Genomic DNA, 104680 nt, shown 5'->3' on the forward strand with positions numbered 1-104680 from the left:
CAGAGAGGCCACCACATTGACCCCACCCATCGCGCGCAGATTGCGCGTGGTTCCCGCGACACGCACCAGATGCCCATTGATCTCCGCCGTCTGGCCGATATCCGTCGCCAGCTTGTCGAGATCAGTTTCGTCCACCAGCACCGCGCCCGGCTCCTGGAGCAGAACGCGCACCTGAGGCGGCATTGCATTGCTCAGGCCCACACCGTCAGGGCGCGGGTCGATGCCGACGAGGGTCACGCTGGTGCCGCCACCGCGGGCGCCGCGCCAGTCGCCAGCCCCGAGAAGCAGGGCTTCGACCCGGTCGATGCGCGGGTCCATATACAGGTTCGCGGCGATTCCGGGATCAATGGAGCGGCCGAGATCGGCACTCTGCGTCCCGGGAAAGCCAATCCAGAGATCCGCGCCCGACTGGGTGACATAGAGTGCGTTGGCGCTGACGATGCCGAGCAACAACGCCCCCTGAACGATCATGAGCACGCCGGAAAAGGCCACCGAGATTGTAGCGGGCAAGAAGCGCCGCCACTCATGAACGAGGGTCCTGCGGGCGAGAGGAACAGCCATCAGCGCTGCCCCGCACCGGTGACCGAAGGCGACGCCCCGCCGATAGCCTTGTAGAAGGCGGCAAGCGAGAGGGCCTCGGACTCGCGGGCCAGCACCAGCCGACGCCGGCGGTCCAACACACTGACATCGGCCTCCGCCAGCCGGCTGCGGTCCGCCAAACCTTCCCCATTCAGAACGCGCACCTCGCGCGCCTTGCGCTCGGCGGCCTCCAGGGCGCTGCGCTGCTGGAGAGTGGCGGCACGGCTCGCGCGCCACTGATCCTGAGCGGTCGCCGCCTCCTGATAGGCAACAAGGACGCTCTGCCGATAGGCCGCCACCGCCTCATCATAGAGAGCCTGCCGCGCCTTTACTGCCGCCTGCCGACGGCCATAGTCCAGCAGCGGAATCTCGAGGACGGGGCCCCCGGCCACGCCGAAAGCAGAGTTGGTGAAGGGGGCGCCCACACCGATGGTGCCCATAAGCCGCAGACGCGGGTAGAGGCCGGCCTGCGCGATTCCTATCTCGGCCGCCGCCTGCAGGACTTTCTGCTCGGCGGCACGCACGTCGGGCCGTGCACGGAGCAGATCATTGGATCGGCTTTCGTTTGGCGCCTGCGTTGATTGTGGCTGGTCGCCCGTACGAAGCAAGGCCGCATCGGGTGTCGAAGTCCCCAACAAGGTCGCGATCTGGTGCCGAAGCGCGTTGGCGCGTGCTTCAAGATGTGCCTGCTCCACTTCGGCTTCCGCTACCGCCGCAGAGACGTCGACCTCGGCAGCGGCGGTGGTGAGACCCGAGCGCACGAGTGCCGCTCCACCCTGCATGCGCCGGCGCAGCGCGGAAACCAGCGCGGCCGTGAGAACCTGCTGCTGCTGAACGGCACGCAGACTGATATAGGCGCTGGCCACTTCAGCCGTCATCGCCACCCGGATCGCCTCGACATCCGCAGCGAGAATCGCCTCACCCGCATCGGCGGAGCGGGCCGTGTTTTCCGAGAGGCCGAACAGGCCCACATCCCAGCTCATGTCGAATCCCGCCATCAACGGGCGACGCAGAGGATCAGTGTTTTCGACTTTGGACGTCGCGCCGATGGCGGTGCCGCCAGCACCAAGCGTGGGCAGAAAAAGGGAATGCGCGGCCGAAGCTTGCGCGCGACCGGCGACCAGACGGGCGCGCGCCTGAGCCAGCGTGAGATTCTCCGCCGCCACCCGCTCAACCAGATGGTCGAGAACTGGATCGTGGAAAGTCCGCCACCAGCCGGTCAGGCTACGCGGGGCCTCGATTCTTTCAGTACTGGCATAGGCGGAGACGGAGACAGACGTCGGCTCATCGGAGGATTCCAGAACCGAAGACGCGCAGCCTGCCAGAAGAAGCCCTCCGAAAAGCACAGCGCCGGTTGCCGCCCTCCCGCGACGGGGTGGCTTCGCGCAGGCGCTTCCCGAAGGCCCGCGAGCGAACCGAATACACGTTGCTCCAGAGCACATGAATGCCCGTTCTCCTTGGCGATCGTCCGGGGCCGTCAGAACCGCGGCTGCGAGGCGACGCGATCACGGCCTGCCCGAAGCCGCAGCAGACGCCCTTCAGGCTTGAGCACCGACATGCCCTGGCGAAATTGCCGCTGCATTACGCTTGCTCCCTGCGACAACCGCACCCGCTCGATAAGGTCGAGAGTGCGGGCGATGGCGATGTTCCGCTGCCGGTCGAGGGTCACGATGTGGTAGCTGTCTTCCAACACGGTGAGGTCGACCGCAGCGCCCAATCGACTGGCGATGTAGGTGCTATTGCGCAGGCTGCTCACATCATCGTTGCGCGCGTGCACCAGGAGTGTCGGTGCCGTGATGCTCGGCAATTCTGGGAGAACCTTCGCCACAAGGCGCCAGAGTTCGCGGACCGCCGGCCCCGGCGTGCCCGCGAGGCCGGCTTCGCTGCTATCGCCGCTGTTCAAGGCGGCCACGAGGTGCGCCCGGATCCGCTCGTCGCGGATGCCGTAGGGCTCACGTTCCATGAATCGGTAGCGGGCGCCGATCGGTGTGTAGACGGCAAAGCGCAGCAGGAAACGGTACCAGGGGATAGACCAGCCATCGTACCATAGGGTGGGCGCATACAGCGCCAGCCCATGCACCCGCCGGGGACGCTGGGCCGCCAGATGCAGGGCCAGCACAGCGCCGAGCGAGAGGCCGCCGACGACGACGCGGTCACAACGCTGCGACAGGCGTTCAAAGGCGGAGTCGACACTGGCGGCCCAGTCCTGCCATCGCGTCGCCAGTAGATCGCTCTCGCTGCCGCAGTGCCCGGCGAGGGTGCAACAGAGGGCGGTATGACCCGCCGCGTGCACCGCCCGCGCCACACGCTTCAGCTCGATGGGGGTGCCGCCCAACCCATGGATCAGCAGAACACCGGTTGAGCCACCTTCATAGAGAATATCGTGTTCCGACGGGATGGATTGGCTCTGCATGGGGAACCTGTGGACGCGAGGGAAGTCGGAGACGCGAGGCGGACGCGCGATCAGGCCAGCACGTCGTCAAACAGCCGCAGCAACTGTGCGTTGGCATCGGCGTTCAGTGCGCTATGGGGTCGGCTCACAGGCGGGCGGCAGGAGCGGTCGAGGAACGCCAGCGCCCGCCGCCAGGGATCGCCCAGTTGTGGCGGCGAGTAATCGCCGCAGACATCGACGCCGACGACGGCGTGCCTCTCGGCCACGGCCCGCACAAGGGCCATGGCCTGAGCGAGGCGCATCTCTCCCTGGTCCCAGTTCGTCACCGCCTCGTCGGGAGCCAGAACATCCTTGTCGATGGTGATCCAGACCTCGCGCGTGGGAATGCGGCGACTGAAATCGTCCACGAAGCCGGCCCAGGCGTCGCCACCCACGGGCTGCCAGTACAGACGACGCCCCAGAACCGGCAACCCCTTCGGCCGCGGCAGTGCCGGCACCAGACGGGACGGCGGATGCCGCCACGGGTAAACCTCCAGCCGGCCTGAGGCGATGGCGGCGAGATTGGCACCCTTCAACTGGGGCCAAGCAAGGTCATCGCTGCACGGGCCAATGGTGATGACCTTGGCCACATGGGCATTTTCCAGCGCCCGGTTCACCCAGGCCCCGCAATTGAAGGTCGCGGGAAAGGTGACCCAGTCCGGATGATTGTCCAGATGGATCACGGTGATCGGCCTTGTCCGTCGCTGCAGAAAGGCGGCGGTCAGGTGATGAAAATCGCCGGAGCCATAGAAGATCACCTCCGGCCCGTGGCCGCCGGCCATCACCCGCTCAAGCCGCTCCAGCACGGTCCGTATGGCGGAGCGGGACGCGGCGAGGCGCAGGCGTGGCGCGAGGTCGCGCAGGTCCACGCCATGCGCTATGCCGGCACCGACACGCGCGAGAAGCGGCGGCTGCGCGGCCACGGAGCCGTCGAGATCGAGGACGCACAGCCGCATGGCTCAGCCCCGGGTCACGCGAATGAGCAGCGCGTCCAGCAGCTTGAGGGCGAGGTCGATTTCCTCCCGCGTGATGAGGAGCGAAGGCGCCAGGGTGAGGACATTCTTGTGGTAGCCGCCAATATCCAGCACCAGGCCCTGGCGCTTGCCGCCAACCACCAGATCACCCGCCAGAGCGACCTCCACCATGCGGTCCACCAGCGCCTTGTTGGGCGTGTAGCCGTCGGCTTCGCAGATCTCCATGCGCAGGGCGAGACCAAGGCCATCCACGTCGCCGATCACCGCGTGGCGGCGCTTCAATTCCTCAAGGCCGGAAAGGAAATAGGCGCCCTTTGCGGCGACCTGCGCCCCGAAGTCCTCTTCCTCCACCATGCGCAGGGTTTCCAGCGCCACCGAGGTGCCGAGAGGGTTGGACGCGAAGGTGGAATGGGTGGAGCCCGGCGGGAAGACGGTGGGATTGATCAGCTCTTCCCGCGCCCAGATGCCCGACAGCGGATTGAGGCCGTTGGTGATGGCCTTGCCGAACACGAGCACATCCGGCGTGACGCCGAAATGTTCGATCGACCACAATTTTCCGGTGCGGTAGACGCCCATCTGGATCTCGTCCACCACCAGCAGAATGCCGTACCGATCCAGAACCTTTTTCAGTTCAGTGAAGAAGTTCTTCGGCGGAATGACATACCCGCCGGTGCCCTGGATGGCCTCGACGAAGAAGGCCGCGCATTCGGCCTCGCCGGCCTTGGGGTCCCACACGCCATTATATTCGCTCTCGAACAGGCGCTCGAACTGCTGCACGCAGTGCGCCCCGTACTCCTCCTTGCCCATGCCCTTCGGCCCCCGGAAATGATAGGGAAAAGGCACGAACAGGGCCCGGTCAAAATGACCGTAGCGGCGGCGATAGCGATAGGATGAGGTGATCGCGGAGGCGCCGAGCGTACGCCCATGATAGCCGCCCTCGAAGGCGAACATGGTGCTCTTGCCGCGCTTGGCGTTCCGTACGAGCTTCAGGGCATCTTCGACGGCCTGCGAGCCGCCCACATTGAAATGCACCCGCCCGGCGGCACCCCAGCTCGCCTCGGCCCGCTGGGCGATCAGGGCCGCCAGCTCGATCTTTTCCGCGTGCAGATATTGGCTGGCCACCTGCGGCAGGCGGTCGAGCTGACGGGTCAGGGCTGCATTGAGCCGCTTATTGCCATAGCCGAAATTGACCGCCGAGTACCACATCTGGAGATCCAGATAGGGTAGACCTTCGGCATCATAGAGATAGGATCCCTCGCAGCGGTCGAAAATCTTCGGAGTACTGTAGTGAACCGTATCGCCATGGGAGCAATAACGCGCTTCCAGCGCTAGAAGCCGCGCCTCTTCGTTGGCTTCTTCATAGACCGGGCGTGCCAGATGGGCAGTGGCAGACATCATTACAGAGTTCCTTGCAAAGAGAGTGGAAGAGCCGCCTCCGCCAGCCAGCACGCGACGGCGCCGAGGTTCGGAAGGGGCAGGAAAGGAATGCCGTTGAGGCGGCAGTGCTCCGCGAGCTTGGCCTTGGCGAACACCACGCTCGCGGCTTCGGCGACGCAGAAATCCGAGCGTCCATCGCCGACGAGAATGGTGGGACCGCCCCCTGAAGAGGCCGAGAGGCACTTGCAGGTCCCCGCCTCGCAGTAGGGGGCGGCATTTGGAAAATCGAGGCTCCACCGCCCGTCGGGCAGACACACAAGCCGATTGGCTATCACCGGCACGCACAGGTCGAAGCGGCGGAGAACCCGTGCGATGACCCGGTCCAAGCCATCGGACACAATGGTCAGCGAGACACCTCTGTCCCGGCAAACATCGACCAGCTGCGGCAGGTGCTCGTCCACCTCGATGCCGTCAACCAACCGGTCGAGCGCCTCGGGCGAGGCCCGCATGAGTGCCACCTGACGGCTCATGCAGGTACGCGAACCTATACGCCCGGTCACCCATTCATGTTCGATCTCATGCCATTGGGGATCGGCAAAGGCGGCGAGGATCTCATCCGTCGTATCATGCCGTGAAACGGTGCCATCGAAGTCCAGAAGGACATTGATCCGATCTTTCATCGTACTTGATTCTAATTTCACTTACGCCACTAAGTTCAGCGACGCGCATCTTCTCGCAACCCGACGTTACGACAACATTACATTGAACACATTCAGCAAAATCATCGCAACACATCGCAAATAATGGCGCAATTTTGCTCCGATTCTGGCGTCAAAGTGGAGACTTATACATGAATCGACTTCTTAGAGCCGCGCCCGATTTCGAACGCAGCAAACCTCACCGCACTGACAGCGTTTGAGTTTCAGTCGCGTGCCGTGGGTGGCCGGGAACGATGGAGGTGATGCGCCCGCGCTCCATGTGCACCACGCGATCTGCCGTGTCGAAGTAGCGATCATCATGGGAGACGGCGATGACCGTGCGGCCCGCGCGCCGGAGCTCCGGCAGGATGGTCGTGTAGAACAGGTTCCGGTACCCCGGGTCCTGATCCGCAGCCCATTCGTCGAACACGAGAACCTCGCGGTCCTCCAATATGGCGTTGAGCAGGGCGAGCCGCTTGCGCTGGCCGGTCGACAGATCGACCGTGGAGAAGCAGCCGGCTTCCAGATCCACCAGATAGGCAAGGTCCAGCCGGTGCAGCCAGGCGGTTGCGCGGTCCAGAGCGCCGGGCGCCGCGACGATGTCCTCGAACAGATGATACTCCGCGAAAACCGCCGAAAAGAGCTGGCGGTAGGCCTCGGTCGCCTCCTCCGCCACTGGTCGCCCGTCAAGAAGCAGAGTACCGGAGGCCGGCTGGTAGAGCCCCAGCAGCACCTTGAGCAGCGTGGTCTTGCCGCTGCCATTGCCGCCGACGATGAACACGACCTCTCCCCGGGCGATGGAGAGGCGGGGAATATCCAGCGTGAACCCCGCCGATTCGCCGGGAAAGCGACTGTGGCGAATATCCCGTAGTTCGATATCGCGGGAGAACATCGGCGCCTGAACGGAGCGGACCTCCTCATTTGACGAGGCCGTGCGAAACTCGACGGACAAGGCGCTGATACGCTTGAACGCGACCTGCGCCTGACCGAACACCGGCAGGGCGCCAGCAAGTTCTTCCACCGGCCCTTTGGCGAACAGCATGACAATGATGAAGCCAGTGATGGCGTCATTGCCAATGCCGAGATAGGGCCGTGCGGCAAGGATGGCGCCGATCATGCCAAGCAGCAGCGCGATGCTCACCGTATCGGCAGCCCAGAAAATGGCAAAAGCCCGGCCGTTAAGCCCGGCAATGCGCTCGGTAAGCGGGATGACCTTTTGCAGTTCCAGCAGCCGGCGACGCGTTCGGTTGAGTCGCAGTTCCTTGGCGCCCTCAATGATGCTGCGATAGTGCTTCTGAAGCGTGTCCTCCAGCTTGCGCGCCTCCTCGAACCGCACGATCCACACGCTCATCGCCACATGATTGAGCCACGCGCCGAGCGCTACCAGCCCGAGGGCGAATGCCAGCACCATTGGGGAAAGCAGGAACAGATAGGCGAGGCATCCCAGCACGACCGTCAGGGCGGTGGCATAGCCCGCGAAATGGTGGGCGAACTCGGCCACCTTCTCCACATCGTTGTTGAGCACGGCGAGTAGCCGGTGGGTTTTGGCATTCTCGACTGTCGCCAACGGCGCGTTGAGAATGCGGCGGCAGATCTGCTGGCGCAGCCGCGCGACAATCTTCTGGCCGATAATGCTGTTGCCGACGCCCGCGAGCGACTGCCCGGCGAGGCTGAGGATCGCAAGCAGGCCAAACCCGACCAGGCCGGCAATCGAGACCGAGCTGGAAAGCGAGGTGTTGATGATCGACAGCAGCCACGCCATGGCGCTGCCGCCGATCGCCCCCGCGACCGTCGCGCCGAGGATCGCTTTCCAGAACGGGCGGAGCAGATGCAGAATCTCGAGCAGGAGCAAGTGCCGGGTGGGGCGCGGCGTCCGCGAGCGCGTGAAAGTCATGATCTTGGTTCCCGAAGCAGGCGGGTGCGCACCGCCATGGTTTCGGGTTCATTCAGCAAGGCGGCGTTGCCGCTGCATTACGGACGGCGCAGCACGCGCTTTCCTGCCTCACAAAGGCGAGAGCTCGCCCGCCCGCTTGCGCGCTTCCCGTAGCCCGGGGTCCATTTCCTCGAAGCCGAAATATTTCGACGCCCATTTCAGAGCGCCGTTCAGCACGGGATTTCGGTGGCAAAAGTAATTGTGCATGGGCTCAAGGCTGCTGCCCAGTCGAAGCTTGTTGGAGAAGGTTCCCTGGCCCGTCTGGAGGCGGGTCTTGCCGTTGGCGATGCAATAGCGGACGTTTTGCATCCAACTGACAAAGTAAAGATTGTGGGTGCGCGCCAGCGGATAACGCATGCCGAGAAATTTATCGATCACCCTGTCGTCTTCGACCATCAACAGGTTGAACGCTGCCAGCACGCCCTCGACCCGGTAAAGCACGCAGAAGGCCTGCGGCGAAAGTGACGACACGACTTGATGAAAGTAGTCGCGCGGCAACCGCTCGAAATCGCCGTAGTCTGACGCACTGGTCAGCCGCGTCTCCTCATAAAGCGCGTAGAGCTCGTCTTGGATGTCGGAGACATCGGTGCGGATTTCGATCTCGACGGCTTCTGCCGCACGCAGCTTGCGGCGCATGTCCTTGCGCGTCGCGCCGGACAAGGAGTCCAGATAGGCGTCAAACGTCGGATAGCGTAGATGAAGCACAGCGACAGGCAGACTGGACAGGCGCGTATAGCCACGTTCCCGAAGCACAGGTTCCAGCACCGGAAGATCGGTGTCATGAACATCCTTCACCACGGTGAGACCGATTCCGGAGAGGGCAGCCTGCTGCTCCAACAAATCGAGCATCCGGCCTGCGGCCTCCTGGCGGTCGGGCACGCTTGCTTCAGGGGCAAAGCCAAAATGGCAGCGCTCGGCAAAGGGAGAACCGAGCCCGAGCAGCGGAAGCTTCAAAGCGCGCGGGAATCGTTGATCGAGCCAGCGCAACGCGTCACCAAGGCGACCCTCCTGGAGGGAGGTGTGAAGCGCGTAATCCATCCGGAACATGGGAGCCACGGCATCCGCCCCGTGCGGTGATTTAACCACAAGCGCCTGCGTGTGCGCATGTGACGGGTGGGACGCCTCGCAGGCCTGGTAATAGCGCAAGCCTTCCACCTCGCCGGGAAAACAGCCATCCCATAATGGCGCTGGGATACTGCTGAACGCGGAAACTGCCGAATGCATAGGCTCGTTCCTGAAGCTGTCTTGAAAAGGTCGGCGCGGGCGGCACCGGGTGCCGACATGTTGAGGCCGCGCAAGGCATGCGGGAGGTGCAGGCGGCGCGATCAGGCGACCGGCGCGAGTGAACTCTGCCCGTGATTCACGTCGCCGTCGTCGTGATCGCCATGGTGCGGCTGAGCATGCTGGTTCCCGTTGGGATGCGCGTGGGATGAGGTGGTTTTCCGCGCACCATTGGAACAGGGCCGCGGCAGGCCTCGGTGCCCGGGGCGCCGCCAGGAAAAGCTGTGACGAGCGCCCCAGATGTGCGGCTGCCAATGTTCATGTCTGAGCAGAACCCGGAATGTGAACGTCCCGTCCGAGAATAAGGGGCTGGATTACAACGGCATTACGTTGACCGGCACAAAGCGCGAAGGCTGGTTGCAGAAGGCTAGGTGACCGACTCATAACTTCGCAGCCAGATGCGGATTGAAGCGAGTTGGATTGACGCGAGAAAGTTGTCGTCTCGCTTGTCGTAGCGGGTGGCGACGGCCCTGAAATGTTTGAGTTTGTTGAAGAAGCGCTCGACGGCGTTGCGCTGGCGGTAGACCCAGGCGCTGAAGGCGAAGGTTTTGACCCTGTTGGGCATGGCGCGGACATTGGCCCATGCTCCGCGCCCGTTCATCTCTTCGCGCAAGGCGTCGCTGTCGTAAGCCCTATCGGCGAGAAGGATGTTTCCCGGCCCGACGGTGTCCAGCATGTCGGCGGCCGAGCGCCCATCGTGAGCCTGGCCTTCGGTCAGCTTGAGGCGGATCGGTCGGCCTTCAGCATCGACAAGGGCGTGGATCTTGGTGGTCAGGCCGCCACGCGAGCGACCCATGCAACGGGATCGCTCATCTTTTTTTGGCCGTTGGCGGCATGCTGGTGAACGCGGATCGACGAGGCGTCGATCATCTGGATATCGCCATCGTAAGCGGCTGAGACGGCTCGTAGAATTCGCGCCCAATGGCCCGCCTTGCGCCACCGGTTGAAGCGGTTGACGCACGTCGTATGCGGGCCATAGCGCGCCGGGATATCGGCCCAGGGCGCCCCAGTGCGCAGGCGCCAGAAGATGCCATTCAGAACGCGCCGGTCATCCGCCCGCGCGACCCCACGCACCTTCGTCGGCAGAAGCGGCTCGATCACCGACCACTCAAAATCCGTCAGATCAAAGCGGGCCATCTCTACCTCCAAGGCTGAGATCAGTGAATCAGAACACCAGCCCGCAGGGAATCCCGGTTATGGGTATGTGACCTAGGCTGCCGTGCCTTCGTCGGCCGGCGGAAAGATCAGGGCTACGGTGGTGCCGCCGCCGGGGGTCTCCTCGATGGACACCTTCGCCTTATGCAGCGCGGCCACCTGCGCCACGATGGTGAGGCCAAGCCCCGTCCCGCTGTTCTGCGCGCGGTCAATCGAGGTGAGCGTCTCCGGCCTGCCGACGGTACCGGCGATGCCTTCCCCTTCGTCGATCACCGCGATTCGCCCGGGCCGCTGCACATCGACAATGATCCGCCCGCCCTTAGCCCCATGCTGCACGGCGTTGCGGATGAGGTTCGACAGGGCAATGCCGATGGCTTGCGCCGAGCCGATGATGGGGATCGGCCCTTCCTCATTGCGGAACTCGACCTCAAGGCCGGCGGCGATGGCCATGGGTGCATCCTGCGCCAGCGCCCGTATGCCCACGTCCACGAGATCGATTTGGACCATGGCGGTGGGTTCCGCTGCAAGACGGGCCAGTTGCAGCAGCATGGTGACCGTCGCGGAGAGGTCCTGCACGTCGGCGACCAGTTCGGCACGCAATCGCCCGTCCTCCACCCGCTCCAGGCGTGTGCGAACCCGTGCCAGCGGGGTGCGCAGTTCGTGGGCCGCGTTGGAGAGGAAACGCCGCTGTTCGGCGGTGGCCATGTCGATGCGATCAAGGGCCCGATTGAAGGCGCTCACAAGCGGCCGCAGCTCTGCGGGCGGGCCAACTTCGGGCAGGCGGATCCCCTCTCGTGAACCATCGATCAGCTCCGCCGCGCGGGCCACCCGCCGCACCGGCCGGGCGATCATCATTGGCACGACCAGAACCGTCAGGAGGATCGTAGCAACGAGCACGATCAACAAAGGTATCGTGGTAGCGTCGAAATCGGCGAGGATGGCGCGGGTGAGTTGACTCGCCGTATAGGACGCTCCGCCCACGTCGATGCGGATCGTAGGATTCTGGTCCTTATCGCCCATTCCCAGCTGGTCGAGGGAAACGTCCGACCCCTTGGTGACATAGCGGGACATGGGCTCCGGCTTTTCCCATACCGCGTTGCCGGCCCGAACCCTGGCAGGAACAGGTCCGTAGGAAATCGTCGTGCGGCCGTCGGAGAGGAGAAACCAGAAGGCGGGGAACTCGGCCTTATACCTCTGCAACTCCGGGGTCTCCACGAGTTGGAAGCTCCCGCGGCTGTCAGGCCGTATGGCGTCGCGGATGGCAATCGCCGCGTCATACTGGGCATAGCCGCCATCATCGCCATACAACACCGCCATCACGATCCAGGCGCACAGAAGGACCGCCGTTATGGCCACTCCGATAAGAACGGAGGCGGAAAGTGCGATGGATCCTCGGATAAGATGCATCAGGCCTCGGAAAGGATGTAGCCGAGCCCCCTTAGCGGGCGGATGATGGCAAGGCAATTGTGCTCCCGCAGCCGCTTCCGCAGCCGGGAGAGATGGGCGTCAATCGCATTGGACTGGATTTCATCGTCAAAGCCATAGGTGGCGCTTTCGAGGGTTTCCCGAAGCGTCACCTGCCCCACCCGCCGCACGAGCGCCTCCAGCAGCGCCAATTCGCGCCGAGGCAGGATGAGCGGGGAATTGTCCACGAAGGCAGTTCGCGAAAAGGTATCGAAGCGCAGATTGGCGACCGTAATGCTGCCCTTCTGGTCGAGATGCAGCCGGCGCACCACCGCCTTTGCACGCGCCACAAGTTCAATCGGCTCGAAGGGCTTGCCCAGGTAGTCATCCGCGCCAGCATCCAGTGCCTTCGCAATATCGCCGGGATCGTCGAGCGCCGTAAGTACCAGAATGCTCGGACGTGGCTGCAGGTGCCGAAGATGACCGATCAGGCCGATTGCGTCACCGTCCGGCAGGCGCCTGTCCATAACCACCAGGTCAAATTCGCGCACAGCAAGGGCGGCCTTGGCTTCATCCAGCGACGTCACCAGATCGGCGCCGCCCAAGGCGTCTTCCAGCGTTTGCCGCAGCCATGGCCCAAGCTGGTCATCATCCTCTATGATCAAAAGTCGCAAGCTTGGCCCCTTCGAGATCCCGTCTCTCGTTGCACGACATCGTTGCGCGAGGATTACCGCTACGCCGCCGCCTACGCCATTCTCCATCCCATGCCGGTCGAGCCGCCGGAGCCCTGGGCGAGAACTTCGCCGCGACCGTAGCCTCACGCGTCGAGGAGTGGCTGGGGATGGGACTGCAGCCATGCGGGACGTCTTGGCCTCCCTCCGAGCGCCGTCTCAAGGACCGTCAGGCAGAAGGGCTGAGAACGACCGATCCTCATCCCCGCCGCGCCATATCCTGGAACGTCTCGTTGACGTGCGGCCCCTTCGACGGTTCTGGTCTCTCCAAGAGCCGGGTTTTAGTTTAGTGAGGGTAGCCGACCCGTGTGCGTTCCGGTGCACTCACGCGTCAAAAATCGGAAATTGGGGTGTATCGTGGCGAAAAGCCAGGTGCACACCACAAGACCCAAATCCCTGAAGCCACAGAAATAATGTCGATCGATCAATCCTTTAGATTCTCCGTGGCCCCTATGATGGACTGGACCGACCGGCACTGCCGGGCGTTCCACCGGGTGCTTTCGGCGCGCGCGCTGCTTTACACGGAGATGGTGACGGCGAATGCGGTGATCTTCGGCGATCGCGACCGGCTGCTCGGCTATTCCTCGCAGGAGCACCCCATCGCCGTGCAACTCGGCGGGTCGGACCCGGAAGCGCTGGCCAAGGCGGCGGCGATCTGCACCGACTGGGGCTATGACGAGATCAACCTCAATGTCGGCTGTCCCTCGGACCGCGTGCAGGGTGGCAATTTCGGCGCCTGCCTGATGCGCGATCCCGCGCTGGTGGCCGCCTGCGTGGCGGCGATGAAAGCGGAGGTGGCGCTCCCGGTCACGGTGAAGTGCCGGCTCGGCGTCGACGAGCAGGACCCGGAAACGGCGCTCGACGCCCTCGCCGACGCTGTGCTCGCGGCCGGAGCGGACGGGCTCATCGTCCATGCCCGCAAGGCCTGGCTGCAAGGGCTCTCCCCAAAGGAAAACCGCGACATTCCCCCGCTCGACTATGACCGGGTGTATCGGCTCAAGGCCCGCCTGCCCGGCGTGCCCGTCAGCCTCAATGGCGGGCTCACCACGCTGGAAACGGCGCAGGCGCAGTTCGCTCATGTCGATGGGGTGATGCTGGGCCGCGCCGCCTATCAGCAGCCTGAGCTGCTGTTGCAGGTCGACAGCCTGTTCTTCGGCGAGGCGGACGGGCACGCCGACGCCTTCGCGGCGGTGGAGGCGTTCGAGCCCTACATCGCCACCCATCTCGCCACGGGCGGGCGGCTGCACGACATCACCCGCCACATGCTCGGCCTGTTTCCCGGCCGTCCCGGTGCGCGTGCCTTCCGCCGCCACCTCGCCATTGAGGGTGTCAAGCCAGAAGCGGGGCTCGATGTGCTGCGAACTGCCGTCAATGAGGTCCGCCGGGCCGAAGAACGCCGGTCGCTTGTGGCGTGAATCCATGCCATCACGGCAGCCCGATGCGACGGCGTGACGTGGTGGCGTGATGGTACAGGCGATTCCTCTCGAACATCTGGTGTGGCTCTCCGGCGTGCTGCTGGTGGCGGGACTGGCCACCGGCATTCTCGCCGGCCTGTTCGGCATAGGCGGCGGCGCCATCGTCGTGCCGGTGCTGTACGAGGTGTTCGGCGCGGTGGGGGTCGACGATTCCGAGCGCATGCATCTCTCGGTCGGCACCGCGCTCGCCATCATCGTGCCGACCGCGCTGCGCTCCTATTTCGCCCATCGGCGCCGCACCAAAATCGACAATTCCATCATGCGGCAATGGGCGGCCCCGCTGATCGCCGGCGTGGTCGCGGGCACCGCGCTGGCGGCGGTGTCGCCGGATGTGGTGCTGAAGATTGCCTTTGTGCTGTTCGCGGCCCTGATGTCGTCGAAGCTGCTGTTCGGCCGGGATCACTGGGTGCTGGCGGAGACGCTGCCGGGCCGCCTGCCGATGACGCTTTATGGCTTCGGAATCGGCGCGTCGGCGCCGCTGATCGGCATTTCCGGCGGCGGCATCGCCACCGTGGTGCTGACCCTCTACCGGGTGCCGATCCACACCGCCATCGCCACCTCGGCCGGGCTCGGGGCGCTGATCGCGGTGCCGGGCACGCTCGGCTACATCATCAGCGGCATCCCGCATCTCGACGATCTGCCGCCCTTCTCGCTCGGCTATGTCTCGCTGCCGGGGCTGGTGCTGGTGGGCGGCATCGCCACGCTGGCGGCGCCGCTGGGCGCGCGGCTGGCGCACGGTTTCACCAAGCGCCAGCTTGAGGTCGGGTTCGGCCTCTATCTGCTCATCGTCGGCCTGCGTTTCGTGGTGGCGCTGGTCGCTCGGTGACGCCGCCCGGCCTTCCCGGGCGGGCCGGCCCCACCGCTTCCTTTGCCACCACGCAAGGAGAGGCCCCTCCCCTTACTTCAGCGACAGCCAGATCGTCTTGGTCTGCAGATACTGGTCGATGGCCTCGGTTCCGTTGTCGCGCGCCATGGAACCGGAGCGCTTGTAGCCGCCGAAGGGGGTGGTCACATTGCCTTCGCTGAAGCCGTTGATCGCCACCGTTCCGCACGGCAGGCGCTTGGCGAGGTGGAAGGCCTTGTCGATGTCGCGGGTGAAAAGGGTGGCGTGCAGGCCGTAATCGGTGTCGCGCGCAATGGCGAGCGCCTCATCGACCCCATCGACCGGTATCACGCCCAGCACCGGGCCGAAGATTTCCTCGCGGGCGATCCGCATGCCCGGGTCGACATTGTCGAACACCGTAGGGTCGACGAACGCGCCGGCAAGCCCCTCGCTGGCGCCGCCGCCGGCAAGGGTCTGCGCGCCCTCCGCCTTGCCGATCTCAATATAGGACAGCACCCGCTCCTTGTGCTCGGTGCTGACCATGGAGCCGAGATCGGTCGCCGGATCGAGCGGGTCGCCGACCACCAGCGCCCGCGTCTTTTCCAGCACCCGGTCGAGAAAGGCGTCCTTCACCCGGCGGTCGACGATCTGGCGCATATTGGCGGAGCAGTTCTGCCCACCATTCCAGAACGCGGCATTGATGGCGGAGGACACCAGCGTGTCGTCGATGTCGGCATCGTCGAGCACGATCATCGGGCTCTTGCCGCCCATTTCCAGCCCGACGGGCTTCAGATTGCTTTCGCTGGCATATTTCAGGAAATAGGCACCGACCTCGGTGGAGCCGGTGAACGACACCGCGTCGATGTCGTTGTGGCGGCCAATGGCCTGCCCGGCGGTTTCGCCGAAGCCGGGCACCACGTTCAGCACGCCGGGCGGCAGGCCGGCCTCAAGGGCGAGTTCCGCGAGGCGCAGCGCGGAAAGCGGGGTCTGCTCGGCCGGCTTCAGCACCGCCGAGCAGCCGACCGCTAACGCCGGCGCCAGCTTCCACGCGGCCATCAGCAAGGGGAAGTTCCATGGCAGGACGAGGCCGACCACGCCGATCGGCTCCTTGACGATCATCGCCACCACCTTTTCGGCGGTCGGCGCCACCTTGCCGAACGACTTGTCGGCGAGCTCGCCATACCACTGGAAGAAGGTCGGCACCTCGTGGCTGATCTCGTTCAGGCAGTCCTTGATGGTCTTGCCGCTGTCGAGACTCTCCAGCACCGCCAGTTCCTCGGCGTGGACGCGCACGAGATCGGCGAGCTTGAGCAGCACCGCCTTGCGCTGCTCCGGTGCGGCGCGCGACCAGTCGCCGGCCTCGAACACACGGCGCGCCGAGGCGACCGCGCGGTCCACATCCGCCCCGTCGCAGGCCGCGACCGTGCCGATGAGCGCCCCGGTGGCCGGGTCGACATTCTCGAACACCTTGCCCGACGCCGCCGCCGTCCAGTCGCCGTCGATGAAGGCGTGGCCGGGAAGGGTCAGGCGTCCGGCGATCGTGCGGTAGTGCTCAGCGGATTTATAGGCGCTCATCGGGCGGGTCTCCGGGGATGGGGCGGTCAGGCGGCAAAAGGAACGAGGGCCGGCAGGTTGAAGCGCGCGGCCAGCCCGGCAAGGGCGTCGGCGATGCCGTCATGCAGCGCGACGCCCTCATCGAGCGCACGCCGCTTGCGGGCGAGGCCGGCCTCGCCGGGCAGGCGCACGCGCGGCGCGCCTTCGGGCACGCGGGAGGCGCGGCAGGCCCCGGCCAGCCACTCGGTCTGGCGGGTGAAGCCGTCGAGCCCGCCGAAGGCTGCCGGCGAGAGTGCCAGCACCAGCACGCTGGCGCCCCAGTCGCGCGGCGCGTCGGCGCGGCCATAGCCACTAAGGCCCTGCGTCATCGCCTCCACCATCAGGGAGAGGCCGTAGCCCTTATGGCCATGGTCCAGCCCGCCGATCGGAAGGATCGAACCGCCCTCTTTGAACGCGGCGGGGTCGTCGGTGGCGTTGCCGTCGCTGTCCTTGAGCCACGCGCCGGGCAGACGCCCGCCGGCGGACCGCACCCGCCCGCACATGGCGGCGGTGGTGATCGACGTCGACACGTCGATGAGGATCGGATCGGGTTCGGCGGGAATGCCGGCGGCGATGGGATTAGGCGTCATCACCGGGGTCAGCCCGCCGAACGGCGCCACATGGGCGTCGCTGGGATCGGAGGAATAGACGAGGGTGAGCATTCCCGCCCGCGCCGGCGCCTCCAGAAAGGCCGCAAGGCAGGCGATGTGGTGGCTGCGCCGCAGCGCGATGGCGCCGAGGCCGTAAATGCCGGCGCGGCGCACGGCCTCCTCCACCGCCAGTCGCGTCGTCCAGATGCCGGGCAGGCGCCGTGCGTCCCAGGTCGCGACGGCGGCCTGATCGGCAATCACCGCCGGCCGGCCTTCGCGCTCCATGGTGCCGTTGTCGAGCTCCTCGACATAATCGACGAGCAGCGCCAGCCCGTGCGTGGTGTGGCCGAGCAGGTCCGCCTCCACCAGCCCGAACGCCACCGAGGCCGCGGGCTCGGACGGCAGTCCGGCCTGCACCAGCACCGCCTCGGCAAGGGAGAGAAGGTCGCGATACGCGAAACGCGGCGTCATGGCAGGCCCTTTGGGAGAATGCGCTCAGTGGCGGCGCAGCGTGATGTGCCAGGGGATCAGCAGCTTCTCCGCCAGCGAGACCGCGCCGAACAAGGCGAGGCCGAGCAATGTGAGGAAGAAGATGCCGGCAAAGGCGAGATCCGGCCGCATATTGCCGGTCGCGATCTGGATGTAGAAACCGAGCCCCTGATCGGAGCCCATGAACTCGGCGATGGTGGCGCCAACCGTCGCGTTCAGCGCGGCATATTTGAAGCCGACGAAGCACTGCGGCAGGGCGGCGGGCAGCCGTACCTTCCAGAAGGTGCGCAGCGGCCCGGCGCCGGTCGAGCGGCAGAAGCGGGTGAGTTCGTCGGAGAGCGAACCGAAGGCGTGGATCGAGTTCAGCGCGACGGGGAAGAAGCACACCAGCACGACGATCACGACCTTGGGCAGCAGCCCGAAGCCGAGCCAGGCGATGAACAGCGGCGCGAAGGCGATCTTCGGCACCATCTCCAGGCTGACGAGGAACGGGTAGACGGTGCGCTGCAGCGGTTTCCAGAACGCGATGGCAAGCCCCACCGGCACGCCGACGCAGATGGCAAGCGCGTAGCCGATCAGGCTCTCCGCGCCGGTGATCAGCGTGTAGTCCAGCAGCCGGGGAATATCCGCCCAGCCATGGGCGGCAATCTGCGAGGGCGTGGGCAGGATGTAGCCGGGGATCTTGAAGATCACCACGGAATATTCCCACACCAGGAAGAAGCCGATGAAGAAGGCAGCGAAGGGCCAGGAGGCGCGCAGCGCGAGAACGACCCGCGTAGCGAGCCGTGCGGCGAGGCCGGGTTCGGGCGGCATGCTAGAGGACACCATAGTCATGGAAGATCCCCTGTATCTCGCGGACATACTGGGTGAACCGGGCGCTTGCCTTCACTTCGAGGTTGCGCGGCCAGGGCAGGTCGATGTCGATGCGGCGCTCGATCCGCCCCGGGCGCGGCGTCACCACGCAGACGGTGGAGGAAAGCTGCACCGCCTCCTCGATGGAATGGGTGACGAACACCACCGTCGGCCGCTTCTGCATCCACAGCGTCTGCAGGTCGGTGCGGATGCTCTCGCGCGTCATGGCGTCGAGCTTGCCCAGCGGCTCGTCGAACAGCAGCGTGTCCGGCTCGTGCACCAGCGCCTGACAGAAGGCCGCGCGCTGCTGCATGCCGCCGGAAAGCTCATAGGGATGGCGGCGCTGGAAACCGTCCAGCTTCACCGAACGCAGCAGGTCGCGTATGCGGTCGGCATAGTCGCGCGGGTCGAGCCCACGCAGTTCGAGCTGAAGGGCGACATTGCCCTCCACCGTGCGCCACGGCACCAGCGTGTTGTCCTGGAACATGATGCCGATATCGGTGCGCGGCCCCTCGACCTTGCGGTCGTCGAAGAATATCTCGCCCCGGCTCGCGTCCAGAAGGCCGGCGATCATCAGCATGAGGGTGGACTTGCCGCAGCCCGACGGGCCGAGCAGCGAGACGAAGCTGCCGGATTCGATGGTCAGGTCGACCGGTCCGAAGGCGTGCACCGCCGCCGGACCGACACCGAACGTCTTTGTCAGCGACCGGATGTCGATCGTTGCTCCCATGACGCGTCTGCACTCCCTGAGATACGGAACGGGCGGAGAGGTTCTCCCCGCCCGCGCGGGGTCGGAAGCCTCTACTTCGGCAGGAAATCGTTGGTGTAGAAGAAGCTCGCCGGCTCCTTGGTCTCAAGGCCGTTATACGTCTTCATCAGCGCGATCATGTCGTTCCAGTCGGCCGGAACGTTCATGCCCAGCACCTTGCCGGTATTGGCCTTGGAGTAGAGAACGTCGAGCGTGACCTTCTGCACCTCCGCCGCCTGCTTCTTTCCGGCTTCCTCGTTCATGGTACCGCCGACGATGTCGCCCATCGCGTTGACCGCCGCCTGAGGGTCGGCCTCCGCCGCCTTGTAGGACTTCACCGTCGCGGCGAGGAAGCGCCGCACCAGATCCGGGTTCTTCGCCACCGTCTCCCGCGACGTGACGATGCAATAGCCGACCTGATTCACGCCAAATTCGGAATAGGGAAAGGTGACGGGCTGCGCCCCGCCGGCCGCCTTGATCTCGGCCGGCTTGTCGTCAAGCCCGCCAAGCATGCCGACCGTGCCACCGGCGCCCTGCAGATAGCTCGACACCAGCGCGCCATCCGGCACGTTGATGATGCCGACATCGCCCTCGGCAAGGCCGGCATTCTTCAGCACCAGCGGGAAGAAGGTGTTCACCCCGGCATTGGAGGTGGTGAGCAGCTTCTTGCCCTTGAGGTCGGCGATCTTGGTGACGCCGGCATCCGGGCGCACGATGATGGCCTCCGTCCCCATCGCGTCGATGACGGCGACCGAGATCAGCGGCGCGCCCTTGGAGGCGAGGTTCACCAGCCCGGCGCAGGAACCGTAGGAGAAGGTGCTGTCGCCATTGGCCACCAGCCGGTGCGCCGAGCCCGAGCCGTTGCCGGAACGGATATCGAGATTGATCCCGGCATCCCTGAAATAGCCGCGGTCCTTGCCGAGAGCGAAGGCCGCGTGCGAACCGTACCACATCCAGTTGAGCCGAAGCCTCACATCGTCGAGGGCCTTGGCCTGACCGGCACCGAACAGGCTGACGGCAAGAAGCGCCGCGCCGGCAAGTCGCTTTCCGAGTGTTGCAGACATGATCATTGCGATCCCCGCTCTGGTTATTGCTTGTGCGATACTGGGGTCGCTCAGACCGGCAGGCAGCCGGGGCCGAGCGCTTCGTAAGTCTTGTAGGACAGAACGAATTCCTGGTGCCCGAGCGCTTCGGACTTGGTCGGCGCGCCCGAAGCCGCAGCGATGACGGCGTCCACCAGATGGCGGCCGACATCCTCCACCGTCTCCACGCCATCGGCGATCGTGCCGCCATTGACGTCCATGTCGCCTTGCATGCGGCCATAGGTACGCGAGTTCGACACGCCCTTGATGACCGGCGCCACGGCCTGCCCGACCACCGAGCCGGCGCCTGTCGTGAACAGGATCAGGTGGCAGCCGCTCGCCACCATCTCGGTGATGGTCTGGGTGTCGTTGATGTTGGGAATGCCGAAGCGCACCGGCCCGTCATTCACCGTGTCCATGAGGTAGAGCCCGGGTCCGGGCGGGCGCACGCCCGGCTTCAGCAGGCCGCTGATCGGCCGCGAGCCGCTCTTGGCATAGGCGCCGAGCGACTTTTCCTCCAGCGTCGACAGGCCGTATTTGATATTGCCGCCGCCGAAGCTGCCATGGCCGAGCGCGGTGTAATACGCGTCCGCCTTCCGCACCGCGCCGCGCAATGCTTCCGCGAGGTCCGGCGTGGTGGCGCGGCGGGCCATATGCTCCTCGCAGCCGATCAGCTCGCAGGTCTCCTCGAACATCACGGTCGCGCCGGCATCGACCAGCAGGTCGCTGGCATGGCCGACCGCCGGGTTGATCGTGACCCCGGACAGACCGTCCGAACCGCCGCATTTGCTGCCGATGACGAGATCGCTGAGCGCGACCGGCACGCTTTCCATGGCCGCAAGGGCGGTGAGCTGTTCACTCACCCAGGCCCGGCCCTGCGCCACCGTCCCGGCGGTGCCACCGCAGGCCTGAATGGTCAGCAATTCGACCGGCCGTCCGCTGGCGGCGATCGCCGCCTTGAGACGGCTGCGCTGGAATTCCTCGCAGCCGAGCGAGACCAGCAGGACCGCGCCGACATTGGGATGAGTGGTGAGGGCGGTCATCACCCGTTCGGCATAGTCGCTGGGATAGCAGCCGGGAAAGCCGATCAGCTGCGCGCCCTCCGCCTGATGCGGCGCCGCGATCATGCGCGCGACATGGTGGGCGCACTCCACGAGATAGGCGACCAGCACGTAGTTGCGGATGCCCTTGCGGCCATCCTGGCGGAGAAATCCGCGCATGCCGGCAAGCGGGGAAGAGGTGGCGAGGCTACTCATAATGGTCCTCGTCATTGTTGAGGTAGCGGCTGGCCACGTTGTGAATGTGGACGAGACGCCCCCGCCCGATCGCCGCCCGGGTGACGGCCACCTTCATTGCGAACCGCACGATGTCCTGCCCCTCGGCGATGTCGCCCAGCGCCAGCTTGTGGCCCTGGGGGATATCTTCCAGCGCCTGCAGCGACACACCGGACAGCGTCGTGGCCCGCTCGCCGGCGCGGATGTCGCGCAGCGCGATGCCGACATTGTCGCCGGCAGCCAGGATGATGAGGTTCGCCGCGCCCGCCATGGTGCCTCTCAGCCGGCCACGAGGTTGGGCGTGCCGATGCGGCGCATCATGTCGAGCGTCGCCGCGCGGTAGAGCGGACGGACGTCGCGGGTCGGCGGGCGGCAGCGGCTGGAGGGCAGGCCGACGAGTTCCATGCACAGCTTGTCGAGATAGCCGTCGCCGCTGGTGAAATCGCGCTCGATCTCCACCCAGAGCTTGTAGAACGGCATGGCCTCTTCCACGAGCATGCGCGCCACTTCGGTGTAGTGGCCGGCGCCGATCTCGCGCACCAGCTTCAGCCCCCATTCGGGCCAGAAATTGCACAGATGCACCTCGAACGCCTTGGCGCCGAGCGCGGGCATGGCGCTGAAGGCGAAGAACAGATTGTTGTCGATGATGGTAAAGCGCTTGGAGAAATGCGCCGCCACGCTCTCGAATTCCATCGCGTCGGTGCGCGGGGTCGCCCATTTCAGGCCGACGACATTCGGGATCTCCGCCAGCCGCTCCACCATCCGGAACGAGATGTTCGTGGTGTTCCAGAAGGTGTTGTAGATGATGATGCCGATCTCCGGCGCCGCTTCCGCCGCCGCGCGGACGAACGCCTCGAAATCCGCCTCAGTGTGGCTGAAGTAGAACGGGCACGACACCTGAATGAAGTCGGCGCCGATGCGCTGCGCGGCCTTGGCGAGGCGGATCAGCTCGAGCGTGCTGGTGGTTTGCGCGCCCATGGCCACCGGCACCCGGCCACCGACCTCGTCGACGACGATCTCCGCCACCCGCACCCGCTCCTCGAAGGTCATGGTGGAGAAATCGCCCGCCGCGCCGCCGGCGAGGAACACGGCCGTCTCGGCGGTCAGCCCGCCATCGATGAGGAAGCGCACATAGGTGCGCAGCGCGGTCTCGTCGACCGGAAACCCTTCCTCGTCGCGGAAGGGCGTCGGCACCGTGACGTAGCAGCCTTCGAGCTTTTTCTTGAGAATTTCCGTCTGCACGTCACCACTCCCGGCTCGCGGCAGCCACGCGTCATCCCGCGCCCACGGCCCGCTGGCCGCAGACGTTCACGGACGAAAGCGTCGCGTGCCCACTCAAATGTCGTGTCAACAAATCCCGGTGCCGAGGGGCCCGCCAGCGGTTCCCCGGATCATTCCGTGGCCTCATAGTGACGGCAAAACGCCGAACGAGTTGACATATCTGGTCTCATTTTTGATGTTTCTGGTCAGCCCAGATGTCGGTGAGACCTCCCATGCCCAGCCCCTCGCCTGCCACTGGCTCCCCCGGCCTGCGCGAGGGCGGGGTGCCCGCATTCAATTTCATCCTGCAGCCGGAATTCCCGCTCAACGCGCTGGTCCTGGCGAGCGAGGCGCTGCGCATAGCCAACCAGAACAGCGGGCGGGAGATTTTCCGCTGGCGCTTCGTCTCCGAGGACGGGGCGCCGGTACGGGCGAGCAACGGGCTGTGGATGTCGGCGGATGACAGTCTGCAGTCCATGCCCGCCGCCGATTTCTACCTCGTCTTCGAGGGAAATCTGCCGATGCAGCGCAATTCCTCGAAGCTGCTCAGCCAGTTGCGCACCGCTGCCCGGTTCGGGGCATCGATCGGCGCGGTCGACACCGGCACCTTCGCCCTTGCGCAGGCCGGGCTCATCGACAAGCGCGAGGTCGTGCTGCACTGGGAGGCGGTGCCGACCTTCCGCGAGCGTTTCCCCGGGGTCGGCGTCAACGGCCAGATCTACCTGATCGACGGCCAGCGCCTGACCTGTGCCGGCGGCATCGCCACGCTCGACATGATGCTCGACCTGATCGGGCGGCTGAAAACCACGACTCTGGCGAGCGAGGTGGCCAATGCGTTGGTCTACGCCCCCCGCCCCGCCGCCACCCCGCAGCGGCTCGACGACACGCCGGCCGCTGCGGCCACCCCGTCCCTGTCCGACCGGATCGTGGCGCTGATGGAGCGCAATCTGGATTTCCCCCTGCCGCTCGACGAGATCGCGGAAACCCTGGCCGTGTCGCCGAAGACGGTGCAGCGCGAATGCCGCCGCTCCTTCGATGAGACGCCGATGCGGCTTTACCTGCGCATTCGCCTGCAGGCTGCCCGCAACATGTTGTTCTATGAGGAATTCGGCATCAAGGATGTCGCCACCGCCTGCGGCTTTTCCTATCCCAGCGTTCTGTCGCGCGCGTTCCACGCTCAATTCGGCATGACGCCGCGCGACTTCCGCACCTCGCTGCGCCGCCAGCAGAACCAGACCTACCGCCCGGAAGTGCGGCGCCTGTCGATTACGCCACCCGCCGGGATACCCGAGCGCGCCTGATCGCGGGACGCAAAGAGAGACATAAATGTTGCTTTAACGACATTACTTTTCATCAAGCGCTCAAAAGATGGAGCACACAGCCGACATCCCGCGCCATCAATGGAATTGCCACAGAGGCATCTCCGCGCGTCGTTGGCAACGATCGGGCTGATAAGGTCCAGCCCGAGAACGTCGCTCCACAGCCTTTCCCGAGGGCGCGCGACGCACGCCTATCGCGGAAAATGAGCAATCTTTTCAGCTATATATCGTTTCGGAGTAAAGAGTTACAGCTCCCCATGCCTGCGATGAAACGCCTGCGTCGACGTCACTTGGGTGGTCTTTCTGTTGGCAAAAAGCCACACAGGGTACGCGGCGCCGCGCGCAAAGGTGCTTGAGCACCGCAGCCTCGTTCCGCTCGCCATAAATGTAATCTAAGTGACATACTGATCTGCGAAATCGACAGTCCTCGATCAACGCCGACCGAAATCCGGGAGCCAGTGTCGCTTTCCGGGCCGGGCGCGGCACTCCGGGCGCATGGGGACTGCATGATGACTCTTGGGAAAACCCGCCACCGACGTGACTTCAGCCTCGCCACACTCTCCTCTCGCCTCCTGTGCGGGGCGGCGATGACGGTGCTCGGTACCGTTGCCGGCCAAGCGGAGGACGGAACGCTCCGCATCCTGACGCTGAACACCTGGGGCGACCAGTACGCCAACAATCTCGGCGTCACCTCGGACTTCTTCACCAATGGCAATTACGACATCATCGCCCTGCAGGAATCGCGCACCAATACCAAGTACATCCCCGGCCTGACGCAGATCCTCGGCGATGCCGGCCTCGGCACCTATGCCGGCACGCAAATCAGCGATGTCAGCCTTATCAGCCGGCTGTCCGGCAGCTTCGGCTCCAGCACGCTTGGCGATGCCGTCGCCTATCAGAAGATCGACGCCCAGAACGGCGTGCCGCAGACCATCATTGGCTCGGTGCATCTCAATTATTACGACGAGCCCAATGCCCGCCTGAACGAGGTGAAGGGCATGAACAGCTGGGCGGCGGGCTCCAACACGCCGATCATTCTCGTCGGCGACTTCAACGCCGGCGACGTTTCCGAGCGCGGCCTGCACAATGCCGACCAGCAGTCCTATCTCTTCGCCCGCACCATCGTCGACAGCGGCTCCTCGGCGCTGTGGAAGCAACTGGCCAAGGAATACACCCCGGAAGGCAAGGCGAGCGAGTATGAGGCCTATGCCGCCTCGATGCAGGTGGTGGACGGCAACGGCAAGGCCCACTACCGCAACGTGATCCAGGCCTATTTCGACGCGCATCCCGAGGAGTTCCCCGGCAAGACCAGCATCTCGCAGATGAGCTGGCGCGAGTGGGAACAGATCATCGCCAAGGACATGGCGCAGAACGGCATCACGTTCGACGACGAGACCTATCCGGTGGCCTCGAACACGCCGGTGACGATGAACGTGCTGAAGAAGCAGTACATGCTGCTCACCACCCCCGCCGAGCGCGAGCCCTTCGCGCCGCACGAGCTGAAGGACGGCACCACCACCTGGCCCTCGGCCGGCGAAGATGCCACCAACACCTGGACCAGCTGGGACCGGGTGACGATCGACCATTTCCTGGTCTCCCGTCCCTTCGGCAAGTGGTACACCATCGTCGACGATCCCAAGGACGCCTATACTGGCGTGCTGGACGATGTCGGCTTCATCAATGACGGTAGCGCCCCGCTCGCCGACCATGAGCCGGTGGCCCATACGCTCAAATGGATCGGCCCGGCGCTGGAGACCTATACCGAGACGGTCGACAACAAGGACGTGGAAAAAACCCGCCTTGTCTGGGGTGCCGACGCCACCGTGTTCGCGGAGAAGAACAAGGAATTCTACCTCACGCGCAACAATATGCGCACCGATGTCTATCTCGGGCAGATCTCCGACGAGAACGGCAATCCGATCCTCACCGGCCTGACGCTGGAAGAGAAGAAGACGCTGCTCGACTGCACGAGCACCGACCCGCGCTTCCAGCAGGCGATCCGCGACTACTGCATCGACGACCACAGCTTCATCGGCCAGACGCTGGTGACCGATGGCGGCACGCTCATCGTCGACGAGGACGCTGCGCTCGGCACCTCGGCGGCCAGCCTGCATCTCGACAATGGCACGCTGCGCATTGCCGGCACGGCCATGACGCTGCTCGACCGCGCCGTGGTGTTGGAAGCCGGCGGCGGCGGCATCGAGGTCGCCGCGGCGGACAATGCGGTGGCGATCGGCCGGGTGATTTCCGGTACCGGCAGCCTGACCAAGCTGGGCGACGGTGCGCTCGGCCTGTTCGGCCAGAATACCTATAGCGGCGAGACCAAGATCGAAGCGGGCCTGCTGGTGGTCAACGGGTCGATTGCCACCTCGTCCCTCACCACCGTCTTCGACGGCGCCGCCCTGGCCGGCACCGGCACGGTGGGCCATCTGCGCGTCGCTTCCGGCGGCACGCTCGCGCCCGGCCAGTCCATCGGCACGCTCAACGTGGCGGGCAACCTGAGCTTCGCCGCCGGTTCCATCTATCAGGTCGAACTCAACGCCGAGGGCAAAAGCGACCTTGTCGCCGTGACTGGCGCCACCACGATCGAAGGCGGCAGCGTGATCGGCATCGCGGCCGGCGGCAACTATCTGCCCGAAACCGCCTACACCATCCTCACCTCGGCCGGCGGCATCGAGGGGGCGTTCGCCGACGTGACCTCCAACCTCGCCTTCCTCGACCCAACGCTCACCTATGGCGCGACCGACATCCGGCTCACCATGGCGCGCAACGACACTGCCTTCGACAAGGTGGGCTATACCAGCAACCAGCAGGCGGCGGCGCGCGGGGCGGAAAGCCTCGGCTATGGCAATGCGCTTTACAACGCCATCGTCATGCAGGACGCGACGACGGCGCGGTCCATCTTCAGCCAGATCGGCGGCGAGGTGCATGCCTCCACCGCCGGCGTGCTGGTCAGCACCAGTCGCTTCGTCCGCGACGCGATGGATGACCGGCTGCGTGCCTCGGCGGGCGAGACGCTGATCTCCGACATGGCGGTGGCCAGCCTCGACACCAAGGCGCCCCGCCCGGTGGCGGCGGACACCAAGGGCGTCGCCATGTGGATGCGCGGCTTCGGCAGCTGGAACGCGGTCGATGGCGACGGGAATGCCGACGGCCTCACCAGCAACACCGGCGGCGTCCTCGGCGGCCTCGATGCCGGCCTTCCCGGCAACTGGCGCGTGGGCATGCTGGCAGGCTACAGCCAGACCTCGGTCAGCCTCGACGACCTCGCCGCCAGCGCGGACAGCGACAATGTCCATCTCGGCCTCTATGCCGGCACGCAGGCCGGCCCGGTCGGCGTGCGCCTCGGCGCCGCCTATACCTGGCACACCATCGACAGCCTGCGCCAGGTCAACATTCCGACCATCAGCGAGCGACTCACCGCCGATTACGATGCCGCGACCTCGCAGGTCTTCGGTGAGCTCGGCTACCGCTTCGAGAACGGCACGGCGGTGTTCGAGCCCTTCGTCAACCTCGCCTATGTCCACTACAGCACGGACAGCTTCGCCGAACAGGGTGGCGTGACGGCGCTGGGCGGGCAGAGCGACAGCCTCGACACCTTCTTCACCACGCTGGGGCTGCGTGCGTCCACCCGCTTCACCGTCGGGGGGATGCAGGCCACGCTGCACGGAACGGTCGGCTGGCAGCACGCCTCCGGCGACATCACGCCCGACGCGTCATTCGCCTTCGTCGGCGGCGACGTGTTCTCGGTCACCGGCGCGCCGATTGCGGAAAATGTCGCGGTGCTCGGCGCGCGGATCGAGTTCGCCGCCACGGAATATGCTACCATCAGCATTGGCTATGACGGGCAGTTCGGCTCCGGCCAGAGCGACAACGGCCTCACGGGGACGCTGAGCGTCAAGTTCTGACGCGCGGTCCTTCCGCGTCATCCTCCGCCGGCCGGAACAAGCTCCGGCCGGCCCCGAGCCGTCTCGACCCATGCGGCGCCTGATGGGCGCCGCATGGGTCGCTGACTATTCTGACGCTGTGCTTTCGAGAGCCGACATGCTGATGCGCGATGACGAGCGGGACGACGAGGGCAAGAAGGCGCGCCGCCGCGCCTTTCTGGTGCAGTATCTCGATCAGAACCGCTACATCTCGATCGAGGAGATCGCGAGCCGCTTCTCGGTAACGACCCAGACCGCCCGGCGCGATATCGTCGCGCTGGAGTTGGAGGGCAAGGTGCGCCGGCTGCATGGCGGCGCCGTGGCCTCGACCCCGATCGACCCCACCGTCTACCGCCAGCGGCGCATCGCCAATGCGCAGGCGAAGGAGGCGATTGGCGCCGCCGTCGCCCGCCTCGTGCCCGACAATGCCTCGGTCTTCCTCGACACCGGCACGACCTGCGAGGCGGTGGCTCGCGCGCTGTTCGACCACACGGCGCTGCGCGTCGTCACCTATAGCCTGCGCGTCGCCTCGACGCTCAGCGACCGCACCGATTTCACCATCGCCGTGCCCGGCGGCTTCGTCCGGCAGGTGGATGGCGGCGTGTTCAGCCAGACTTCGGCCGAGTTCATCCAGGCGTTCAAATTCGACTTCGTCGTCATCTCGGTCAGCGGCATCGACGAGGATGGCGACATCGGCGATGACGACTATGCCGAAGTCGCCGCCGTGCGCGCCGCGATGATGCAGGCGGGGCGGGTCATCCTCGCCATCGACAGCAGCAAGTTCGGCCGGCGCGGGCTGGTACGGCTGGGATCGCTGCGCGACATCGACCTGCTTGTCACCGAGGCCGCGCCGGTCGGCGACCTCGCCAGCGTCGCCGAGAAGAGCGGGGTCAAGCTCCACCTCGCGCGGATGGAGCCGGCCTGAGCGCGCCTTGCCGGCCCCCTCGCCGACCGCGCCCAACACACACGCTGCTGAACGCTATCGCGCCGGCCAATCCGCCGGGAAGGACAATTAAAACCGGGTGGCCCATGGCCGCCCCGTTTTGCTCTTCGCGGCGATCTCTATCAGGCACGCGGTTTCTTGCGGCCGGACGCCCGTTCGGCCACCCCGGTTTCCGCCGGCGCGGTCACGGCGTCCGGGCGGTGGGGGATTTGCATCTCGCCCTGGTCGGTGAGGGTGGGAAATTCGCCGGCGTTGGTCTGCGCCTCGATTGGCTCGATCGGCGGCGACGCCGTCTCCTCGACCGATAGCAGGGTCTCCGGGCGCCCTTCCTCAATCGCCAAAATCTCCTTGGCCTGCACCCAGTGGTCCTCGGCCCGGCCTTCCGGGCGGCCTTCCTGCTCCCACAGTTGGTGAGCCCGCGCGCGTATGGTGTCTTCTCGTTCGTCCATGGAGTTCCTCCCACTTGTCGAGCCAGAACGCGCCGGGTGCGCGGACCGTTCCGGCCGGAACCGGCGACAGCGCGGCACGTTGAGCGTCCGTCGTTCGGAGGCGCGATCATCGACATGGCCGAAAAAACCACCGTCCGGCGCCTGGCGCGCCGCTTCGACCTCAAGATCGTTTCACCCACCAGCCTCACCATCCGCCGTAAGCGGCGCGGGCGTGGCTTCAGCTACGAGACCGCCGACGGCACAGCGCTGAAGGACGCTGAGGAACTGGCAAGGCTGCGGCGGCTCGCCGTGCCGCCGGCCTACCGCAATGTGTGCTTCGCCGCCGATCCGCGCGCCCATCTCCAGGCCGTCGGCGAGGATGCGGCCGGGCGGCTGCAATACCGCTATCACCCGGATTGGACGCTGGTGCGCGAGACGCTGAAGGCCGACCGGCTTTCCGGCCTCGCGCAAGCGCTGCCCCGCATCCTGCGTAGCGTGCGGCGGGAATTGCGCCAGCCCTCCTCCCCCCGCCGCTTCGCCCTTGCCGCCGTCGTGCAGCTTGTCGCGCTCACCGCGATCCGCGCCGGCAGCGAGGAATATGCGCAGGAGCACGGCACACGCGGGGCGACGACCCTGCTCAAATCGCATCTGCGGCTAAGGGATGACGAGGTGGCGCTGGCCTTCAAGGGCAAGGGCGGCAAACCCATCCGCAAGCAGTGCCGCGACGCCGATCTCGCCCGCGCGCTGGCCCAGCTGAAGGAGATTCCGGGCGCGCGGCTGTTCAAATACCGGGGCGAGGATGGCGGCGTCTACGCGGTGCGCGGGGCGGATGTGAACGCCTTTCTGAAAGCCATCAGCGGGCAGGCCATATCGCTGAAGGACTTCCGCACCCTGACGGCGTCGCTGGGCGTGCTCGACCGGCTGGGGCGGCTGGAGCCAGCGGGAAGCGAGCGCGGCCGCCGGCAGCAGATCCGTCAGGCCATCGCTCCCCTCGCCGACGAACTCGCCAACACGCTCACGGTTTGCCGCACCAGCTATGTCCATGACAGCGTGATCTCCGCCTTCGAGGCCGGTACGCTGGCAAAATCCGGCCCCGAAGCGCGCTCGCCCCTCGCGCGGATGCAATTGCTCGCCGAACTCCTGCGCAGCAAAGGCTGCCGCCCGGCCTGCTCTGGAAAGAGCGTTGCCCGCCGCCGGATGGCGGGAGCGGCCGAGGCGACAGCGCCGTAGGCGCCCCCCAGGCGACCGAATGCCCCCTGTTGGCGGGCCGCGCGGGTGCCACCGCGCATGGTGGACGCTTGCGCACAAATGGCGGCGTAAGAGCAAACCGAAGACCCTTTACTCGAAACAGAACACGGCGGTTACATGGTACATCGCCGAAAGTATTTGCTTACAGAGCCGGAAGATGCTGCCGACACGCAAAGGAACCTTCCTGGTTACTGACACTTAGCGAAGTGTAGAGCGCGCTCTGGCGCCAAGGCGCCACACGCCGCGCTTCCAGGAAATGGAGACGACAATGAAGACCCTCAAGCTGCTCACCGTGGCACTCATCACTGCTGCCCCGCTTTCCGTGCTTCCGGCCGCCGCGCAGTCGGTCGGCGAGCAGACCGGGGTGAATGCAGTACTCGGCGTCAGCCCCTCCACCACCGATTTCGTCACCCAGGCGGCGGTCAGCGGCATGTTCGAGATCCAGTCGAGCGAACTGGCGCTTGAGCGCGGCGACGCCGCCACCAAAGCCTTCGCGCAGCAGATGATCACCGCGCACCGCAAGGCTTCCGAGGAGCTGAAGGGATTGGTGGCGAGCGCCAATATCAACGTCACCCTGCCGGCGACGCTCGACAGCGCGCATCAAGAGACGATGGACGATCTGCGCAAGCTCCAGGGCGCCGAGTTCAACGAGGAATACATCGACGAGCAGGTCGACGCGCATGAAGATGCCGTCTCGCTCTTCGAGCGCTATGCCAAGGGTGGCGACAATGCCGCGCTGAAGGCCTGGGCGGCGAAGATGCTCCCCGAACTTAAGCACCATCTCGACATGGCCAAGAAGCTCGACAAGTGAGCCGGCCGCCCCTCGAAGATGTCCCTCGTCGCGCCCGGCCAGGTCCGATCGCCCGGCGGTAACTAAGTCGCAGAGACCGCGCAGGAGCTGCGCGGTCTCCTCAAAGCTGCCCATCGGCCGCGATGCCGATTTAGGGCTTGAGCACGACCTTGATGCAGCCGTCCTGCTTGTCGCGGAAGGTTTTGTAGAGGTCGGGCCCGTCCTCCAGCGAGGCGCGGTGGGTGATGACGAAGGAGGGGTCGATCTCACCCTTTTCGATGCGCTCCATCAGCGGGGCGAGATAATGCTGCACCGGCGTCTGGGCCATGCGGAAACGCAGGCCGCGGTTGATCGCCGAGCCCATCGGCACCTTGTCCAGGAAGCCGCCATAGACGCCGACAATCGAAACCGTTCCGAAATTGCGGCAGCAATGGATCGCCTGACGCAGCACATGCGGACGGTCGGTGCCCATGAACAGCGCGGTCTTTACCCGGTCGACCACGGAATCGGCGCTCGCGGTAGCGTCGGCCTCGGTCCCGACGGCGTCGATGCAGGCATCCGCCCCGCGCCCCTGGGTCAGTTCCATCAGGCGGTCATAGATGTCTTCCTCATGGAAATCGAGCGTCACCGCCCCGCCGGCGCGCGCCATGGCGAGCCGCTCGGGAACGGTGTCGATGGCGATGACCCGCTCGGCGCCGAGCAGGAAGGCGGAACGGATCGCCATCTGCCCGACCGGGCCGCAGCCCCAGATGGCGATGGTGTCGCCCGGCTGGATGTCGCAAAACTCCGCCGCCATGTAGCCCGTTGGGAAAATGTCGGAAAGGAACAGCGCCTGCTCGTCGGTGAGCGAGTCCGGTACCTTGATTGGGCCGACATCGGCATAGGGCACCCGCAGATATTCCGCCTGCCCGCCGGCATAGCCGCCCAGAAGATGCGAATAACCGAACAGGCCGCCGGGCGAATTGCCCCACAGCTTCATCGCCTTGGCACGGTCGGGATTGGTGCGCTCGCAGCCGGAGAAATAGCCGCGCTTGCAGAAGAAGCACTCGCCGCAGGAAATGGTGAACGGCACCACCACCCGGTCGCCGACCTTGAGCTTGCTGTTGCCGGCGCCGACCTCGACCACCTCGCCCATGGTTTCATGGCCGATCACGTCGCCATGCTGCATGCCCGGGATGATGCCGCCATAGATATGCAGGTCCGACCCGCAAATCGCACACGCCGTCACCTTGATGATGGCGTCGCGGGGATCCTCGATGGTGGGATCGGGCACGCTCTCGCAGCGTATGTCGCCCTTGCCGTGCCAGGTCAGCGCTTTCATGGGGGCTCCTCGTCCTCTGACTGCGAGGGCTAATCCCCAGTTCTATGAGACGTTCCGGCCTTGCGAGGCCGGAAACGGGTCCAGATCCCAGCGCGGTACTCCACGCCCCTTTCACGGCAAAACCCTACCCAAACCGGCCAAAAGCCAAGCTTGCCGGCGGCAGATTGCTCAGGCAAGTCCGCGCCGGAGGATGGCGAGCCAGTCCGCCTCCGTCACCACCCCCAGGGGGCGCCCGGCGGCGTCGACGATGAAGACCGCATGGACGCGATCATTGGCGAAGCGGTCGAGCAGGGCAATGGCCGGCGTATCCGGCGCGGCCGTGCTGGCCGGCGTCATCGCCTCCGCCAGCGTCGCCTCTGCCAAGGTCGTGGCCGGCAAGGCCAGTTCGCGCAGGCCCACGGCGCCGACGATCCTGCCCGCATCGTCGAGGATGGGCAGACGGCGCACATCGTGTTGAACCAGCAGCGCGCGCACCTCGTCCGGCGTCATGGAAAGCCGCGCCGCGATGACGCCCGCATGCATGACATCGGCGCAGGAAAGATCACGGTAGGAGCGCGCCAGCGCCCCCTGCTCCATGTCGCGCAGCAGCCGCTCAAGATCGTTCACGTCGATGTCGAAGGTCTCGCCCGTGCGCTCCAGGGCGGCGGCAAGGTCCGCCTTGCTGAACGTCCACGGCATCTCCTTCGCCGGCTTGGCGGGCGGAACGGGGACATGCGGATAAACGTGGCCGGAAAAGCGATGATAGATCCAGGCGGAAGCCACCAGCACCACCGCATTCGCCCCGACGGGCAGGAAGGGGAAAACGAAGCCGGAGGTGGCGCCCGCGAACAGGCCCACCAGCGCGGCGGCGCCGCCCGGCGGGTGCAGGCACCGCAGCAGCGACATGACCGCGATGGCGCCGCCGACGGCGATGCCGGCGGAGAGCGGCGACAGCGGCATGACATGCGCCACCAGAACGCCGACCAGCGCGGAAAGCGTGTTGCCGCCGATTGCCGGCCAGGGCTGCGCCATCGGGCTCGCCGGCACCGCGAACAGCAGCACAGCCGAAGCCCCCATGGGCGGCACCAGCCAGAGCAGATGCTGCGGCTCCGTCGCGGCGAAGGCGCAGATCAGCCCGGTGAGCGCGATGCCGACCAGCGCCCCGGCGCAGGCGAGCAGGCGATCGCGAAGGCTCGCGCCGGCGAGGATAGGACGGAACAGTCTCAGGCGGGAACTGACAGACAAGGCGGCCTCCAAGAAAACGGCATGCTCTGGCGCGGCTTACATGCGGAGCGGCGCGCCGAGGGTCGGCTGTGGGTCACGCGGCGAGCGGCGGCGTGGGGTGAGAGACGTTCTGGCCCTCATCAGGCGGCTCCCGCGCCCGGTGCCGCGATGCCGAGGGAGAGAATGAGGCCCTGAAAACCCGGTTTTCGCTCCACCAGATCGGCCACGGTATAGCTGTCCAGCACGGCGAAGAAAGCCTCCATGGCCTCGTTGAGCACGGGAAGGACGCCGCAGCCGCCGGCGAGCGCGCAGCCCTCGCAGCCGACCAGGCAGTCGTCCCCCTCGGTATGACGCAGCAACTCGCCCACGCGGATCGTCCCGGCGGGCCGGCCCAGCCGGTAACCGCCGGCGCGCCCCCGCACGCTGGCGACATAGCCCGCTTTGCCGAGGTCGTGCAGCACCTTCATCAAATGGTTCTGCGAGATCGAATAGGCGGCGGCGATCTCGGAAATCGCGCAGAGCCGGTCATCCCGCGCCGCGAGGTAGATGAGCACGCGCAAGGCGTAATCGGAATAGCGCGTCAGCTGCATGGCTGTCTGGAGGCTTTCCAGTCCGAGAATACATGTATAGCGTATACATGATTTCGGGGGAGGCAAGTGATGACCGACAGCGGCGGGCAGACGGGGATGAGGGGTCCGGAAGCGGGCGTGCGGCCCTTTGTGATCGAGAGCCGCCAGCGCGAGAGCGATGTCATCACCTCTTTCGTGCTGCGCCCGCGCGACGGGCGCCCGCCCGCGCCGCATAGTGCCGGCCAGCACCTGACGCTGTTCGCGGACATTCCCGGCGCGGGACGGCAGAAGCGCAACTACAGCATCTCCGCCGCGCCGAATGGCGAGACCTACCGCATCTCGGTGAAGCGCGAGCCGGAAGGAACCGTGTCGAAATGGCTGCATGACGTGGCGCGCGAGGGCACGGCGCTGGATATCGCCGCGCCCTCCGGCAGCTTCGTGCTTCCGGCGGACGATGCGCGCCCGCTGGTCATGCTCAGCGCCGGGGTCGGGCTGACGCCAATGGTGGCGATGCTGGAGGCGCTGGCCGCCGACCATCGCAGCCCCCGGTTGCAGTTCATCCATTGCACCCAGAGTCGCGCCACCCAGGCCTTCAGTGCCCATCTGCGCCGTCTCGCCGCCGCGGTGGGCGCCGAGACGGCGTTCTTCCATACGCGGGCGAAAGATGGCGAGATCGACGCCGATGTCGTCGCTGGTCACCTCACGCCCGACTGGCTGCTGGCCCATTCCGCCGTCGCGGAGGCGGAGTACTTTGTCTGCGGCCCGACCCGCTTTCTCAGGCTGTTCGTGCCCGCCCTCGCCAAGGCGGGGGTTCCGCCGGAACGGCTGCATTACGAGTTCTTCGGCGCGGTGGAAGACCTGTTCGACGAGCCGCCGGCGGCCAGCGCCGCCCCGTCCTCCTCGCCCTCAACCGTAGCGGAGCGCCACTCGCGCACGGTCGGCGATGTCACCCGCGCGGCGATCAGCGACGCACTGCTCGACAGCGCCGCCGACGCCGTCGTGGTCAGCGATGCCGAGGGGGCGATCGTGCTGTGGAACCCGGGCGCCGAGCGGATTTTCGGCTTCACTGAGGAGGAGGCGCTGGGCCGTTCGCTCGACATCATCATTCCCGAGCCGTTCCGCGCCCGGCATTGGGAGGGCTATCGCGAGACCGTCGCCTCCGGCCAGAGCCGCTACGGCGCCGGCGACATGCTGGCCGTGCCGGGGCTGACCCGCGACGGGCGGCGCATCTCGCTGGAATTCACCATCGCCCTCATCAAGGACGCCACCGGCAAGGTCACCGGCATGGCGGCGGTGCTGCGGGACATCACCCCCCGCTTCGAGGAGATGAAGGCGCTTAAGAAAAAGGTGGCGGAGCTTCAGGCCGCGCCCTGACGCCGGGAGGCTCCATGGATCGTTTCGTCGTCATTTCCGGCTGCTCGGGCGGGGGCAAGTCGACGCTGCTGGCCGAACTGGCAAGGCGTGGCTTCGCGACGGTCGAGGAGCCTGGGCGTCGCATCGTCGGAGAGCAGTTGCGCACGGGCGGGCGAGACCTGCCTTGGGTCGATCTCGCCGGCTTTGCCCGCCGCGCCATCGTCCTTGCGCAGCAGGACCGGGTGGCGGCGCAAAACCAGAGCGGCTGGGTGTTCTTCGATCGCGGGCTGGTCGACGCCGCTGCCGCCCTGGCCTTCGCAACGGGAGAACCCTTGGACGCCGCGCTCTGCGCCGCACGTCGCTATAACAGGCAGGTGTTCCTGACGCCGCCCTGGCCGGAAATCTATGCCGGCGATGACGCGCGCCGGCACGACCTCGCCGCCGCCATGGCCGAGTATGAGCGCCTGCTCGCCGCCTACCCGGCCCTCGGCTATGAGGTCACCCTGCTGCCCAAGCGGACAGTTGCGGCGCGGGCGGAATTCCTCCTCGCCACGCTGGGCGCCACCGCTGACTCCGATCCGCCGCCACCGTGACGTTCAACGACGCAAAGGGGCAGGCGCGCACCGCCTGCCCCTTCCCTAAACTTCTGCTGTCGGCTGCAGCCGCGCTCACCAGCGGCTGGTATGACGGTCGCGGCCGATGAAATAGCCCACCACGACGCCCGCCAGCGCCGCTGTCACCATACCCGGCAGAACGTCGATGCGGTTGGCGACCGCCGCGTTACCCGCAGCATAGAGGCCCGAGGCGCGATCGGCCGCCTCGTGCATGCCTTCCCGTACCGCTTCGCCGGCAGAGGACATGTTGCGACCCGCCTCGCGCACCAGCGCATCGGCGCTGGAAGGAAGGTTCTCGTTGATCTTGTTGGCGTCGGACATGGGAATGCTCCTGGTGAGATGAACTACCGGAACAACGCCGCCCCGCGAGGAGCGTTCCCCCGGCCCTAGTCCATGCCGATGAGGAAGGGGCCGACGACCCGCTCCTCGCAATCCTCAGCCGTGCCAGCCTGCCAGGACTGCACGAAGAACCGCCCCTCACTCACCAAACCGATGATCGGCGTGTGCCAGACGCCGCGCCCATAGACCACACCGCCGCCCGTGAAGGCGAAGGCCCGCAACGTGGCGAGGTCGGGATACCCCTTCCCATCGTCCAGAGCGACGGCGAGGACGAAACTCTCCCCCTGCATGGCGACTATGGCCTGCTGCGAAAACGCATGGCGCTCCAACAGCCGCACCGAGAGCGGCAGCGCCTGCGGCGCCGTTTCGAACAGCGAGGCGATCAGCCGGCTTCCCGGGCGCGTGTCGGTCTCGAACGGGGTAATGTCGTGGCGCCGCGCCGTGCCGGCATTCGCCGGCATCGGAGCGTCGTTGCCGGGCGCGACCAGGTGGCCATAGGGCCGGAAAAGAGCCGGTGTCGCCGCGAGCGCCGTCAGCGTTCCCCACGGTTCATTCTCATTGCTGTCGCTCACGCACGCCTCACAAGCTGCACCCATGCCCTACCGGGCTCATCTCCCAGCGCCCGCAGCCGTTCAGGCTCCCCCAGCCGGCACGGCATAGGGGGAGAGCTCGCGCTTGAGGAAGCCGCCATCGCCAGCCTCGCCGACAATACGGCCGTCCTCAGCCATCACCTTCCCGCGCAGCAGGGTCATGACCGGCCAGCCGGTGACCTCCATGCCCTCATAGGGCGTGTAGTCGGCGCCGTGATGCATCAGCTCCTGGCGGATCGTCTCCTTGCGGTTGGGATCCCACAGCACGATGTCGGCGTCGAAACCGGGGGCGATGGAGCCCTTTTTCGGGTAGAGGCCGTACATCTTCGCGTGGTTGGTCGAGGTGAGCGCGACGAACTCGTTGAGCGTGATCCGCCCTTCCACCACCCCCTTGGAAAACAGGATCTGCAGCCGCGTCTCGACACCGGGAATGCCGTTCGGCACCCAGCGGAACGAGGTGCGCGCCTTCGGATTCAGCTTGCCCATCTCGCCCTCATAGAAGAAGGCGCAGTGGTCGGAGGAGAAGGTCTGGAACACGCCGGTGCGGATGCCCTCCCAAATGGCGTCCCAGCTGGCGTGGTCGCGCGGCGGCGGCGAGCAGACATATTTGCCGCCGCTCTCATCCATGTTGAGGCCCTTCATGTCCTCGGCGGTCAGCGCCACATATTGCGGGCAGGTCTCGCCATAGACCTTCAGCCCCTTCTGCTGCGCCCAGCGGATCTGCTCCATCGGCTCGCGCCCCGAGACATGCACCACCATGATCGGCACGTCGGTCAGTTCGGCATGGCTGATGGCGCGGTGGGTGGCCTCGCGCTCCACCGACTGCGGACGGGAGACGCCGTGATAATAGGGCGCGGTCTTGCCGGCCGCCTCCAGCTTTTGCGTCATGAAGCGGATGGCGTCATAGCCCTCGCAATGCACCATGACGAGGGCACCGCAGCCGCGCGCGCAGTCGAACACTTCCAGCAGCTGGCGGTCGTTCAGCACCAGATCGTCATAGGTCATGAATACCTTGAACGAGGTGTAGCCATCGCCCACCAGCGCCGGCAGTTCCTGCCCCAGAACGCTGGGCGAAGGATCGGAGATGATGAGGTGGAAGCCATAGTCGCAATAGCATTTGCCCTCGGCCTCCTTGTGATAGTCCATCACGCTCTGGCGCAGGCTCGCCCCGCGCGGCTGCAGTGCGAAGGGCAGCACCGTGGTGTTGCCGCCGGCAATGGCCGAGCGCGTGCCGCTCTCGAAATCATCCGCCATGGCCGGGCCGCCAAAGGCCGGCTGAGCGAGGTGGACATGGCTGTCGATGCCGCCGGGCATGACCAGCAGGCCGGAGGCGTCGATCACCTTCGCGCCGTCGGCGAGGCTCTCCGCCACCGCCACGATGCGCCCGTCGCGTATGCCGACATCGGCGCGCACCGTGTCCGAGGCGGTGACCACCGTGCCTCCGCGTATGACCGTGTCGAATTCGTGCATGGGCGCCTCGCTGGCTGGGTTGGGGGGACGCGGCTCCGCCGGCATGCGCCCCGCCTGCAAGTCACGCACCACCTCCCGGCAGCAAAGGGCGCGACGCGGTTCCCCGCGCGCGCCTCGCCCGCGCAGCGTCCGGAGGGAATGGCGCCCGCTCGTTTACGGGCAGCCACCGCCTCCCGGTTAGGCAGGGGTACGACCGCCCCCCGCCCGACCCTAGCTCTCGGCCACGGGATGGATGTGCGGATGCGAATGGGTATGGCTGTGCGGATGGCTGTGCAGCGCGGCCGGAATCAACCGCCCGCCCTCGATCGCCATCGCCCGCGTCGCCAGTTCGGCGATGAAGGCGTCATCATGCGACACCAGCAGCATGGCGCCGGGAAAGGCGTGCAAGGCTGCCCGCAGGCGCTTTCCGTTCGCAGTGTCGACGCCGTTGGTAGGCTCGTCGAGCAGCAGCACGTCCGGCTTCATCGCCAGCAGCCCGGCGAGGCAGACGAGGCGCTTCTCGCCGCCGGAAAGCCGATGGCTGATGCGCGGCGCCAGCGCGGCGATCCCCAGCATTGCCAGCACCTCCTCGGCGCGGCGCAAGGCTTCCGCCTGGGTGCAGCCGAGATTGAGCGGGCCGAAGGCGACATCCTCGATCACGCTCGGGCAGAACAGCTGGTCGTCGCTGTCTTGGAAGAGATAGCCGACGCGCGGACGCAGGGCTCGAAAGTCGCGCTCGCTGCCGCAGGTCGTGCCGAACAGACGGACCTGCCCGGCACTCGGGCGCTCCAGCCCGACCAGCGTGCGCAGCAGCGTGGTCTTGCCCGCGCCGTTCGGCCCGACAATGGCGAGCCGCTCCCCCTCTGCCAAAGCGAGATTCACCCGGCTGAGCACGGCGGCGCCGTCGCGGATGACGGTGATCTCTTCAAGCGAAAGCAGCACGCTCATAGCCGGTCCGCCAGGGTGAGGGCGAGCCCGAAGGCCAGCACGGCGGTTACCCCGGTCCAGTCGCGCCGTGTCGGCGGCGGCAGGGCGAGGCGCGGAAAGCGGCCCTCATAGCCCCGGCACAGCATCGCCTCCTCCACGCGCTGCGCCCGCGCCAGCGCCCGCACCAGCAACATGCCGACGAGATGGCCATAGCTGCGCCAGCTGTGGCGGTTCGAGCCCGGACGAAAACCACGCATCCGCATCGCTTCCAGCAGCCGTCGCGCCTCGTCGCGGATGAGCGCGAGATAGCGTGCGGTGAGCACGAACAGTCGCACCAGCGTCTCCGGCACATAGAGCCCGCGCAGCGCGCCGCCGAGCCCGGCCGGCTCCACCGCCCCGAGCAGGCCGACAAGGACAAGCACCGAGGCCGAGACCTTGGCGGCGATGAGCGCCGCGCGCGCCATCCCCTCGACGCTCGCGGTGAGCGGGCCGAGCGAAAACAACGGTTGTCCCGGCAAGGTGAACGGCAAGGTGGCGAAGAGCAGCAGCAGAAAGCCCTCCACATGCAGCAGCCGCCGCCACAGCTTCGTCGGCGGCCGGGACCACGCCACCGCCAGCACCACCACCCCCAGCGCCACCACCGCGACGGGAAGCCGGTGCAACTGCGACAGGCAGGCAATGAGGACGAAGGCCGCGACGAGGCGCAGGCGCAGATCGCCGGTGGCGGCGGCGTCCGTTTTCATGCCCGCCGCCCCTTCGCCCACAGCGCCATGCCGGCAAGGCCGAGGATGAGGAAGATGCCGGACATCAGATCGGCGATGCGCAGGCGGTCGTCCATTTGCTCGATCCGCTCCATCAGCGGCGTCACCTGCCGCTGCACCGCCGCCTCGACCAGCGCGGCCAGCCGGGCCTCGCCTGCCGCTTCCACCGCCGGCGCCGGACGGTCGACGGGGGCCGCCGCCACAGCGGCCGCGCCACCGAAACGCGACGCCGGCAGGGTGGCGGCGGCGATATGGCCCTCGCGCTTGTCGACCGTCACCGTGGCATCGACGGGCGGCTGCGGCGCGGGGAAGGCGAAGCGACCCTCCCCGTCCGTCGTCCCGGCGGCGAGCGTCGTGCCGGCGGGGTCCTTGGCCGTCCACACCGCCCCGGCGGCGCGGCCGCCGCCGATGAAGAAGGCGTAGCCCGTCACCTCCGCGCCCGCCACCGTGGCGAAGACCTTCAGCTTATGCGCCTGCGCCGGGCCGGCGAAGGCCAGGACCAGCAGGAGCGGCAGCAGCAGGCGGATCATGACGTGACGGGCCTCAATGCCTCGGGCTGCACGCGGGCGAGGAAGGACACCACGGCGCCGGTGACGAAGGCCTCCACCAGCGCGAGCGGCAGATAGGTGGCGATGACCACGCGCGCCGCCGGGGCGAAATCGCTCGACGACAGCCACAGCGCCAGCGCCACCATGCCCCCGGTGCCGAGCACCGCCAGCGCTCCCGCCGCCGCCCCGGCGGCGAAGCGCAGGGGCGCGCGCGGCGTGGAACGGATCACCGGCCCCAGCGCCATGCCACACAGCACACCCGGCAGCGCGATGTTCACCGTGTTCACCCCCAGCGTCGTCAGCCCCCCGAAACCGAACAGCAGCAGCAGGCGGATCATGACGTGACGGGCCTCAATGCCTCGGGCTGCACGCGGGCGAGGAAGGACACCACGGCGCCGGTGACGAAGGCCTCCACCAGCGCGAGCGGCAGATAGGTGGCGATGACCACGCGCGCCGCCGGGGCGAAATCGCTCGACGACAGCCACAGCGCCAGCGCCACCATGCCCCCGGTGCCGAGCACCGCCAGCGCTCCCGCCGCCGCCCCGGCGGCGAAGCGCAGGGGCGCGCGCGGCGTGGAACGGATCACCGGCCCCAGCGCCATGCCACACAGCACACCCGGCAGCGCGATGTTCACCGTGTTCACCCCCAGCGTCGTCAGCCCCCCGAAACCGAACAGCAGCGTCTGCAACAACAGGGCCACAAGCACGGCGAGAAAGGTGGCGGGCCCGAGCATCACCCCCATCAGCCCGGCCAGCAGCAGATGCACACTCGACGGCCCCACCGGCACCGCGACCAGCGATCCCGCGAAGAACGCCGCCGCCAGCAGCGCCGTGCGCGGGATCATCCGCTCATCGAGCCGCCGCAGCCCCAGCGCCACGCCGCCGGCGGCAAGGAGACCGCCGCCGATGAGCACGGGCGCGGAGAGGAGACCATCCGGGATGTGCGCCATGCGCCTATTTTCCACCCGCCGCAGCGCCGCCCATGTCGGTCGCCTTCACCCAGATCAGCGCCCCCTCCTCCACCGGCACCTCCTTGCCCTCAGGCGAGGTCATCGGCGTGTCGCCTTCCAGCAGCGCGGCGAAGCCCCACCAGCCGGCGCGCGGCATGGCATAGGTAAAGGTGCCGTTGGCATCGGCCTTGATCACCTGCGTCACGAAGGCGTCGTTGGGCGGGGTCACCGTGCCGTCATTGATGAACTCGACCTCCACCTCGGCGAAGGGCGCCGGCTTGCCGCCTTTCAGCACCACGCCGGTGAAGACATTGCCGGTCCACAACCCGGTCGGCCGGGTGAGCGGCTGGATTTCCACCGGCAGCCCGACCAGCGCGTCCCAGCCCTCGCCGGACGCGTAGGAATCCACCGTCGCCTTGGCGTAATGGACGATGTACTTGCCCTCGGAAGGCTCCCAATAGGGCTGCGGCTCGACATAGAAGATCGCCGCGCCGGGCTCCTTCAGCTCATAGGCCAGCGTCCAGGCGCTCTTGCCGTCCACCGGTTTTTCGGTGATCCGCCCGAGAAGATCGGTCGCCTTGCCGCCGGCCAGCACGCCCAGCTTTGCCGGCTTCTTCATTTCCATGACCGGCCCGCCCTCGACGGGATGGGTAAACACCATCTCCACGTTCACCGCGCCGCCCTCGGGCAGCACGTCGGCAGAGGGTATGATCTCCTGGAAATGCGCCTGCGCCGGCGGCCCCATCAGCGGCAGGGCGAACAGAGCGGCAATGAGGCCGGAACGGTGGGGGGCGGACACGCGGCACCTCCTGTATGAATAAAAGGATAAAAAATCATACATCCGTAACGACGCGCGACAAGCACAAAAAATAGGCACGAACCGAAAAGTCTTGCGGAAATCAAGGTGATAACCTAGCTTCCAGCGCACCGGGAGGGGCGCTTCCATGCAGCGGATCACCATCGCTATCGACGACGATCTGGCCGCGCAGCTGGATGCGTTCATCGAGCAGAGCGGCGCGGCGAGCCGCTCGGAGGCCATACGCGACATGGTACGGCGCGGCCTTTCCGCCCGACCGGACGGGCCGGACGGCGCCGCCTGTTTCGGCGTCGTCAGCTGCACCATCGACCAGTCGGTGCGCAACCTCGCCGCGCGCGTGCCGCAGGGGCGGCTGGAGCGGCACGACCAGACGGTGGCCGCCCTCTCCGTGCCGCTCGACCACACGACCTCGGTGGATGTCACGGTCATGCGCGGCGAGGTCGGCGACATCGCCGCCTATGCGCAGGCTCTGTTTCTGGAAAGAGGCGTGATGCACGGCGCGCTAAGCCTCATCCCCGTGGCCGAGGAGAAGTCGCACCATGTGCATAATCACGGCTCCCCGCACGCGCACACCCATGTGCGGGTGAAGAGCGGGTTCTAGATGCGCAAAAGGCGCGCCCTTGCGAGCGCGCCCTCTTCGCTGCGGTGGCGGTGCTGCCGCCGCGCCCGCTGCGTCAGTTTCGTATCGCGCGGACCAGCCCGATCAGGATGCACGCCCCGAGCACGCCGGCGACGAGATAGCCGATCCAGCCGCCGAAGCCGACGCCGATCAGGCCGAACAGGAAGCTGGCCACCGCCGCGCCGATGATGCCGAGCACGATGTTCAAGAAGATGCCGGTGCCGGTCTTCATGATGGCGGAAGCGATCCACCCCGCCAGACCGCCAATGATGATGGCGGCGATCCAGCCAATCTGTGCGTCTTCCATGCGATTTCTCCCAGAACCCCGATTGGAAACGCTGAGAAAACGCATGGGCCGGCGGGCCGTTCCCGGCGTGGCGCGGCCGGCGCCGGTATTTTTAGCGCGCGGGCGTCACTCCGCGGCCGCGGCCCGCGCCTTGGCGCCGACCGCCCGGCCGGCCTCCACGGGCCGGGGGAGCCCGGCATGGGCGGCGGCGAGCGCATCAAGCTTTGCCAGGATCGACGCCGGCGCCGGGCAGGCGCGGCCGGCCTTGCTGTCGACATGCAGCAGCATGTGTTCCCCGGTGGCGACTTCGCGGCGCTCCGGGCCGGCGAAGAGCCGGTGGAACAGGTGCAGGCGCTTCTCGTCCGTACTGAGGATCTGCGTGGTGCAGAGCAGCGCCTCGCCCAGCTTCGCCTCGTCGAGATGCCGCAGATGGGTCTCCACCGTGTAGTAGCTGTGCCCGCCCTCGACATAGGCGAGGTCGACGCCGATCAGCCGTAAGAACGCGTCCGTCGTGTCGCCGAACACGTGGAGATAGCGGAACTCGGTCATATGGCCATTATAGTCGAGCCAGGCCGGCGAGACGCGCGTCTCCAGGAGTTCGAGCGGCGCGGCACGGTCGATAGAAACGGGCGGCGCGCCCGCCTGCGCCCATAGCCGCTGCTCGAAATCCTTCAGCAGTTGCCCCGCGCCCCAGCCCTCCCCACCCCGGCTGGCCTTCAGCGCCTGCACGATGCCGACGAGGTTCTCGTCACGGATGCGCTCCAGCTCGCGGATGGACAGGCCACCCGCCTGCGCGTCGGACTGCGCGCCGATCTTCTCCACCAGCGCCTCGTCGAGGTCGACCACATCGGTGAGCTTGGTCCAGGGCCATTGCAGGCAGGGGCCGAACTGGGCGAGGAAATGGCGCATGCCGGCCTCGCCACCGGCGATGCGGTAGGTCTGGAACAGCCCCATCTGCGCCCAGCGCAGGCCGAAGGAATAGCGGATCACGTCGTCGAGCGTCTCGACATCGCAAATGTCGTCCTTGATCAGCCACAGCGCCTCGCGCCACAGCGCTTCCAGCAGCCGGTCGCCGACAAAGGCCTCGATCTCGCGGGCGATCACCACGCCCTTCATGCCGATAGCGTCGAGAACGGCCTTCGCCCGCTCGATCGTTTCCGGCGCGGTTTCCACCCCGCCGACGATCTCCACCAGAGGCAGCAGATAGACCGGGTTGTAGGGATGGGCGACGAACAGCCGACCGGGATGGGAAAGTCCCGCCTGCAACTCGCTCGGCTTGAGGCCGGAGGTGGAGGAGCCGATGAGCGCGGCGGCGGGCGCGGCGGCGTCGATTTCCGCCAGCACACGGCGCTTGAGGTCGAGCCGCTCGGGCACGCTCTCCTGCACCCATTCGGCCCCGGCCACCGCCTCGGCGAGGCTGGCACAGAAGGTGAGCGTGCCGCGCTTCGGCAGCGGCGCGCCGGTGAGCAGGCCATAGGCGCGCTCGGCATTGGCCAGCACCTCGGCGACGATGCGCTGCGCCTCCGGGTGGGGATCGAACACCTTCACATCGATGCCGGCGAGCAGGAAGCGGGCGATCCAGCCGCCGCCGATGACGCCGCCGCCGATACAGGCGGCACGGGAGATGGGAGCAAGGGCGGGCATCGGCATCTCCTCAGCGTTTCACCAGCTTCAGCTTCTCGCGCACCTCGGCCGGGCCGATGACGCGCGCGCCCATATTCGTCACCACATTCGCGGCCTTTTCCACCAGCTGCGCATTGGTGGCGAGCTGCCCCTTGCCGGCATAGAGGTTGTCTTCCAGTCCGACACGGACATTGCCACCCGCCAGCACGGCGGCGGCGGGATAGGCCATGGCGTTGCGGCCGATGGAGAAGGCGGAGAAGGTCCAGCTGGCGGGCACGTTGTTGACCATCGCCAGATACGTATTGAGGTCGTCCGGCGCGCCCCAGGGGATGCCCATGCACAGCTGGATCAGCACCGGGTCCTCGATCAGCCCCTCTTCCGCCAGTTGCTTGGCGAACCACAAATGCCCGGTGTCGAAGGCTTCGATCTCGGGGCGCACGCCCAGCGCCGTCATCTGCCGCGCCATCTCGCGCAGCATGGAAGGCGTGTTGGTCATGACATAGTCGCCGAGATTGAAGTTCATCGTGCCGCAATCGAGCGTGCAGATCTCCGGAAGACAGTCCGCGACATGGGCGACGCGCTCGGTGGCGCCGGCCATGTCGGTGGCCTTCTCGTTCAGCGGGAACGGCGCCTCGACATGGCCGAAGACAAGGTCGCCGCCCATGCCGGCGGTGAGGTTCAGCACCACGTCGACCTCGGCCGCGCGGATGCGGTCGGTGACCTCGCGGTAGAGGTCGCGCCGGCGGGAGGCGGCGCCGGTCTCGGGATCGCGCACATGGCAATGCACCACCGCCGCGCCGGCCTTGGCCGCGTCGATCGCGCTCATCGCGATCTCCTGCGGGGTCACCGGCACATGCGAAGAGCGGCCGGTGGTGTCGCCGGCGCCGGTAACGGCGCAGGTGATGAAGACATCGCGATTCATCGACAAGGGCATGGGAAGGCTCCTGAACTCATGAAGGGAGCTTGACGGCAAAGCGAAGTCGTGACGCAACTATTTGCGCAACCCATTTTCCATTCTGCGCAGCGATGATCTTTGCCCCCGCCGACGACCCGCTCGACGTGACCCTGCTGCTGTTTCCCGGCCTGTCGCTGCTCTCACTGGCGGCCACACTGGACCCGATGCGCGGCGCCAACCGCGTGCTGGGGCGGCCCGCCTTCCGCTGGAAGCTGGTGTCGATGGACGGGGCGATGCCCACCGCCAGCTGCGGCCTGCCGATCCCGGTCGAGGGCGCGTTCGATGCCGGCGCGCGGCAGGATGTGCTGCTGCTGGTGGCGGCGTTCGAGGCCTCCCGCTTCGCTACGCCGCCCATCCTCAAGGCGATCCGCACTGGCGCCAAGCGCTCGGCGGCAACGGGCGGCATCGAATCCGGCTCTTGGCTCATGGGTTTCGCCGGCCTGCTGGACGGGCGCCGCGCCACCACCCATTGGGAGGATCTGGAGGATTTCGCCGCCCGCTTTCCCGAGACGGACGTGCAGCCGGACCGCTTCGTCATCGACGAGCCGGTCTTCACGACAGGCGGCGCAACGCCGGCGCTCGACTGCATGCTGGCGCTGATCCGCGCCCGGCATGGCTATTCCACCGCGCTCGATGTCGCGAGCCTGTACATCTATGAGGAGGTGCGCACCGGCTCGGACGTGCAGCCCATCGTCTCGCTCGGCCGCATCCGCCAGCACGAGCCGCGCGTCGCGGACGCCATCCGCATGATGGAGACCCATATCGACCGCCCGCTCACCATCGCCGCTATCGCCCGGCGGGTGGGGGTGTCGACGCGGGGGCTGGAGACGCTGTTCGTCAAGACGGTGAATGTGTCGCCCGGCGCCTATTACGTCACCCTGCGGCTGAAGGCGGCGCGGCGGCTGGTGCTCGACACCAATCTGCCCATCGCCGACATCGCCGAGCGCACGGGCTTTTCCGCCATCGCCTCGCTGTCGCGGGCGTTCCGGCGGCAGTTCGGCGCGCCACCCTCGGCGGCGCGCCAGAAGCGTTTGTAATCAGAGGCCGAGGCCGCTCTTCACCGCCGGCAGGCCGGGCTTGCCGTCGAGCGTGGTGACACCGGCGAGCCATCTGTCCACCGCCGCCGGGTTCTGCTTCATCCACGCCTTCACCGCAGCGTCGGGCTGCATTCCCTTGTCGAGAATGTCGCTCATCAGCCGGTCTTCCATCGCCACGTCAAAGACGAGGTTCTTGAGCAGCTTGCCGACATTCGGGCATTCCTTGGAATAGCCCGGGCGCGTGAGGGTCAGCACGGTGGCGCCGCCATCATTGGGGCCGAACACGTCCTTGCCGTCGGTGAGATAGGCGATCGGCAGGTTGACGTTCATCGGGTGCGGGCGCCAGCCGAAGAACACCACCGGCTCGCCCTGCTTGATGCGATGGCCGACCTGGGTCAGCATCGCCTGCTCGCTGGATTCCACGAGATCGAAGCCCTTCAGTCCGAAGGTGTTGTCGGCGATCATCTTGGAGATGGTGGCGTTGGCGCCGCTGCCGGCCTCGATGCCGTAGATCTTGCCCTGCAGCTTGTCCTTGAATTTGGCGATGTCGGCATAGGTCTTCAGCCCGGCATCATAGGCGGCCTTGGAGGTCGCGAAGCCGATGCGCGCGCCTTCGAGATTGGTCGCCGCCACCTCGACCTTGCCGGCCTTCACCAGCGGCACCTGCGTCGGCTCCTGCAGCGGCATCCAGTTGCCAAGGAAGATGTCGCGGTCGCCATTCTCCAGCGCCTTGAAGGTGATGGCGACGGAGAGCACGGCGACGTTCGGCTGATAGCCGAGCTGGGTCAGCAATTCATTGGCGACTGCCGTGGTGGCGGTGATGTCGGTCCAGCCGACATCGGAGAAGCGCGGCTTGGCGCAGGAAGCGGGGTCGGCAGCGAAGGCGGAGGAGGAGATGAGCGTGGCGGACAAGGCGACGCATGTCACGAGCAGGCGTGAGATCATGGCTGTTCCCTCTGTTGGCGATCTGCCGCAGGACCGGCACCGCAGGGGAAAGCCTATCGCCGGAGCCACCGGCTGATTGACCGTGCTCGAAGCTGAGATGACCGAATGCGCAGCCGAAGCCCCTCCCGGATGCCTAGTCCCGCCCGCTCAGCTGCCTCAGTTCGGCATGCACCGTGGCATTGCCCGCCCACAGCGCGCCCGGCCGGGTGAAATCGCCCTCAAAGGTCACGAGCCCGCCGGCCTCGCGCACCAGCACCATGCCGGCCCAGCAGTCCCAGCAATGCAGCGTCGGGTCGTAATAGCCCGCCAGCCGGTTCGCCGCGACATAGGCCAGCATCAGCGCCCCTGAACCAACGCGGAACAGCACGCCGCCGGCGCGGTACAGCGCCTCGACGAAGGCGCCCACCTCGGGCGCCGGCGCCTTCTGCGTGGCGCCGAAGCCGGTGGTGGTGGAGGCAACCGTCCAGTCCGGGTTCATCGTCAGCACCCGCCCGTTGAGCCGGGCGCCGCCGCCGAGAACGGCCGAGTACAGCTCGCGCAGCATCGGCGCATAGATGACGCCAGCCACCGCCTCGCCGTCGCGGGCGAGCCCGATCGACACGGTCCAGTTCGGCTGGCCGACAAGGAAGGGCATGGTGCCGTCGATCGGGTCGATGACCCAGACAAAGCCGGAGGTGCCCGCACTCGCCGCTTCTTCCTCGCCCACAATGCCGTCCTCAGGGAAGCGCCGGCGAATCGCCTTGCGCAGCCACGCCTCGATGCTGCGGTCGGCCTCGCTGACGAGATCCTGCGAGGCGGATTTCAGCTCCGGATGCAGCGTGTCGCGCTGCAGGAAGAAGCCGCGCGCCCGCGTGCCCGCCTTGCGCGCCAAGGCCTCGGCGAGGGCGTGCCGGGCGTGGAGCGGGTCCATTCCGTCGTCATGCTCCGCTGCCATTCTGCACGTCTCCACGCTTGTTGACTGCCACGCATCGGCCACCTTGCCTGATCTCGATGCTATTGCATATTCCAGATTACAAATGTATCGCTTTCGTCGTCGATGGCTTTACCCCCGTCGCCGCCGCCGGGCTTCACGATAAGCGCCGGTGCAAGGTTGAGGCCGGCCCGTCCGGCATTTCCGCGGAGGATGGCAGTGCCGGTAACGGCCCGCCCCCGCCGCCAAGACGAGAGACGGTTGAACCGTCCCGCATGCCGGCCTCGCCCTAAACCGTGGCGCTGCGCCATTTCAGGAGGAAACCATGAAGCGTGCATTGAGAATCTGCGCCAGCGTCGTCGCCCTTGCGGCGGCAACGGCGGCCATGCCCGTCGCGGCGATGGCCGATTGGCTCGAAGAGGCGGCCAAGCCTCTGAAGGGCACCGAAGTCAACGGCATCTTCCTCGACCGCCCGGGCTATCGCGCCATCATCAAGCTGCTGCCCGAGTTCGAGAAGAAGACCGGCATCAAGGTCAATTACGAAATCGTCCCCTATGAGAACACCCGCGAGAAGGAAGTGCTGAACTTCACCTCGCGCGGCGACCTCACCATGGCGCTGGTCGATCTCGTGTGGATCGGCGAGTTTGCCGAGAATGGCTGGCTGGTGCCGGTCGAGGAACTCGCCAAGGACAAGGCGATCACCGACCCGAACCTGAAGCTCGACGGCTTCTTCCCGCTGCTGCTCGAAGCGTTCGGCTCCTGGGGCGGCACGGTCTACGGCCTGCCCTTCGACAATTATTCCGGCCTGCTGTTCTATAATTCCTGCAAGCTCAAGGAAGCGGGCTTCGACAAGCCGCCGGCGACCTGGGAAGAGGTGATGACCGTTTACGGTCCCAAGCTCACCGACAAGTCGAAGAACCAGTACGCCTACGCCCTGCAGTCCCGCCGCGGCGAGACCCAGTCGGCGGACAGCTTCATGCGCTTCCTCTGGCCCTTTGGCGGCTCGCTCCTGAACAAGGAGTTCAAGTCGAACCTGATGAGCAAGGAGAGCCAGGCCGGCCTGCAGTTCCGTCAGGACCTGCTCAAGTATCAGCCGCCGGGCGTGGTGTCCTTCGACCATGCCGAGGCCGTCAACGCGCTGGCGCAGGGCCAGGTCGCGATGATCACCGAATGGTCGGCCTTCTATTCCACCCTCGCCGACCCCGCGACCTCCAAGCTCGGCGACTGCCTCGCCGTGGCGCCGGAGCCTGCCGGCCCGGCCGGCCGCCTGCCCGCGCTGGGCGGCTTCTCGCTCGCCGTCGCTTCGCAGGCGACCCCCGAGCAGCAGAAGGCCACCTGGCTGTTCATCCAGTGGGCGACCTCCGAAGCCATCGCCAAGGCCTATGTCGAGGCGGGCGGCGTGTCGGGCCGCATGGCGGTCTATAACGACCCGGAGATCAAGGCGAAGTACAAGTTCGTCGAGCCGATGGTCGCGTCCTGGCAGGCGGGCGTTCCCGAGTATCGTCCCCGTTTCCCGGCCTGGCCGGCGATCTCCGAGATCGTCGCCGAGTGGGGCTCCAAGATGATGCTGGGTGAAGTCACCGTCGAGGGCGGTTCCAAGGAGATCGGCACCCGCATGGAGGCCATCCTCGGCAAGGACGGCTATTACGACGGCAAGAAGAAGCTGCTGCAGTGAGTTGAAGCCGGCGGCGGGGCCTCTCTCCCGCGCTGCCGGCCTCCGGGCGGATGCTGCAACCCGCGAAGCGGCATCCGCCCCCCTTATCGCGACCGAAATCCGCGCGTTTCCAGGAACCGAAAGCGCCGTCATCCTGAGGCGCCTGGCGTTTGCCGGGCCTCTCAGGATGCCGATGCCCCGAGGCCATTGAGGCCTCGACGCTTGCGAAAGCCAATGCCATGACCACGCTTCACGCCCGCGCCCTGGACGAGATCCGCGCCTGCCTCGATCAGGTCCGCGCCGACGAGCTGGACGGCGCCATCGCGGAACTGGCGAGCGCCAACCGCATCGCGCTCTACGGCGTCGGCCGCGAGGGGTTGCAGATCAAGGGCCTCGCCATGCGTCTGTTCCATCTCGGCCTCAAGGCGGCCGTGGTGGGCGACATGACCACGCCGCCGGTCGGCCCCGGCGACGTGCTGGTGGTGTCCGCCGGGCCGGGCGACTTCTCCACCGTCGCCGCGCTGATGGTCGAGGCGCGCGCGGCCGGCGCCCGCACGCTGGTCGTCACCGCCGAGGCGGGCGGGGCCGCTGCCGCCCGCGCCGACCGGGTGCTCACCGTTCCCGCTCAGACCATGGCCAGCGACCAGGGCGCCGCCGCGACCTCGGTTCTGCCGATGGGCTCGCTCTATGAGGGCGCGCTCTACGTGCTGTTCGAGATCCTGGTCCTCGGCCTGCGCGATCGCCTCGGCGTGACCCCGGCGCAGATGCGCGCCAACCATACGAATCTGGAGTGACCGGGGGGTTCCCCTCTCCCGGTAAGCACCACAGGAAGACGCCATGAGCGACACCGCGACATCCCCCGCACAACGCCGGCCCAACCGGGGCTATGGACGCTGGACGCCGCTCTGGTTCCTGGCGCCCGCTGTGCTGACGCTGTTCGTGATCGGCATCTACCCCACGATCTTCGCGCTGGTGACCTCGTTCCGGCGCTACAACATCACCCGGCCGCGCGAGGGCTTTCCCTTCATCGGGTTCGAGAACTATGTGAACGTGCTGACCGACAGCACCTTCTGGTCCTCGCTGTTCCTCACCGCCAAGTTCTACGTCACCGTCCTGCCGATCCAGGTGGTGCTCGGCCTCGCCATCGCCCTGCTGCTGCACAAGCCCGGGATGGGCCTGCTCAAATCGCTCGCACGGGTCACACTGGTCGTCCCACTGGCCACGACCTATGCCGTGGTCGGCCTCATCGGGCGGCTCATCTTCAATCGCGACTTTGGCGTGGCTAACCAGGCATTGAGCGTGCTCGGCTTTGGCCCCATCGACTGGCTGTCGACGCCCGACGGCGCCTTCGCCGCCATCGTCATCATGGATGTGTGGCAGTGGACGCCGTTCTGCGCGCTCATCTTCCTCGCCGGTCTCTCCATGGTGCCGGGCGAGATCGAGGAGGCGGCGCGGCTGGAAACCTCGTCAAAGCTCGCCTTGCTGCGCCATGTGCAGTTGCCCTATCTGCTGCCCGGCCTTACCGCGGTGATGATCCTGCGCTCGGCCGATGTATTGAAGCTGTTCGACATGGTGTTCGTGATGACGCGCGGCGGCCCCGGCTCGGCCACCGACCTCATCTCCATCTATATCCAGCGTGTGGGCTTCCGCATCTTCGATCTCGGCACCGCGTCGGCGCAGGCGATCCTCTTGCTGATCCTCACCATCATCATCAGCCGGCTCTATATCCGCCTGCTCTACCGCGAGGTTCACTGATGCGTATCTCGTCCGGCAAGCTGCTTCACGCCCTCGGCCTGACCGCCGTGGTCATCTTCACGCTGTTTCCGTTCTTCTGGATGGTGTCGGCGAGCTTCAAGACGCAGGCCGACATCCTGTCCTCGCCGCCGGTGTGGTTCTTCACCCCGACGCTGCAGAACTATGCGGAAATCTTCGCCGACACCAAGGTGAGCGGCGCGATCATCAATTCGCTGATCGTGGCGACCTGCTCCACCCTGCTCGCCGTGATCCTCGGCGCGCCGGCGGCCTTCGCGCTCGCCCGCTACGAGTTCCGCGGCAAGTCGGATTTGTGGTTCTGGTTCATCTCCAACCGCATGATCAGCCCCATCGTGCTGGCGCTGCCGGTCTATCTGCTGGCCATCCAGACCGGGCTGCTCGACACGCATCTCGTGCTGATCCTGATCTACCTCACCTTCCAGTTGCCGATCGTGGTCTGGATCGTCACCGACCAGTTCAAATCGATCCCGGCGGACCTCGAACAGGCCGCGCGGCTCGACGGGGCGAGCCAGTTCACCATCTTCCGCAAGATCTATCTGCCGCTCGGCGCGCCGGGCATCGCGGTGTCGGCGATCTTCTCCTTCATCTTCTCCTGGAACGAGCTGCTCTACGCGCTGGTGCTGACGCGCCGCGCCGTGCAGACCGCCCCGGTCGTCGCCACCAGCTTCATGTCCGGCTATGAGCTGCCCTGGGGCAAGATCATGGCCACCGGCACCGTCATCGTCCTGCCCGTCACCATTTTCGCGCTCATCGTCTCGCGGCACATGGTGCGCGGCCTGACCATGGGAGCGACCAAGTGAACGGAACCCAGGCGCCGATCCGCTTCGGCATCAATCTCGGCTTCTGCACCAAGCGCTGGGTGACGCCCGAGCTGTGGACGGGCGTGGTGCGCGAGCGGCTCGGCCTCGACGTGGTCCAGTTCTCGTTCGATCTGGTCGACCCGATGTGGCCCGACGCCATCGTCGACCGCCACGCCGCCGAGGTGCGGCGCGCGGCGGAGGCGGCTGGCATCACCATCCACAGCGCCTTCATCGGCCTCGCGCATTACAGCTTCAACCAGCTGCTGCATCCCGATCCGGCGGTGCGCAACTACGCCGAATACTGGCTTGGCCGGGCCTATCGCTTCGCCGCGCTGGCGGGCATTCCCCGTGTCGGCGGCCCGCTCGGCGCCCTGCCGGCGCGGCTGGACGGAGCCGAGGCGGCAGCGCTGGACCCCGCCGACTATGCCGAACTCGTCACCCGCATGCACCGGCTGGGCGAACGCGCCGCCGCCGAGGGCCTGAGCGAGCTCTATGTCGAGCCGACGCCCCTGCGCCGCGAATGGCCGTGGACCATTGCCCAGGCCCGGCAGATGATGAACGACGTGGCGGACAGCGCGGTGCCGTGGCGGCTCTGCATCGACTGGGGCCACGCCACCTTCGCGCCGCTCTATGGCGACGTGACAGACGGCATGGAAACCTGGCTGCGGGACCTCGCCGACGTCACCACCGCCGTTCACATCCAGCAGACCGACTTCGCCTTCGACCGCCATTGGGACTTCACCGTGCCCGGCAAGGTCGACCCGCTGGAGGCCGCCGCCCTGCTGCGCCGCACCGGTACCGACACCTGCCCGGTGTTCCTCGAAGTGTTCTATCCCTTCGAAGAAGACAGCCGCACCATCCTCGCCGCGCTGGAGACAAGCTGCGCGCGCCTCAAGCACGCTCTGGCATAGGCACCGGCGATGAACGGGGGCGGGCGCGAGCGCGGCAGGCCGGTGGGCACGCAGGAGATGGAGGCGGCGCAGATCCGTGCGCGGGTCGCCTGGCTCTATTTCATCGGCGGCCTGACTCAGCAGGAGATCGCCGATCAGCTCGGCCTCACGCGCCTGCGCACCAACAAGATCCTCGGCCAGGTGCGCTCCGACGGGTCGGTGTTCATCGATATCCGCCTGCCCATGGCCGATTGCATAGAGGCCGAGCAGAAGCTGAAGGCCGAGTACGGGCTGGAACAGGTCACCGTGGTGCCGTCCCTCCCCGACGAGGCCGAGCAGCAGCGCGTCATCGGCGAAGCCGCTGGCGGCATGCTCGACGCGCTGCTGGAGAACGGCATGGGCCTCGGTGTCGGCTGGGGCAAGACGCTGGCCGCCGGACTGAAGCGCGTCAACGCCCGGCCAATGACGGAGAGCTGGGTGACCTCGATCATGGGCGGGCTCACGCGCGGATCGGGCTCAAGTACCTTCGAGGTCGCTACCGGCTATGCCCGCGCCATCTCCGCCGAGTGCTACTATCTCGCCGCGCCGCTCTATTTCCCCACACCCGAGAGCCGCGGCATGCTGCTCTCGCATCACGGGATCAGCGAGACCATGCGCCGGGCGCGCGCGGTCGACGTGGCGCTGCTTTCCTGCGGTGACATGACGACCCGCTCGCTGCTGGTGCAGACGCAGACCGTCTCCGAGAACATCGACAGCCTGCGAGCGGCCGGGGCGGTAGGCGACCTGCTCGGCATGTTCCTCGACGCCGACGGGCGCCCGGTGGACCACCCTCTGAACGAGCGCGTGCTGTCGCTGGCCCCGCATGAGGTGAAGCCGGTGCGTCACTCGATCCTCGCCTCCGGCGGGCTCTACAAGGTGCCGATCGTGCGGGCGATCCTGCGCGCGGGCTATGTGAAACGACTGGTGACGGACGAAAGCTGCGCTGCGGCGCTGCTCACGAACTGATGGACGGCCGCCGGACCCTTGCGGCCGGCCACTCTGGAGACTGCACGATGACCTTCCTGCGACTGGACAACATCAAGAAGAGCTATGGCGACGCCGCCGTCATCAAGGGCGTCAGCTTCGCGGCCGAGAAGGGCGAGTTCGTGGTGTTCGTCGGTCCCTCGGGCTGCGGCAAGTCCACCCTGCTGCGCATGATCGCGGGGCTGGAGGATGTCAGTTCGGGCGAACTCTATATCGACGGCCGCGAGGTCACCTATGAGGAGCCCGCCAAGCGCGAGGTGTCCATGGTGTTCCAGTCCTATGCGCTCTACCCGCATATGAGCGTGTTCGAGAACATGGCGTTCGGCCTGCGGATGGCGAAGAAGCCGGAGGCCGAGATCAAGGCGCAGGTGCTGGAGGCCGCCCGCATCCTGCAGCTGGAAGCGCTGCTGGAGCGCAAGCCGCGCGCACTTTCCGGCGGCCAGCGCCAGCGTGTCGCCATCGGCCGCTCCATCGTCCGCCACCCCAAGCTGTTCCTGTTCGACGAGCCGCTGTCGAATCTCGACGCCGAACTGCGCTCGCAGATGCGGGTGGAGATCGCCAAGCTGCACCGCTCGCTCGGCGCCACCATGGTCTATGTGACGCATGACCAGGTGGAGGCGATGACGCTGGCCGACCGTATCGTCGTGCTGCGCGCCGGCCTCGTCGAGCAGATCGGCTCGCCGACCGAGCTTTACGACACCCCCGCCAATACCTTCGTCGCCGGCTTCATCGGCTCGCCGAAGATGAACTTCATCAACGCCAAGGTGGCGTCGATCGCGGGCAACACACTCACTTTGGCGCACCCGACCTTCGCCGGTGGCACCCTGACCCTCGACACGCCGGCCGCTGCGCGCACCAAGGTCGGGGCGGCGGTGACGGTGGGACTGCGGCCGGAACATCTCTCGGTCGGGGCCGCCAACCCGGTATTGGCGCTCACCCTCGATTTCGCCGAGAGCCTCGGCGGCTCCACCCAGCTCTATGCCCGCTCGGAAGGCGAGCCGATCATCGCGCTCACCGCCGGCCGACCCAACCTCAAGCCGGGCGATGCGCTTACCCTCGGCATCGCCCCCTCCCACATCTATCTCTTCGACGCCGCCGGCCTCGCGCTCTGAGCGCCCCGGCGACGGCACACTCCAGCAGGACACGCCCCATGGTGCAGGCACTGGTTCTCGAAAAGAAGGGCGAGCTTTCCCTTCGCGACATCGACCTCCCGCTCGAGGTCGGCCCGGACGACGTGAAGATTTCCATCCACACGGTCGGCGTCTGCGGCAGCGACGTGCATTACTACACCCATGGCGCCATCGGCTCCTTCGTCGTGCGCGAACCCATGGTGCTCGGCCATGAGGCGGCCGGCACGGTCACGGCGGTCGGCGCCAATGTGAAGAATCTCAAGGTCGGCGACCGGGTCTGCATGGAGCCGGGCGTGCCGAACATGAATTCGCGCGCCACCAAGCTCGGCATCTACAATGTCGATCCCGATGTGCGCTTCTGGGCGACGCCGCCGATCCATGGCGTGCTGACGCCCGAGGTGGTCCACCCCGCCGCCTTCACCTACAAGCTGCCGGCGAATGTCTCCTTCGCCGAGGGCGCCATGGTGGAACCCTTCGCCGTTGGATTGCAGGCCGCGACCCGCGCCCGCATCACCCCCGGCGATGTGGCTGTCGTGATCGGCTGCGGCCCGATCGGCATCATGACCGCGCTCGCCGCGCTGGCTGGAGGCTGCTCGCGCGTCTACATCTCCGACCTCTCCGCGCCGAAGCTCGCCATTGCCGGCCAGTATCCGGGGGTCCATCCCGTCAACATCACCGAGCGGCCGCTGGCCGAGGTGATCGCGGAGGAAACCGAGGGCTGGGGCGCGGATGTGGTGTTCGAGGCCAGCGGCTCGCCGCGCGCCTATGAGGGCATCTTCGATATCGTCCGCCCCGGCGGCACGCTGGTGCTGATCGGCATGCCGGTGGAGACGACGAAATTCGATGTTGCGGCGGCGATCATCAAGGAAGCGCGGATCGAGACCGTGTTCCGCTACGCCAATAATTTCGACCGCGCGGTCAACCTCATCGCCTCCGGCAAGGTCGACCTCAAGCCGCTGATCTCCGAGACCTTCGACTTCGCCCGCAGCATCGAGGCGTTCGACCGGGCTGCCAAGGGCCTGCCGACCGACGTGAAGCTGCAGATCGTGATGCCTTAAACCGCATCAGGGCAATACCGTCATCCTGAGGCGCCCGCGCAGCGGGCCTCGAAGGATGGCTCTCTGGGCGCGCGCCACAACCATCCTTCGAGGCCCGGCCGATGGCCGGGCACCTCAGGATGACGGTGCAGCGAGTGGCTAACAACAACCCATCGGAGTTCCCCCATGGCAAACCGGCTTGAAGGCAAGGTGGCCGCCATAACAGGTGCGGCGTCGGGCATCGGGCTCGAATGCGCCCGTGCCATGCTCGCTGAGGGCGCCACCGTCGCCCTGGTCGACCGCGCCGCCGACACGCTCGCGGCGCTCTGCACTGAGCTCGGCCCGAAGGCGGTGCCGGTCGTGGTCGACCTGCTCGACCCCGCGAGCGTCGCCACCATGCTGCCGCAGATCCTGGAAAAATGCGGGCAGCTCGACATCTTCCACGCCAATGCCGGCGCCTATATCGGCGGCGACGTGGTGGAAGGCGACCCCGACGTGTGGGACCGCGTGCTGAACCTCAACATCAACGCCGCCTTCCGCACCGTGCAGGCGGTGCTGCCGCATATGGTCGAGCGGGGAAGCGGCGACGTGCTGTTCACTTCGTCCATTGCCGGCGTGGTCCCCGTGGTGTGGGAGCCGATCTACACCGCCTCAAAATTCGCCGTGCAGGCCTTCGTCCACACCACGCGGCGGCAGGTGGCCAAGCACGGCATCCGAGTCGGCGCGGTGCTGCCCGGGCCGGTGGTCACCGCCCTCATCAAGGACTGGCCGCAGGCCAAGCTCGACGAGGCCCTTGCCTCCGGGGCTCTAATGGAAGCAAAGGAAGTGGCGGACTGCGTCATCTTCATGCTGACAAGGCCGCGTAACGTGACCATACGCGATCTGGTGATCGTGCCGAACGGAACGGACCTCTAGGCCATGGGCGGATGCTTCGCGGGAATCGATGTCGGCACGGGCAGCGTGCGCGCCGGCATTTTCGATGCGGACGGACGGCAGCTCGCTGTCGCCAAGCGCGACATCCGCATGTGGAAGGAAGCGGGGGATATCGTCGAGCAGTCGAGCGACGATATCTGGGCCTGCGTCTGCGCCTGCGTCCGGGAAGCGCGCGAAGCTGCGGGGCTGGCGCCGAATGACATTGCCGGCATCGGCTTCGACGCCACATGTTCGCTGGTGGTGCTGGGGCCGGAGGGGCGCCCCCTCCCCGTCGGCAAGCACAGCGATCCCGCCCGCAACATCATCGTGTGGATGGACCACCGCGCCACCGGCCAGGCCGACCGCATCAATGCGCTCGGCAGCCCGGTGCTGGATTATGTCGGCGGGACCATTTCGCCGGAAATGGAGACGCCCAAGCTGCTGTGGCTGAGCGAGGAACTCCCCGCCACCTTCGCCGGCGCCTGGCAGTTTCTCGACCTCGCCGACTTCCTCACCTGGAAGGCCACCGGCAGCCTTGCCCGCTCGGTCTGCACCGTCACCTGCAAATGGACCTATCTCGCCCACGAACAGCGCTGGGACGAGGGCTATTTCCGCAAGATCGGCCTTGGAGCGCTGGCCGATGAGGGGTTTGCCCGTATCGGGACCGAGATCGTCGCCGCCGGCACGCCGCTCGGCGCCGGGCTGACGGTCGAGGCGGCGGACGAACTCGGCCTCGCGCCGGGCACCGCCGTGGCGGCGGGGCTGATCGACGCCCATGCCGGCGGCATCGGCACGGTGGGTGCGCGCGGTGGCAGCGGCGATGTGCTCAGCCGCATGGCCTATGTGTTCGGCACCTCCGCTTGCACCCTGCTGACCACCCCCGAACCGGCCTTCGTGCCGGGTGTGTGGGGACCTTACTACTCGGCCATGGTGCCGGATTTCTGGCTCAATGAGGGCGGCCAGTCCGCCGCCGGCGCCGCCATCGACCGGCTGGTGCGCCTGCACCCGGCCGCGCCGCAGGCCGCCGAGCTGGCGCGGGCAGCGGGACAGAGCCTCAATGTCTGGCTCGCGCGTCGCGCCGAGGCGGCCGGCGGGGCCGGCGCCATCGCCGCGCTGGTGGGCACCCTGCATGTGGTGCCGGAATTTCTCGGCAATCGCGCCCCCTTCGCCGACCATCTGGCGCGGGGAATCGTCGCCGGGCTTGGCATGGATGAGGGGCTGGACAGCCTCGTCGGCCTCTATATGGCGGGTCTCGCCGGCATCGGTTACGGGCTGCGGCAGATCCTCGACGCCCAGGCCGCCAAGGGCGCGCGGACGCAGATGGTCGTCATCTCCGGCGGCGCCGGCCAGAGCGCGCTGGTGCGCCAGGTGCTGGCGGATGCGGCGCAGGTCGACATCGCCGCCACGGTAGCACCGGAGCCGGTGCTGCTCGGCTCGGCCATTCTCGGCGCGGTCGCTGCCGGTCGCTATGACAGCTTCGCCGGGGCGATGTCGGCCATGTCCGAGATCGAGGTGGTCTATTCCCCCAGCACGTCCACCCGCCACTGGCACGAACGGCGCTTCCACGCCTTTGAGAGGCTGCAGGGCGCCTATCGCAGCCTGCGCGACTGAGAAAGGCGGCGCGGCCTGCCGCGTCGCCGCAACGTGAAGCGCCTACGTCATCTTCCGTCTTCCGCTTTTCATACCCCTGCGACACCTTTGCGATAGCGAAGCAGGCGCTGAGGGTTCACGCTGACACCAGTCTGACGCGGGAGACGACATGAACGATCGAGAACAGCGTATCCGTGAATGGGCCTACCGGCTGTGGGAACAGGACGGTTATGCCCACGGGCGAGACAGCGAACACTGGTACCGGGCGGTTGAAATCGTCCTTCAGGAGGATGCTGCGCCAGAGGCCGGCATCGTGAGCCGGCCGGAGCCGGAAGTGGAGGCCGCCGCGGCCGATCTCGAAGCGGCGCCGAAGCCAAGCCGCGCCAAGGCCAAGGCGAGCGCCGCGGCGGCAGAACCCGTGGCCGCCCCACCCAAGCCGGCCCGGGCCAAGGCCTCCAAGGCCAAGCCGGTTGAACCGGCGGTGCCGGTCGCGCCGGAGCCAGCCCCGGTCGCCCCGGCGCCCGCAGGTCGCCGCAAGCGGAGCTGAGGGGCGCGCTTTCCGCGCGTCGCGATGGAACGTCCCCTGCCCGTCCGCCGTTCTCGTCCGAACAAGACGGGACAGATGGGGAGCGATATCCATGGCCAAATCGGCAGCACGCAAGGCGACGGCGGAGACCCCGCCGCAGGTCCCGCCCAATGTCGCGGTGCATGGCGCCGCGACGCTCACCGGCGTAACCGTCGACGCCTTCAACGCCCAGCTGCGCGACGACAGCGGCTTTGTCGGCGACCGCGCGCGGCGGGCGGCCTTTTTCGAGATTTTCGACCGCTGGCGCGACCTCGGTGACAGGAAACTGTCGGTGCTCGGCGAAACGCCGACGGCCGAGCTGTCGAAATCGGCGATCGACGAGGCGCTGCGCGAGGGAAAGCCGCACGAGCAGGCGATCATTCACAGCGCCATTGAGGAATATGCCCAGCAGCTCTTCGCCGTGGTGCGCCGCTTCATGCGCACCAAGGAGTGGCGCGACACGCAGCGCATCGTTATTGGCGGCGGCCTGAAGGCGGGGCGCTTCGCCGAAATCGCGGTGGCACGGACCGAATTGTTGGCGCGGGAAGCCGGCCTGACGATCGAGATGCGCCCGATCCGCAACGATCCCGATGAGGCCGGCCTCATCGGCGCGGCCCATCTCGCGCCGAGCTGGATGTTCGCCAGCTTCGACCATATCCTCGCGGTCGATATTGGCGGCACCAATATACGCTGCGGCATCGTCAAGCTGAACCTCGACAAGGAAGACGACCTGTCGAAGGCGCGTGTGCGCGGCTTCGAGCTTTGGCGCCATGGCGATGAAGACCCCGGGCGCGAGGAAGCCGTAGGCAAGCTGGTCTCCATGCTGGAAACCCTCATCGCCGATGCGGAGAAGCACGAGTTGAAGCTCGCCCCCTTCATCGGGGTTGGATGTCCCGGCTCCATCGCCGGCGATGGGTCGATCGAGAACGGCGCCCAGAACCTGCCCGGCAATTGGCAGAGTTCGCGCTTTAACCTGCCGGCGGCGCTGTGGGAGGCGATGCCCGCCATCGGCGGCAACGAGACCACCGTGGTGATGCATAATGACGCCGTGGTGCAGGGATTGAGCGAAGTGCCGTTCATGCAGGATGTGACGCATTGGGGCGTGCTGACTATCGGCACCGGGCTCGGCAATGCGCGCTTCACCAATCGCCCGCGCGCGGCCAAGAAAGAGGGCAAGGACTGAGATCCGCGCCCGCTACGCGGCCGGGGGCGCGGAAGCGTCCCCGCGCTCGCTTTCGCCGCCTTCGCGGGCGCGGCGGGCCAGCTCCTCGTAATCGGCGCGGATTTTCTCCAAAGTGGTGTCGTCCAGCTCCTCAAGGTCGAGAAGCACGTGACGCGTGCCCTTCGTGCGGGCGATCAACTCATCGATCTTGATGTGCAGCGCGGCGGTGTCGCGGTTCTGGCTGTTCTGGATCACGAACACCATCAGGAAGGTGATGATGGTGGTCGATGTGTTGATGATCAGCTGCCAGGTGTCGCCGAAACCGACGAGCGGGCCCGTAAGCCCCCATAGTACGATCAAACCGGCCGCCGCTGCGAACACCGCCGGCTTTCCGGCCTGAGCCGCGACCCATTGCGAAAAGCGGGTGAAAAACGAACGTCTCGGTTTACCGTCCGTCGAACGCATAAGGGCACCCATCTTTCGCCTCTAGCGGCCATGAAACGCACCGATGGCGGCGAGGTTCCCCCCGCCGCCATCCGTGTTCTCAACCCGGCGTCAAGCGTGCTCGGGCTTGCCCTTTCGCTTGGTGCTGGCGAGTTCGTCCAGCTGCTTCTCGGTCATGGATTTCTCCATCGACTTGGAAGCGCCCTTCAGGTCGCTCTTCTTGGTCTCGCCGCGCTTGGCGGAGAGCGCCGCGCCGGCCGCCTTCTGCTGCGCTTTGGATTTGGCAGGCATGACAAACCTCCTCCGGCGCGTCCCCGCCAGCTAGGCGGGAGCGCCGGCTACTCGGCGGCGTGAAGATTGACCCGGGCCTCCGCCAGCTTGGTCAGCTTGGCGTCGGTGCTCTTTTCTTCGTCGAGATTCTTCGCGAGCACGCTGGCGCAGTCCGGCCGGCCCAGCAGCTTCGCCCAGGCGACGAGCGTCCCGTAGCGGGTCATCTCGTAATGCTCCACCGCCTGCGCCGCCGCGATCAAAGCGGCGTCCAGAACCTGCTTGTCCGCGACTTCGCCGGAGACTTCCTCCGCCTCATCGAGGATGCCGTCAATTGCCGGACAGGTGACCGCCTTCGCTTCCACGCCGTGCATCTTGAACACCTCCTCGACGCGGAGGATGTGCCCCTCGGTTTCCGACAGATGCTGCTTAAAACCGGCCTTGAGCTGCGGATCGGTCGCCTTCTCGATCATGTTGGGCAGAGACGAAGCGATCTTCTTCTCCGCGTAATAGATGTCACGCAGCGTATGGACGAAGAGATCGTCCATCGTTTTGATGTCCTTAGAGAACAAGCCCATAAATATTTCCTCCTTGCGGAAAGGCAAAAGGGGACGCCTCCGGTAACCGGCGCCCCTGCGCGGCGCGCTATCGCCGCGCTCTACTTAATGAACACGCGAGACGGAGCGCCGTTCCCGATTTTGATCGGTCGGACACCGTATTCGCCATCACATTGGCGCCGACACCGGGTCGCGCGGTGGCAGGTCCATCGGCGGCGCACTGGGCTCGTCGAGCGGCTCCTCCACCTCCGGTGTGATGTCGGGATCCTGGTCGGGCGGCAGCGTCGGCTCATCGATGCCTGGTTCGGGCCGATCCGACGGCGGCTCGCGCGGCGATGCCACCGCGATGACGATGCCGGACGCGCCCGCCCGGCGCGGCGGGGGTGGCGCCGGCCACGGGTCGCTCACATCAGGGGGGATCGGATCGCGAATGCCGGGCACATCGGGGTCGCGCACCGGCGGCTGCACGGGATCGCGGATCGGCTCCGGGTCGGGGGTCGGGTTCACGTCCGGAACCGGCTGAACGTCCGGCGTCGGCGGAACACCCGGCATGCCGGGCGCGGCGGGGTCGATGACGGCGAAATTTGCTTGCCCGATCGGGGTCTGGCTGGGGGCCATGGAACTCTCCTCCCTTTTGCCTGTCCGGGCCAACGCGGCCCGCGGCTGGGGGTTCCGGAGAGTGCCGTCCGTTCAGCGCTCCCCGATCACCTCGTGGCGCCAGGGCGGGTTGGCGCCGACGCGCGTCACCGAAATCGCGGCCGCCTTCACCGCAAAGCCCAGCGCCTCCGCCAGCAGCTCGGTGGAGAGGTCAGCCAGCGCCTGCGGCGCCGCCCGCCCGCGCTCGGCGAGCGCGCAGAGGAAGGCGGCGTTGAAGGTGTCGCCGGCTCCCACCGTGTCGGCCACCGTCACGGCTTCCCCCGGCACCGCGATATCGATCCCCTCGGCAAAGCCGCGTGCGCCCTTCGCCCCCAGCGTGATGAGCACGAGGCGCGGCCCCATGGCGCGGATGCGCTCGGCCTGGGTCGCGATCTCGCCCGGGCCTGTGAGCCAGAACAGGTCTTCGTCGGAGAGCTTCACCACATGGCTGAGCGCGATGAGGCGGAACAGGCGGGCGCGATAGGCCACCTCGTCGCGGATAAAGCCGGGGCGGATATTGGGGTCGAGCATGATAAGCCGCCCCCGCCCGTCGCCCGCCGTGCGCGCCGCCAGCGCCTCCATGGCAGAGCCGACGGGCTCATTGACCAGGCTGATGCCGCCAAAGAACAGCATGCCGACCTCGTCCGGCAGATCGGGAAGGTCGGCCGGGGTGAGCAGGCGGCCGGCGGTGTTCTCATCGAGAAAGAGATAACGCGCCTGCCCTTCCACCAGCGTCACGAAGGCAAGCGTCGAGGGCCGGTCGATCGGCGGGCACAGGCTGGCATCGGCGCCGGCGGCATCGAGCGCGGCGCGCAGCTGCTGGCCGAACATGTCGCTCGACAGCCCGTACCAGAACTGCGTCCTCACGCCGAGCCGGGCGGCAGCGATGGCGGTGTTGAACACCGCCCCGCCCGGCAGCGGCAGGAAAGCCTGCCCTTCCGGCGTCTGGCGCGGCACCATGTCGATCAGCGCCTCGCCAGCGCAGAGAAGAACCGGTGCGGCGGCCGGAAGGGGCACGGACATGGGCAACCTCTGGAACGTTTGACCTCAGCCCGCGAGATAGTCGGCGAGGACCGCGCGGGCGCCCTTCGCCCATAGCGCGCGCAGCGCCTGCGCGAAAGCCACGACGACCTCCGGATCGCTGCCGAGATCGCCATAGACCTCGCTCATCGCGAACCAGACGGCCGGGTCGTCCTTGGCCCGTTGCGCGCGGGCCGTGAGTTCCGCCCAGTTGGGATCGTTCGGCGCGATCACCGTGCCGCTGTCGCTCGTCCCGGCGCAGTAGCGGCACCACAGGGCGGATTCGAGGATCAACCCCGGCGGCAGCCGGCCGGCGGCGCGATTGTCGCGGATCGAGGGGACGATGAATTTCGGCTGCCGGTTGGAGCCGTCGAGGCAGAGGCGGCGCACCGTGTCCGCCACTTCCGGGTTGGCGAAGCGCTCGCGGATGACCGCGTAATAGCCACCGAGATCGGTGTCTGGCACCGGGGGGACGATGGGGATGATCTCCTCGCGCTCCACCTTGTCGAGGAAGGCGGAAATGAGCGGCTGCTCCATCGCCTCATGCACGAGATCGACATCCATCAGCCCGCCGGGATAGGCGATGATGGCATGGCCGCCATTGAGGATGCGGATCTTCATCGCTTCATAGGCGTGGACATGCTCGGTGAAGACCACGCCCACCTTCTCCAGCGCCGGACGGCCGGCGGGGAAATGATCCTCCAGCACCCACTGCCGGAATGGCTCGCAGGTGACAGGCACTGGATCGTCGAGGCCGAAGGCCGCCGCCATGGCACGCTCGCGCGCGCCGGTGGCGGGCGTGATGCGGTCGACCATGCCATTGGGGAAGGCGACATGCGCCTCGACCCAATCGGCGAAGTCCGGGTCGGACAGCCGGGCCAGCCCCACCACCACCTGCTGCGTCACATGGCCATTGCCGGGAAGGTTGTCGCAGGACATCACGGTGAAGGGCGGCACGCCGGCAGCACGGCGCCGCTTCAACGCAGCGAGGATGGCGCCGAAAGCCGTCTCCGGCGCGTCGGGGCTGGCGGCGTCCGCCTGAATATCCGGGGCGCCGGTGTCGAGTTGACCGGCCGAATCCATGAAATAGCCGCCCTCGGTCACGGTGAGGCTGACAATGCGGATGTCCGGCTTCGCCATGGCGGCGATGAGCGCGCCATTGCCGCGCTCCACGGGCAGAAAGTCGATCATCGCACCAATGCGCCGGGCCCGGCGCCCGGTGGGATCGAGTTCGATCACCGTGGACAAGCAGTCCTGCGCCTTCAGCGCCTCGCGCATTGCCGCATCGGCCGGACGCACGCCGGCGCCGATGATCGCCCAGTCATGGCCTTCGCCGAGGGCGAACAGGTCGTCGAGATAGACCGCCTGATGGGCGCGGTGGAAATTGCCGAGGCCGATATGAACGATGCCGGCCGTCAGGCGGGCGCGGTCATAGGCGGGGAGCGCGAGGGCGGGCGGATGGGCGGGGGTCGTCATCTCTCAGGTCTTCCGGTTGTCGCACCGCTGAAGCAGGCGACGTTGAAGGCGCGGCCGGCGACCGGCCGTGATCTCGGAACGAAGGCGGCAGGGGCTCAGAGGGTGGGCACGAGCGCCTTGCCCGCCGTGTCGAAGCGATGGAGCTTGTCCGCCTGCGGGGCGAGGCTCACCCGCGCGCCATGGCGCAGAGGCACGTCGCCGCCGACACGGACATTGATCTGACCGACGCCCTCCACCTCGACCTTGAGGAAGGTGTCGGAGCCAAGATGCTCGCACAGCCCCACCGTGCCCTTCCACGGCCCGTCCTCGGCGAGGTCGATATGCTCAGGGCGGATCCCGAGCGTGTGGGCGCCGTGCTTCTGCGCTTCCGCGCCCTCGATCAGGTTCATCTTCGGGCTGCCGATGAAGCCGGCGACGAACAGGTTGGCGGGGGACCGGTAGAGCTCCAGCGGACTGCCCACCTGCTCGATCCGCCCGGCATTCAGCACCACGATGCGATCGGCCATGGTCATGGCCTCCACCTGGTCGTGGGTGACGTAGATCATCGTGGTCTTGAGTGTGTGGTGCAGTTCGGAGATTTCCTGCCGCATGGAGACGCGCAGCGCCGCGTCGAGATTGGACAGTGGCTCGTCGAACAGGAACGCCGCCGGCTCGCGCACGATGGCGCGGCCGATGGCGACGCGCTGGCGCTGGCCGCCGGAAAGCTGGCTCGGCTTGCGGTCGAGATAAGGGGTTAGGTTCAGCACCTTCGCCGCCGCCTGCACCTTGCGTTCCTGCTCCTCGGCGGAAACCCCGGCCATGCGCAGCGGGAAGGCGATGTTTTTGCGCACGCTCATATGCGGGTAGAGCGCGTAGCTCTGAAACACCATGGCAAGGCCGCGCCGCGCCGGCGGCAGCTTGGTCGCGTCCTTGCCATCGATGGAAATGGTGCCGGACGTGGTGTCCTCCAGACCGGCGATCAGGCGCAGCAAAGTGGACTTGCCGCAGCCGGAGGGGCCGACGAACACCACGAACTCGCCATTGGGGATAACGAGGTCGATACCCTGAATGATGGCGACGCCGCCAAAGGACTTGCGGACCTCGGAAAGAACGATCTCGCCCATAAGTCTCTCCCTATTTCACGGCGCCGAAGGTCAGCCCGCGCACGAGCTGCTTCTGGCTGAACCAGCCCAGGATCATGATCGGCGCGATGGCCATGGTGCTGGCGGCTGAAAGCTTGGCGTAGAACAGCCCTTCAGGGCTGGAATAGCTGGCGATGAAAGCGGTGAGCGGCGCGGCATTGGCCGCCGTCAGGTTCAGCGTCCAGAAGCTCTCGTTCCAGGCGAGAATGACGTTGAGCAGCAGCGTCGAGGCGATGCCCGGCACCGCCATGGGCGTCAGCACATAGAGGATTTCCGAGGACAGGGTCGCCCCGTCCATCCGCGCCGCCTCCAAGATCTCGCCGGGGATTTCCTTGAAGTAGGTGTAGAGCATCCAGACGATGATCGGCAGGTTCACCAGGGTGAGCACGATGACGAGGCCGGTCTTGGTGTCCAGCAGCCCGGTGTCGCGGGCGAGCAGATAAAGCGGCACCAGCACGCCCACCGCCGGCAGCATCTTGGTGGAGAGCATCCACATCAAGAGGTCCTTGGTGCGCTTGCCCGGCACGAAGGCCATCGACCACGCCGCCGGCACGGCGATGACGAGGCCGAGCACGGTCGAGCCGAGCGAGATCACCACCGAGTTCCAGAAATGGGCGAGGTAATCCGAGCGCTGGTTCACCGTCTCGTAATTCTCCAGCGTCCAGTCGAAGAACAGGAAGGACGGGTGGGAATTGATCGCCTCGCCCTCGGTCTTGAACGAGGTGAGGAAGGTCCACAGGATGGGGAAGAAGATCAGCAGCGCCACGCCCCAGGCGAGAAGGGTGACGGCGGCCTTACGGCCTTTCGAGACCTCGCGTGCCATCTCACGCCTCCAGATTCTTGCCGATCATCCGCATCAGGAAGATCGCGACGATGTTGGCGAGAAGAACCGCGACGATGCCGCCGGCCGAGCCGAGGCCGACATCGAATTGCAGCATGGACTGCATGTAGACGAGGAAGGTCAGCGTGGTGGAAGCCGTGCCCGGCCCGCCATTGGTGGTGACGAGGATTTCGGCGAACACCGACAAAAGGAAGATGGTCTGGATCAGCACCACCACCGTCATCGCCCGCATCAGATGCGGCAGGGTAAGGTGGACGAAGCGCCAGACCGGGCCGGCCCCGTCCATCTCGGCCGCTTCCATCTGCTCGCGGTCGAGGCTCTGCAGCGCGGTGAACAGGATCAGCGTCGCGAAAGGCAGCCACTGCCAGGCGACGATGGCGGTGATGGAAGCGAGCGGCACGCTGGCGAAGAAGTCGATGGGTTGCAGGCCGAGCGCGCGGGCCATCGCCGCGAACAGCCCGTTCACCGGGTTCATCAGCATGTTCTTCCACACCAGCGCGGACACGCTCGGCATGACGAAGAACGGGGCAATGACGAGGATGCGCACGATCCCCTGCCCCCACATCGGCTGGTCGAGCAGCACCGCCAGCGCGATGCCGCCCACCACGGTAATGACCAGCACGCCAAGGACGAGGGTGAGCGTGTTCACCAGCGCCGGCCAGAAGGCGGGGTCGGTGAAGAAGTAATGGTAGTTCTCGAAGCCGGTGAACTCTTCCGTCCCCGGCATCAGCAGATTGAAGCGCAGGAAGGAGAAATAGATGGTCATGCCCAACGGCACGATCATCCACAGGAACAGCAGCAGCACCGCCGGGGTGAGCATCAGCCGGCCGGCCATGCGCGAGGCTTGCGTCGCCATCTGGGGCCTCCCTTGACGGAGCCGGCCATCGGCGCCGCGCGCCGGGGGCTCGAAAGCGGAACGAATGATGAGGGGCGGCGCCTGCCGCGTCGATACCGTGCCCTTCAGGCTTGCGCCCGGGCAAAACTCCCTTGCGGGGGAGGTCCCGGCACGGCGCCGGAGCGGGAGACACCCGCGCCGTGCCGGGAAACAGCCCGGCGCGGGCGGGCGCCGGGCGGGCCTGGAGGGAAGCCGGCAGTTCGGCCTCCCGGGAAGCGGCTACTTCTTGGGATAGCCGGCGCGGGTCATCTCACGGGTGGTGAGCGCCTGCGCGGCGGCGAGCGCCTGGTCGGCGGTGGCGGTGCCGGCCAGCGCGGCCGAGAATTGCTGGCCCACTGCGGTACCGATCGCCTGGAACTCCGGAATGGCGACGAACTGGCCGCCCGTATAGGGCACCGGCTTGTCGGACGGCTTCTGAGTGTTGGCGGCCTCGATGGCGGTCAGCGTCATCTGCGCGAAGGGCGCGACCTTGAGGTATTCCGGGTTCTTGTAGAGCGAGGTGCGCGTGCCCGGCGGCACATTGGCGATGCCGTCCTTCTCCGCCACCAGCTTCATATAGGCCGGCGAGGTCGCCCAGGCGACGAAGGTCTTGGCGGCTTCCGCCTTGGAGGTGGTCGCGGGAATAGCGAGGTTCCACGACCACAGCCAGTTGCCATGGTTGGAGCCGCCCTTGCGCACCGGCGAGGGCGCGAAGCCCACCTTGTCGGCGACCTGCGATTCCTTGGGGTCGGAGATGAAGGACGCCGCCACCGTGGCGTCGATCCACATGCCGCACTTGCCGGTCTGGAACAGGGCAAGGTTCTCGTTAAAGCCGTTGGACGAGGCGCCGGGAGGGCCGTACTGCTTCATCAGGCTGAGATAGGTGTCGAGCGTCTTCTTCCACTCGGCGCCGTTGAACTGCGGCTTCCATTCCATGTCGAACCAGGCGCCACCCATGGAATTGTTCATGGAGGTGAGGAAGGCCATGTTCTCGCCCCAGCCGGCCTTGCCGCGCAGGCAGATGCCATAGATGCCGGCACCCTTGTCGGTCATCTTCTGGGCGGCTTCCGTGATGAAGTCCCAGTCGGGATTCTCCGGCATTTTCAACCCCGCCTTCGCCAGAAGGTCGGTGCGGTACATCAGCATGGAGCTTTCGGCGTAGAAGGGCACGGCATGCAGCTTGCCGTCGACCGTAAGGCCCTGCGCCACCGGCGGCAGCAAGTCCGCCTGGTCATAATCGGCGCCAAGGTTCTCCAGCGGCATCAGCCAGCCCTGCTTGGCCCAGATCGGCACTTCGTAATTGCCGATGGTCAGCACGTCGTACTGGCCGCCCTTGGAAGCGATGTCGGTGGTCACGCGCTGGCGCAGCACGTTCTCTTCCAGCGTCACCCAATTGACCTTGATGTCGGGGTGAAGGGCGTTGAATTCGGGGGTGAGGCGCTGCATGCGGATCATGTCGCCATTGTTCACGGTGGCGACGGTGATGGTGGTCTGCGCCGAGGCCGAGCCCATCAGGGCCAGCAAAAGCGAGGCGCCCGCGAGGGGGCGGAATGTCACGGTCATGGCTGTCCTCCCGTTCGGCGTTTTATGAGCAAATAATCGCCGTATGGGCAAATACTCATGCGCAGCTCCGCGAGCGTCAAGCGATTTCGATGCTGCAACCGCGAACATCCTGCTCGCCCTCGGTCGAACGCGTGGAAAATTCTGGTATTATATCAGATATTTACGCTACTTAGCGCGCACCACCGCTGCCGCTTGGGCACGCTGCCGGTGCGTCAGCGGTCTCGCATGCATAGGCGAGAGGGAGGGTGCGGCGCTGGGCTCAGCCGGCGAGAATCCCGGCGGCGGTCGGCTCGTCGGTCACGAGGCCGTTGATGATGCCAGAGGTCAGCGCCGCCCGCAGGGCGACGATCTTGGCGGCGCCGGCGGCGATTCCGATCACCGGCCGCGACGGCGTCGCGATCTCCACCCGCACGCCGGTGAGACGGGCATTGAGCGCGAGGTCGAGATAGCGCCCCTGGCGATCATAGATCCACCCGGCGACCTCGCCGGCGGCACCGGCGTTCTGGATTTCGTGCAGTTCGTCGGCGGTGAGGAAGCCGTCGGTCATCAGCGGCGCGTCCTCGCTCATCTGGCCGACGCCGACAAAGGTCACATCCGCCGCCTGCGCCAGTTCCCGCACCTTGCGCACCGCGCCGAGCGATTGAAGCGTGCGGTTCTCCTCAACTGAATCGACCAGCACCGGCACCGGCATCGGGTAGTGCGGCGCCCGCACCTTCTCGGCGAGCCGCATGATAACCTCGAAATAGGAGGCCGAGCCGTCGAGCGCGATATTGCCGAGCAGCGAGACGAGCCGGTGCTGCGGCGCCGCCACCGGGCTCAGCGCGTCCACCATGCCGCGCAGCGCCCGGCCCGTGCCCAGCGCGATGACGCGCGACCCCGCTTCCGCCAGCACGCGCTCCATCTCCTCCGCCGCCGCCGGGGCGATGGAGCGAACGGGATCGCGAGACGGGCCGAGGCCGGGCATCACCCGGCAGCGCACCAGGCCGAAACGTTCGCGCAGCGCCGCTTCCAGCTGCACGCAGCGGGCGAGATGATGGTTGAGCCGAACATGGATCAGGCCCGCCGCGACCGCCCGGCTGACAAGGCGTTGCGCGCGCTGGCGCGACAGCCCCATCTCAGCCGCGATCTGGTCCTGGGTCAGGCCGCCGACGTAATACAGCCAGGCGGCGCGGGCGGCCTGGTCGTCGATCGGGGCATCGAGGTCGCTCGTCATGCTCGGTTCGCGTCTGCCGCGCCAGCCGGCGCATGGAAAAGGTCGGCCCTCGCCGCCCGAAGGGATGCGAAGCTGTCGAAACGTCGGTGCGGAGTTACCCCGTCGGGCAGCGGCATGTCCATGGCCGCGAAATGCCCGCCACCGACGAAATGCCAAACCTCCATGCCAGCGGCAAGCCCGGCGGCCACCCCGGCCGCGCTGTCCTCCACCACCACGCAGCGGGCGGGGTCGGCGCCCATGCGTGCGGCGGCGTGCAGGAATAGGTCCGGCGCCGGTTTGCCGCGCGTGACCTCGGAGGCGGTGAAGGCACGGCCGGCGAACACGCCGTCGAGGCCGACGAGCCGCAGCGAGGCGGCAAGGCGCGGCGGGCTCGACGAGGTGGCGAGGCAGAACGGCACGTTGAGCGCCGCCAGCGCCTCCACCGCGCCCGGCATCGGCACCAGCCCGGCCTCGAAGGAGGCCAGCAGGCGCTCGCGGTAGTCATCCTCGAAGGAGGCAGCGAGGTCCATGCCGAAGCGCGTCTTCACCTCGGCGCGAATGACGGTGTGGGCACGGCCGATGAAATGACGCGCCACGAAGCCCAGGTCGACGGCGATGCCGTGACAGGCGAGCGCGTCGATCAGCGCGCGCGCAGCGAGAACCTCGCTGTCGATCAGCACGCCGTCGCAATCGAAGATGAGGAGCGCGGGCCGCATGCGAGCGGTCTAGCCTTCCGCCCGTCCGCCGTCCAGCGGTGCGCGGTGCCGCCTCAACCCGGCCGTGGCAGCAGTCGGCCGCGCAAAAGCTGCCAGAGGCTGTGCGCGGAGGCGAGCGCGACCACGCCGGTGGCGAGAGCGAGCAGGAACGGCGCCAGCACCGCCAGCACGCCCGTCTCGCCCCGCGCGACCAGAAGCAGGGTCGCAGTCGCCAGTGCGGTCAAGCCGAAGGTGAAGGCCCAATAGGCCGGAGAGAGCGGCTGGCGCAGAATCCAGGGCAGCAGCCGGGCGATCAGGAGCAGCTGGAGCAGACCATAGCCCAGAAGCGCCCGGGCAAAGATGTCCGGCCCGCCTGAGGTCAGGCTGAGATAGGTGACAGCCCCGACCACCGGCGGCGCCAGCTGGATGCCAAGCGACGGGCGCTGCGCCGGCGGCAGGGCGGAGCCGTGCTGGAAGCGGTTCAGCAGCACCGATTCCATGGCGAGCCACGAAAACAGGCCGGCGCCGAACGCCAATTGCCCCCAGTCCTGGAAACCCAGCACGCCGCAAGCAGTGCCGGTGACGAAGCTCCCGGCGACCAGCGGCAGGTACATCACCGGGGTGGCCGCCTCCGGGTCGCGCTCGCCGCGCCACAGGCAACCGGTGCGCCAGACGCCGAAGCCGAGCGTGAACAGCGCGCCGGCCAGCAGCAGCCCCTCGGCAAGGGCACGGGAATAAGGCGCCGCGCCGATGCTGACCAGCAGCGTCGCCACGCCCGCCAGCCCGACGAATCCCGACTGCACCGGATGGTGAAGTTCCTCCAGCGCCGCTGGGCGGGCCAGCGTCCATTTGAGGACATAGAGCAGCAGGACCACCGCCCAGACGAGCGCGCCCGCCGCCATGAACGCCTCGCCGAGAATCGCCGGCACGCCCCAGAGCGCATGGGCGGCGCGCCAGCTTCCCCCCAGCCCGCAAAGGCCCAGCACCATGCCGAAGAAGGAGACCGGCACGATCGGCAACCCGCTGTTTTCCCGCACGCGGCACTCCCCCTTCGCGGCTCGACCTTGCCGGCTTGACGTCCCGCGCCTAGGCCCTGCGCTCGGCAAGGGCGCGCGCCGCCCACATCCCCGCCAGCATGGCCGGAACGAAGGCCAGCGTCCCCGGCGCGGCAAGGCCGAGCGCGGTGAAGGCCGGGCCCGGGCAGAAACCGCCCAGCCCCCAGCCGATGCCGAACAGCGCCGGGCCGACGATCAGCCGCGTGTCGATATCGGTACGGGTCGGCAGTTGGAAGCGAGGCGCCAGCAACGGCCTCTCGCGCACCAGCACCAGGCGGAAACCGACAAAGGCGACCAGCACCGCCCCGCCCATGACGAAGGCGAGCGAGGGATCGAACGTGCCGGCGAGGTCGAGGAAGTTCAGAACCTTGGCCGGGTTGCTCATGCCGGACACAATGAGCCCGACGCCGAACAGGAGGCCGAGGGCGAGATTGACGAGGATCGACATCGCCTCAGCCTCCTATGACGTGGCGCGCGACAAAGACGGTGGCGACGCCCGCCGCCATGAACACACCGGTGGCCAGGAGGGAGCGCCGCGACAGCCGCGCCAGGCCGCACACGCCATGGCCGGAGGTGCAGCCCGAACCCCACACCGAGCCGAAGCCGACCAGCAGGCCGGCCACCGCCATCAGCACCAGATTGGACGACACGGTCTGCACCACGCCTTCGCCGGTCACGGCGGCATAGAGCACGGGCGCGGCGACAAGGCCGACAATGAAGGCGAGGCGCCCGGCGAACAACCTGTCGCCATAAGGCGGAAACAGCCGGCTGGCGATGCCGCTGATGCCGGCGATCCGGCCCTCCGCCAGCAACAGCAGCACCGCGCTGAGGCCGATGAGGGTGCCGCCGATGAAGGAGGCCAGCGGCGTGAACGCCGTCATGGTTGTCTCGCGGGGTTGAGCGGGAGCGTTGCGGGAGCGGCGCAGAACAGGCCGTGCATGGTGGCGATGAAGGTCTCCACCCGCGGGTCGGCAAGGCGATAGAACACCTGCTTGCCCTCCTTGCGGCCGACGATCAGCCCCGCCTCCCGTAGCCCGGCGATCTGCTGCGACAGGCCGGGCTGGCGGATGCCGAGCAGATCCTCCAATTCGCGCACTGAGCGCTCGCCCTGCACGAGCGCGCAGGCGACCATCAGCCGGTCAGGGTTGGACAGGGTTTTGAGAAAGGCCGAAGCCTCCCCCACCCTGGCCTTCATGTCGGCGATCTCGGTGGACGGCGTGTCGAGCATCGTGTCGTTCCCGCTGGGCGTCAGTCCCACACCGCGCCCGTGAGCACATCGAGAGGAATCTTGAGATAACGTACCCCGTTCGATTCCGGCAGCGGCAGTTGGCCTCCATTGGTGTTGATCTGCAAGGAGGGCAGGATCAGTTTGGGCATGGCGAGCGTTCGATCACGGGCCTCGCGCAGTGCGACGAAAGCGTCTTTCGTCACGCCATGCGCCAAATGGATGTTGCGTCCCTTTTGTTCCGCCACGGTGGACTCCCACAAAGGCGGCCGTCCGCCCGGTTGGTAGTCATGGCCGGTGAACAGGCGTGTCTCGTCCGGCAGCGCCAGAATGGCCTGGATCGAGTTCCACAACGCTCCGGCACTGCCGCCGGGGAAGTCCGCTCGCGCCGTGCCGCTATCGGGCATGAACAGCGTGTCGTGGACGAAGGCGGCATCGCCGATCACATAGGTGATGGAGGCCAGCGTATGGCCGGGCGAGAACATCACCCGGGCAGCGATGTCGCCGACCGTGAAGGTGTCGCCCGCCGCGAACAGCCGATCCCATTGCGAGCCGTCGGCAGGGAAGTCCGGCCAGTTGTAGAAGCCCTTCCAGAGTGTCTGGACCTCCTTCACCCGTTCGCCGATCGCCGTCGGCGCGCCGGTCTTTGTCTTGAGATAGTGCGCGGCGGAGAAATGGTCGGCGTGCGGATGGGTGTCGAGAATCCACTCCACCGCGTAGCCGCGCTGACGCACGAAGGCGAGGAGGCGGTCGGCATTGCGCGTAGCGGTTTGGCCCGACTTCTCGTCGAAATCATAAACCGGGTCGACGATCGCGCATTTCTTCGTGGCCGGATCGGCGACGACATACTGGATCGACCAGGTGCGGGGGTCGAAGAAGCCGGTGACTTCAGGCGTTTGGGTCATGGCTGTGTTTCCAGGCCGGGGCAGGTTCACCCCTGGGACACATCATCTATAACGATTGCATTTTTTCGCAAGCATTTATTTGATTGCGATATTGCTTACTTTTCGCCGGCAGCTCGCGTCGCGAGGTGCTGTCTCACCGCGTCCGTGGTCGACAATCCCAGATTTGCCGGCAGTTCGGACAGAATGCAGGGAAACCGACGCGGCACTCTTGCCTTTGCACGCCAAATTGTTGACAGTTGGCACAATGCGGACAGTGAAGTCCGATCCTGCAAGGAAGTGCCCCGATGGATGTTGCCGAAGCCGTTCCCGAACTCGTTCCCACCACGCGGCTGATGGAGGGGTTCACCTTCCAGCGCATCAAGACGCGCGGCGCCGAGATCAATGTCGCCACCGCCGGCGAGGGGCCGCCGCTGCTGCTCATCCATGGCAACCCGCTCACTTTGGTCAGCTGGCACAAGGTGGCGCCCTCGCTGGCGCGAGATTTCACGGTCGTCGCTATCGACATGCGCGGCTACGGTGACAGTTCCAAGCCCGATGGCGGCGAAGACCATTCCGGCTATTCCTTCCGCGCTATCGGCGAGGATGCGTTCGAGGTGATGGACGCACTCGGCCACGAGACCTTCGCGGTCGCCGGCCACGATCGCGGCGCCCGCGTCGGCTTCCGCATGGCGCTCGACCGGCCGGAGCGCATCACCCGCTATGCCGCGCTCGACATCGTGCCGACCCACCATGTGCTGAACAACATCACGCTCGGCTGGGCGCGCGAGAGCTATCACTGGTTCTTCATGGCGCAGAAGGCACCCTTCCCGGAGAATTTGCTCGGCGCCGATCTCGACTATTATATGCGCTACAAGCTCAACAAGAAGGGCGTGGGGCTGGAAATCTTCACCCCCGAGGCGATGGCGGAATATATACGCTGCGCCACCAAGGAGCAGATCCACGCCGTGTGCGAGGATTACCGCGCCACCATCACCGTCGACCTCGACATGGACACGGCGGACTACGGAAAGCGCAAGATCGCCTGCCCGACCATGGTCATCTGGGGCACCAACAGCCATTGCGGGCGCCACTTCAAGCCCGTCGAGGCGTGGTCGGAATGGGCGGACGATCTCGTCGGTCTTCCCGTTCCCACCGGCCACTACCCCGCCGAGCATCGACCGGACCTCATCTACGCCGCCTTCTACCGCTTCTTCCGCGGTGAGCCCGTGACATGAGTGGCGGCGCCCTGACGCCGGCGGCGGCAAAAGCGCGCCTGCATGAAGGCGGGGAGATCGCCTTTCTCGATGTTCGAGAGGCCGCGGCGTTCGGCGAAGGGCATCCGCTCTTCGCCGTGCCCTGCCCGTTCAGCCGGCTGGAAGCGGCGGCGGTGGCGCTGGTGCCGCGCGCCGACTGTCCGATCCTGCTGATCGACGATGGCGACGGCACCGCCGAGAAAGCCGCGCGGCGGCTCACCGCCTGCGGCTACTCCGACCTCTCCTATGTCGCGGGCGGGCTGCCCGCCTGGGCGGCGGCGGGGTTAGGCGTCTTTGCCGGGGTCAATGTGCCGAGCAAGACGCTGGGCGAATTGCTGGAGCACGACCACCGCCCGGCGATGATCGATGCCGCCACGCTCGCCAGCTGGCGCGGCGAGGGGCGCCCGCACGCCTTTTTCGACGCCCGCCCGCCCGCGGAATACGCCAAGATGCGGATCGAGGGCGCGCGCTGCCTGCCGAATGGCGAACTCGCCCATCGCCTCGACGCCGCCGTGGCGGACATGGCGACGCCGATCGTCATCACCTGTGCCGGCCGCACGCGCGGCATTGTCGGGGCGCTGACGCTGCGCGCCATCGGTATACGCAACCCCGTCTATGCGCTGGAAAACGGCACGCAGGGCTGGGCGCTCGCCGGCCTGCCGCTCGACCGGGGCGCGCGCGCCGACCCGCTCCCGGCGCTTGACGAGGCGCAGGCGCAGGCGAGCCGTGACCGCGCCCGCCACCTCGCCCGCGCCGCACAGCTTCCGCGCATCGCCGTGGCGGAGGCGGAACGGCTTCTGGCCGCGCCCGGGCGCACCCCTTTCCTGTTCGACCTGCGCAGCGCCGAGGAGCGGGACGCGCGGCCGGCGTCCGGGGCGGTGCCGGTGCTTGCCGGCCAGCTCATTCAGGCCACCGACCAGTATGTCGGCGTGCGCCATGCGCGCCTCATCCTGATGGACGATACCGGGCTGCGCGCCGCACTCGCCGGGCTGTTCCTGCGCGCCCTGGGCTTTGAGGTGCTGGTGCTGGCGCTCGACGAGGCGCCGGACGCCGCCATCCCGCACATTCCGCCCCGCGCGCTTCGCGCACCGGCCCCGCCGCCGATGGTCGAGGCACGCGCGGCATGGAACCTCGCCCAGAGCGGCGTTCCGGTGTTCGATCTTCGGGCCTCCACCGAATGGGAGACGTGGCGGCTCGACGCGGCGCGCTGGGTGCTGCGCGACGATCTTCCCGGCGCGCTGGCCAAGGGCGTGCGCCGGGCGATCCTGCTCGGCGATGCCGTCGCCGTCGCGGCAGCGGCCGTCGATCTGCAGGAGGCGGGCATCGCCGCCGCCTGGCTGCCGGCCGACGCCGAGGCCTGCGCCCAGGCAGGCTGGCCAGTGGACCGCGCGCGCCGGCGCATGAGCCGGGAAGAGGCCCGCGACCGCGTCTGGTTCGTGCATGACCGCCATGACGGCAATCGGGAAGCCTCCCGGCAATATCTCGCCTGGGAGATGGGCCTCGTGAACCAGCTCGACGAGGCCGAGCGCGCCGCCTTCGGCTGGGTGCCCATCGGCGCCGCACCCTGAGCCTTCGCGGCCAGTTCCTTTGCCGCCCGCTCCTTCGCCGCCGTTTGCCACTCCTCTCAGCCCCGCCATCCTCGATGGCGGGGCTTTTGCTTGGCGGCCCGGATGGCACGCAACGTCGGAAAGCCCTCCCGGGCGCAACGAAAAAGGGCGGGTTCGCACCCGCCCTTTTGGCCGTCGCGGAAGAGAGGAAACCCTCAGCCCTTGCTCGGCGTCGTCTGCGCGGCGTGGGCGGCCGCCTCGTCGCGCAGCTTCTCCATGGCCAGGGCTTCGGCCGCTTCCGCCCGGTTCTGCTTGCGCTTGCCCCAGGCGGTCATGGCGAGAGAGGCGAACATCACGGCGAAGATCGCCATCGCCCCGGGCCGCTCCAGAACATAGAGCGGGTTGCCGCCGGAAAGCTGGTAGGAGCGCAGGAACTCCGTCTCCAGCATGCGCCCGAGCAGGATGCCGACCACCACCGCCGAGACCGGGTACTGGTAGCGGTTGAGCGCATAGCCGAGCAGGGCGAAGACGAACAGCGTGATCGGACCGGCCGCCTCGCCGGTCACCGCGAAGGTGCCGAGCGTGGCGATGACGAGGATCGCCGGCAGCACGTAGCGGGTGCGCACCTTCATGATGTTGGAGGCGACATAGATGAAGCCGATGCCCACCGCCAGCAGCACCACCGCCTGGACGATGTTGTTGAGGATGATGGCGTAGACCATCGGCTTCTGCGTCTCGATGAAGCTCGGGCCGGGCACGATGTTGTGCATCATGAAGGCCGCGATCAGGATCGCCGTCGCGCCGCCGCCGGGAATGCCGAGCGCCAGCATGGTGGCCATGGAGCCGCCCTCGCCGCTCGCCACCGCCGATTCCGCCGCGATCACGCCCTTCGGGTTGCCCTTGCCGAAGGTCGCGCTGTCCTTGGCGGTGCGCTTGGTCTCGGCATAGGCGATGAGGTTGCCGATGGAGGAGCCGACACCCGGCACCGCGCCGATGATGATGCCGATGATCGAGCCGCGCAGCAGCACGCCGGGATATTTCATCGTGCCCCAGCAGCCCTTGAGGATCTTGCGCAGGCTGACCTCGCGCGAGCCCTCCGCCTCGATGATGTAGTCGCGGCTGGCGAGGCTCAGCAACTGGCTCGCCGCCAGCAGACCGATCATCGCCGGGATCGGCGCGATACCGTCGAGCAGCACCGGCAGGCCCAGCGTGCCACGGGTGAAGCCGGCGGTGTTCATGCCCACCGTCCCGAGCAGGATGCCCAGCGCGGCGGCGAGCAGGCCGCGGCTGATATAGGCCGAGCCGAGCGAGCCCAGCAGCATCATGCCCCAGATCGCCACCGCGAACATTTCCACCGGCCCGATGCGCAAGACGATATCCGCCAGCGGCTCGATGACGAGCAGCAGCAAGACATAGCCGGCGATGCCGCACAATGTGGAGGCGAACAGCGCATAGCCCAGCGCCTCGTTATGCTCACCCTTCTGCGACATGGCGTAGCCGTCGAAGGTGGTGGCGAAGGACGATGGCGAGCCCGGTATGTTCATCAATATCGCCGGCACCGATCCGCCGAACCCCGCCCCGGTATAGACCGAGGTGAGGAAGACGATGGCCGAGAAGAAGTCCATGTAGAGCGACATCGGCAGAACGATCGCCATCGCCATGGTAATCGAAATGCCGGGAATGGCGCTGAAGACGAGGCCGACGACCAGGCCGGGGACGATCCACCCCCAGGACCCGGCCGACGTGAACATGATGCCGAGGGCATCATTGAAGGCGGAAAAGTCGATCATCGCGCGCGCCTCACAGCAGGGTGGTCGGCATGGGATAGGAGATCAGGGCGCGGAAGCCGTAGATCGTGACCAGCGTCACCACGAGCGAGAAGCCCAGCAGATGCAGCGGGCGCCGTTCGCCGCAGATCGCCATCGCCGCCGCCGCGAACAGGAAGATCGCGATGTCGTAGCCGATCACGTCGAGCAGGAAGACCATCAGGCCCAGCGACACGCCGAGCGCGGCCATGCGGATCACATCCGCGCGGTCCGTAGACAGCTTGATCGCGAAGGGATCGGCCTCGTCCGCCGGCTTTTCCGGCGAGCGGGCGTCCACCTTGTGGAAGCATTGCGGGAGAATGAACAGGTACAGCGCCAGCGCGAAGATCGCCACCGGCTGCACAAGCAGAAGATTGTTGATGCTGAGCGATACGCTGCGCGCGTCGAGAAGATACCAGAAGACCGCCGCCGCGATCAGCGTGATGAGTGCCAGATGGCCGTAGTCGATGGCGTAAGTCTTCCGACCGATACGCATCTTACTCTCCCTTCGTCAGAGGAGTGGGAGCGGGGCGGGTCGGAATTTTCTTCCGCCCGCCCCATGCGGTGCGGCGGCCTACTTCAGCAGGTCGACGTATTTCGCCATTTTGGCGGCGTTGTCGAGATAGGCCTTGTTGGAAGCGTCCGGCCCGTACCAGGTAGTGGCGAGCTCCTGCAGCTTCAGCGTCTCGATCGCCTTCGGGTTCTTGCTCGCCTTCTCGACCGCCGCAACGAGGATCTTGAAGATCTCCGGCTGCTCCTTCGTCAGCTTGGTCGAGACGGCCCAGCCGCGCTGCGAGCCTTCGACAAAGTCGGTCTTGAGCGTCGCGCCGATCAGCGGCGCGTCGGGGAACCACTCCACCTTCTCTGCGGCGAAGATGGCGAGCGGGCGGATCTTCGATTTCAGCGGCAGGAAGCCCTCGCCGCCGACGAAGCCGACATCCACCTGCGCGCCGGCGGTGGCGTTGCGGGCGGGGCCGCCGCCATCATAGGTGACGATGCGCAGCTTGGAGGGGTCGATACCCGCCGCCTGGAAGGCCAGCACCATGTTGGCATAGTCCGCCGAGGCCGGCTGAACGCCGATGCTGAGGCTGGACGGGTCCTTCTTCAGCTTCTCGATCACCTCGGCGAAGGTCTTCACCGGCCCGCCGGAAGAAGTCGCCGCCAGCGTGTAGTCACGCGACGGCAGGTTGATCATGGTGAAGTCCTCGACCTTATACGGCGCGTTCTGCAGCAGCACGGTCAGCGGAATATAGGGAGCGGCCGAGGTGCACAGGATCGAATAGCCGTCGGCGGGCTGGTTCAGCGCATAGGAATTGCCAAGCTGCGTGCCGGCGCCGGGCTTGTTGACGATGACGAGCGGCTGGCCGAGCTCCTGCTCCAGATAGGGCATGAAGGCACGGGACAAGCGGTCATTATAGCCGCCGGTGGCGAAGGGCACGATCACGTTGATCGGACGGCTGGGATAGGCCGCGGCGCGCAGGATGGACGGCATAGCGACCATGCCGGAGGCGACGGCGACACCGCCGGCCGAAATCTTGAACAGGTCTCTGCGTGTGAAATGGGTCATGTTTTCCTCCCGCCGTTCCATCTGGATGCGTTCGGCCGGCGAGCCATGAGCGGGCCGACCCGTGTGGATTAGGCGGGGGAAGACTGTCCCGGCTCCCGTCAACTGTCAACAGATTTGCAGTGAACTTTCCCTCCCCCCTCGGGACGCAAGGCGCGAGGCCCGTCGGCACGCCTCGGTGTCGTCCGGTAGCATGGCGCCCCTGCACCGTTGAAAACGCTAGGGAACGCAGTCTCAGCGTCGTAATCCGCGCCCGAACGCGATGGGAGAGCACGGTCGGCATCTGTTGACAGTTTTCATTCTCAGTGTCTCTATCGCCCCATGCCCTGCCGACGGCACCCGCCGCTGCGAGACAGGCGTCAATAACCGCCGCGCCAAACTGGGAGGCCGCCATGTCCGAATGCCCGCGCCAGAGCCGGAAACCGGCCTCCCACCTTGCCCGAATCATCCCGACCGGCTGTGCGCGGCCCGCCGGGCGCAGCTGATGGCGGCCGATTCCAAAGCACCCGCGCCGAGCCCGCGCGCCCCGTGGCGCGTCGCCTGGCTGCGGCTGATGGGCACCTATGCCGTCGCCGCCGCTGCGGGCTATGCCGCCTCGCTCATCCACATCCCCCTGCCCTGGATGCTCGGCCCACTCTTCGTCTGCGGCCTGCTGAACGTCTCCGGCGTGCCTTTGCAGGCCGGCTGGCATCTGCGCGAGATCGGGCAGGTCATTGTCGGCCTCGCCATCGGCATGCGCTTCACCCCGCATTTGCTGCTGGTGTCGCTGGAGCTGCTGCCGGCGATGCTGGTGGCGACGCTCTACATCATCCTCGCCACCTTCATCGGCGCGCTCATCATGCGCCCGCTGGCGCGCATCGACGCCACCACCGCCTTCTTCGCCACCGCCGCCGGCGGCATGGCCGATATGGCGGTGGTGGCGGCGGCGCGGGGGGGCGACACCAACGCCGTCTCCATCGTCCACGCGCTGCGGGTGACGACGGTGGTCAGCATCGTACCGTTCATGGTGTTCGCCTTCGGCGAGGCCGGCAACGTCACTTCCGTCGATCCCACCGCCTCGCAGGACCTGCTGCTGCTCGGCCTCGGCCTCGTCATCGCCTATCTCGGCGCGCAGGCGCTGCGCCCGACAGTGATCCCCAATCCCTGGCTGCTCGGCTCGCTATTGCCGAGCGCGGCGCTGGGCGCGTCGGGGCTCATGAATGTCGCGGTGCCCGGCATCCTCATCATCGCCGCGCAGATCATGATCGGGGTGTGGCTCAGCATGCGGTTCCGGCGCGACCTGTTCGTGCGCCTGCCGCGCGTCGCCGCCTCCGGCCTGCTGATCGGCGTGCTGCTCATCCTCGCCGCCGCGCTGGGGGCGGAGGGGCTCTCGCTCGCCACCGGCCTGCCGCTCACCACCAGCTTTCTCGCCCTCGCCCCGGCGGCGATCACCGAAATGGTGCTCACCGCCAAGGCAATGCACGCCGATGCCGAGCTGGTGACCGCCTTCCACATCGTCCGCATCGCGGTGATCTCGTCGACCATCCTGATCGTGTTCCGCGTCTACCGCTTCGTGCTGAGGAGCCATTATGAATCTGGGGTTTGACGGCCGCCGCGCCGTCATCGTCGGCGGCAGCTACGGCATCGGCGAAGCCACCGCCGCGATCCTGCTGCGCGAGGGCGCGCAGGTGATCATCGCCTCGCGCAGCCGCGACAATCTGGAGGCCGCCCGCGCCCGGTTGGAGACCGCCACCGGCCGCGCGCCCGAACTCTTCGTCGCCGATGTGGTGAAGGATGCCGCCTCGGCGATCGCACTGATGGACGAGGCGCACACGCGCTGGGGGGCGCTCGACATTCTCGTCAGCGCCATCGGGGGCAGCGTGCGGGCGGATTTCGACACGCTGAGCGATGAAGACTGGCTGGCGAGCTACGAATTCAACGTGCTCTCCACCGTGCGCGCCGTGCGCGCCGCATTGCCCCTGCTGGCGGCGGGCGATGCCCCGGCGGTGGTGACGCTGGGCGCGGCAGCGGCGAAGATGCCCTACGCCCACCAGATCATGACCAATGTCCACAAGGCCGGGCTGCTCGGCCTGGTCAAGACGCTGGCGCTGGAGCTTGGCGAAAAGGGTATCCGCATCAACGCGGTCGGGCCCGGCCGGACCAAGACCGCGCTCTGGATCAACCGCGCCACCAAGATGGCCGCCGAGCGCGGCGTGCCGGTGGACGCGATCTACGCCGAATTCGCGGAAGAAATCCCGCTGAAGCGCTTCGCCGAGCCGGACGAGATCGCGGTCATGGTCGCGTGGCTCGCCAGCCCGCTCGCCAGCTACATCACCGGCCAATCCATCAATGTCGACGGCGGCATCGCGCGCGGCCTCGTTTAAAGGAGAACAGAATGTCCCACAAAGACGTCACCCGCCAGCTCGCCGCCTGGATCGTCGGCTGCAAGCTCGGCGACATTCCCGCCTCGGTACAGACGGAGGGCGTGCGCACCTTCTTCAACTGGATGGGCTGCGCCGTCGGCGGCGCCCGCCACGAGACGGTGGATCGGGCGCTCGCCGGCATCTCGCCCTTCGCCGGCAAGCCGCAGGCGACCGTGATCGGGCGCGGCGAGCGGCTGGATGTACCGAACGCGGCGCTGATCAACGGCATTTCCTCGCATGTGCTGGACTATGACGACACCCATCTGAAGACCATCATCCACCCCGCCGGGCCGGTCGCCTCCGCCCTGCTGGCGGCGGCCGAATATCACCCGATGACCGGCGCGGACTTCCTCAATGCGCTGATCGTCGGCGTGGAAGTGGAATGCCGCATCGGCAACAGCGTCTATCCCGCCCATTACGATCGCGGCTGGCACATCACCGGCACGACAGGCGTGTTCGGCGCCGCCGCCGCCGTCGGCCACATGCTGAAGCTCGACGCCACCCAGATGACCTGGGCGCTCGGCATCGCCGCGACGCAGGCCTCGGGCCTGCGCGAAATGTTCGGCACCATGTGCAAGAGCCTGCACCCCGGCGCGGCCGCACGGAACGGCGCGCTCGCCGCCTTCCTCGCCAAGGCCGGCTTCGACAGCTCGCTGCAGGCGATCGAGGCGCCGCGCGGCTTCGCCAATGTGCTCTCCACCAAGCAGGATTATAACGAGATCCTCGGCGGGCTCGGCGAGACCTGGGAAGCCGGGCTCAACTCCTACAAGCCGTTCGCCTGCGGCATCGTCATCCACCCCACCATCGACGGCTGCCAGCAGTTGCGCGAGGAGCTGGGCGACGCGGTGAACGCCATCGCCGCCGTGCGCCTGCGCACCCATCCGCTGGTGCTGGAACTCACTGGCAAGCGCACGCCGAAGACCGGGCTGGAGACCAAGTTCAGCGTCTTCCACGCCGCCGCCTGCGCCCTGCTGCGCGGCGACGGTTCGCCCACCGCCTTCACCGACGAAGCCGCCAACGCGCCTGACATCATCGCCCTGCGCGACAAGGTCGACGCCACGTCCGACACCTCCATCCACGAAGCCTCGGTGGTGATCGAGGTGGAGTTCAACGACGGCCGCACGATCGAGAAGACCATCGACCGCGCCATCGGCAGCCATGACAAGCCGCTGAGCAATGAGCACCTCGCGCGCAAATTCGCCCACCAGTCGGCGCTGGTCGTCGGCGACGAGGTGACCGAGCGGCTGATGGCGCTGTGCTGGCGCCTGCCGGAACTCGCGGATGCCGGCGAGATCGCCCGCGCCTCGGTGCCGGCCGGCCTGCGCGACGCGGCGGAGTGAGCGCCGTGACCACGCATGCACCTCTGCGCATCGGCGTTCTCAATGGCGACGATATTGGCCATGAGATCGTCCCCGCCGCCCATGCCATCGCCGATGCGGCGGCACGGGCGAGCGGCCTCGCCATCGACTGGCGCCCCATGCCGCTCGGCCGCAAGGCGCTGGACGAGCTGGGCCACACCATGCCGCCGGGCACGCTGGAGACGCTCGGCACGCTCGACGGGTTCATCCTCGGCCCCATCGGTCATCAAGCCTATCCGAAGGTGCCGGAAGCGATCAATCCGCACCCGATCTTGCGCAAGAGCTTCGACCTGTTCGCCAATGTGCGGCCCACCCGCTCCTATCCCGGGCTGGGGTGCCTCTATGACGACATCGACCTCGTCATCGTGCGTGAGAACAATGAGGGCTTCCAGCCGGACCGCAACGTGGTCGCCGGCTCCGGCGAGTTCCGCCCGACGCACGACACCACCATCTCGGTGCGCGTCATCACCCGCGAGGGCAGCCGCAAGGTCGCCCGCGCCGCCTTCGAGATCGCCCGCGCCCGCAAGAAGCGGCTCACCGTCGTTCACAAGAACACCGTGTTCAAGCTCGGCTGCGGCATGTTCGTGGAAGAGTGCTACGAGGCCGGCAAGGAATTCCCCGATGTCGCCATCGAGGAAGTCATCGTCGACACCTTCGCCATGAAGCTGGTGCGCGAGCCGCAGCGCTTCGATGTCGTCGTCACAACCAACATGTTCGGCGACATCCTCACCGACGAGGCGGCCGGCCTCGTCGGCGGGCTCGGCATGGCGCCGGGCCTGTGCATCGGGCGCGGCGAGATCGCCATGGCGCAGGCCACCCACGGCTCGGCGCCCGATATCGCCGGCAAGGGCCTCGCCAACCCCTATGCGATGATCGAATCCACCCGGATGCTCATCGAGTGGCTCGGCCGCCGGCGCGGCATTCCCGCCGCCGCCGAGGCCAGCGCGCGGATGAAGGCGGCGATCGAGGCCGCGCTCGCCGATCCCGCCACCCGTACCCCCGACATTCGCGGCACCGGCACCCAAGCCGACATGACCCGCGCCATTCTTTCCCATCTGGAGACCCATACCCATGCGCCGGCATAAAATCGCGCTCATTCCCGGAGACGGCATCGGCTCCGACGTCATCAATGCCGGCCGCGAGGTGCTGGACGCGCTGGCGGCCAGCGATGGCGGCTTCGGCTTCGATTTCGAAAGCTTCGACTGGGGCTCCGACCGCTACCGCCGCGTCGGCACGATGATGCCGGAGGACGGCGTCGACACGCTGCGCGGCTTCGACGCCATCTATTTCGGCGCTGTCGGCGACCCCAAGATTCCCGACCACATCACCCTGTGGGAACTGCGCCTCGCCATCTGCCAGGGGCTCGACCAATACGCCAATGTCCGCCCCTCGCGCCTGCTGCCGAACATCACCGGCCCGCTGCGGCCGGAGCTCGGCAAGGACATCGACTGGGTAATCGTGCGCGAGAACAGCGAGGGCGAATATGCCGGCGCCGGCGGGCGGGCGCATCGCGGCCTGCCGATCGAGGTTGGCATCGATGTGTCGGTGTTCACCCGCACCGGCATTGAGCGCGTCTGCCGCTTCGCCTGCGAGCTCGCCATGTCGCGCCCGCGCAAGAAGCTGACCATCGTCACCAAGTCCAACGCCCAGCGTCACGGCATGGTGCTGTGGGACGAGGTGTGCAAAGGCGTTATCAAGGACTTTCCCGAACTCGATGTCGACTGGATGCTGGTGGACGCCATGACCATGCGGCTCGTGCTGCGGCCGGGCACGGTGGACACGGTGCTCGCCACCAATCTGCATGCCGATGTGCTCTCCGACCTCGCCTCGGCGCTGAGCGGAAGCCTCGGCATCGGCGCCACCGCCAATCTGGCGCCGGACCGCTCAACGCCTTCCATGTTCGAGCCGATCCACGGCTCCGGCTTCGACCTGATCGGCAAGGGCATCGCCAACCCGATCGGCTCCTTCTGGAGCGCGGTGATGATGCTGGAACATCTCGGCGAGACCGCCGCTGCCGCGCGGCTGATGGCGGCGATCGAACAGGTGACGGCGGAAGGCACCACGCTGACGCCCGATCTGGGCGGAACGGCAGGAACGGCCGAGGTGACGGCGGCGGTGATCGCGACCCTTCAACGTCAAAGTGTCGCAGCAGCCGGCACAACCCGGAGTGTGGCGTAAAATCTGGAAGCGTTCCAGCGCTGAATTGTTTACAATTGACCGATGAGCATCATAAGCGATTCCGCGCCCCTCAGCGATCTGTCAGTTGTGAAGAGCGTCTCGCTCACGAGCGCGCTCGAGAAGGAACTCGAGCGCCTCATTCTGACGGGCGAACTGGAGCCGGGGGTGCGGATCAACGAGATCCACCTCTCGAACCGCTTCGGCACCAGCCGTGGCCCGATCCGCGAGGCTACCCGCAGCCTCGAGGCCAAGGGCCTGGTCGAAGTCGTCCGCAATCGCGGCGTCTTCGTCCGGCGCCTCTCCGTCGAGGACGCGGTGGAAATCTACGATGTGCGCGCCGCACTGTTCGGTCAGGCCGGCCGGTTGCTCGCCGAGCGCATGACCGACGGGCTGCTCGCCGAGCTGACGCGGATGGTCGACGAGATGGATGCGGTCGCCGAGCGCGGCAGCTTTGACGATTACTACCCGCTCAATCTCGGCTTCCACAATCTCATCGTCGGCTCCTGCGGCAACCGCACGCTGCAAGCCGAATATCACCGCTTCGTCAACAAGCTGCACCTGTTCCGCGCCCGCGCGCTGGTGCAGGGCGGCGGCCTCGCCGTTTCCAATCGCGAGCATCGGGCGATGCTGGAAGCGCTGGCCTCCGGCGATGGCGACCGGGCGCAGATGACGCATTGGCGGCATGTGGCGCTGGCCAAGCGCCGTCTCATCGCCGCCGTCGACGGCCCGGCACGGCACGACTGAGTCTGCTCTTTCGAGCAACGGATCCCCAACTCGGCTTCGCTTCTGGAACAACGTCATCCTGAGGTGCCCGGCGTTTCGCCGGGCCTCGAAGGAGGCTGAAGCCGCACGCCCGATGATCCTTCGGGGCTCGGGCTGCGCCCGAGCCTCAGGATGACGCAGCACGGGCGAATGGTCGCCCCATGTCCGCCGCCCCCTCACGCAGCGGCGGCGCGGGCCTCGATCTTGCGGGCGGCGACGCGGGCGGCGAGGCGGACGGCGGACTGGAACGCGCCGATATCGGCGACACCCTTGCCGACAATGTCGAACGCCGTGCCATGCGCCGGGGTGGTGAACACCACCTCCAGCCCGGCGGTGATGGTCACGCCCTTGTTGAAGCCCTTCAGCTTGGTCGCGATCTGGCCCTGGTCGTGATACATCGCCAGCACGCTGTCATAGGCACCGGCAAAGGCCTTGAGATACACGGTGTCGGACGGGAACGGCCCTTCGCAGACGATGCCCTCCTTTGCCATCGCCTCGACCGCCGGCCGGATGAAGTCGATTTCCTCGGTGCCGAACAGCCCGCCCTCGCCGCCATGCGGGTTGAGCGCGGCGACCGCGATGCGCGGGCGGGCGATGCCGGCCTTGCGCATGGTCTCATCCGCCAGCCGCAGCGCGCCGCAGATGCTGTCATAGGTCACCCGGTCCAGTGCCGTGCGCAGCGAGACATGCGAGGTGACGCGCGTCATCCACTGGCCTTCCAGCACGTTCATTTCGCTGAACGGGCCCTTATGGTCGAGCAGATGCGCGAACATCTTGTGCTCGTCCGGGAAGCGCCAGCCGCCCTTGAACATGGCCTGCTTGTTGAGCGGGGCGAAGCACACGCCGTCGACCTCGCCGGCCTTGGCGAAGTCGATGGCGCGGGCCAGCGTGTCGCCGGTCAGCCGGCCGGACTCGGGATTGGCGACGCCGAGCGGGAACAGGTCGGGGTCGGTATTGCCCAGATCGACCATGGGAATGCCGGGCGCGCTCCAGTCCACCGCGCCGGGCGAGGCGTAGCGCACCAGGTTCAGGCTGACCCCGGCATGGCGCGCGCCCATGTCCAGCACCCGCGCGTCGCCCACCACGACGATCCGCGCCTCACCGTCGAATCCGCCCTCGCTCAGCAGGCGCGCGGTCTGTTCCGGGCCGATGCCGGTACAATCGCCGGGGGTGAGGGCGAGAATGGGGAGAGGATGCGCGGTCATGAAACTACCTGTCCTTAGGGCGTGACTGTCGGGGGTCGAGCGGGCCGGGCCGCGCCTCGGTGGCGCTGTCGTCTTCCAGCGTGCGCAGGAAGCGCGCCTTGCCGGCGAGGATGTGCCGCTCCAGCAGCCGGGCGGCACCGGTGCCGTCGCTCTGGCGCAGTGCCTCGAAAATGGCCTTGTGCTCGTCATTGGAGGTGCGCATCGAGCCGGGCAGCACCAGCCCGCGCCGGCGGAACAGGTGCAGTTCCGCTTCCAGCAGCGGATAGAGCTCGATCAGCTTGTCATTGTCGGAGGCGAGCACGACCTGGCGGTGGAACTCGTTGTTCAGCGTGTAGAAGGTGGCGATGTCGGGCGCCTCGATCGCCGCGTCCATCTGCGCGATCAGTTCCGCCATCTCACGCAGTTGCACCGTGGTGATGATGGCCGCGGCCAACCGCCCGGCGGTGCCGAACAGGCCGGCGCGGATATCGTAGAGGTCCAGCGCCTCCTTGGTGGAGACCTCGCGGACGAAGAAGCCGCGATTGAGTTCGCTGCGCAGCAGGCCGATCTGCTCCAGCGCCCGGCACGCCTCGCGCACCGGGCCCCGGCTGATGCCGAGCCGCAGCGCCAGCGTGCTTTCATTGATGCGCGTGCCGCCGGTGAGCTCGCCGGTGCCGATCATCCGCTCGATCTCGCGCTGGATCAGCGGCACGAAGGAGGCGGTGCGGGGCGTGCGCGGGGGAGGAGCGACGGGGCGTAGCATGGCGCCATTTCGCCGTCAGAATCGCCAATTGTCAACAATGATAGCCAAAATAGGCTCAGTGACGGCGCAGGCGGGGAGTCCCGCGCTGCCGCTGGGGAAGCACGCACGACCCTTGGAATACCGCAGGCGAAGCGTTGAAAAATCGCGCTTTTCTATGGAATCAGCCACTTTCTTCGCAGCAGACTTCTACCTCGGGCACGCTGCAGCACATGGAAAAATTGTTGACAGTTGGCGAGACGTTGAACACTGTCCTGCCGCACACGTCGCGGTGCCGCCGCCGAAATCCCGCCTGATCTCCAAGGAGTTCCCATGACGACCTATTCCATAGCGGTCATTCCCGGCGACGGGATCGGCAATGAGGTGGTGCCGGAGGCGCAGCGCGTTCTGGAGGCGGCGAGCCGCATTGGCGGCTTCTCCTTCGACTGGACCCATTATGACTGGAGCTGCGAGCGCTTCGCCAAGACCGGGGCGATGATGCCCGCCGATGGCTTGCAGCAGATCCGCCACAAGGACGCGATCTTCCTCGGCGCCGTCGGCTTTCCCGGCGTGCCGGATCATGTCTCGCTCTGGGGCCTGCTGATCCCGATCCGCCGCAGCTTCAACCAATATGTGAATCTGCGCCCGGTGAAGCTGCTCGCCGGCGTCGAAAGCCCGCTGAAGGGCCGCGAGGCCGGCTCGATCGACTTCTATGTCGTGCGCGAGAACAATGAGGGCGAGTATTCCTCCATTGGCGGCCGGCTCTATGAGGGGCTGGAGGACGAGCTGGTGATGCAGCAGTCCATCTTCACCCGCCGTGGCTGCGACCGGGTGATGCGCTACGCCTTCGAGCTGGCCAAGGGCCGCAAGCAGCACGTCACCTCGGCCACCAAGTCGAACGGCATCAGCCATACCATGCCGTATTGGGACGAGCGCTTCGCCGCGATCTCGAAGGAATATCCCGGCTTCACCACCGATCAGTTCCACATCGACATTCTCACCGCGCATTTCGTCCGCAACCCGGACTGGTTCGACGTGGTGGTCGCTTCCAACCTGTTCGGCGACATCCTGTCCGATCTCGGCCCGGCGGTGGTCGGCTCCATCGGCATCGCGCCCGGCGGCAACATCAACCCGGAGAAGGACTACCCCTCCATGTTCGAGCCGGTGCACGGCTCGGCGCCGGATATCGCCGGCAAGGGCATCGCCAATCCGATCGGCCAGATCTGGTCGGGGGCGATGATGCTGCGCCATCTCGGCGAGGAAGCGACCGCCAGCGCCATCGAAAAGGCGATCGAGGACGTGCTCGCCCGCCGCGACAGCCTCACCCGCGATCTCGGCGGCACCGCCGGCACGCGCGAACTCACCGACGCCATCATCGGCGCCCTGCCTTCCGTCGCCGCCCGCGCCCCGGCCGCCTGACGCCCGACATAAAGAGGAAACGCCCCATGACGCTGCACCAGACCAACCCCGCCCAGGCCCAGCCCATTGTCGAGGGCCTGACCCAGGACGTGGCCGAATTCGTCGTTGGCACCTCCTATGCCGACCTCCCGGCCGACGTGGTCGAACTCGGCAAGAAGTCGATCCTTGATGGCATCGGCCTCGCGCTCTCTGGCTCGGTGGCGAAAAGCGGCGAGCACATCCAGGCCTATCTCAAGGGCCTCGGCATCCAGGAAGGGCCGGCCACCGTCATCGGCACGTCGCTGAAGGTGCCGCCGCGCTTCGCCGCCTTCGCCAATGGCGTCGGCATCCATGCCGATGATTATGACGACACCCAGCTCGCCGTCGCCAAGGACCGCGTCTATGGCCTGCTCACCCACCCGACTGCGCCGGCCCTGCCGGCCGCGCTCGCCGTGGCGGAAGCCGCCGGCACCTCCGGCACGGAGATGATGCTGGCCTATCACCTCGGCGTCGAGGTGGAGTGCAAGATCGCCGAGGCCATCAACCCGCGCCACTATCAGCACGGCTTCCATGCCACCGCGACCTGCGGCACCTATGCCGCCGCCGCCGCCGCCGGCAAGCTCAAGGGGCTGAATGTCGAGCAGATGGTGCGCGCCTTCGGCTGCGCCGGCAGCCAGTCGGCCGGACTGCGCGAGAATTTCGGCACCATGATGAAGCCGTTCCACGCCGGCCGCTCCTCGGAGAGCGGCGTGGTGGCGGCCGATTTCGCCGCGCTGGGCTGGACCACCACCGACAAGATCCTGGAAGCGCCGCGCGGCTTCTTCCAGGCGGCGGGCGGCGGCTTCGATCCGACCGCGATCGTCGGCAAGCTCGGCCAGCCCTGGACCTTCGCCTCGCCGGGCGTCTCCATCAAGCCGCATCCGTCGGGCTCGCTCACCCATCCCGGCATGACCAAGATGCTGGAACTGATCCGCACCCACTCCATCAAGGCCGAGGATGTCGAGCGCGTGGATGTCGGCACCAACCAGAACATGCCGAACGCGCTGATCCATCATCGCCCGAAGAACGAGCTTCAGGCCAAGTTCTCCATGGAATTCTGCATGGCCATCCTGCTGCTCGACGGGCGCGGCAGCCTTCCGGAATTCACCGACGAGACGGTGGAGCGGGACGATGTGAAGGCGATGATCGAGCGGGTGAATTTCCATGTCCACCCGGAGGCGGAAGCCGCCGGCTACGACAAGATGACCACCATCATCGACATCCACATGAAGGACGGCCGTACCATTTCCGGCCGCTCCGACTTCGGCAAGGGCAGCCCTGCCAACCCGATGACCTATGACGAGGCCGCCGACAAGTTCCGCGGCTGCGCCGAATTCGCCAAATGGGACAAGGCCAAGACCGAGTCCATCGTCGAGACGGTGCGCCGGCTGGAGCAGCTGCGCGATATCCGCGAGCTCACGCGCCTCTGCGCCTGACGCCGCCCCGTCGCGAGGAAGGGCGCCCCTGCCCCGGGGCGCCCTTTTTCATGCCCGCGCGGTCAGCCCTCCAGCTTGTCCTGCGTCCGCGTGTCGAAATCGCCGGCGTCGTGGCGCTCGCGCAGCTGTTCTGCCGGCTCGCCGGTCATGCGGTTGACCATGCGCCCGCGCTTCACCGCCGGCCGGGCGAACAGCTCATCCGCCCAGCGCAGGACGTTGGTGTATTCGTGCCCGGAGAGGAAGGTGCCGGCATCGCCATAAGCCCAGCCCTTCACCAGCGCGCCATACCAGGGCAGCACCGCCATATCGGCGATGGTGTAGTCGTCGCCGGCGAGATAGCGGGTCTCGGCAAGCCGCCGGTCCAGCACGTCGAGCTGGCGCTTGGCCTCCATGGCGTAGCGGTCGATGGCGTATTCGATCTTCACCGGCGCATAGGCGTAGAAATGGCCGAAGCCGCCGCCGAGGAAGGGCGCGCTGCCCATCTGCCAGAACAGCCAGGAAAGGCATTCGGCGCGCTTGACCGGCTCGGTCGGCAGGAAGGCCCCGAACTTCTCGGCGAGATGCAGCAGGATGGCGCCGGATTCGAACACCCGGATCGGCGTGTCGCCGGAGCGGTCCATCAGCGCCGGGATTTTCGAGTTCGGGTTGACCTCGACAAAGCCGGAGCCGAACTGCTCGCCCTCGCCGATCTTGATCAGCCAGGCGTCGTATTCCGCCCCGGTGTGGCCGGCGGCGAGCAGCTCCTCGAACAGGATCGTCACCTTCTGCCCGTTCGGCGTGGCGAGTGAATAGAGCTGGAACGGGTGCTTGCCCACCGGCAGCGCCTTCTCATGCGTCGCCCCGGCGGTCGGGCGGTTGATATTGGCGAAGGCGCCGCCATTGGCCTGGTTCCAGACCCAGACCTTGGGCGGGGTGTAGGTATCGGACATTAGGGGTTCTCCATGCGCGGCGGCCGGCCCGCAGGCGGCGCCGAATCCGTGGGACGTCGGGCGTGACTTTAGCCGGCCCGGCGGCGCGGTCATCCCCACGCCCATCACATCGCGGCGACGCGACCCAAGGTCAGGCGTTGCGCCCGGCCGCGTCCTTGCCTAGTGAGGCATCAGGGATTTGGGCGAGCGGGACGTGACCTCCGACAGCACCAGCGGCGAGGACGGAATGCCCCGGGGCCTGCGCCGGCTGGTGCGGGCGAGCGAACTCGGCGTCGTCGCCCTCGCCGCATTGGTCGGCGTGGCCGCCGGGCTGGTCGTCATCGCCATGAACATGGCGCTGCAGGGCCTGCACGAACTGCTGTTCCGCATTCCCACCGCCAGCCATCTCTCGACCACGGCCGGCGTCCCCGCCGTCCTGCTGCTGCTGGTGCCCACGCTTGGCGGCCTCGCCTTCGGCCTGTGCGTGCGGGCCTTTCTGCGCACGCGGGCCAGCCCGCCGGTCGACCCCATCGAAGCCAATGCGCTGCATGGCGGGCGCATGTCGCCGGGCGACAGCCTCATTGTCGCGCTGCAGACGCTGTTCTCCAGCGGGGTCGGGGCGTCCGTGGGTCTGGAGGCCGGCTATACCCAGGCGGCGGCCGGCCTCGCCTCCTGGTTCGGCCGGGTGTTTCATGTCCGGCGCGGGGATTTGCGCCTGCTGGTCGGCTGCGGCGCCGGCGCGGCCATCGGCGCGGCGTTCGACGCGCCGCTGATGGGTGCGTTCTATGGCTTCGAGCTGGTGCTCGGCACCTATGCCATTCCCGCCTTCGTGCCGATGATGACGGCAACCTTCGCCGCTTCCCTCACCCAGCAGCTGCTGGCGCCCCCGCACCACACGCCCCTGCCCGCGCTGAACGCCCCGCAGCTGTCCGATCTGCCCTCGGTGCTGCTGCTCGGCTTTTTCTGCGCGCTGGTCGGCATCGCCGTCATGCGCGGGGCGACGCTGGTGGAAGCCGGTTTCCGCCGCTCCGCTTTGCCCGCCTGGCTGCGCCCGGCCGTGGGCGGTCTCCTCGTCGGCGCCCTCGCTTTGTGGAACCCGGCGGTGCTCTCGGCCGGGCATGGCGCGGTCTATCACTTCCTCGCCGCCGATACCGGGCCGACGCTCGCCGCCCTGCTGCTGGTGGCGAAGGTCACGGCCTCCTCCGTCTCCATCGGTGCCGGCTTTCGTGGCGGCCTGTTCTTCGCTTCGCTGCTGATGGGGGTGATGGCGGGACGTGTCTTCGCCGGCGGCATGAGCCTGATCCTGCCCGATCTTGTCACCGCCCACGCCTTCTACGCGCTGATCGGCATGAGCGCGCTCGCCGTCGCGGTGGTCGGCGGGCCGATGACCATGACGCTGCTGGCGCTGGAAATGACCGGCAATCTGCAATTGACCCTGTCGGTGCTGGCGGCGGCCGGCACCGCCTCGCTGGCGACGCGGCTGCTGTTCGGCTTCTCCTTCGCCACTTGGCGCTTCCATCTGCGCGGCGAGAATATTCGCGGCGCGCATGATGTCGGCTGGCTGCGCGAACTCACCGTCGCCACGCTGATGCGCCGCGAGGTGCCGCTGATCGATGTCGATACCCCGCTGAGGGAGGCCCGCCGGCGCTACCCGCCCGGCGCCACCGCCGCTCTTGTCGCCACCGCGAATGGTCGCTATGCCGGCATGATCGCGCCCGCCGCACTGTTCGAGCCTGTGGAGGACGACGCGCCCGCCCGCCTGCGCCCGCTGCTGCGCCACACCGACACCACGCTGGGCCCGACCACCACGCTGCGCGAGGCGCTGGGCCTGTTCGAGCGCAGCGAGGCCGACGCGCTGGCCGTCACCCTGCCCGATGGCACGGTGGCCGGCGTGCTCAGCGAGGCGCAGGCGGTCAAGCGCTACAGCGACGAGATGCGCCGGCGGCTCAGCGAGGTCACCGGCGAGAAGATCGGGTGAAACTCACAAACCCCGCCGCGCCGGGGCGTAGAAGCTCTCCGACATGTCGATCTCGTTCAGGGTGAAGCGGTGGTCGGTCGGCGGCTGGGCGCGCTGCTCGCAGTCGAGCCGCGGGCAGATGCGGCAGCCCACCCCGATCGGCACGGTCTGCGAGGGATCGGAAAGGTTCATGCCGTCGGAATAGACCATCTGGTGCGCGTGGCTGATATGGCAGCCCAGCCCGATGGAGAGGTGCCGGCGCGGCGCATTGTGCCGGTGCCCGCCTTTGGTGATCGACTTGGCGATGCAGAAATAGCGCTGACCTTCCGGCATCTGGCTCAGCTGCACATTGATCCGCTCGGGGTGGAAGAAGGCGGCATAGACATTCCACCGCGGGCAGGCGCCGGAATGGCGGGAAATATGGATGCCCGACAGCGAGAAGCGCTTGGAGATGTTGCCGGCGATGTCGGTGCGCACGAGATGCAGCGGGATGCCGCTGCGCCCCGGCCGCTGCAGCGTGGTCATGCGATGGCACACCTGCTCGAAGCTGGTGCGGAAACGGCGCTGGATGCGCTCGATGTCGTAGCGCGTCTCCTGACAAGCGGCGAGGAACGGCTCATAGGGCATGACCAGCGCCGAGGCGAAATAGCTCGCCAGCGCGTTGCGGGTGACGATGGGCGCATCGTCCGGCAGGTTGGCGGCGGCGATCAGCTCGTCGATCTGCCGCGACGCCGCGAGCAGGCCGAGCTGGTGGGCGACCACGAACAGCGCCGATTCCGGCGGCAGCACCTCGGCGGTGATGAGTTCATGCGCGCCCGCATCATAGCGCCGGGCGATGCCGGCGGGCAGCGAGGCGGAGCGCCAGTTGAGGCCGAAGACATTGGCGAGATAGGTCTTCAGCCCGTGCTCGAAGGAATCCGAGGCGAAGTCGATATCGTGGCGGATGCGCTCTGCCTCCGCTTCCAGCGTGGGGAAGTAGTTGGCGTTCTCCTGGATGAAATCGGAGACCGCGTCGGTGGAGGAGTGATAACCGCCCTCCCCCTCGATCGCCCCCGTGGCGCCGGTGCGGTGCGCCTCACGCAGCGTCTTGAACTGGTCGTAGAGCCGCACCACCGCCCGGCCAATGGCAGGATTTGAGGAGGCGAGGTCGCGTATGTCCTGGTTGGTCAGCGCGTTCTCGGCGAACAATTCGTCGCTGAACAGCTCCATCAGGTCGCCGACGAGGCGGGTCTCGTCATTCTCCACCAGCTCGCCCGGCTCGATGCCGAAATAGCCCGCCAGCTTCATCAGCAGCGGCACGGTGATGCGGCGGCGATTATGCTCGATGAGGTTGAGATAGCTCGCGGAAATGCCGAGCGCGCCGGCAAGGTCCGCCTGCGAGATGCGCTTGGCGCGGCGCAGCCTCTGCACGCGGCTGCCGATACGCGGTTCACTGGTGGCGAGCATGGCCCGGCCCTTTGCTGGCTTTACAAAACCGACCTGTAAACTTTACAAGCCTTATCAGCTTAACACGCTCAAATCATTATCTTTCTTGCCTTTCGAAGTCGACTGTTAAATCTTTACATCACACCCGCAGGGAGGAATTGACATGAGCGCGAGCACCGACACCCGCACCAATATGGGTGAAGAGGAATTCATCACCATCATCGGCGGCGACGCCGAAGAGATCGGCCAGGTCTTCCGCGACCAGGGGCTGGCGGCGAAGGATTTCACCATCGTCCACCGCATCGGCCGGCACCGCATCGCCATGGCCCCCGGCCAGGACGACATGAACGCCCTCGTCGGCGCCCTGCTCGGCGGCCGTCTGGTGGCGGCGACCTACACAAGGCGCGCACGCTAAGCGATGGCCGCCCGCCCCCGCTTCCGCCCGCCCCGCCTCGCCCCGCTCGACCTCGTGCCGCGCGACTTCAGGCCCCCCCGCGTCGAGGACGCGCGACGCGGCGTGGCCGGCGCGGGAGCCGCCCCCTCCTCGGCCCCCGCGTCTCTCTCTTCTTCCGATCTTGCTTCAGGAAACGACCATGCTGGACCAGACTCGCCCCCACTCGCCCGACAGCTTCCCCGCCCCGAGCTGGGCGCCCGACCGCTGGCGCGGCATTCATCGCAGCTACACCCCCGCTGACGTCGCTCGTCTCGCCGGCTCGCTGCGCATCGAGCACACGCTCGCCGCCAATGGCGCCCGCCGTCTCTGGGACCTGCTGCAGACCCAGGCCTTCGTGCCGACCATGGGCACCTATACCGGTATCCAGGCGGTGCAGCAGGTGAAGGCCGGGCTGGAGGCGATCTATCTCTCCGGCTGGCAGGTGGCGGCGGACGGCAATTCCGCCGGCGACATGTACCCCGACCAGAGCCTCTACCCCGTCGACAGCGTTCCCGCCGTGGTCCGGCGAATCAACAAGGCGCTGATGCGCGCCGACCAGATCCAGACCATGGAGCGCGCGGACGGCGCCAAGGGCCCGCAGCACGACTTCTTCGTGCCGATCATCGCCGATGCCGAAGCCGGCTTCGGCGGCCAGCTCAACGCCTATGAACTGACCAAGGCGCTGATCGAGGCCGGCGCGGCGGCGGTGCATTTCGAGGACCAGCTGGCCTCGGAGAAGAAGTGCGGCCATCTCGGCGGCAAGGTGCTGGTGCCCACCCGCCAATTCGTGCGCACGCTGAACGCCGCCCGCCTCGCGGCCGACGTGCTCGGCGTGCCGACCGTCATCATGGCGCGCACCGATGCGGAATCGGCCCGGCTCATCACCTCGGACGTGGACGAGCTGGACCGGCCCTTCATCACCGGCGAGCGCACGCAGGAAGGTTTCTACCGCTACAATGGCGGCTTCGAGGCCGGCATCGCCCGCGCCATCGCCTATGCGCCCTATGCCGACCTACTGTGGTGCGAGACCTCGACCCCCAGCCTCGACGACGCCCGCCGCTTCGCCGAAGGCGTGCACCGTGTGCATCCGGGCAAGATGCTCGCCTATAACTGCTCGCCGTCCTTCAACTGGGCCAAGCATATGGACAAGGCGCAGATGAAGACCTTCCAGGCCGAGCTGGGGGCCATGGGCTACAAGTACCAGTTCATCACGCTGGCCGGCTTCCACAACCAGTGCTTCACCACCTTCGAGCTGGCGCGGCGCTACCGGGAAGACGGCATGGCCGCCTATTCCGAGCTGCAGCAGCGCGAATTCGCAGCGGAAGCGCAGGGCTTCACCGCCACGCGCCACCAGCGCGAAGTGGGCACCAGCTATTTCGACGCCATCGCCACCGTGCTGAGCGAAGGCCTGAGCGCGACCACGGCGATGCAGGACTCGACCGAGACCGCCCAGTTCTGAGGCGCACCACCTTGTCACCCCGGGGCGGCGCATGCCGCGCGCCCGGTGGCGGTTCGGGGAAAACCGCCACCGGGTCCGGCGCGAGCCGGACATCCCCGGGGTGACATTTTCGTTGTTCCGGCCCTCCTCGCCCCAAATGACGCTTGGTCAACCCAGGGGTGATTTTCACCCTTCGCTGCAACGCAAACGCAGCGAGAGGCGTTGTCGGGTAAGGATTGCCCCTTGCATCGCGGCCGCATCCGACTATCTGCGATGTTGCGCCGCACCCGCACTTTTGTTTATGTGAATGCACAGCTGTGCCGCCGGCTCGCGGCAACCGGCCATCCGCTCGCGTGAAGGGACCCGTTATGACTCATACCGACGTCGCCGGCCTGAAGGTCGATTCCGCCCTTGTCGATTTCATCAATAATGAAGCCATTCCCGGCACCGGGGTGGACAAGGCCGCCTTCTGGGAGAGCTTCGCCGGCATCGTGCGCGACTTCGCCCCGCGCAATGCGGAACTGCTCGCCCGCCGCGACGAATTGCAGGCGCAGATCGACGCCTGGCACCGCGCCCACCGCAACAAGCCGATCGACCCCGTCGCCTATGAGGTGTTCCTGGCGGAGATCGGCTATCTGCTGCCGGAGCCGGACGCCTTCGAGGTCGTCACCGACAAGGTGGACGAGGAACTCGCCCGCATTCCCGGCCCGCAGCTGGTGGTGCCGGTCACCAATGCCCGCTACGCGCTGAACGCCGCCAATGCCCGCTGGGGCAGCCTCTATGACGCGCTGTACGGCACTGACGCGCTCCCCGAGGACGGCGGCGCCACCCGCTCCAACGGCTTCAACGCGGTCCGCGCCCGGCGCGTGATCGAGAGCGCCCGCGCCTTTCTCGACGAGAGCGTGCCGCTGGTCGCGGGCAGCCATGCCGACGCCGTGGCTTACCGCGTCACCAAGGGCGCGCTGGAAGTCGAGCTCGCCTCCGGCACCCGCACCGCGCTGAAGGACCCCGCTCAATTCGCCGGCTTCGATGGCGCAGCCGAGGCGCCGACTTCCGTGCTGCTGGTCAATCACGGCCTGCACATCGACATCGTCATCGACCGCGCCCACCGCATCGGCGCCACCGACGCCGCCGGCATCGCCGACATCGTCATCGAGGCGGCGGTGACCACCATCGTCGATTGCGAGGACAGCGTCGCGGCGGTGGACGCGCAGGACAAGGTGCTGGTCTATCGCAACTGGCTCGGCCTGATGAAGGGCACGCTCAGCGCCAGCTTCGCCAAGGGCCGCGAGACGGTCGAGCGCAGCCTCGCCGCCGACCGCCGCTACACCGCGCCCACCGGCGAGGAACTCACCCTGCACGGGCGCAGCCTGATGCTGGTGCGCAATGTCGGCCAGCACATGATGACGGATGCCGTGCTGGACGCGCAGGGCCGGGAGATTCCCGAGGCCATTCTCGATGCCGCCGTCACCTCGCTGATCGCGCTGCACGACCTCAAGGGCCAAGGCGAGCTGCGCAACAGCCGCGCCGGCTCCGTCTACATCGTCAAGCCGAAGATGCACGGCCCGGAGGAGGTCGCCTTCGCGGTGGACCTGTTCGCCCGTGTCGAGCAGGCGCTGGGGCTCGACCTCAACACGCTGAAGATCGGCATCATGGATGAGGAGCGCCGCACCAGCGCCAACCTCTCCGCCTCCATCCGCGCCGCCCGCGAGCGCGTGGTGTTCATCAACACCGGCTTCCTCGACCGCACCGGTGACGAGATCCACACCTCGATGGAAGCGGGCCCGATGGTGCGCAAGAACGAGATGAAGGCGCAGGCCTGGATCAAGGCCTATGAGGACAACAATGTCGATGCCGGCTTGGAGGCCCATCTCGACGGCCATGGCCAGATCGGCAAGGGCATGTGGGCGATGCCCGACCGCATGGCCGACATGATCGCGCAGAAGGTCGCCCATCCGCTCGCCGGCGCCAACACCGCCTGGGTGCCCTCGCCCACCGCCGCCACGCTGCACGCGCTGCACTACCACAAGGTGGACGTGTTCCAGCGGCAGGCGGAACTGCGCCACCGCAAGCGCGCCGCGCGCCGCGACCTGCTCACCATCCCCGTGGTCGACCGCGGCAATTGGGAGCCGGCGGCCGTGCAGGAGGAACTGGACAACAACATCCAGGGCATTCTCGGCTATGTCGTGCGCTGGGTCGACCAGGGCGTCGGCTGCTCCAAGGTGCCGGACATTCACGATGTCGGGCTGATGGAAGACCGCGCGACGTTGCGCATCTCCTCCCAGCACGTCGCCAACTGGCTGATGCACGGCGTGGTCACGGCCGAGCAGGTGGAAGAGACGCTGCGCCGCATGGCGAAGGTGGTCGACGGCCAGAACGCGGGCGACCCCGCCTATGTGCCAATGGCCCCGTCCTATGACGGCTTCGCCTTCCGCGCCGCCCGCGATCTTATCTTCGAAGGCCGCGCCCAGCCCAACGGCTACACCGAATTCGTGCTCACCCGCCGCCGCCGCGAGGCCAAGCGTGCGCAGGCTGAAGCTCAGGCCGCCGCCTGATCCACCGTTCGAGGAAGCGCCAAAACGCCAAGCGCCTGAAGAAGAGGCCGTCCCGCTGTGCCGGGGCGGCCTTTTTTTTATGGCTCCGATGGCGACCAGCGCGTGGTGAGCGCCGCTACATCCGGGCGCGGGCGGTCGGCGGGGGCCTCCTTGGCGGAGCCGATGTGGAGGATGCCGGCCACCCGCTCACCCACCCCCACGCCGAGAATCGTGAGCGCCGCCTGGTGCGTCGCCGCCCAGCCCGTGACCCAGATGCCGTCGAACCCCATCGCCGCCGCGCCGGTCAGCAGGTTCATGCACACGGCGCCGGCGGAAAGCTCCTGCTCGAAGGCGGGAATGGCGCTGCCCGCCACCGGGCGGCTCACCACCACCACCGCCAGCGGGGCGGGAAACAGCCGGCCCATGATGGCGGCGAACTTTTCCCGCTTCTCCTCCGGCATATGCCCGTTGTGGTCGCGATAGGCCTGCGCCAGCCGCGCCCCGATCTCGGCGCGCGCCGCGCCTTCGATGAAGATGAAGCGCCACGGCGTCAGCATGGCATGATCGGGCACGCGGGCGGCGATGGTCAGCAGCCGCTGCGTCTGCCCCGCATCCGGCCCCGGCGCCTGCAGGCCGGCGGCGGCAACCGAGCGGCGGGTTTCCAGCAGCGCGAGCGTTTCCGGTGAGGGCGGGCGGCGGGTCGACGCGATCATGGGCACTCTCTTCCCTGCGGAGGAGCCCGCGCTATATCGGAGCCAGCCGATAATTTCACCCCGCAGGCCGAAACGGGGGGCGACGCTGCGTCCGTTTTGGTCGACAATATCCCACCGGCGCCCACTCAATCACGGCATCCGCTCACGAACCCGAACCGGGCGCCCCCAAGGAGACCAGCATGAGCATCAACGGCGAAATCCCGGTGCGGGACAACCGCGCCGCCGATCGGTTCGAAATCGAGCAGGACGGCCAGCTCGCCATTGCGCAGTACATTCTCGCGCATGACCACATCATCTTCACCCACACCGAAGTGCCGCCGGAACTCGGTGGGCGCGGCCTCGCCACCAAGCTGGTCGAGGCTGGCCTCGCCAGCGCCCGCCAGCGTGGCCTGGCCGTGGTGCCGCGCTGCTCGGTGTTCGGTCGCTACATGATGAAGCACCCCGAGACGCACGACCTGATGCCGGCCGAAATCCGCGCCACGCTCGGCCTTCCGGCCTGACGCGCCGCTCCCCCGGCAGGCAAAGCGCCGGGGGAGCCGCCACATTACCGCCGGGAAATCTGCCGCCTCATACCGTTCGTTAACGCTGTTCGCCTAACCATATGGCACGGCCTCGACGGCGCCTCGCGCGCCGGGCGCGGCAGGCTCAACGGCAGTAGTGGCAAAGGTTTCAGCGTCCCATGCGTAATCCGGCGCGTCCCTCCGATCCGAATGCGGACAAGGCTTCCGAGTCGAAGGCGAGCGCCCAGACTCACGTGTTCTCCCGCGCCAATCCGCAGGTGACCTACGCCCCGCCGCCGCCCAAGGCGCCGAAGCCGTCGGCCTCCCCCGTGGCGAAGGCGCCCCCCGTGGCCAAGGCGCCCATCGTCGCGCCGCAGCACGAAATGGTGCCGAGCTGGCTGCAGCCCTTCACCATGCCGCCCAACACGCGCTTCACCCGCACGCCGGATTATCTGATGCGCCAGCCGGTGGCGGCGCCGCAGCCGGAAGCACCGGCGACCGCGACCGCCATCGTCGCCCCACCGCGCCCCTCGCAGACGCCGGTGCTGCGCGTGCCGCCGCGCAAGCCGCCGCTCGGCGCCGCGCCGAAGCCGCTCATCGTCGCCCATGCCCGGCGCGCGCTCTCGGCCCAGCCCGAGGTGGTGCCGGCCGCGCCCGTCACGAAGCCGATGCCCGCCGCGCCGTCGGCAGGGCCGGCGGCGAAGATCGGCGCCCCGAGCGCGACGAAGAACGTGACCAGCAACGCGACGACGCGTGCGGCCCAGCCGCCTGTCGCGCCGGCGCCGAAGCCGGTGGCGACGCCGGTCGCCTCCATGATCCAGTTCGGCTACGACACGCCGCCGGTGATCCCGGCCGCCCTCACGCCCGCCGCCGCCTGGGTGCCGGAAGCGCCGTTCACCGCCGCCAATGATGTCGCGGATGTCTACGACCTCATCCCGCTGGAAGACGGCGCCTATGAGGACGAATTCCCCGAGGAGGAGCGCCTGCTCGCCGCGCGCTATGGCGCCGCGCGGGCTCCCGCCGCGCCCACGGCCGACGCTCCAACTCCCACCATCGACGCCTCGCTTGGGGAAGACGCCCCGGTCTCCGCCGCGCCGGCTTTCGTCGCGCAGGATGAGACGGACGAGTTCGCGTCGGAGGATGACGGCTTCGAGGATGAGGATTTCGCCGAGGAGACGGACGAGGATTTCTCGGACGAAACCGAGGACGATACCGCCGGTGAAGACGCCGTCGAGGACAACGCGGCTGAGGACGACGCGCCCGTCGCAGCCGTCTGGGCCGCCGATGAAGAGCTGCCTGCCGAGGGCGACCAGGCGAACGAGGCCGTGAGCGAGGAACCCGCCGCGCCGGCCGCTATCATGGGCGGCTTCTCCGGCTATAGCGCCACGCCGGCCGATCTCTCCTTCTCCTGGCCGATGTTCGGCATGGTGGCGGTCTCCACCGCCCCGCAGCCCCAGGCCTCCGTTGCGCCCGCGCCGGTCACCCCGCCCGCACCCGTCGCGG

100 protein-coding genes and 1 pseudogene (1 of these 101 running past the window's edge) are annotated in these 104680 nt (G+C 67.2%); 39 read left to right on the forward strand and 62 right to left on the reverse strand.

The genetic code is table 11. The features are described from left to right. The 11 genes from ACP2AH_RS04110 to ACP2AH_RS04160 form a co-directional block, all read right to left on the reverse strand. Positions 1–561: the start of an ABC transporter permease gene (locus ACP2AH_RS04110; protein WP_425104617.1), read on the reverse strand. The gene continues 573 nt to the left of window position 1, outside the view; 561 of the gene's 1134 nt are visible here — the first part of the coding sequence; its start codon is at positions 559–561; its stop codon lies beyond the left edge, outside the window. Beyond that, complete coding sequence (locus ACP2AH_RS04115; RefSeq protein WP_425104618.1) at positions 561–1925, reverse strand: efflux transporter outer membrane subunit; 1365 nt, start codon at positions 1923–1925, stop codon at positions 561–563. The genes ACP2AH_RS04110 and ACP2AH_RS04115 overlap by 1 nt, the downstream gene beginning before the upstream one ends. A gap of 131 nt (positions 1926–2056) precedes the next feature. Next, a complete protein-coding gene (locus ACP2AH_RS04120) occupies positions 2057–2992 on the reverse strand; it encodes an alpha/beta hydrolase (RefSeq protein ID WP_425104619.1) in 936 nt (311 codons plus the stop codon). 50 nt (positions 2993–3042) lie between these two features. Further along, complete coding sequence (locus tag ACP2AH_RS04125) at positions 3043–3966, reverse strand: arginase (protein ID WP_425104620.1); 924 nt, start codon at positions 3964–3966, stop codon at positions 3043–3045. Between the two features lie 3 nt (positions 3967–3969). Continuing rightward, positions 3970–5379 carry an aspartate aminotransferase family protein gene (locus ACP2AH_RS04130; protein ID WP_425104728.1) on the reverse strand — a complete coding sequence of 470 codons (1410 nt, stop codon included), beginning with the start codon at positions 5377–5379 and terminating at the stop codon, positions 3970–3972. Between the two features lie 2 nt (positions 5380–5381). Further along, positions 5382–6041, reverse strand: a complete 660-nt coding sequence (locus ACP2AH_RS04135) for an HAD-IB family phosphatase (RefSeq protein WP_425104621.1) — start codon at positions 6039–6041, stop codon at positions 5382–5384. A 217-nt stretch (positions 6042–6258) separates the two neighbouring features. Beyond that, complete coding sequence (locus tag ACP2AH_RS04140) at positions 6259–7953, reverse strand: cyclic peptide export ABC transporter (RefSeq protein ID WP_425104622.1); 1695 nt, start codon at positions 7951–7953, stop codon at positions 6259–6261. 108 nt (positions 7954–8061) lie between these two features. Then, positions 8062–9216, reverse strand: coding sequence for a GNAT family N-acetyltransferase (locus ACP2AH_RS04145; protein WP_425104623.1), 1155 nt, complete (start codon positions 9214–9216; stop codon positions 8062–8064). 424 nt (positions 9217–9640) lie between these two features. After that, positions 9641–10410 (reverse strand): IS5 family transposase gene (locus ACP2AH_RS04150; RefSeq protein WP_425104624.1). Its coding sequence is split into 2 segments (ribosomal slippage): positions 9641–10093 and positions 10096–10410, totalling 768 coding nucleotides; the frame shifts between segments, so codons are not numbered across the junction. Positions 10411–10482: 72 nt separating this feature from the next. After that, positions 10483–11745, reverse strand: coding sequence for a sensor histidine kinase (locus ACP2AH_RS04155; protein WP_425104625.1), 1263 nt, complete (start codon positions 11743–11745; stop codon positions 10483–10485). 89 nt (positions 11746–11834) lie between these two features. Then, the gene (locus ACP2AH_RS04160; RefSeq protein ID WP_425104626.1) at positions 11835–12506 is read right to left on the reverse strand and encodes a response regulator transcription factor; all 672 of its coding nucleotides are present in this window, start codon (positions 12504–12506) and stop codon (positions 11835–11837) included. 470 nt (positions 12507–12976) lie between these two features. On the opposite strand from ACP2AH_RS04160, the gene dusA reads away from it, so the two are divergent. Together dusA and ACP2AH_RS04170 are read left to right on the forward strand one after the other, a co-directional pair. Next, positions 12977–13978, forward strand: coding sequence for a tRNA dihydrouridine(20/20a) synthase DusA (gene dusA, locus ACP2AH_RS04165; RefSeq protein WP_425104627.1), 1002 nt, complete (start codon positions 12977–12979; stop codon positions 13976–13978). A 49-nt stretch (positions 13979–14027) separates the two neighbouring features. Further along, positions 14028–14864, forward strand: coding sequence for a sulfite exporter TauE/SafE family protein (locus ACP2AH_RS04170; protein ID WP_244377577.1), 837 nt, complete (start codon positions 14028–14030; stop codon positions 14862–14864). Between the two features lie 72 nt (positions 14865–14936). Here the strand turns inward: ACP2AH_RS04170 and ACP2AH_RS04175 are convergent, their stop codons facing one another. The 8 genes from ACP2AH_RS04175 to ACP2AH_RS04210 all read right to left on the reverse strand — a co-directional run bounded on the left by ACP2AH_RS04175 (position 14937) and on the right by ACP2AH_RS04210 (position 22731). Then, the gene (locus ACP2AH_RS04175) at positions 14937–16436 is read right to left on the reverse strand and encodes an aldehyde dehydrogenase (RefSeq protein ID WP_425104628.1); all 1500 of its coding nucleotides are present in this window, start codon (positions 16434–16436) and stop codon (positions 14937–14939) included. 26 nt (positions 16437–16462) lie between these two features. Further along, positions 16463–17515, reverse strand: a complete 1053-nt coding sequence (locus tag ACP2AH_RS04180; RefSeq protein WP_425104629.1) for an Ldh family oxidoreductase — start codon at positions 17513–17515, stop codon at positions 16463–16465. A gap of 24 nt (positions 17516–17539) precedes the next feature. Continuing rightward, the gene (locus ACP2AH_RS04185) at positions 17540–18346 is read right to left on the reverse strand and encodes an ABC transporter permease (protein ID WP_425104630.1); all 807 of its coding nucleotides are present in this window, start codon (positions 18344–18346) and stop codon (positions 17540–17542) included. Position 18347: 1 nt separating this feature from the next. After that, complete coding sequence (locus ACP2AH_RS04190) at positions 18348–19115, reverse strand: ABC transporter ATP-binding protein (RefSeq protein ID WP_421697126.1); 768 nt, start codon at positions 19113–19115, stop codon at positions 18348–18350. A gap of 71 nt (positions 19116–19186) precedes the next feature. Then, positions 19187–20197, reverse strand: a complete 1011-nt coding sequence (locus ACP2AH_RS04195; RefSeq protein ID WP_425104631.1) for an ABC transporter substrate-binding protein — start codon at positions 20195–20197, stop codon at positions 19187–19189. A 50-nt stretch (positions 20198–20247) separates the two neighbouring features. Continuing rightward, positions 20248–21471 carry a UxaA family hydrolase gene (locus ACP2AH_RS04200; RefSeq protein ID WP_425104632.1) on the reverse strand — a complete coding sequence of 408 codons (1224 nt, stop codon included), beginning with the start codon at positions 21469–21471 and terminating at the stop codon, positions 20248–20250. Further along, the gene (locus ACP2AH_RS04205; RefSeq protein ID WP_425104633.1) at positions 21464–21760 is read right to left on the reverse strand and encodes a UxaA family hydrolase; all 297 of its coding nucleotides are present in this window, start codon (positions 21758–21760) and stop codon (positions 21464–21466) included. Before ACP2AH_RS04205 ends, ACP2AH_RS04200 begins: the two co-directional genes overlap by 8 nt. Positions 21761–21768: 8 nt before the next feature. Further along, complete coding sequence (locus tag ACP2AH_RS04210; RefSeq protein ID WP_425104634.1) at positions 21769–22731, reverse strand: dihydrodipicolinate synthase family protein; 963 nt, start codon at positions 22729–22731, stop codon at positions 21769–21771. A 251-nt stretch (positions 22732–22982) separates the two neighbouring features. Here ACP2AH_RS04210 and ACP2AH_RS04215 point away from each other — a divergent pair, with 251 nt between their 5' ends. The 3 genes from ACP2AH_RS04215 (at position 22983) to ACP2AH_RS04225 (ending at position 28919) form a co-directional block, all read left to right on the forward strand. After that, positions 22983–24050 carry a GlxA family transcriptional regulator gene (locus ACP2AH_RS04215; RefSeq protein WP_425104635.1) on the forward strand — a complete coding sequence of 356 codons (1068 nt, stop codon included), beginning with the start codon at positions 22983–22985 and terminating at the stop codon, positions 24048–24050. A 527-nt stretch (positions 24051–24577) separates the two neighbouring features. Continuing rightward, a complete protein-coding gene (locus tag ACP2AH_RS04220) occupies positions 24578–27976 on the forward strand; it encodes an autotransporter domain-containing protein (RefSeq protein ID WP_425104636.1) in 3399 nt (1132 codons plus the stop codon). A 136-nt stretch (positions 27977–28112) separates the two neighbouring features. Continuing rightward, entirely contained in the window at positions 28113–28919 is an 807-nt protein-coding gene (locus tag ACP2AH_RS04225; RefSeq protein WP_425104637.1) for a DeoR/GlpR family DNA-binding transcription regulator, read from the forward strand. Positions 28920–29059: 140 nt separating this feature from the next. Here ACP2AH_RS04225 and ACP2AH_RS04230 read toward each other — a convergent pair whose 3' ends face one another. Continuing rightward, on the reverse strand, positions 29060–29386 hold the full coding sequence (locus tag ACP2AH_RS04230) for a DUF2934 domain-containing protein (protein ID WP_425104638.1): 327 nt from the start codon (positions 29384–29386) through the stop codon (positions 29060–29062). Between the two features lie 114 nt (positions 29387–29500). On the opposite strand from ACP2AH_RS04230, the gene ACP2AH_RS04235 reads away from it, so the two are divergent. Then, positions 29501–30595 (forward strand): DNA topoisomerase IB, encoded by a 1095-nt coding sequence (locus ACP2AH_RS04235; protein ID WP_425104639.1) that lies wholly within the window; start codon positions 29501–29503, stop codon positions 30593–30595. A gap of 286 nt (positions 30596–30881) precedes the next feature. Further along, positions 30882–31424, forward strand: coding sequence for a DUF4142 domain-containing protein (locus ACP2AH_RS04240; RefSeq protein ID WP_425104640.1), 543 nt, complete (start codon positions 30882–30884; stop codon positions 31422–31424). 130 nt (positions 31425–31554) lie between these two features. Here the strand turns inward: ACP2AH_RS04240 and ACP2AH_RS04245 are convergent, their stop codons facing one another. The 3 genes from ACP2AH_RS04245 to ACP2AH_RS04255 all read right to left on the reverse strand — a co-directional run bounded on the left by ACP2AH_RS04245 (position 31555) and on the right by ACP2AH_RS04255 (position 34517). Next, on the reverse strand, positions 31555–32724 hold the full coding sequence (locus ACP2AH_RS04245; RefSeq protein ID WP_425104641.1) for a zinc-dependent alcohol dehydrogenase: 1170 nt from the start codon (positions 32722–32724) through the stop codon (positions 31555–31557). A gap of 168 nt (positions 32725–32892) precedes the next feature. After that, positions 32893–33948, reverse strand: coding sequence for an HPP family protein (locus ACP2AH_RS04250; protein ID WP_425104642.1), 1056 nt, complete (start codon positions 33946–33948; stop codon positions 32893–32895). Positions 33949–34067: 119 nt separating this feature from the next. Next, positions 34068–34517: an RrF2 family transcriptional regulator gene (locus ACP2AH_RS04255; protein WP_425104643.1), complete on the reverse strand. Its 450-nt coding sequence runs from the start codon at positions 34515–34517 to the stop codon at positions 34068–34070. Between the two features lie 69 nt (positions 34518–34586). On the opposite strand from ACP2AH_RS04255, the gene ACP2AH_RS04260 reads away from it, so the two are divergent. Both ACP2AH_RS04260 and ACP2AH_RS04265 read left to right on the forward strand, forming a co-directional pair. Continuing rightward, on the forward strand, positions 34587–35870 hold the full coding sequence (locus ACP2AH_RS04260; RefSeq protein WP_425104644.1) for a PAS domain S-box protein: 1284 nt from the start codon (positions 34587–34589) through the stop codon (positions 35868–35870). A 14-nt stretch (positions 35871–35884) separates the two neighbouring features. Further along, positions 35885–36442 (forward strand): AAA family ATPase, encoded by a 558-nt coding sequence (locus tag ACP2AH_RS04265; RefSeq protein ID WP_425104645.1) that lies wholly within the window; start codon positions 35885–35887, stop codon positions 36440–36442. Between the two features lie 75 nt (positions 36443–36517). On the opposite strand, the gene ACP2AH_RS04270 is transcribed toward ACP2AH_RS04265, so the two are convergent. The 9 genes from ACP2AH_RS04270 to ACP2AH_RS04310 all read right to left on the reverse strand — a co-directional run bounded on the left by ACP2AH_RS04270 (position 36518) and on the right by ACP2AH_RS04310 (position 42771). Then, positions 36518–36784: a hypothetical protein gene (locus ACP2AH_RS04270; protein WP_425104646.1), complete on the reverse strand. Its 267-nt coding sequence runs from the start codon at positions 36782–36784 to the stop codon at positions 36518–36520. Between the two features lie 65 nt (positions 36785–36849). Continuing rightward, positions 36850–37374, reverse strand: coding sequence for an ureidoglycolate lyase (locus ACP2AH_RS04275; RefSeq protein ID WP_425104647.1), 525 nt, complete (start codon positions 37372–37374; stop codon positions 36850–36852). 60 nt (positions 37375–37434) lie between these two features. Further along, positions 37435–38862, reverse strand: coding sequence for a dihydropyrimidinase (gene hydA, locus ACP2AH_RS04280; protein WP_425104648.1), 1428 nt, complete (start codon positions 38860–38862; stop codon positions 37435–37437). A gap of 210 nt (positions 38863–39072) precedes the next feature. Continuing rightward, the gene (locus ACP2AH_RS04285; RefSeq protein WP_425104649.1) at positions 39073–39789 is read right to left on the reverse strand and encodes an energy-coupling factor ABC transporter ATP-binding protein; all 717 of its coding nucleotides are present in this window, start codon (positions 39787–39789) and stop codon (positions 39073–39075) included. After that, positions 39786–40511: a cobalt ECF transporter T component CbiQ gene (gene cbiQ, locus ACP2AH_RS04290; protein ID WP_425104650.1), complete on the reverse strand. Its 726-nt coding sequence runs from the start codon at positions 40509–40511 to the stop codon at positions 39786–39788. Before cbiQ ends, ACP2AH_RS04285 begins: the two co-directional genes overlap by 4 nt. Next, positions 40508–41059, reverse strand: coding sequence for a cobalamin biosynthesis protein CbiL (locus ACP2AH_RS04295; protein WP_425104651.1), 552 nt, complete (start codon positions 41057–41059; stop codon positions 40508–40510). The genes cbiQ and ACP2AH_RS04295 overlap by 4 nt, the downstream gene beginning before the upstream one ends. Further along, on the reverse strand, positions 41056–41415 hold the full coding sequence (locus tag ACP2AH_RS04300) for an energy-coupling factor ABC transporter permease (RefSeq protein WP_425104652.1): 360 nt from the start codon (positions 41413–41415) through the stop codon (positions 41056–41058). The genes ACP2AH_RS04295 and ACP2AH_RS04300 overlap by 4 nt, the downstream gene beginning before the upstream one ends. Next, on the reverse strand, positions 41412–42026 hold the full coding sequence (gene cbiM / locus ACP2AH_RS04305) for a cobalt transporter CbiM (protein WP_425104653.1): 615 nt from the start codon (positions 42024–42026) through the stop codon (positions 41412–41414). The genes ACP2AH_RS04300 and cbiM overlap by 4 nt, the downstream gene beginning before the upstream one ends. Before the next feature lie 4 nt (positions 42027–42030). Next, complete coding sequence (locus ACP2AH_RS04310; protein WP_425104729.1) at positions 42031–42771, reverse strand: DUF4198 domain-containing protein; 741 nt, start codon at positions 42769–42771, stop codon at positions 42031–42033. Positions 42772–42970: 199 nt separating this feature from the next. Here ACP2AH_RS04310 and nikR point away from each other — a divergent pair, with 199 nt between their 5' ends. Next, entirely contained in the window at positions 42971–43444 is a 474-nt protein-coding gene (nikR, locus tag ACP2AH_RS04315) for a nickel-responsive transcriptional regulator NikR (protein WP_425104654.1), read from the forward strand. A gap of 73 nt (positions 43445–43517) precedes the next feature. Here nikR and ACP2AH_RS04320 read toward each other — a convergent pair whose 3' ends face one another. The 3 genes from ACP2AH_RS04320 to ACP2AH_RS04330 form a co-directional block, all read right to left on the reverse strand. Beyond that, positions 43518–43769, reverse strand: a complete 252-nt coding sequence (locus ACP2AH_RS04320) for a GlsB/YeaQ/YmgE family stress response membrane protein (RefSeq protein WP_425104655.1) — start codon at positions 43767–43769, stop codon at positions 43518–43520. A 105-nt stretch (positions 43770–43874) separates the two neighbouring features. Next, positions 43875–45392, reverse strand: coding sequence for a carnitine 3-dehydrogenase (locus ACP2AH_RS04325; RefSeq protein WP_425104656.1), 1518 nt, complete (start codon positions 45390–45392; stop codon positions 43875–43877). A gap of 10 nt (positions 45393–45402) precedes the next feature. Next, complete coding sequence (locus ACP2AH_RS04330) at positions 45403–46305, reverse strand: 3-keto-5-aminohexanoate cleavage protein (RefSeq protein ID WP_425104657.1); 903 nt, start codon at positions 46303–46305, stop codon at positions 45403–45405. A gap of 92 nt (positions 46306–46397) precedes the next feature. Between ACP2AH_RS04330 and ACP2AH_RS04335 the strand changes: the two genes are divergently transcribed. Then, entirely contained in the window at positions 46398–47363 is a 966-nt protein-coding gene (locus ACP2AH_RS04335; RefSeq protein WP_425104658.1) for a GlxA family transcriptional regulator, read from the forward strand. Here ACP2AH_RS04335 and choX read toward each other — a convergent pair whose 3' ends face one another. Then, a complete protein-coding gene (gene choX, locus ACP2AH_RS04340) occupies positions 47364–48308 on the reverse strand; it encodes a choline ABC transporter substrate-binding protein (RefSeq protein ID WP_425104659.1) in 945 nt (314 codons plus the stop codon). A 133-nt stretch (positions 48309–48441) separates the two neighbouring features. Further along, positions 48442–49218, reverse strand: a complete 777-nt coding sequence (locus tag ACP2AH_RS04345; protein WP_425104730.1) for an inositol monophosphatase family protein — start codon at positions 49216–49218, stop codon at positions 48442–48444. A 325-nt stretch (positions 49219–49543) separates the two neighbouring features. Between ACP2AH_RS04345 and ACP2AH_RS04350 the strand changes: the two genes are divergently transcribed. From ACP2AH_RS04350 to ACP2AH_RS04405, 12 genes are all read left to right on the forward strand, one after another. Continuing rightward, positions 49544–50893, forward strand: a complete 1350-nt coding sequence (locus ACP2AH_RS04350; protein WP_421697093.1) for an ABC transporter substrate-binding protein — start codon at positions 49544–49546, stop codon at positions 50891–50893. Between the two features lie 218 nt (positions 50894–51111). Beyond that, positions 51112–51666: an SIS domain-containing protein gene (locus ACP2AH_RS04355; RefSeq protein ID WP_425104660.1), complete on the forward strand. Its 555-nt coding sequence runs from the start codon at positions 51112–51114 to the stop codon at positions 51664–51666. Between the two features lie 43 nt (positions 51667–51709). Then, positions 51710–52627: a carbohydrate ABC transporter permease gene (locus tag ACP2AH_RS04360; RefSeq protein ID WP_425104661.1), complete on the forward strand. Its 918-nt coding sequence runs from the start codon at positions 51710–51712 to the stop codon at positions 52625–52627. After that, positions 52627–53445 (forward strand): carbohydrate ABC transporter permease, encoded by an 819-nt coding sequence (locus tag ACP2AH_RS04365; protein ID WP_307020357.1) that lies wholly within the window; start codon positions 52627–52629, stop codon positions 53443–53445. The genes ACP2AH_RS04360 and ACP2AH_RS04365 overlap by 1 nt, the downstream gene beginning before the upstream one ends. After that, positions 53442–54356 carry a sugar phosphate isomerase/epimerase family protein gene (locus ACP2AH_RS04370; RefSeq protein WP_425104662.1) on the forward strand — a complete coding sequence of 305 codons (915 nt, stop codon included), beginning with the start codon at positions 53442–53444 and terminating at the stop codon, positions 54354–54356. The genes ACP2AH_RS04365 and ACP2AH_RS04370 overlap by 4 nt, the downstream gene beginning before the upstream one ends. 9 nt (positions 54357–54365) lie before the next feature. Further along, entirely contained in the window at positions 54366–55340 is a 975-nt protein-coding gene (locus ACP2AH_RS04375; protein WP_425104663.1) for a sugar-binding transcriptional regulator, read from the forward strand. A 47-nt stretch (positions 55341–55387) separates the two neighbouring features. Further along, entirely contained in the window at positions 55388–56470 is a 1083-nt protein-coding gene (locus ACP2AH_RS04380; RefSeq protein ID WP_425104664.1) for an ABC transporter ATP-binding protein, read from the forward strand. A 41-nt stretch (positions 56471–56511) separates the two neighbouring features. After that, a complete protein-coding gene (locus ACP2AH_RS04385) occupies positions 56512–57546 on the forward strand; it encodes an NAD(P)-dependent alcohol dehydrogenase (protein ID WP_425104731.1) in 1035 nt (344 codons plus the stop codon). A 165-nt stretch (positions 57547–57711) separates the two neighbouring features. Next, complete coding sequence (locus ACP2AH_RS04390; RefSeq protein ID WP_425104665.1) at positions 57712–58440, forward strand: SDR family oxidoreductase; 729 nt, start codon at positions 57712–57714, stop codon at positions 58438–58440. A gap of 3 nt (positions 58441–58443) precedes the next feature. Then, complete coding sequence (locus ACP2AH_RS04395) at positions 58444–60048, forward strand: FGGY-family carbohydrate kinase (protein WP_425104666.1); 1605 nt, start codon at positions 58444–58446, stop codon at positions 60046–60048. 148 nt (positions 60049–60196) lie between these two features. Further along, positions 60197–60574, forward strand: a complete 378-nt coding sequence (locus tag ACP2AH_RS04400) for a DUF2934 domain-containing protein (RefSeq protein ID WP_425104667.1) — start codon at positions 60197–60199, stop codon at positions 60572–60574. Positions 60575–60665: 91 nt separating this feature from the next. Further along, positions 60666–61775: an ROK family protein gene (locus tag ACP2AH_RS04405; RefSeq protein ID WP_425104668.1), complete on the forward strand. Its 1110-nt coding sequence runs from the start codon at positions 60666–60668 to the stop codon at positions 61773–61775. Positions 61776–61787: 12 nt separating this feature from the next. On the opposite strand, the gene ACP2AH_RS04410 is transcribed toward ACP2AH_RS04405, so the two are convergent. From ACP2AH_RS04410 to ACP2AH_RS04490, 17 genes are all read right to left on the reverse strand, one after another. Continuing rightward, entirely contained in the window at positions 61788–62231 is a 444-nt protein-coding gene (locus tag ACP2AH_RS04410) for a low affinity iron permease family protein (protein WP_425104669.1), read from the reverse strand. Positions 62232–62309: 78 nt separating this feature from the next. Then, the gene (locus tag ACP2AH_RS04415; RefSeq protein ID WP_244377650.1) at positions 62310–62489 is read right to left on the reverse strand and encodes a DUF3008 family protein; all 180 of its coding nucleotides are present in this window, start codon (positions 62487–62489) and stop codon (positions 62310–62312) included. Between the two features lie 47 nt (positions 62490–62536). After that, positions 62537–63043 carry a ferritin-like domain-containing protein gene (locus ACP2AH_RS04420; RefSeq protein WP_425104670.1) on the reverse strand — a complete coding sequence of 169 codons (507 nt, stop codon included), beginning with the start codon at positions 63041–63043 and terminating at the stop codon, positions 62537–62539. A gap of 147 nt (positions 63044–63190) precedes the next feature. After that, the gene (locus ACP2AH_RS04425) at positions 63191–63640 is read right to left on the reverse strand and encodes a hypothetical protein (protein WP_425104671.1); all 450 of its coding nucleotides are present in this window, start codon (positions 63638–63640) and stop codon (positions 63191–63193) included. A gap of 72 nt (positions 63641–63712) precedes the next feature. Continuing rightward, positions 63713–64681, reverse strand: coding sequence for a carbohydrate kinase family protein (locus ACP2AH_RS04430; protein WP_425104672.1), 969 nt, complete (start codon positions 64679–64681; stop codon positions 63713–63715). 24 nt (positions 64682–64705) lie between these two features. After that, complete coding sequence (locus ACP2AH_RS04435; RefSeq protein ID WP_425104673.1) at positions 64706–66154, reverse strand: mannitol dehydrogenase family protein; 1449 nt, start codon at positions 66152–66154, stop codon at positions 64706–64708. Positions 66155–66249: 95 nt separating this feature from the next. Then, a complete protein-coding gene (locus tag ACP2AH_RS04440) occupies positions 66250–67257 on the reverse strand; it encodes an ABC transporter ATP-binding protein (protein WP_425104674.1) in 1008 nt (335 codons plus the stop codon). A gap of 10 nt (positions 67258–67267) precedes the next feature. Further along, positions 67268–68098, reverse strand: coding sequence for a carbohydrate ABC transporter permease (locus tag ACP2AH_RS04445; RefSeq protein WP_244377662.1), 831 nt, complete (start codon positions 68096–68098; stop codon positions 67268–67270). A gap of 1 nt (position 68099) precedes the next feature. Then, complete coding sequence (locus tag ACP2AH_RS04450; protein ID WP_425104675.1) at positions 68100–68972, reverse strand: carbohydrate ABC transporter permease; 873 nt, start codon at positions 68970–68972, stop codon at positions 68100–68102. A gap of 258 nt (positions 68973–69230) precedes the next feature. Further along, positions 69231–70547 (reverse strand): ABC transporter substrate-binding protein, encoded by a 1317-nt coding sequence (locus tag ACP2AH_RS04455; protein ID WP_425104732.1) that lies wholly within the window; start codon positions 70545–70547, stop codon positions 69231–69233. Between the two features lie 265 nt (positions 70548–70812). Continuing rightward, positions 70813–71766, reverse strand: coding sequence for a sugar-binding transcriptional regulator (locus ACP2AH_RS04460; protein WP_425104676.1), 954 nt, complete (start codon positions 71764–71766; stop codon positions 70813–70815). Further along, positions 71763–72461 (reverse strand): HAD family hydrolase, encoded by a 699-nt coding sequence (locus ACP2AH_RS04465; RefSeq protein ID WP_425104677.1) that lies wholly within the window; start codon positions 72459–72461, stop codon positions 71763–71765. The genes ACP2AH_RS04460 and ACP2AH_RS04465 overlap by 4 nt, the downstream gene beginning before the upstream one ends. Positions 72462–72514: 53 nt before the next feature. Further along, positions 72515–73459 (reverse strand): dicarboxylate transporter/tellurite-resistance protein TehA, encoded by a 945-nt coding sequence (tehA, locus tag ACP2AH_RS04470; protein ID WP_425104733.1) that lies wholly within the window; start codon positions 73457–73459, stop codon positions 72515–72517. Positions 73460–73526: 67 nt separating this feature from the next. Beyond that, complete coding sequence (locus ACP2AH_RS04475) at positions 73527–73943, reverse strand: DUF6691 family protein (RefSeq protein WP_425104678.1); 417 nt, start codon at positions 73941–73943, stop codon at positions 73527–73529. 4 nt (positions 73944–73947) lie between these two features. Then, positions 73948–74376 (reverse strand): YeeE/YedE family protein, encoded by a 429-nt coding sequence (locus ACP2AH_RS04480; protein ID WP_425104679.1) that lies wholly within the window; start codon positions 74374–74376, stop codon positions 73948–73950. Next, complete coding sequence (locus ACP2AH_RS04485) at positions 74373–74723, reverse strand: ArsR/SmtB family transcription factor (RefSeq protein ID WP_425104680.1); 351 nt, start codon at positions 74721–74723, stop codon at positions 74373–74375. The genes ACP2AH_RS04480 and ACP2AH_RS04485 overlap by 4 nt, the downstream gene beginning before the upstream one ends. 20 nt (positions 74724–74743) lie before the next feature. Beyond that, positions 74744–75625, reverse strand: coding sequence for an MBL fold metallo-hydrolase (locus ACP2AH_RS04490; protein ID WP_425104681.1), 882 nt, complete (start codon positions 75623–75625; stop codon positions 74744–74746). A gap of 284 nt (positions 75626–75909) precedes the next feature. Here ACP2AH_RS04490 and ACP2AH_RS04495 point away from each other — a divergent pair, with 284 nt between their 5' ends. After that, positions 75910–76839 carry an alpha/beta fold hydrolase gene (locus tag ACP2AH_RS04495; RefSeq protein WP_425104682.1) on the forward strand — a complete coding sequence of 310 codons (930 nt, stop codon included), beginning with the start codon at positions 75910–75912 and terminating at the stop codon, positions 76837–76839. Then, positions 76836–78425 (forward strand): rhodanese-like domain-containing protein, encoded by a 1590-nt coding sequence (locus ACP2AH_RS04500; protein WP_425104683.1) that lies wholly within the window; start codon positions 76836–76838, stop codon positions 78423–78425. Before ACP2AH_RS04495 ends, ACP2AH_RS04500 begins: the two co-directional genes overlap by 4 nt. A 194-nt stretch (positions 78426–78619) precedes the next feature. On the opposite strand, the gene ACP2AH_RS04505 is transcribed toward ACP2AH_RS04500, so the two are convergent. The 3 genes from ACP2AH_RS04505 to ACP2AH_RS04515 all read right to left on the reverse strand — a co-directional run bounded on the left by ACP2AH_RS04505 (position 78620) and on the right by ACP2AH_RS04515 (position 81776). Further along, entirely contained in the window at positions 78620–80194 is a 1575-nt protein-coding gene (locus tag ACP2AH_RS04505; RefSeq protein WP_425104684.1) for a tripartite tricarboxylate transporter permease, read from the reverse strand. Positions 80195–80204: 10 nt separating this feature from the next. Then, a complete protein-coding gene (locus tag ACP2AH_RS04510) occupies positions 80205–80705 on the reverse strand; it encodes a tripartite tricarboxylate transporter TctB family protein (RefSeq protein WP_425104685.1) in 501 nt (166 codons plus the stop codon). Between the two features lie 78 nt (positions 80706–80783). Continuing rightward, positions 80784–81776 carry a tripartite tricarboxylate transporter substrate binding protein gene (locus tag ACP2AH_RS04515; protein WP_425104686.1) on the reverse strand — a complete coding sequence of 331 codons (993 nt, stop codon included), beginning with the start codon at positions 81774–81776 and terminating at the stop codon, positions 80784–80786. A gap of 481 nt (positions 81777–82257) precedes the next feature. On the opposite strand from ACP2AH_RS04515, the gene ACP2AH_RS04520 reads away from it, so the two are divergent. From ACP2AH_RS04520 to ACP2AH_RS04545, 6 genes are read left to right on the forward strand one after another with little or no spacing between them, the layout of a single operon-like run. Beyond that, positions 82258–83358 carry an AbrB family transcriptional regulator gene (locus ACP2AH_RS04520; protein WP_425104687.1) on the forward strand — a complete coding sequence of 367 codons (1101 nt, stop codon included), beginning with the start codon at positions 82258–82260 and terminating at the stop codon, positions 83356–83358. Next, the gene (locus tag ACP2AH_RS04525) at positions 83342–84136 is read left to right on the forward strand and encodes an SDR family oxidoreductase (protein ID WP_425104688.1); all 795 of its coding nucleotides are present in this window, start codon (positions 83342–83344) and stop codon (positions 84134–84136) included. Before ACP2AH_RS04520 ends, ACP2AH_RS04525 begins: the two co-directional genes overlap by 17 nt. An 11-nt stretch (positions 84137–84147) precedes the next feature. Next, positions 84148–85515 carry an MmgE/PrpD family protein gene (locus ACP2AH_RS04530; RefSeq protein WP_425104689.1) on the forward strand — a complete coding sequence of 456 codons (1368 nt, stop codon included), beginning with the start codon at positions 84148–84150 and terminating at the stop codon, positions 85513–85515. Between the two features lie 5 nt (positions 85516–85520). Then, positions 85521–86618 carry an isocitrate/isopropylmalate dehydrogenase family protein gene (locus tag ACP2AH_RS04535; RefSeq protein WP_425104690.1) on the forward strand — a complete coding sequence of 366 codons (1098 nt, stop codon included), beginning with the start codon at positions 85521–85523 and terminating at the stop codon, positions 86616–86618. Next, a complete protein-coding gene (locus ACP2AH_RS04540) occupies positions 86605–87711 on the forward strand; it encodes a tartrate dehydrogenase (protein ID WP_425104691.1) in 1107 nt (368 codons plus the stop codon). Before ACP2AH_RS04535 ends, ACP2AH_RS04540 begins: the two co-directional genes overlap by 14 nt. A gap of 42 nt (positions 87712–87753) precedes the next feature. Next, positions 87754–88455: an FCD domain-containing protein gene (locus tag ACP2AH_RS04545; RefSeq protein ID WP_244377703.1), complete on the forward strand. Its 702-nt coding sequence runs from the start codon at positions 87754–87756 to the stop codon at positions 88453–88455. Between the two features lie 194 nt (positions 88456–88649). Here the strand turns inward: ACP2AH_RS04545 and ACP2AH_RS04550 are convergent, their stop codons facing one another. Both ACP2AH_RS04550 and ACP2AH_RS04555 read right to left on the reverse strand, forming a co-directional pair. After that, positions 88650–89678, reverse strand: a complete 1029-nt coding sequence (locus ACP2AH_RS04550) for a PdxA family dehydrogenase (RefSeq protein WP_425104692.1) — start codon at positions 89676–89678, stop codon at positions 88650–88652. Positions 89679–89682: 4 nt separating this feature from the next. Continuing rightward, a complete protein-coding gene (locus tag ACP2AH_RS04555) occupies positions 89683–90420 on the reverse strand; it encodes an FCD domain-containing protein (protein WP_244377707.1) in 738 nt (245 codons plus the stop codon). 309 nt (positions 90421–90729) lie between these two features. On the opposite strand from ACP2AH_RS04555, the gene ACP2AH_RS04560 reads away from it, so the two are divergent. Together ACP2AH_RS04560 and ACP2AH_RS04565 are read left to right on the forward strand one after the other, a co-directional pair. Then, positions 90730–91815: a tartrate dehydrogenase gene (locus ACP2AH_RS04560; RefSeq protein WP_425104693.1), complete on the forward strand. Its 1086-nt coding sequence runs from the start codon at positions 90730–90732 to the stop codon at positions 91813–91815. Between the two features lie 26 nt (positions 91816–91841). Next, positions 91842–93269 carry an MmgE/PrpD family protein gene (locus tag ACP2AH_RS04565; RefSeq protein ID WP_425104694.1) on the forward strand — a complete coding sequence of 476 codons (1428 nt, stop codon included), beginning with the start codon at positions 91842–91844 and terminating at the stop codon, positions 93267–93269. 62 nt (positions 93270–93331) lie between these two features. Here ACP2AH_RS04565 and yghU read toward each other — a convergent pair whose 3' ends face one another. After that, positions 93332–94198, reverse strand: coding sequence for a glutathione-dependent disulfide-bond oxidoreductase (gene yghU / locus ACP2AH_RS04570; protein WP_425104695.1), 867 nt, complete (start codon positions 94196–94198; stop codon positions 93332–93334). A 193-nt stretch (positions 94199–94391) separates the two neighbouring features. Here yghU and ACP2AH_RS04575 point away from each other — a divergent pair, with 193 nt between their 5' ends. After that, positions 94392–96155 (forward strand): chloride channel protein, encoded by a 1764-nt coding sequence (locus ACP2AH_RS04575; RefSeq protein ID WP_425104696.1) that lies wholly within the window; start codon positions 94392–94394, stop codon positions 96153–96155. A gap of 3 nt (positions 96156–96158) precedes the next feature. On the opposite strand, the gene ACP2AH_RS04580 is transcribed toward ACP2AH_RS04575, so the two are convergent. Then, positions 96159–97580 carry a helix-turn-helix domain-containing protein gene (locus ACP2AH_RS04580; RefSeq protein ID WP_425104697.1) on the reverse strand — a complete coding sequence of 474 codons (1422 nt, stop codon included), beginning with the start codon at positions 97578–97580 and terminating at the stop codon, positions 96159–96161. Between the two features lie 142 nt (positions 97581–97722). On the opposite strand from ACP2AH_RS04580, the gene ACP2AH_RS04585 reads away from it, so the two are divergent. The 3 genes from ACP2AH_RS04585 to ACP2AH_RS04595 all read left to right on the forward strand — a co-directional run bounded on the left by ACP2AH_RS04585 (position 97723) and on the right by ACP2AH_RS04595 (position 101985). Then, positions 97723–97974: a hypothetical protein gene (locus ACP2AH_RS04585; RefSeq protein WP_244377719.1), complete on the forward strand. Its 252-nt coding sequence runs from the start codon at positions 97723–97725 to the stop codon at positions 97972–97974. A gap of 178 nt (positions 97975–98152) precedes the next feature. Then, positions 98153–99451 (forward strand): isocitrate lyase, encoded by a 1299-nt coding sequence (gene aceA / locus ACP2AH_RS04590; RefSeq protein ID WP_425104698.1) that lies wholly within the window; start codon positions 98153–98155, stop codon positions 99449–99451. A 347-nt stretch (positions 99452–99798) separates the two neighbouring features. Beyond that, positions 99799–101985, forward strand: coding sequence for a malate synthase G (locus ACP2AH_RS04595; RefSeq protein ID WP_425104699.1), 2187 nt, complete (start codon positions 99799–99801; stop codon positions 101983–101985). A 77-nt stretch (positions 101986–102062) separates the two neighbouring features. On the opposite strand, the gene ACP2AH_RS04600 is transcribed toward ACP2AH_RS04595, so the two are convergent. Beyond that, complete coding sequence (locus ACP2AH_RS04600; RefSeq protein WP_425104700.1) at positions 102063–102677, reverse strand: nitroreductase family protein; 615 nt, start codon at positions 102675–102677, stop codon at positions 102063–102065. A 179-nt stretch (positions 102678–102856) separates the two neighbouring features. Between ACP2AH_RS04600 and ACP2AH_RS04605 the strand changes: the two genes are divergently transcribed. Continuing rightward, positions 102857–103177 (forward strand): GNAT family N-acetyltransferase, encoded by a 321-nt coding sequence (locus ACP2AH_RS04605; RefSeq protein ID WP_421697046.1) that lies wholly within the window; start codon positions 102857–102859, stop codon positions 103175–103177. 179 nt (positions 103178–103356) lie between these two features. Next, positions 103357–104680 (forward strand): annotated as a pseudogene (locus ACP2AH_RS04610) (hypothetical protein); the annotation flags it as partial.

Origin of the sequence: Ancylobacter sp., assembly GCF_965249975.1 — a bacterium.
Classification (GTDB): domain Bacteria; phylum Pseudomonadota; class Alphaproteobacteria; order Rhizobiales; family Xanthobacteraceae; genus Ancylobacter.

Coding starts and splice junctions, on each gene's coding strand:
- ACP2AH_RS04395 (WP_425104666.1), top strand. CDS start 58,444: ATGGGCGGATGCTTCGCGGGAATCGATGTCGGCACGGGCAGCGTGCGC.
- ACP2AH_RS04185 (WP_425104630.1), bottom strand. CDS start 18,346: ATGCCGCCCGAACCCGGCCTCGCCGCACGGCTCGCTACGCGGGTCGTT.
- cbiQ (WP_425104650.1), bottom strand. CDS start 40,511: ATGAAAACGGACGCCGCCGCCACCGGCGATCTGCGCCTGCGCCTCGTC.
- ACP2AH_RS04355 (WP_425104660.1), top strand. CDS start 51,112: ATGACCACGCTTCACGCCCGCGCCCTGGACGAGATCCGCGCCTGCCTC.
- ACP2AH_RS04255 (WP_425104643.1), bottom strand. CDS start 34,517: ATGCAGCTGACGCGCTATTCCGATTACGCCTTGCGCGTGCTCATCTAC.
- ACP2AH_RS04565 (WP_425104694.1), top strand. CDS start 91,842: ATGACGCTGCACCAGACCAACCCCGCCCAGGCCCAGCCCATTGTCGAG.
- ACP2AH_RS04245 (WP_425104641.1), bottom strand. CDS start 32,724: ATGAAAGCGCTGACCTGGCACGGCAAGGGCGACATACGCTGCGAGAGC.
- ACP2AH_RS04525 (WP_425104688.1), top strand. CDS start 83,342: ATGAATCTGGGGTTTGACGGCCGCCGCGCCGTCATCGTCGGCGGCAGC.
- ACP2AH_RS04260 (WP_425104644.1), top strand. CDS start 34,587: ATGACCGACAGCGGCGGGCAGACGGGGATGAGGGGTCCGGAAGCGGGC.
- ACP2AH_RS04490 (WP_425104681.1), bottom strand. CDS start 75,625: ATGACCCAAACGCCTGAAGTCACCGGCTTCTTCGACCCCCGCACCTGG.
- ACP2AH_RS04485 (WP_425104680.1), bottom strand. CDS start 74,723: ATGCTCGACACGCCGTCCACCGAGATCGCCGACATGAAGGCCAGGGTG.
- ACP2AH_RS04190 (WP_421697126.1), bottom strand. CDS start 19,115: ATGGGAGCAACGATCGACATCCGGTCGCTGACAAAGACGTTCGGTGTC.
- ACP2AH_RS04540 (WP_425104691.1), top strand. CDS start 86,605: ATGCGCCGGCATAAAATCGCGCTCATTCCCGGAGACGGCATCGGCTCC.
- ACP2AH_RS04420 (WP_425104670.1), bottom strand. CDS start 63,043: ATGGGCTTGTTCTCTAAGGACATCAAAACGATGGACGATCTCTTCGTC.
- ACP2AH_RS04555 (WP_244377707.1), bottom strand. CDS start 90,420: ATGCTACGCCCCGTCGCTCCTCCCCCGCGCACGCCCCGCACCGCCTCC.
- ACP2AH_RS04220 (WP_425104636.1), top strand. CDS start 24,578: ATGACTCTTGGGAAAACCCGCCACCGACGTGACTTCAGCCTCGCCACA.
- ACP2AH_RS04300 (WP_425104652.1), bottom strand. CDS start 41,415: ATGATCCGCCTGCTGCTGCTGTTCGGTTTCGGGGGGCTGACGACGCTG.
- ACP2AH_RS04415 (WP_244377650.1), bottom strand. CDS start 62,489: ATGCCTGCCAAATCCAAAGCGCAGCAGAAGGCGGCCGGCGCGGCGCTC.
- nikR (WP_425104654.1), top strand. CDS start 42,971: ATGCAGCGGATCACCATCGCTATCGACGACGATCTGGCCGCGCAGCTG.
- ACP2AH_RS04425 (WP_425104671.1), bottom strand. CDS start 63,640: ATGGCCCCCAGCCAGACCCCGATCGGGCAAGCAAATTTCGCCGTCATC.
- ACP2AH_RS04475 (WP_425104678.1), bottom strand. CDS start 73,943: ATGTCGATCCTCGTCAATCTCGCCCTCGGCCTCCTGTTCGGCGTCGGG.
- ACP2AH_RS04460 (WP_425104676.1), bottom strand. CDS start 71,766: ATGACGAGCGACCTCGATGCCCCGATCGACGACCAGGCCGCCCGCGCC.
- ACP2AH_RS04345 (WP_425104730.1), bottom strand. CDS start 49,218: ATGGACCCGCTCCACGCCCGGCACGCCCTCGCCGAGGCCTTGGCGCGC.
- ACP2AH_RS04235 (WP_425104639.1), top strand. CDS start 29,501: ATGGCCGAAAAAACCACCGTCCGGCGCCTGGCGCGCCGCTTCGACCTC.
- ACP2AH_RS04180 (WP_425104629.1), bottom strand. CDS start 17,515: ATGACGCCGCGTTTCGCGTATCGCGACCTTCTCTCCCTTGCCGAGGCG.
- ACP2AH_RS04510 (WP_425104685.1), bottom strand. CDS start 80,705: ATGCGTATCGGTCGGAAGACTTACGCCATCGACTACGGCCATCTGGCA.
- aceA (WP_425104698.1), top strand. CDS start 98,153: ATGCTGGACCAGACTCGCCCCCACTCGCCCGACAGCTTCCCCGCCCCG.
- ACP2AH_RS04445 (WP_244377662.1), bottom strand. CDS start 68,098: ATGGCACGCGAGGTCTCGAAAGGCCGTAAGGCCGCCGTCACCCTTCTC.
- ACP2AH_RS04215 (WP_425104635.1), top strand. CDS start 22,983: ATGCCCAGCCCCTCGCCTGCCACTGGCTCCCCCGGCCTGCGCGAGGGC.
- ACP2AH_RS04585 (WP_244377719.1), top strand. CDS start 97,723: ATGAGCGCGAGCACCGACACCCGCACCAATATGGGTGAAGAGGAATTC.
- ACP2AH_RS04285 (WP_425104649.1), bottom strand. CDS start 39,789: ATGAGCGTGCTGCTTTCGCTTGAAGAGATCACCGTCATCCGCGACGGC.
- ACP2AH_RS04195 (WP_425104631.1), bottom strand. CDS start 20,197: ATGTCTGCAACACTCGGAAAGCGACTTGCCGGCGCGGCGCTTCTTGCC.
- ACP2AH_RS04550 (WP_425104692.1), bottom strand. CDS start 89,678: ATGACCGCGCATCCTCTCCCCATTCTCGCCCTCACCCCCGGCGATTGT.
- ACP2AH_RS04400 (WP_425104667.1), top strand. CDS start 60,197: ATGAACGATCGAGAACAGCGTATCCGTGAATGGGCCTACCGGCTGTGG.
- ACP2AH_RS04545 (WP_244377703.1), top strand. CDS start 87,754: ATGAGCATCATAAGCGATTCCGCGCCCCTCAGCGATCTGTCAGTTGTG.
- ACP2AH_RS04230 (WP_425104638.1), bottom strand. CDS start 29,386: ATGGACGAACGAGAAGACACCATACGCGCGCGGGCTCACCAACTGTGG.
- ACP2AH_RS04560 (WP_425104693.1), top strand. CDS start 90,730: ATGACGACCTATTCCATAGCGGTCATTCCCGGCGACGGGATCGGCAAT.
- ACP2AH_RS04225 (WP_425104637.1), top strand. CDS start 28,113: ATGCTGATGCGCGATGACGAGCGGGACGACGAGGGCAAGAAGGCGCGC.
- ACP2AH_RS04480 (WP_425104679.1), bottom strand. CDS start 74,376: ATGACGGCGTTCACGCCGCTGGCCTCCTTCATCGGCGGCACCCTCATC.
- ACP2AH_RS04265 (WP_425104645.1), top strand. CDS start 35,885: ATGGATCGTTTCGTCGTCATTTCCGGCTGCTCGGGCGGGGGCAAGTCG.
- ACP2AH_RS04155 (WP_425104625.1), bottom strand. CDS start 11,745: ATGGCGGTGTTGTATGGCGATGATGGCGGCTATGCCCAGTATGACGCG.
- ACP2AH_RS04320 (WP_425104655.1), bottom strand. CDS start 43,769: ATGGAAGACGCACAGATTGGCTGGATCGCCGCCATCATCATTGGCGGT.
- ACP2AH_RS04350 (WP_421697093.1), top strand. CDS start 49,544: ATGAAGCGTGCATTGAGAATCTGCGCCAGCGTCGTCGCCCTTGCGGCG.
- ACP2AH_RS04580 (WP_425104697.1), bottom strand. CDS start 97,580: ATGCTCGCCACCAGTGAACCGCGTATCGGCAGCCGCGTGCAGAGGCTG.
- ACP2AH_RS04335 (WP_425104658.1), top strand. CDS start 46,398: ATGATCTTTGCCCCCGCCGACGACCCGCTCGACGTGACCCTGCTGCTG.
- ACP2AH_RS04500 (WP_425104683.1), top strand. CDS start 76,836: ATGAGTGGCGGCGCCCTGACGCCGGCGGCGGCAAAAGCGCGCCTGCAT.
- ACP2AH_RS04145 (WP_425104623.1), bottom strand. CDS start 9,216: ATGCATTCGGCAGTTTCCGCGTTCAGCAGTATCCCAGCGCCATTATGG.
- ACP2AH_RS04375 (WP_425104663.1), top strand. CDS start 54,366: ATGAACGGGGGCGGGCGCGAGCGCGGCAGGCCGGTGGGCACGCAGGAG.
- ACP2AH_RS04530 (WP_425104689.1), top strand. CDS start 84,148: ATGTCCCACAAAGACGTCACCCGCCAGCTCGCCGCCTGGATCGTCGGC.
- yghU (WP_425104695.1), bottom strand. CDS start 94,198: ATGTCCGATACCTACACCCCGCCCAAGGTCTGGGTCTGGAACCAGGCC.
- ACP2AH_RS04130 (WP_425104728.1), bottom strand. CDS start 5,379: ATGTCTGCCACTGCCCATCTGGCACGCCCGGTCTATGAAGAAGCCAAC.
- ACP2AH_RS04595 (WP_425104699.1), top strand. CDS start 99,799: ATGACTCATACCGACGTCGCCGGCCTGAAGGTCGATTCCGCCCTTGTC.
- ACP2AH_RS04505 (WP_425104684.1), bottom strand. CDS start 80,194: ATGATCGACTTTTCCGCCTTCAATGATGCCCTCGGCATCATGTTCACG.
- ACP2AH_RS04240 (WP_425104640.1), top strand. CDS start 30,882: ATGAAGACCCTCAAGCTGCTCACCGTGGCACTCATCACTGCTGCCCCG.
- ACP2AH_RS04440 (WP_425104674.1), bottom strand. CDS start 67,257: ATGGGCGAGATCGTTCTTTCCGAGGTCCGCAAGTCCTTTGGCGGCGTC.
- ACP2AH_RS04605 (WP_421697046.1), top strand. CDS start 102,857: ATGAGCATCAACGGCGAAATCCCGGTGCGGGACAACCGCGCCGCCGAT.
- ACP2AH_RS04295 (WP_425104651.1), bottom strand. CDS start 41,059: ATGATCCGCCTGCTGCTGCCGCTCCTGCTGGTCCTGGCCTTCGCCGGC.
- ACP2AH_RS04270 (WP_425104646.1), bottom strand. CDS start 36,784: ATGTCCGACGCCAACAAGATCAACGAGAACCTTCCTTCCAGCGCCGAT.
- dusA (WP_425104627.1), top strand. CDS start 12,977: ATGTCGATCGATCAATCCTTTAGATTCTCCGTGGCCCCTATGATGGAC.
- ACP2AH_RS04410 (WP_425104669.1), bottom strand. CDS start 62,231: ATGGGTGCCCTTATGCGTTCGACGGACGGTAAACCGAGACGTTCGTTT.
- ACP2AH_RS04435 (WP_425104673.1), bottom strand. CDS start 66,154: ATGACGACCCCCGCCCATCCGCCCGCCCTCGCGCTCCCCGCCTATGAC.
- ACP2AH_RS04495 (WP_425104682.1), top strand. CDS start 75,910: ATGGATGTTGCCGAAGCCGTTCCCGAACTCGTTCCCACCACGCGGCTG.
- ACP2AH_RS04515 (WP_425104686.1), bottom strand. CDS start 81,776: ATGACCCATTTCACACGCAGAGACCTGTTCAAGATTTCGGCCGGCGGT.
- ACP2AH_RS04205 (WP_425104633.1), bottom strand. CDS start 21,760: ATGGCGGGCGCGGCGAACCTCATCATCCTGGCTGCCGGCGACAATGTC.
- choX (WP_425104659.1), bottom strand. CDS start 48,308: ATGATCTCACGCCTGCTCGTGACATGCGTCGCCTTGTCCGCCACGCTC.
- ACP2AH_RS04135 (WP_425104621.1), bottom strand. CDS start 6,041: ATGAAAGATCGGATCAATGTCCTTCTGGACTTCGATGGCACCGTTTCA.
- ACP2AH_RS04120 (WP_425104619.1), bottom strand. CDS start 2,992: ATGCAGAGCCAATCCATCCCGTCGGAACACGATATTCTCTATGAAGGT.
- cbiM (WP_425104653.1), bottom strand. CDS start 42,026: ATGGCGCACATCCCGGATGGTCTCCTCTCCGCGCCCGTGCTCATCGGC.
- ACP2AH_RS04200 (WP_425104632.1), bottom strand. CDS start 21,471: ATGAGTAGCCTCGCCACCTCTTCCCCGCTTGCCGGCATGCGCGGATTT.
- ACP2AH_RS04380 (WP_425104664.1), top strand. CDS start 55,388: ATGACCTTCCTGCGACTGGACAACATCAAGAAGAGCTATGGCGACGCC.
- ACP2AH_RS04405 (WP_425104668.1), top strand. CDS start 60,666: ATGGCCAAATCGGCAGCACGCAAGGCGACGGCGGAGACCCCGCCGCAG.
- ACP2AH_RS04330 (WP_425104657.1), bottom strand. CDS start 46,305: ATGCCCTTGTCGATGAATCGCGATGTCTTCATCACCTGCGCCGTTACC.
- ACP2AH_RS04170 (WP_244377577.1), top strand. CDS start 14,028: ATGGTACAGGCGATTCCTCTCGAACATCTGGTGTGGCTCTCCGGCGTG.
- ACP2AH_RS04310 (WP_425104729.1), bottom strand. CDS start 42,771: ATGGGGCCGCCGGCGCAGGCGCATTTCCAGGAGATCATACCCTCTGCC.
- ACP2AH_RS04520 (WP_425104687.1), top strand. CDS start 82,258: ATGGCGGCCGATTCCAAAGCACCCGCGCCGAGCCCGCGCGCCCCGTGG.
- ACP2AH_RS04325 (WP_425104656.1), bottom strand. CDS start 45,392: ATGCCCGCCCTTGCTCCCATCTCCCGTGCCGCCTGTATCGGCGGCGGC.
- ACP2AH_RS04430 (WP_425104672.1), bottom strand. CDS start 64,681: ATGTCCGTGCCCCTTCCGGCCGCCGCACCGGTTCTTCTCTGCGCTGGC.
- hydA (WP_425104648.1), bottom strand. CDS start 38,862: ATGCACGAATTCGACACGGTCATACGCGGAGGCACGGTGGTCACCGCC.
- ACP2AH_RS04175 (WP_425104628.1), bottom strand. CDS start 16,436: ATGAGCGCCTATAAATCCGCTGAGCACTACCGCACGATCGCCGGACGC.
- ACP2AH_RS04365 (WP_307020357.1), top strand. CDS start 52,627: ATGCGTATCTCGTCCGGCAAGCTGCTTCACGCCCTCGGCCTGACCGCC.
- ACP2AH_RS04125 (WP_425104620.1), bottom strand. CDS start 3,966: ATGCGGCTGTGCGTCCTCGATCTCGACGGCTCCGTGGCCGCGCAGCCG.
- ACP2AH_RS04360 (WP_425104661.1), top strand. CDS start 51,710: ATGAGCGACACCGCGACATCCCCCGCACAACGCCGGCCCAACCGGGGC.
- ACP2AH_RS04600 (WP_425104700.1), bottom strand. CDS start 102,677: ATGATCGCGTCGACCCGCCGCCCGCCCTCACCGGAAACGCTCGCGCTG.
- ACP2AH_RS04140 (WP_425104622.1), bottom strand. CDS start 7,953: ATGACTTTCACGCGCTCGCGGACGCCGCGCCCCACCCGGCACTTGCTC.
- ACP2AH_RS04465 (WP_425104677.1), bottom strand. CDS start 72,461: ATGCGGCCCGCGCTCCTCATCTTCGATTGCGACGGCGTGCTGATCGAC.
- ACP2AH_RS04390 (WP_425104665.1), top strand. CDS start 57,712: ATGGCAAACCGGCTTGAAGGCAAGGTGGCCGCCATAACAGGTGCGGCG.
- ACP2AH_RS04450 (WP_425104675.1), bottom strand. CDS start 68,972: ATGGCGACGCAAGCCTCGCGCATGGCCGGCCGGCTGATGCTCACCCCG.